Source organism: Streptomyces collinus Tu 365 (assembly GCF_000444875.1).
Classification (GTDB): domain Bacteria; phylum Actinomycetota; class Actinomycetes; order Streptomycetales; family Streptomycetaceae; genus Streptomyces; species Streptomyces collinus_A.
The window spans coordinates 2970776-3084024 of sequence record NC_021985.1; the positions used below are offsets into that span (position 1 = coordinate 2970776).

The window sequence follows — 113249 nt, forward strand, 5'->3', positions numbered from 1 at the left end:
GTGGTCGGCGAGGCCCTCCTCCGCGATCATGCGGACGGCCTTGCCGACGGTCGCCGGGTCGACGCCGTACAGCTGGATCGAACGCGGCTGCTCGCTCGCGTCGAACCTGATCAGCTGCATGGTCTTGTCGTTGCGCTCGACCAGGGCCCGGGTGGTGATCATCTCGCTGACGAACAGGCCCTTGCCGCCGCTGAACTCCCGGCACAGGGTGCGGAAGGGCGCGTTGGTGATGCCCGCCATGGGTGCGAGCACGACGGGCGGCGCGACGGCGTGCGGGCCGATGGAGAGCGGGTGGGTCATCAGACGGCTCCGGGACGGACGTACGGCGGACGGCAAGGAACCATTGTCCCTCACTCCCCGCCCTGCTCCGCCGGCCCCTCCCGGCGCCCGGGGTGCTTGACCTCCGGCCCCACGGACACGCCAGCATCTTGTAGCGGTCATTAGTTAGATGCACTATCGAAATTCGCGTACGATGGGAACCATGCCCGAGCTCAGCCACCGCCGTCGCATGCTCGTGCTCGCGATCTGCTGCATGAGTCTGCTGATCGTGAGCCTCGACAACACCGTCCTGAACGTCGCACTGCCCTCCATGCAGCGCGAACTGCACGCCGAGACCTCCGGCCTGCAGTGGACCATCGACGCCTACACGCTGGTCCTGGCCTCCCTGTTGATGCTCGCGGGCTCCACCGCCGACCGCATCGGCCGCAAGCGGATCTTCATGTCGGGCCTGGTCGTCTTCTCGATCGGCTCGCTGCTCTGCTCCCTCGCGCCCAACCTCGAACTGCTCGTCGTCTTCCGCATGGTCCAGGCGGTCGGCGGCTCGATGCTCAACCCGGTCGCCATGTCGATCATCACCAACACCTTCACCGACTCCCGTGAGCGCGCCCGCGCGATCGGCGTCTGGGGCGCGGTGGTCGGCATCTCCATGGCGGCCGGGCCACTGGTCGGCGGCCTGCTGGTGGAGTCGGTCGGCTGGCGCTCCATCTTCTGGGTCAACCTCCCGGTCGGCCTCGCGGCCCTGCTGCTCACGCTGCGGTTCGTGCCGGAGTCCCGGGCGCCCAAGGCCCGCCGCCCCGATCCGATCGGCCAGCTGCTGGTCATCGCCCTGTTCGGCTCGCTGACGTACGCGATCATCGAGGCGCCGGACGCCGGGTTCGGCGCCGTGGCACCCTTCGCCGTGGTGGCGCTCGTGGCCCTGCTCGCCCTGCTCTGGTACGAGCCGCGCCGCGACGAACCCCTGATCGACCTGCGCTTCTTCCACTCCGCCCCGTTCAGCGGCGCGACCGTGATCGCGGTCAGCGCGTTCGCGGCGCTCGGCGGCTTCCTGTTCCTGTCCACGCTGTACCTGCAGAACGTGCGCGGCCTCGACGCGCTGCACGCGGGCCTGTGGATGCTGCCGATGGCCGCGCCCACGTTCCTGTGCGCGCCGCTGTCGGGACGCCTGGTGGGCAGCCGGGGCCCGCGACTGCCGCTCGTGCTGGCCGGCGCCGCGATGACCGCGAGCGGGGTGCTGTTCGCGGTCTTCGAGGCGGAGACCTCCGACGCCACCCTGTTCGTCGGCTACATGCTGTTCGGCATCGGCTTCGGCTTCGTGAACGCCCCGATCACCAACACGGCGGTGTCCGGGATGCCGCGGGCCCAGGCGGGGGTCGCGGCCGCGGTCGCCTCCACCAGCAGGCAGCTCGGTCAGTCGCTCGGTGTGGCCGTCGTGGGAGCGGTGCTCGCCTCCGGGGTGGGGTCCTCGCCGTACAAGGACGCGTTCGTGTCGGCCGCCAGGCCGGGATGGTGGATCCTCACCGCGTGCGGGCTGGCCGTGCTGGTCCTCGGCTTCGTCTCCAGCGGACGCTGGGCCCGGCGGACCGCCGAGCGTACGGCGGACCGGCTGGAGTCGGCGGAGGTACGCGAGGTCGTCGGAGCCTCCGGGCGCGCCTGACCCGGGCGCGCCCCGCCGTGAGAAGCACCTGACCTGGGCGCGCCCCACCGTCAGGGGCGTCTGAGCCTGCCCCGGACCGGCCCCGAGCGCGACTCGGGGCCCTTCCAGAGGCCCTCAGGCGCCGTGCCCCTGACCCGCCCCCGCCAGTGCCTTCTCGTGCAGCTTCTCCAGGCGCCGGCGGGTCTCCTCGTTCCGGGGGGTGTACGTCACCATCCGCGGTCCCGCGTCCGGCCCCAGCCACAGGTCGGTGTGCTCCAGCGTCAGATGGCCCACGTGGGGGTTGAGGAACTCCTTGATCTTGGTGCGGTGGCCGACGACCTCGTAGCGCTCCCAGTTCTCGCGGAACTCCGCCGACTCCGTCTGCAGCCGCTTGACCAGCATCTTCCAGGCGGGCTCGCCCAGGTGGCCGGCCAGGGAGGCGCGCAGCCGGGCGGCCATCAGGCGCATGGTCTCGTCGAGGTGGACGATGGCCGCCCGCCAGTCGCTGTTGGTGTAGACGAGGAGCATGCAGTTGCGGTCCTCGGGCGGCACGGCGTCCAGGTCGCCGAGGAGCAGGCCGTAGGTGCGGTTGTAGGCGAGGATGTCGTACCGGCTGTTCTGGATGCAGGCCGGCACCGGCTCCAGTGCCCGGAGCATCTCGCGCAGGGCCGGGGTCACGCTGGGGCAGTCCGCTGCCGGGCTCGGATCGGTCGCGCCGGCCAGCTGGAAGAGGTGGGCGCGTTCGCCGGCGTCGAGCATCAGGGTGCGGGCCAGTGCGTCCAGGACCTGCACGGACACCTGGATGTTGCGGGCCTGTTCGAGCCAGGTGTACCAGGTGACGCCGACCGCGGAGAGCTGGGCGACCTCCTCCCGGCGCAGTCCTGGGGTGCGCCGCCGGGCCCCGCGGGGCAGCCCGACCTGCTCGGGCGTGATCCGCTCACGCCGGCTACGCAGGAAGGCGGCCAGCTCGTGCCGCCGGATCTCCGCACCCCGCGCGCTCGGCGGGCTCGGCGCCGTCGGCGCGGTCGGCGGGACGGTGGTGCGCTGGGCGGTGGTCGTCATGACTCCAGGGTGCTCCGCAGCGGATCCTGTTGCCAGGTATTTCTTGTACCAGGACAAGGACACTCTGGTACCCGTCTGAGGCCGCGCGCAGGCTCGGGGACATGACACAGACCGTCACCACCTCCGCGGTCCGCGCCCGGGCGTCCTCGCCCGCGCTGAGCGGGCCCGGGCTGTTCACCGTTCTGCTGGCGGCCGCGCTGCCGCTGGTCGACTTCTTCATCGTCAACGTCGCCCTGCCCACCATCGGTGCCGACCTCGCCGCGGGCGAGGCCGTGCTGGAGCTGGTCGTGGCCGCGTACGGGGTCGCCTACGCCGTGCTGCTCGTGCTCGGCGGCCGGCTCGGGGACCTGTTCGGCCGGCGGCGGCTGTTCCTCGCCGGCATGGCCGCCTTCGGGCTGACCTCGCTGGCCTGCGGGCTCGCGCCCGGCGCCTGGTGGCTGGTGGGCGCGCGGGCCGCGCAGGGCGCGTCCGCCGCGGCGATGCTGCCGCAGGTGCTCGCCACCATCCAGGCCGCCACGAGCGGCGGCCGCCGGGCCCGGGCGATGAGCCTGTACGGCGCCACCGCGGGACTGTCCATGGTGGCCGGGCAGATCCTGGGCGGGGTGCTGGTCGCCGCCGACCTCGCCGGGAGCGGCTGGCGGGCCATCTTCCTGGTCAACGTGCCGGTCGTGCTGCTGGGTCTGGTGCTGGCCGTGCGGTACGTGCCGGAGACCCGCTCCCCGCGTCCGGAGCCCGTCGACGGGCCCGGCACCGTCCTGCTCGCGGTGTCCCTGCTGACGCTGCTCGCGCCGCTGACCGAGGGCCGGGCCGCCGGCTGGCCGCTGTGGACGTGGCTCTCCCTGGCCGCGTTCCCGCTCGCGGCGGCCGCCTTCTACGCGGTGGAGCGGCGGGCGGACCGGCAGGGCCGCACCCCGCTGGTGCCGCCGAGCCTGTTCGCGCTGGCGTCCCTGCGCCGGGGACTGATGCTGATCCTGCCGTTCTCCGTCGGCTTCAGCGGGTTCATGTTCGTGATCGCGCTGGCGCTGCAGCGGGGCGCCGGGCTCGGGCCGGTGCCGGCGGGGCTCGCGCTCGCGCCGATGGCGGTGGCCTTCCTGTTCGTCTCCCTGTCCGGGCCGCGGCTGATCGCCCGGTACGGCACCCGGGTGCTCACCGCCGGTGCCGTGGTGCAGGGCGCGGGCGTGCTGCTGATCGTGCTGGCCGCCTGGCGGGACTGGCCGCACCTGGGCTTCGGTTCGCTGCTGCCGGGCGTGACCGTCGCCGGGGCGGGGCAGGCGCTGCAACTCCCCAACCTGATGCGGATCGTGATGTCCGAGGTGCCGCCGGCCCGGGCCGGGGTCGGCAGCGGGGTGATGGTCACCACCCAGCAGTCCGCGCTCGCCCTCGGGGTGGCCACCCTGGGCACGCTCTTCCTGGCCCTCGTCCCGCACCACGGCATGCGGGACGCGCTGGTCGTCACGCTGCTGGTGCAGCTCGCGGGGGTGGTGCTGACCGGCCTGCTCAGCCTGCGGCTGCCGCGCACGGTCGGCTGAGCCGGCCGCGCCCCGGGCACGGCTTGGACAACTCGCCTCGAAGGACCCCCTGTTGATGTTGAACCTGCTGCACACTCCTTGCGGTCGGGTCTGCCGGACGTGGGGAGGCGTCATGCCGCGGGACAACAGCACGAGCAAGGTCAGCCGCTGGGACGGGCACGGCCGGGAGCACGTCGTCCGGGTCCGGCGCACGGGTGTGCAGCGCACGATCAGCTGCGACACCTGCGGCTGGCGCCGCGGCGCCCAGTTCCTGCCCTGGCTGAAGGCCGAGGAGCACCTGGCCGAGGCCCACCAGGCGACGGTGGACCCGTCGGCCACCCGCCAGCCGTCGCGCTGACGGGCGGCACGGCCCCGGCCGACCCCCGGCCTCGGCCGAAGCCCAGCCCTGCCCCGGCCCCCAGTGGGACCTACGCCTTCAGGCCCCGCACCAGCAGCTCGACGACCGCCTCGAACTCCGTGCGGATGCCGGGCTGCTGCCACTCACGGGCGTAGCACGGGTCGTGGAAGCGGCCGGTGGCCTGGAAGACGGCGCGGGCCGCCGCGGTCGGGTCGGGTGCGGTGAAGGCGCCCGACCCGGCGCCCGCCTCGATGATCCTGGCGAGCTGGGCGGTGAGGTCGGTGACGTGCTCGCCGACCGCCTCGCCGTTCTCGTCGGTCAGCACCGTGTAGGTGGCGAACAGCTCCGGGTCGTCGCCCGCCTTGTGCCGCTTGGCCTCGAACAGGGCCGCGAGCCAGGCGCGCAGCCTGTCCTCGGCGGCGGCGTCACCGGCGGCGATGCCGGCGAGCCGCTCCGACGTGCGGTCCAGCCACCGCTTGGTCACCGCCTCGCGCAGCGCCGCCTTGGTGCGGAAGTGCCGGTAGACACTGCCGTGGCTGACCCCGAGCGCGCGGGCCACGTCGACCACGGTGGCCTTGGCCGGGCCGTGACGGCGCAGCACCTCCTCGGTCGCTTCGAGGATGCGCTCGGCGGTCAGGGTCTCGGTGGTCGGTGCCATGCCATAGACCGTACCCGGGGGCGAGGTCAGTGCTCGCTGTCGAGGTGTGCCATCTGTGCCGCCGGGTAGCGGTCGCCCGCCGCCGCGTCCGCGGGGACGGCCTGTTCGATGGCCGCGAGGTCGGCGTCGTCCAGGGTGACGTCCGCCGCGCCCAGCGCCTCGCCCAGCCGGTCGCGGGTGCGGGCGCCGACGAGCGGCACGATGTCCTCGCCACGGGAGAGGACCCAGGCGATGGCGATCTGCGCGACGGTCACGCCCTTCTGCTCGGCGATCTTGCGCAGCGCCTCGACCAGCGTCAGGTTGTGCCGCAGGTTCTCGCCCTGGAAGCGGGGCGAGTGGGCGCGGAAGTCGTTCGCGGCGAGCTGCCGGTCCTGGGAGAAGTGGCCGGAGATCAGGCCGCGGGAGAGCACGCCGTACGCGGTGATGCCGATGCCCAGCTCTCGGGTGGTCGGCAGGATCTCCCGCTCGATGCCGCGCGAGATGAGCGAGTACTCGATCTGCAGATCGGCGATCGGCGCGGTGGCGGCCGCCCGGCGGATGGTGTCGGCGCCGACCTCGCTCAGGCCGACGTGCCGGACGTACCCCTTCTCGATCAGCTCGCCGATCGCGCCGACGGTCTCCTCGATCGGCACGTCCGGGTCGAGGCGTGCGATGCGGTAGACGTCGATGTGGTCGACCCCGAGGCGCTGCAGGGAGTAGGCGGCGAAGTTCTTCACGGCGGCGGGGCGGCCGTCGTAACCGCTCCAGTTGCCGTCCGGGTCGCGCAGGGCGCCGAACTTCACGCTGAGCAGGGCCTTCTCGCGCAGGGCGGCGGGCGCGGTGCGCAGGGCCTCGCCGATCAGCATCTCGTTGTGGCCCATGGCGTAGAAGTCGCCGGTGTCCAGGAGCGTGACGCCCGCTTCGAGGGCGGCGTGGACGGTGGCGACGGACTCCGCGCGGTCGGCGTCGCCGTACAGCGCGGACATGCCCATGCAGCCGAGGCCGAGGGCGGAGACGTGGGGGCCGGTGGTTCCGAGGGTGCGGGTTCGGATCGTCATGTCCTCCATGCTGCCATGACAGCTGACAGATTTCAATATCTGTCAGCTGTCATCTGTCACTTGTCGTTGTAGGCGACTTGGTCCAGACCTATTGACGAGAGGTCTGGACCACCTGCACTGTCGAGGGAAGCGAACTGTCATGCCTACGACACCTCACCGCACCCCCACCGGGAGGCCCCGCATGCTCCGCCGCACGCTGCGTCTGCTCACCGCCGCGCTCACCACGGCCGTCCTCGCCCCCCTCGCGATCGCCACCGCACCCACCGCCTCGGCCGCCGACACCTGCGCCGTGAAGTCGCGCCCGGCCGGCAAGGTGCTCCAGGGCTACTGGGAGAACTGGGACGGCGCCGCCAACGGCGTCCACCCGCCCTTCGGCTGGACCCCGATCACCGACTCCCGGATGGCCGCCCACGGCTACAACGTGCTCAACGCGGCCTTCCCGGTCATCCGCTCGGACGGGACGGCGCTGTGGGAGGACGGCATGGACAGCGGGGTGAAGGTGGCCACGCCCGCCGAGATGTGCGCGGCCAAGGCGTCCGGCCAGACGATCCTGCTGTCCATCGGCGGCGCTGCGGCCGGCATCGACCTCTCCTCCAGCGCGGTCGCCGACCGGTTCGTCGCGACCATCGTGCCGATCCTGCAGAAGTACAACTTCGACGGCATCGACATCGACATCGAGACCGGTCTGGTGGGCAGCGGCAGCATCACCCAACTGTCCACGTCGCAGGCCAATCTGATCCGCATCATCGACGGCGTCCTCGCCCGGATGCCGGCCGGGTTCGGCCTGACGATGGCGCCGGAGACCGCGTACGTGACCGGCGGCAGCGTCACCTACGGCTCGATCTGGGGCGCGTACCTGCCGATCGTGAAGAAGTACGCGGACAACGGCCGGCTGTGGTGGCTGAACATGCAGTACTACAACGGCAGCATGTACGGCTGCTCCGGCGACTCGTACGCGGCGGGCACGGTGCAGGGCTTCACCGCCCAGACCGACTGCCTCGCCAAAGGTCTCGTCGTCCAGGGCACGACCGTGAAGGTGCCCTACGACAAGCAGGTGCCCGGCCTGCCCGCCCAGCCCGGCGCGGGCGGCGGCTACCTGTCCCCGTCCCTGGTGTCCCAGGCGTGGCGGCACTACGGCGGCGCGCTCAAGGGCCTGATGACGTGGTCGGTCAACTGGGACGGCTCGAAGAACTGGACCTTCGGCGACAACGTGCGGACGCTGCAGGGGCGTTGAGCGCCCGGTCGCGGCGCGGTCCGTGTCCCCCGCGGCCCGGCCCACCCGTCCCTGACGCGAGATCAGCACCGGCTCCCCGCTCCGGGCCCGCTCCGTTGGACAGCGTTGCGCGGTGCCCGGAGAATGGGAACTGTCGGCGAGCAGTCCTCAGGCGGCGCCTGCCGCCGGCCCCGCGGTGCTCTCGCGCCGCCGGAGGAGGCCCGCCATGAGCGTCCGTATCGCCACCTTCAACATGGAGAACGTGTTCCGCCGGCCCACGGCCTTCCGCCTCGCGGAGACGGCGAAGCGCGAGGAAGTCCTCTCCGACTTCGCCAAGTTGGTCACCCTCCTGGACCTGCCGGTGTATCAGGAGGTCGACAAGAAGGAGATCGCCCGGATCATCGAGAAGCACCGGGCGTACGCCATCGACCCGCAGAACCCTCCGCCGATCTACGTCAACCAGTCCCGTCCCGGCAAGGGCTCCGGGCTGTTCCGGACGTCCGGGTCCGGGAAGGACACCAAGGTCGAGGTCACCGCGGACGGCCGTACCGGGTGGGCCGGTTGGGCCGAGCTGGGGCAGGACGACCTCGACCTGAACGTCGTGCGCAACACCGGCCGGGTGGTCTCGGAGGTCGACGCCGACATCCTGCTCACCGTGGAGGTCGAGGACCGGCTCACCCTGGAGCGCTTCAACACCCAGGTCCTGGCCGGGGCGCTCGGCAGACGCCCGTACCCGTACAACCTGCTGATCGACGGCAACGACCCCCGGGGCATCGACATCGGGATCCTCAGCCGCCACCCGATCACCTCCGTGCGGACGCACCTCTTCGACACCGACCCGGAGCACCCCGACGAGCGCCTCTTCAGCCGGGACTGCCCCGAGTTCGAGATCCAGCTCGACGGGTCGCCCCTGGTGGTCCTCGGCAACCACCTCAAGAGCAAGTTCAACGACGACCCGGAGCTGCGGCTGGCCCAGGCGAGGCGGGTCGCGGAGATCTACCGCGCCGCCTCGGAGCGCACCCCGCACGTCCTGGTCGCCGGAGACCTCAACGACGACCCGGCCAGCGCGGCGACCCAGGAGCTGCGGGAAACGGGGCTTCGGGACGTCATGAGCCACCCCTCCTACCACGGCGAGCCCGGCACCCACGGGGACTGCCACAGCGAGCACGACAAGATCGACTACGTGCTGCTGTCTCCGTCGCTCTGGCCCGAGGTGCAGCACGTCGGGCTGGAGACCCGTGGACTCTTCGCGCCGGGCATCAAGTCGTTCGACACCGTCACGTCGAAGACGGACGCGGCGTCCGACCACGCGGCGCTCTACGTGGACCTGGACCTCTGAGACACGACGGTGCCGGGCCCCGCCATGCGGGAGCCCGGCACCGGTGGATCCGCGGGTCAGGCGCCGATCAGGCGGCTGGCCAGGTAGCCCTCGATCTGGTCGAGCGAGACGCGCTCCTGCTTCATCGAGTCACGCTCGCGGACGGTGACCGCGTTGTCCTCGAGCGTGTCGAAGTCGACGGTCACGCAGAACGGCGTGCCGATCTCGTCCTGGCGACGGTAGCGGCGGCCGATGGCGCCGGCGTCGTCGAACTCGATGTTCCAGTGCTGGCGCAGCGCCTGGGCGAGGCCCTTGGCCTTCGGGGACAGCTCCGGGTTGCGGGACAGCGGGAGCACCGCCACCTTCACCGGGGCGAGCCGGTGGTCGAGGCGCAGCACGGTGCGCTTCTCCATCTTGCCCTTGGCGTTGGGCGCCTCGTCCTCGACGTAGGCGTCGAGCAGGAAGGCCAGCATGGTGCGGCCGACGCCCGCCGCCGGCTCGATGACGTACGGCGTCCAGCGCTCCTGGGCCTCCTGGTCGAAGTAGGAGAGGTCCTGGCCGGAGGCCTTGGAGTGGGCGCCGAGGTCGTAGTCGGTGCGGTTGGCGACGCCCTCGAGCTCGCCCCACTCGCTGCCGCCGAACTGGAAGCGGTACTCGATGTCGGCGGTGCGCTTGGAGTAGTGGGAGAGCTTCTCCTTCGGGTGCTCGTACCAGCGCATGTTCTCGGTACGCAGGCCGAGGCCCGTGTACCAGTTCCAGCGCTGCTCCATCCAGTACTCCTGCCACTTCTCGTCCTCGCCCGGCTTGACGAAGAACTCCATCTCCATCTGCTCGAACTCGCGGGTGCGGAAGATGAAGTTGCCGGGCGTGATCTCGTTGCGGAAGGACTTGCCCATCTGGGCGATGCCGAACGGCGGCTTGCGGCGCGAGGTGGTCTGCACCTGGGCGAAGTTGGTGAAGATGCCCTGGGCGGTCTCCGGGCGCAGGTAGGCGACCGAGCCGCTGTCCTGGGTCGGGCCGAGGTGCGTCGACAGCAGACCCGAGAACTGCTTGGGCTCGGTGAACTGGCCCTTGTTGCCGCAGTTCGGGCAGTTGATGTCGGCGAGGCCGTTCGCCGGGGCGTGGCCCTTCTTCTCCTCGTACGCCTCTTCCAGGTGGTCCGCGCGGAACCGCTTGTGACACGAGGTGCACTCGGTCAGCGGGTCCGTGAAGGTGGCGACGTGGCCGGAGGCGACCCAGACCTCGGGGGCCAGGATGACGGACGAGTCGATACCGACCACGTCCTCGCGCGACGTCACCATGTAACGCCACCACTGGCGCTTGATGTTCTCCTTGAGCTCGACACCCAGCGGTCCGTAGTCCCAGGCGGCACGCTGGCCGCCGTAGATCTCACTGCAGGGGAAAACGAAGCCACGGCGCTTGCTCAGGCTGACGATGGTGTCGATCTTGTCGGCGGCCACGGTGCTCTCTTCATTACGACGACGGGCGTTGAAGCGAGATGCTTCCAGCGAATGATTCAGGTTACCGGCGCAGGCTCCCCCACGGCCAAATCGGCCCCCGTCTACAGGCTCCCACAGGCGTTGTTGACAACGGTTTCCACGTTTGTTGAAAATGACTGTCATGAACGTAAGTCGACGCCTCATACCCCGGTCCGCGCTCGCCGCCGCCCTCGCGCTCGGCCTGGCCGCGCTGTCCGCGTGCTCCACCGACGGCGTCGCGGGGGGCAAACCCGGCAACACGGGCAAGTTCGACGTCGTCGCGTCGTTCTACCCGATGGCCTTCCTCGCCGAGCGGATCGGCGGCGACCACGTCCACGTCACCACGCTCACCACGCCCGGGCAGGAACCGCACGACCTGGAGATCAGCCCCCGCCAGATCGCCCTGCTGGAAGAGTCCGACGCGGTCCTCTACCTGAAGAACCTCCAGCCCTCCGTCGACGACGCGGTGGCCCAGTCCCCGGTCGGCACGAAGATCGACGCCGCCTCGCTGACCACCCTGGAGCAGCACGGCACCGAGGTCGGCGGGCACGCGGCCGCGCACGACACGCACGACGACGGCGAGGCGCCCGGCAAGGACCCGCACATCTGGCTCGACCCGGTGCGCTACGCCCAGGTCGCCGAGGGCGTCGGCAAGGCCTTCGAGAAGGCCGACCCCGGCCACGCGGCCGACTACCGCAAGAACACCGCCACCCTGGTCAGGCGTCTTGACGACCTGAACACCCGCTTCAAGGACGGCCTCGGGCACACCCGGACCAAGGTCTTCATCACCACGCACGCCGCCTTCGGCTACCTCGCCGAGCGCTACGGCCTCACCGAGGAGGCCATCAACGGCCTCGACCCCGAGTCGGAGCCCAGCGCCGCCCGCGTGCGGGAGCTGGCGGAGGTGGCCAAGAGCGACGGCGTCTCCACCGTCTTCTACGAGACGCTCGTCAGCGACCGGACGGCGAAGACCGTCGCCGGCGACTCGGGCCTGCGGACCGACGTCCTGGACCCGATCGAGGGGATCACGGCGAAGTCCCGCGGCAAGGACTACTTCGCGGTCCAGGAAGCGAACCTCAAGGCGCTCCAGCGGGCCCTGGGCGCCAAGTGACCGGCACGGAGGACGAGATCATGGGCGAACCCGTCATAGCGATGCGCAAGGTGACCGCGGAGCTCGGCTCGCGGCCCGTGCTGCGCGGCATCGACCTGACCGTGCGCGCCGGCGAGGTCGTCGCGCTGCTCGGCGCCAACGGCTCCGGAAAGTCGACGGCCGTGCGCACCCTCATCGGCCAGGTGCCCGCCGGCTCCGGCACGGTCGAGCTGTTCGGCACCCCGCGCCGGAGCTTCCGTGACTGGGCCCGCGTGGGGTACGTGCCCCAGCGCACCAGCGCCGCCGGCGGCGTACCCGCCACGGTGGCCGAGATCGTCGCCTCGGGCCGCCTGGCCCGCACCCGCTTCCGCTTCTTCCGCGGTGCCGACCGCGAGGCCGTGCACCGGGCGCTGGACCTGGTCGGCATGGCGGACCGCGCCAAGGACCCGGTCACCGCGCTCTCCGGCGGCCAGCACCAGCGGGTGCTGATCGCCCGCGCCCTGGTCTCCGAGCCCGAACTGCTGATCATGGACGAGCCGATGGCCGGCGTCGACCTCGCCAGCCAGGAGGTGCTGGCGGCCACCCTGCGGGAGCAGGTCGCCCAGGGCACCACCGTCCTGGTCGTCCTGCACGAACTGGGCCCGCTGGAGCCGCTGATCGACCGGGCGGTCGTCCTGCGCGACGGCTGCGTGCTGCACGACGGCCCGCCCCCGCGCGCGGTCGGACAGCACGCCCTGCCCGGCCACGACCATGTGCACCCGCACGCACCCGCGGGCGCCGAACCGAGCCGCACGGGACTGCTGAGCTGATGGAACTCCTGAACTACGCCTTCATGCAGCGGGCGCTGCTCGCCGCCGTCCTGGTCGGCATCACCGCGCCCGCCATCGGCATCTACCTGGTCCAGCGCCGCCAGCCGCTGATGGGCGACGGCATCGGGCACGTGGCGATGACCGGCGTCGGCCTCGGCTTCCTGCTGCACGCCTCGCCGGTGTGGATGGCCACCGCCGTCTCCGTCCTCGGCTCGGTCCTGATGGAGCTGATCCGCTGGTACGGCAGGACGCGCGGCGACATCGCCCTGGCCATGCTCTTCTACGGCGGCATGGCCGGCGGCGTGATGTTCGTGAACATCGCACCGGGCGGCTCCACCGCCAACCTGACGTCGTACCTGTTCGGCTCGCTGTCGACGGTCGCGCCCTCCGACGTGACCGCGATCATGGTGCTCGCCGCGTTCGTGGTCGTCGTCACCCTGGGCCTGCGCCGCCAGCTGTTCGCGGTCAGCCAGGACGAGGAGTTCGCGCGGGTCACCGGGCTGCCGGTGCGCGCCCTGAACCTGCTCACCGCGGTCACCGCGGCCGTCACGGTCACGGTCGCCATGCGGGTGGTCGGCCTGATCCTGGTCTCCGCGCTCATGGTCGTGCCGGTCGCCGCCGCGCAGCAGCTCACCCGGAGCTTCGCCGCCACCTTCGCGATCGCCGTCGCCCTCGGCGTCACGGTGTCGATCGGCGGCACGGTGACCTCGTTCTACCAGGACGTGCCGCCGGGCGCGACGATCGTCCTGCTGACCATCGGCGCGTTCGGCGTGCTCAGCGCCCTGGCCACGCCCCTGGCCCGGCGACGCGCCCGCGCGGCCGCCGCGGCCCGGCCCGCGGGCGACCCCGCCGAGTGCTCGATTCCGGCCACGCGGGAGGCCGGCGACGGGGTCGGCGTCTGACCGCCGGCAGGCCGGGCTGGCACAATGGCCCCGGCAGGCGCAGACGTGAGGAGACGACGGTGACGACCGCTGGACCGCCCGTGAGGGGCCGCTCCACCCGGCAGCGTGCGGCCGTGGCGGCGGCGCTCGACGAGGTCGACGAGTTCCGCAGCGCGCAGGAGCTGCACGACATGCTCAGGCACAAGGGCGACTCCGTCGGGCTGACCACGGTCTACCGCACCCTGCAGTCCCTCGCCGACGCCGGCGAGGTCGACGTCCTGCGCACCTCCGAGGGCGAGTCCGTCTACCGCCGCTGCTCCACCGGCGAGCACCACCACCACCTCGTCTGCCGCTCCTGCGGCAAGGCGGTCGAGGTGGAGGGCCCCGCGGTGGAGAAGTGGGCCGAGGCGATCGCGGCGGAGCACGGCTTCGTCAACGTGGCGCACACGGTGGAGATCTTCGGCACCTGCGCGGAGTGCGCGGCCGGACGCTGACCGCGCCCCCGCGCGACCGGCGCCCGAGGGAGTCACGAAGGGCCTACGAACGGTCTACGAGGGGTCGTTGCCCCTCATCGCGGCCTCCATGGCGATGAGCTCCTCGTTCGGGACCGCACCGCCGAAGCGCCGGTCGCGGGAGGCGAACTCGACGCAGGCCCGCCACAGGTCGCGGCGGTCGAAGTCCGGCCACAGCACGTCCTGGAAGACCATCTCGGCGTAGGCGCTCTGCCAGAGCAGGTAGTTGGAGGTGCGCTGCTCGCCGCTGGGGCGCAGGAACAGGTCGACGTCCGGCATGTCCGGGTAGTACATGTACTTCTGGAGCGTCTTCTCGTTGACCTTGGACGGGTCGAGGCGGCCCGCCTTCACGTCCTGCGCGAGCGCCTGCGCGGCGTCGGCGATCTCCGCCCGGCCGCCGTAGTTCATGCAGAAGTACAGGGTGAGCAGGTCGTTGTCCTTGGTCTGCTCCTGGGCGACCTGGAGCTCCTTGGCGACCGACTTCCACAGCTTGGGCATCCGGCCGACCCAGCGCACCCGGATCCCCAGCGCGTCGAGCTGGTCGCGGGTCTTGCGGATGAAGTCGCGGTTGAAGTTCATCAGGAAGCGGACCTCGTCGGGCGAGCGCTTCCAGTTCTCGGTGGAGAAGGCGTACAGCGAGATGTTGCGGACGCCGGCCTCGATGGAGCCCTGCAGCACGTCGAGGACGCGCTCGGCGCCGACCTTGTGGCCCTCGGTGCGGGGCAGCCCGCGCTCCTTGGCCCAGCGGCCGTTGCCGTCCATGACGATCGCCACGTGGTTCGGGACCAGCTCGCCCGGGAGCTTCGGCGCCCGGGCGCCGGACGGGTGCGGCTCCGGCGCCCTGTACTCGCGGCGCTGGCGCCCCAGGATCCCGCGTACGACCATGAGCTTCTCGTCTCCCTCTGCTTGCGGTGCTACTTCTCGACGTACCTGAGCGAGCGCAGCCCGCGCTCCAGGTGCCAGTGCAGGTAGGCGGACACCAGCCCGCTGCCCTCCCGGACGTGGCGCGCCTCCGACGCGTCCGCTGTCTCCCAGTCTCCCGTAAGCAGGGCGCCGAGCAGTACCAGGGTCTGCGGGGAGGGTACGACACAGCCGGGCACCCGGCAGTCGACGCAGAGCGAGCCGCCGGAGGCCACGGAGAAGAACCGGTTCGGTCCCGGCATGCCGCACTTCGCGCAGTCGCCGAAGCTGGGCGCGTAGCCGTTGACGGCGAGCGAGCGCAGCAGGAAGGCGTCCAGGACGAGGTGGGGGGCGTGCTCGCCGCGGGCGAGGGTGCGCAGGGCGCCGACGAGCAGCAGGTACTGCTGGACGGCGGGTTCGCCCTCGTGGTCGGTGAACCGCTCGGCGGTCTCCAGCATGGCGGTGCCGGCCGTGTACCGGGCGTAGTCGGTCACGATCCCGCCGCCGTACGGCGCGATGGTCTCGCTCTGGGTGCACAGCGGCAGCCCGCGCCCGACCAGTTCACTGCCGCGCGCGAAGAACTGCACGTCGACGTGGGAGAACGGTTCGAGTCTGGCCCCGAACTTCGACTTGGTGCGCCGCACGCCCCGGGCCACCGCGCGTACCCGCCCGTGACCGCGGGTGAGCATCGTGATGATCCGGTCCGCCTCGCCCAGCTTCTGGGTGCGCAGCACGATGCCGTCGTCGCGGAACAGACTCATGGGCCCATTCTCCCGTACGGATCCCGCGTCCGGGGCCGGGGTGGCGCATGCGGTCCCCGCTCCGTGTCAGGGGAGCTCGCCCGGGCCGTGCGCGCCGTCGTGCCCGGTGACCGCTCTGAGGCGCTCGTCGGGGGTGGCGCTGCGAACGGTGCCGGGGTCGCAGTCCCACTCCTTGCCCCCGCCGTACGGTCGTAACTGTACGTAAGGCCCCTCGTGCCCCATGACGACGCCGACCCGGCCCGTGCTGGTGTCGACGGCGTAGGTGCCGAGCGGTGGCTGGACGGGCTTCATCGGGGCGCCGCCCCGGGGCCGGCGGCGACGGCCGCCCGTACCGGCGAGATCCGCGGTTCGCTCAAGGTGTCCTCCGCCTCTTCGGCGGCCGGCGCCGGGTGTCGCGCCGAACCGGTGGTTCCCCTTTCCTCTCCGATCCCCTCCGTTTTCACTCTTCGTGTCCCCTCGATGGCTCTGCGCCCCTACACTCGGGACCCCGTGTGCCCCGGCGCGCACGCCCCTCCGGCCCGTCGCCCCGCGCCCGTCCGGGCCGCCGGGCGGCTGGGCCATTCGTGTGTGCTCCCTTGACCGTCCCCAGCGACGCTCCTATGGTCACGCTGACCGGCCGGACGTAGAACGTCCTATGTCCGCTCTCGTGCGTCTGCTCCGCACCTCTCGCACCCGGCTCCGCACCTCTCGCACCCCATCCATCGCCCTCTCTTCCCTCCCCGACCTCGCTGGAGGAACCGTGCGCGACGACGTGACCGACGACGGGCCGGCCGGACCGGCAGCGCGCCGCCGGTCGTTCCTGAAGTACACGGGGGCGGTCGGCGCGGCGGCCGCCCTCCCGCCGGTCCTCGCGGGTTGCTCCGCGGGCCCGCAGTCCACGAACGACACCGGGGACGGGGGCAGCGGCAAGGACCGCACCCTGACCGCGGTGATCGGCTACGGCAACGACGGGAGCTGGGACCCGACGCAGACCGCGTCCGCCTTCGCCATGGCCGCCAACAACCACGTCTACGAGGGGCTCCTGGACACCGACCCCATCTCCCGGACGCCGTACCCGGCGCTCGCCACCGGGCTGCCGAAGGACCCGAACGCCACGACCTGGCGGTTCGCGCTGCGCCCCGGCGCGACCTTCCACGACGGGAAGCCGGTCACCGCCGACGACGTCGTCTTCGTCTTCGACCGGATCCTCGACCCGGGCACCCAGACCCTCGCCAAGGGCTTCTTCGTGAGCTGGCTGAAGGAAGTCGGGAAGGTCGACGCCCGGACCGTCGAGCTGCGCCTGAGGTTCCCGTTCCCGGACGGGCTCGCCCGGCTCACCCTGGCCAAGATCATGCCCCGGCACGTGTTCTCCCGGCCCGGCGCCTGGGACGACGCGATCAAGGGGCTGGCGGTGGGCTCGGGACCGTACCGGCAGACCGCGCACCACCCGAAGTCGAACACCACCTTCGAGGCGTTCGCCGCCTACAACGGCCCGCGCCGGCCCGCCTTCAGGCGGATGAACTGGCTGACCATCGTCGACGCGGCCCCGCGGGTGGCGAAGATCTCCGGGACCGGTGCGGGCGCGCAGATCGCCGACAACATCCCGTACGCCAACGTCGCGCGCCTGGAACAGGGCGGCCTGAAGGTCGGCGGCGGAGCCGGGATGAACAACCTGTTCCTGATGTTCAACACCCGCCACAAACCCTTCGACGACGTACGCGTCCGGCAGGCGCTGCACCACGCCATCGACACCGAGAAGATGGTGCGGGTCGCCCTGAAGGGCCACGGGAAGCCGGCGACCTCGTTCCTGGACGAGCAGAACCCCGGCTACCGGCGGGCCAGGACCGTCTACGACCACGACCCGGAGAAGGCCAGGGCGCTGCTGAAGGCCGCCGGGGTCGAGGGCCTGAAGGTCGAGATCCTCGCCGTGAACGTGAGCTGGGTCGTGGACTGCCTGCCGACCGTCAAGTCGTCCTGGGACGCGATCGGCGTGGAGACCACCCTGGCGCCGCAGGAGACCACGGCCGTGTTCACCAAGATGGACCAGAAGCAGGACTACCAGGTGGTCGCGGCCGCCTCCAACCCCAACCAGTTCGGCCTCGACGCCGACCTGATCATGCACTACAACTACGGGCCCGGGAACCTCTGGATGCGGTACACCCGCTGGGCCGACCACCCCGTCGCCAAGGCGCTGTTCCGGGACATGGACCGGGCGACCCGGGAGCCGGACCCGGCGCGGAAGAAGTCGATGATCCAGGACTACATCGACGTCGTCGCCGAACAGGCCGTCCTCTACCCGGTCGTGCACAACGAGCTGATGACCGCCTGGGACCCGCGCGCGCTCAGCGGGATAAGGCCCCAGCCCTACCCGGGCCTCAACCTCCTCCAGGCTCGGTGGGCCTGACGGCATGACGGCGGTCGTACGGATACTGCTCCGCCGCGTCGCCCTGCTGGTGCCGCTGCTGCTCGGGATCGTGCTGTTCGTGTTCCTGGTGATGCGCTTCTCGGACGTCGACCCGGCGTCCGCGTTCTTCCAGGGCGCCAGCCCCACCCCGGGGCAGCTGCACGAGTTCCGGGAGCGCAACGGCCTGCTGGACCCGCTGCCGGTGCGCTACGTCCACTTCGTCGGCGACCTGCTCCACGGCGACCTCGGCACCAGCGCGCTCACCCGGGCCCCGGTCGCCGACCAGATCACCACCGCGCTGCCGCTCACCCTCCAGCTGACCTTCCTCGGCCTCGGCATCGCGGTGGTGCTGGCCCTGGCGGGCGGGGTGACGGCGGCCGTCCACCGGGACCGGCTGCCGGACCAGCTCGTGCGGGTCGTCTCCCTCGTCGGCGTGGCGGCACCCGGGTTCTGGCTGGCGCTGCTGATGATCCAGTACCTGGCGGTGGACCGCGGCTGGTTCCCGACCGGCGGCTACGTCAACCCGGCCGACTCCCTCACCGGCTGGCTGCGCACCATGGCACTGCCCGCGTTCGCGCTCTCCCTGCCGGTGGCCGCCCAGCTCACCCGGATCGTGCGCACCTCGGTCGTGGAGGAGCTGGACCGGGACTACGTCCGCACGGCGATCGGCAGCGGGCTGCCGCCCCGGGTGGTCGTCGGCCGCAACGTGCTGCGCAACGCCCTCGTCAACCCGCTGACGGTGCTCGGGCTGCGGGTCGGCTACCTGCTCGGCGGCGCGGTCGTCATCGAGACGATCTTCTCGCTGCCCGGCATGGGAAAGCTGATGATCGACGCCGTGCAGAACGGCGACCCGGCCGTGGTCCAGGGGGTCGTGCTGACCACGGCCACCGGGTTCGTCGTCGTCAACCTCGTCATCGACATCCTCCACCTGCTCGTCAACCCACGTCTGAGGGCGGCCTGATGGTCACGCGCGCGAGCCTCGCCGGGCGGCTCTCCCGGCCCGGAGTCCGCCTGCGGGGGTGGCGCCGGCTGCCGCCGCTCCCCCGGGTCGCCGTCTGCTTCCTGGCGCTGCTCGTCGTGGTCGCCGTACTCGCGCCCGTGCTGGCCCCGGACGACCCGCTCGACCAGCAGGACCCGGCCGGCGGCACCGGACACCCGTCCGCCGCCCACTGGATGGGCCAGGACAGCCTCGGCCGGGACGTTCTCAGCCGGCTGATGTACGGCGCCCGCTGGTCGCTGGCGATCGGGCTGGGCGCGACCACGCTCGCGCTGGTCGCCGGGGCGCTGCTCGGGGCGCTCGCGGCGACCTCCCGCAAGGCCGTGGACGAGACGCTGATGCGCTGCCTGGACGTGGTGATGGCGTTCCCGGGCATCGCCCTGGCCGCCGTGCTCGTCGCCGTCTTCGGCGGCGGGATCGGCGTGCTGATCTGCGCGATCGCCTTCCTGTTCACCCCGCCGGTGGCCCGGGTGGTGCGGGCCAACGTGCTCGACCAGTACGGCGAGGACTACGTCACCGCGGAACGGGTGATCGGCGCCCGCACGCCGCACATCGTGCTGCGGCACGTGGCCGTCAACTGCGCGGCACCGGTGCTGGTGTTCTGCACGGTCCAGGTCGCCGAGGCGATCGTCTTCGAGGCGTCGCTGTCCTTCATCGGAGCCGGCGTGCGCCCGCCCGACCCGTCGTGGGGCAGTGTCATCGCCGACGGCAAGAACATGGTGCTGACCGGCGGCTGGTGGGCGACCGTCTTCCCCGGGGCGCTGATCCTGCTCACCGTCCTTTCCCTGAACGTCCTCTCCGAGGGCGTCTCGGACGCGTGGGCGGCACCGGCCGCCCGGGAGGTGGAGGCGCGAGGGGACCTGGCGCGGGGGGACCTGGCGCGGGGGGACCTGGCGCGGGGGGACTTGGCGGGAGGCGACCCGACGCAAGGGGACCTGGCGCGAGGGGACCGCCTGGAGCGAGGGGACCTGGCGCGAGGGGACCGCCTGGAGACGCCGGAGCCCGGCACCGGTGAGGTGCTCCCGCTGCCGGGCCTCGCCGAGGCCGCCCGGCGGCTGCGCTCCCGGGCCCGCCCCCGGCCCGCGCCCGACGGCCCGCCGGTGCTCGCGGTGGAGAACCTCACCATCCGTTTCCCCGGCCGGCACCGCGACGTGGACGTGGTGGCCGGGGTCGGCTTCGAGGTGCACGCCGGCGAGGTGCTGGGTCTGGTGGGCGAGTCGGGCTGCGGCAAGTCGCTGACCGCGCTCACGGTCATGGGGCTCCAGCCGCGGACGGCCCGGGTCGGCGGCCAGGTGCGCTTCCGGCAGCGTGACCTGCTCGCCGAGCCGATGCGGGTACGGCGCCGGCTGCTCGGCCACGAGATGGCGATGGTGTACCAGGACGCGCTGTCCTCGCTGAACCCGGCCATGACCGTACGCGCCCAGCTCGGCCAGCTCGTACGGCGCGGCGGCCGGCGCGGCCCGCGCGAACTGCTGTCGCTGGTCGGACTCGACCCCGAACGCACCCTGCGCAGCTACCCGCACGAACTCTCCGGCGGCCAGCGCCAGCGCGTCCTGATCGCCATGGCGCTCTCCCGCGACCCCCGGCTGATCGTCGCCGACGAGCCGACCACCGCCCTGGACGTGACCGTGCAGGCCCAGGTCATGGAGCTGCTGCTGCGGCTGCGCGAGGAGCTGGGGTTCGCGCTCGTCCTCGTCTCGCACGACCTGGCGCTGGTCGCCGACGTCACCGACCGGGTGGCGGTCATGTACGGCGGGCAGATCGTGGAGACCGGCGTGACCGCGGACCTGGTGGCCGCACCGGCCCACCACTACACCCGCGGTCTGCTCGGCAGCGTGCTCTCGCTGGAGTCGGCCGAGGAGCGCCTGACGCAGATCAGGGGTGTCGTACCGGCCCCGGCGGACTTCCCGGCGGGCTGCCGCTTCGCCGGCCGCTGCCCGCTGGCCACCGAGGTCTGCCACACCACCGCACCCGTCCTCACGGGCACCCCCACGCACACGGCAGCCTGCCACCACCCCGCGGTGGAACTGACGTCGGCACAGAGCGAGGAGGCACTGCAGTGAGCGCTGTCGTCGAGGTCAGGGACGCCCATGTCGTCCACAAGGCGCACGGCGGCGGCCTGTTCACGCGCGACCGGGTGTACGCCCTGACCGGCGCGGATCTCGCCGTCGCGCCCGGTGAGACGGTCGGCGTGGTCGGTGAGTCGGGGTGCGGCAAGTCGACCCTGGCGAAGGTGCTGGTGGGCGTCCAGCGGCCGACCTCGGGGACGGTGTCCTTCCAGGGCCGCGACCTGTGGTCGATGCCGCCGGCCGAGCGCCGCGCGGTGGTCGGCGCGGGCACCGGCATGGTCTTCCAGGACCCGTCGACGGCACTGAACCGCCGGCTGACGGTACGGCGGATCCTGCGCGACCCGCTGGACGTGCACGGCCGCGGGACCAAGGCCGAACGGGACACTCGCGTGGCGGAGTTGCTGACCCTGGTGGGTCTGCCCCGGCCCCTCGCCGACGCGCTGCCCGGTCAGCTCTCCGGCGGCCAGCGGCAGCGGGTCGCCATCGCCCGGGCCCTGGCCCTGGACCCCGGCCTGGTGGTCGCGGACGAGCCGACCAGCGCCCTGGACGTCTCGGTCCGCGCGCAGATCCTCAATCTGCTCCTGGACCTGAAGGAACGCCTCGGCCTGGCCCTGGTGTTCGTCTCGCACGACATCCAGACGGTACGGCGGATGAGCGACCGGGTGATCACCATGTACCTCGGCCGGATCGTCGAGGAGACCCCGGCCGACCGCGTCACCGGCCGGGCCCGGCACCCGTACACCCGGGCCCTGTTCTCCGCCACGCCCGGACTGCTGGAGCCCGTCGACCCGATCCCGCTGACCGGCCCGGTGCCCTCGGCGACCCGCCCGCCGAGCGGCTGCCCGTTCCGCACCCGCTGCTGGAAGGCCGACGAGGTGTGCGCGGCCGCGATGCCGGATTTCTCGGCCGCGTCACGCCCGGGACACCGCTACCGCTGCCACCATCCTGTGGAGGAGGACCAGTCGACCCATGACCTAGCCCGCCAGGAGCGCTGATGACTCTTCCCGCCCCCTTGACCGGTGTCGTCCCGCCCGTCTGCACGCCCCTCACACCGGACCGCGAGGTGGACGTGCCGTCGCTGCTCGCGCTGGTCGACCACCTGGTGGCGGGCGGGGTGCACGGCCTGTTCGTGCTGGGCTCGAGCTCGGAGGCGGCCTTCCTGACCGACCGGCAGCGCAGGCAGGTGGTGGAGGCGGTGGCGGCCCATGTCGCCGGTCAGCTGCCCGTCATCGCCGGCGCCATCGACATGACGACCCCGCGCGTCCTCGACCACGTCTCGGCGGTCACCGCGGCCGGCGCCCGGGCCGTCGTCGTCACGGCCCCCTTCTACGCCCGCACCCACCCCTCCGAGATCGTCCACCACTACCGCCGGATCGCGGCCGCGAGCCCGGTCCCGGTGATCGCCTACGACATCCCGTCGGCCGTGCACACCAAGCTCCCCACCGAGGTGGTGCTCGGCCTGGCCGCCGACGGCGTGCTGGCGGGCCTGAAGGACTCCAGCGGCGACCTGGCCGCCTTCCGCGAGATCGTCACCGGCGCCCGCGCCCACCCCGGCTTCAGCGTCCTGACCGGCTCCGAGCTGCTGGTCGACTCAGCGCTGGCCCTGGGCGCCGACGGCGCGGTCCCCGGCCTCGCCAACGTCGACCCGCACGGCTACGTCCGCCTCTACCGCCTCTGCCGGTCCGGCGACTGGGAGGCCGCCCGCGCCGAACAGGAGCGGCTGTGCGCCCTGTTCGGCCTCGTCGGGGTCGGCGACCCGGAACGCATGGGCACCAGCTCGTCCGCCCTGGGCGCCTTCAAGGCGGCGCTGCACCTGCGGGGCGTCATCGCCTGCGCGGCGACGGCGGAGCCGCAGGTGCCGTTGTCGGGGGACGAGGTGGCGAGGGTGGGGAAGTTCTTGGCGGGGGCGGGGTTGCTCTAGTGCTCCAGCGGTTGGCAGTGAGCCCGGATTCACTCACAGCGCGATAGGGCGATAAGCGAGAGCTTGCTCGACTACCTCGTCCGCTGTGAGCGGAGGGTCGGAGTAGTAGATCAGGTCCGACACCCGCGGATGGAGCACGCTCGCCCTGAGGCTGTCCAGAAGACGGTCCTCCGCCTCTTCCGGGAGGTTCGCGTCAATGAGCTGCTGAACGATGCGAACGAGGTCTTCGCGTGACTTCTTCTGCACGATTCACCGCCCCTCGGACCGCTGCCCCTTCAGGGCTTCCAGGAAGGGGGCGAAGGCTCGCGGCGGAAAGGAGAGCATCCCTCTGGCGGGGGCCTTCGAGTCGCGGACTGCTATCCGCAGATGGCGGGCGGCTATCTCCACGCAGGCGTTGCCGTCGCCGCCGCCGGAGTAGGACGACTTGCGCCACTGATCAGGGTTGGCCATGAGCGCCTCACAGCTCCTTTGACAGCCTATGGATGAGGTCACGCGATCGCTCAGGGTCAAGCGACACCGCCTGCAGTCTACGGAAGTGCGTTCGGAACACACTCAGTTGTGCTGCGGAGTCGACGAAGACCGTGCCATGAGGTCCATCGCGCACGACGGTGTCGAGTCTCGGCACGGCACCACCCGCATACACCATGGCGGCACCGACGTCGCTGAAGTGCTCCAGCTCGAAGGGGATCACGCGCACAGAGATGTGGTCTGCCTCGGAGAGCTCCAGGACGCGCGTGAGCTGAGCACGTGAGGCGGCCCGGCTGCCGACCATGATGCGCAGCGCCGCTTCGTGGACCAAGGCGTCGTACGGGATCGGCCGCTCCCTTTCGAGGATGGTCCGCCGTCGCATCCGGTGTCGAACCCGCAGCTCCAAGTCCTCCTCGGGCAGTTCGGGAACCCTGGACGAGAAGAGCGCCCGTGCGTAGTCCTCCGTCTGGAGAAGCCCCGGGATGTACAGGAATTCCACGTCCCAGCGGTACGTGGCATGGTGCTCCAGCTCCGACAAGTCCAGGAACGACGTCGGGAGGAGCCCTCGATACTCCTCCCACCAGCCTTGCGTCCGGGCAACCGCCATTGCGGCCAGGGCGTCCACCAGCTCCGTGTCCGTACAGGCGTACTGGGCCGCGATTCGCCGCATACGCACCTTGCTGACACCGGCGAGGCCGGCCTCGATCTGGCTGACCTGCGCGGAGTCGGTCCCCAGCAGCGCGGCTGCCTCGCGCCCCTTGAGCCCCGCGGCCTCACGAAGTTTCCGCAGCTCGGCGCCGAGGCGCTGTTGACGTGCGCTCGCCTGCTGCCTGCGCGGCATGGCCCCTCCTGAGGTTGCCAACTGCACGGAAGGAGTGACTCGTTCAGGGGGAGATTACGACAACGGCTTGCACGGGACCAAATTTGGCCCCTACGTTCGGTGACGTACAGCGCACTCAGCGGAAGCGCACCGCTCCCCCTGCCCAGGCGGGCGCGGCAATGCCACCGCACCGAAATCTCGCCCTCTGAACGGAGTTGCCGCATGTCGGAGACATGGGACTACACCCTCTACATCCCCAACGATCTGAGAGCCGTGACGGTGTGCCGTCGCACCCTGCGCATGGTCCTGACGCTGCACGGCCTGATCCGGCTCGTCGACACGGCGGAGCTCCTGGCGACGGAGCTGATCTCGAACGCGGTGCGGCACACGAAAGGGCCGGCCGCGCTCAGGGTCCGCCGGACGCCACAGGGGTTGGTGTGGATCGGGGCCTGGGACACGGACCCCGGCCCGCCACAGCCGCCCCAGCCGCTGGACCAGATCTCCGAAATGGCGGAGGACGGGCGGGGCCTGGCCCTGATCCGGGCCTGCGCGGACTACTGGGGCTGGCAGCCGTCGGGCCGGTTCGGGGACCGCGGCAAGTACGTGTGGTGCGAACTGGAGGCGGTGTGATGGTCGGCTCACCCCACGAAGCACTGCACCGGATCTTCCAGAAGGACCCGGCGCTGCTGACCCGAGCGTTACAGCGGGTGCTGCACGTGCCGTTCCCCGAACCGAGGGAGATCGCGGCGATGAACGTGGACCTCACGGAGATCGAACCGGTCGAGCGCCGCGTGGACACGCTGCTGCGGGCGGAGACGGACGAGGGCACGTACCTGCTGGTCGTGGAGTCCCAGGGCAAGGCGGACGACCGAAAGCGCGGCAGCTGGCCCTACTACCTCTCCTACCTGTACGAGAAGTACCGCTGCGAGCCGGTCCTGATCGTCATCACCCAGAGCAGCGCCACGGCCCGCTGGGCGTCCCGCCCCATCCGGCTCGGCTTCCCGGGCTGGCACTCGCTGACGGTACGGCCCCTCGTGCTCGGCCCGGACAACGTCCCGGTGATCACGGACGAGCGCCAGGCCGAACGGGACGTACCTCTTGCGGTGCTCTCGGCGATGACACACGGACGCGGCCCGCAGGCTCCGGCCATACTGGAGTCCCTGGCCTCCGCCCTGCGGACCATCGACCCCGACAACGCCGCCGTCTTCGTGCAGTTCATCGACTCATGCCTGACCGACCCCCAGGCGAAGCAGATGTGGAGGGACCTGATGACAGCGATCCAGTACTTCTGGCGCCACCCGCTGGCAGAGCAGGTGCGGGAGGAGGGGCGTGAGCAGGGCTTGGAGGAGGGACTGGAGCAGGGCCGGGTCGAGACCAAGGCCGAGATGGTCCTTCGCATCCTGCAGTGGCGCGGAGTTCAGGTGCCGGACGGGATCCGCGAACGGGTAGCGGCGTGCACGGACCTGAACCAGCTGGAGATCTGGGCCCAACGGGCCGTGCACGCCACGGACGCGGCTGAGCTGTTCGCCGGGGAGTAAGACCGAGGGCCGGATCGGTAGTCAACAGAACGGTCGGGGCATCGCGCCGGAATGCACGAGCGCGATGCCGTCGACGCAGAGCGGAACCGCATACAGCATCACGACTCGCCGTTCGCGACAGCAGTGATGGTGACGCCCTTAGCCCGCTCGAGTGTAAGTTCCGGGATACCTGGCTCAGTTCATGATTCACGAGGGACCGATGACAGCGATCCAGTACTTCTGGCGCCACCCGCTGGCCGAGCAGGTGCGAGAAGAGGGACGAGAGCAGGGCCGGGAAGAGGGACGCGTCCAGGATCGCCGGGAAATGGTCCTCCGCATCCTGGAATGGCGCGGCGTTCAACTGGCCGATGCGATCCGCGAGCAAGTGGAGTCGTGCACCGACCTGGACCAGCTGGAGACGTGGGCCCAACGGGCGGTGCACGCCACGGACGCCGCGGAGCTGTTCGCCGAGGAGTGAGGGCAGGGCGGGTTCACCCCCTGGCGAGACGGTCACCGAAAGGGAAGGTTGAGCCAGGGGCTGCCCGGGTCGGACATCAGGATCCGGTGGGCGTCGACCATGTCCTGGTACCAGTCACCGAACTCCTCCTCGTCGAAGTGCAGGCAGCGTCCGAGGACGTAGCCGGCGGAGAAGTCCTGCCACGACCTGTAGGAGTGGGAGGCCACTCGGCCCGCCTGTACGACGGCGTACTCAGCCTCCTCCAGCGTGCCGAACCTGGCCCCGAGCCCCCATCGGGCCATCTTCGAGGCCCGCCCGAGGTCCCACGCGTCGACGGACGAGACGTACGCCCCCTCGCCGAGCACGCCGTCGGCACGCATGCGAGCTTCATAGCGAGTGATACGCCCGATGAGCCGCTGGACTCCCTCGATCTGCGCCTCGATCTCGGACTCGGGACGAGGTTCCGTCCTGGTGACGCCCTCCTGGGTGACCACGACCGAACCCTCGGACTTCGCACGGAGGACATTGGCTGCGGCCTGCCGCCAGTACCCCGGGTCGACGTGACCGCCGAAGTCCCGGGCGATGGTGCGGCGCAGCCCGAGGACGAAGTCCCACACCGAGCTGTGCTGCTCACAGGCGAGGAGGTCGCGGAGGTAGTGCTGCCATTCCTCGCGGGTGGTGATGCCCCACCACTCGCGAAGCCGCCTCCGCTCGTTTATGTATCCCGTCCCGTGCCAGCCCATGGCGTTCCACACCGACCCGTTGCTGACGCACAGGAGTGCTCCGCAGGCGAGGCCATGGGCGACAGATCCCTGAAGCGGGCCACCCACCCGGAGAGTGAGCAGCCTGTGGCGGCCGCCGAGGGGGCGACCGGGCCGATGATGCTGAGCCCACGCCCCGGAATGGGGTGGGGCCGCCGGGAGGAACGCCTCACAGGGGCTGCCCGGATTGACCACGATCCACGCGGGACGCCCCGGCTTCCACGCATCGGCGAGCCACCCGAGGCTGTTGATGTTGAACACCCGATGCGGTTCGGGCGCGGGCAGCATGCCCACGGTGTACACCGCCCAGACAGGACCGCCGACACGCGGATCGTGCCCGAAGACCGAGTACGTCGTACTGGGGTCGGCGTCCGCCCTGTCCCGCAGTATCTCGTGATACAGCCGTTCCCGTGCCAGCCTGTCGAAGTATCCGGCCCAGTCCTCACGCAGCTTGAAGTCGAGCAACGCCTGCTCGATCTCGGTGGGCGGGACCCAGGCAGGCGGCACGACGTTTCCGTAGGCGGCAGGCGGAGTGCCGGGTGGCATGAGCGAAATCCCCTATCGATAGGTAGTTGCAATACGCGAACGGCGATGATGACTTGGAGAACTGTCAGGAACTGGGATCCACATTCCACGTCTCAGGTAGATCACTGCCGCAGAAGACGCAGAAGAAGTCGTCCTCACGCACGATGTTGTGCTGCTGGCAGCCGGGACAGCGCCGGAACACCACCTCGTGAGTGAAGCCGGGCGGACGACTGAGACCTGCGCGATCGAGAGCCTCAGCTACCGCCGCCCAGGAGCCGACGTCGGGGCAGTACCCGGTGGACTGATTACTGACGTCACCCACGCCCCAGCGACCTGCCTCGCAGGTGAAGCTGATCTCACCGGCGCCCAGGACCGCCTCTCCGCCGGCACAGGCCACGTGCTCGCTGCGCCGCGGCGCCAGATGCAGCACGCAGTCCAAGTCGACGACGAAGGTGAACGGTTCGCCCAGTTCGGTCGCCGACCGCTCAACCCAGCTTGCGAACTCTTCCGCCGAGCTGATCCGGCAGCCGCCGCGGTCCGGCCGTACGACGGCCTTGAGCTCGGGCGGCCCCACGTAGCGATAACTTTCTGAGACCATTGCAGTCATTCTTCCAACTGGGCCACTCGCGATTTGAGATCTTCCGCGAAGTCGTCCCAGTCAGGCCCGAACGAGAGGAGATCGGCTGCCGCGTCGCGCAGCAACTCGGGGTCGTCCGGACGTTGCAAGCAGGCAAGTCGGTACGCGAGATTCCGTGCCCAGACTGGCATCGCCATCCAGTCCTCGGCCAGCGCGTCACGCAACGCGGAAAGAATGTCATCAGGTTCGGCGAATGTGACCGTCTCGATGAAGTTGCGGACGTGGTCCGGGATCTCTGGGGCACCTTCAGCGTAGGTCGATTCGATCAAATGGCGTGTCGATCGCGTGAGTTCAGACATGGTCCTCGTGGATTCACAACTTGAGCGAGCCTGCAGCGTCTTCCTGCCGCCTCAGATGGAGTAGGGGTGAACCTCGATCCAAGGTGTCGTGAACTCGATGGAGTCGCCGAGCCGTGGCTTGCCGGCATGGCCAGGCAGCAGGAAGGCCCCGGAACCCGCCACCTCGACAAGGAGCATGTCGGCGCCGACCCGGACGGCCAATACGGAGTCTTCATCAGCGGCCTCCACAGAACCCCTGATCCGGACAGGTGCCCCTGGAGCGCCTGACGCAACCAGGGCAGGGCCGTCAGCGACGGCCCAAGAAGTGATCTCGTCCGGAATATCGACTTCCACATCCGCGAAATCACCCACCTCCGGCATCTCGAGCCCACGCCACCGAGCCCATGCCCGCCCACATGCGCCGCTGAAAGCGACCGCAGGCGCTGCCCCGGTCGTCGTGCTCGGCGACAGGTCCAGAATCTGGATGCGCATTACGCCGGTCCCACCCTCCACCCCTGGGGCTGCTGGAGGAGTTCACGAGCAAGACCGTCGAGGATCCGGACACGACGCACTCCGACGCACTCATCAATGACCACAACGTCATCCATGCTCGGATACCAGACGTCGCCGATCCGCTCAATTATGGGCTTCCACCGAAGGCACGGCATGTCAACCAAGCGCGATGCTCCACACATCACCATGGCCGGGCCACTCATCGCGCTCGGTGTCGTCATTCACCACGAAGACCGAAACTTTGACATCCGGGTTCCGGTACTCCATGTAATCCCCCTGCTGCGTACATTGCAAGGATGAATCAGGCGCGGAGGACAGGAACTGCTCCTTCAGTTCGAGCCACGGAGTGTATCCCTCAAAAGCCACGCCCGACTCGCTCAACACATCGCGTATCAGGTCGGCATTTTCTGACAAGCGATGCAGTTCGAGGGTGGCGCCCACCAAAACCCACTGCTCTCGCTTCGTCAACGAAATCTCGATCCAGCCGTAGTCCCTGCGTGCGTCGACTCCGCTGTCGCCGAGTTCCTCGATGTACTCCCCCCTCAGCGCTTGGTCCACTTCAGACACTGACGAGTCGATTCCGACACCGAAGATGCGACCAGTAGCCAGCAGGGTCGCACAAAGCTTCAACCCCGTCACGGCGCCCCCTCCAGCTTGTCGATAATCTTTGTCATTTCATCGGCTCGACTCACTTTGTTTCCCCAGTTATGCTCGAGCATGTGCTCGCGCGCCGATTTGGCCTTCTCCAGCAGATCGGCGCGAATCTTCGGGTCATTAGTCACGGCGTCGACTGCTTTTCGGACACTACTGTCCGATGCCATGCCAGTCTTCAACCGTATTGGCTTTCCCGCGAAGTTTCCATCCTTGTCCACGTAAATGCTGACCTCATCCGGCCCTACATGTACGTGGGCTCCCTTTGTCGCCCAGTCGGATGCGACGGGGGACACCCTGATCCTACAGGGCTTGAGGCCGAGAGGATCTGATATTACCTGTGGATTATCCACGTAGCTAGCCGGATTCGGCGCGGGTTCGAGACCGAGCGGATCGGGACTGCAATACCGCCCTGAATGCGGGTCATATTGCCGGAAGTAGTTGTAGTGAAGGCCCGATTCAGAGTCGTGGTACTGCCCTGGAAAGCGAAGAGGTGTGAAGGCCGTGCTGTCGACAGTCCACGTCATGTCGCCCCAGAGAGTCGATCTCGTACGCCACGCGACGTCGCCGTCCGCGTCGAGGAGTTCAGTCGGGCTGCCGACCAGGTCGCTGGCGATGGCGAAAAAGCGGGAATCTATCTCACGCTGTGGGACGTCCTTCGACGTTATGCGCTCGACCTGGGTGAGAGGCCTCATACCCTCATGGTTCCAAGTGAGCGTGACGGGATTGGGTATGCCCTCGGCCTGAGTGGTCTGCTCGCAGAGGGTGGTGACGTCCCAGGTGAAATCGACCTGTTCCAGTACGGTCTCGCCGTCAGCAGCGAGCCGCTGCTTGTCGATGCGGCGCGCCAGCGGGTCGTAGTGGTAGCGCCACAGAGTGCCGTCCGGGGTGACGACCGAAGTGAGTCGGTCTTCGGCGTCCCAGGTGTAGCGCCAGGTATCAGGCTTGCGGGAGAGGCGGGTTTTCTGGCGCAGAGTGACACGACCTGCGGCGTCGTGTTCGTAGCGGATCGCACCGGCACGGGTGATACGCGTGCCCTCGTACGTGCGCGATCCCCGTGCCTCCGTGCCAGGGTGTCCGTCGGGCCAGTCGGCGTGAGCTTGGTTGCCGGCGGCGTCGTAGACATAGGACTCCGCCCAGTTGGCCGCACGCACCGTGGTGACGCGACCGGTGGGATCGAGGTCGTAGTGACGTTTGCCGCCGAGGTGGTCGTCGATGCGGGTGACGTAGCCGTCGGCACGGTAGCTGTACGCGCGGTGCTGGACGAGCTGGTCGGCAGCACCCTTGACCGTCTGAGCGGTGAGCCTGCCGACGGCATCGTAGGCATTGGTGAAGGTCACGTCGCCCAGGCGGCGGGAGGTTTCGCGGCTGAGCGCGTCGTGGGTGAACGAGAGCGTGTGCCCGTGCGTGGTGAGGGCGGTCGGATTGCCCATCACGTCGTACGTCCACGTGCTCTCCGTACCGGCGGGTGTCGTGCGGCCCGTGCGACGCCCCAGCTCGTCATACCTGTGCGTGAGCGTACGACCGTTGACCGCTTCCGAGACGACACGGCCGTGCCGGTCGCGCAGCAGCAACACGGTCGCGTCAGGGTTCGCGGCCTGAGCCAGTTGGTCGGTGAAGTCGTACTCGTACGTCGTCACCTTGCCATCGGCGTCCTTTCGGACCACCTGACCGAGTTCGTTGCGGTCGAAGGCGATGGTCTGGCCCAGGGGGTTGGTTCGAGTGGCCAGGCGGCCTGCGGCGTCGTAGGTGTAGAGCTGGACGCGATCGTCGAAGTCGACCTCACGGATCACGCGGCCTGCCCCGTCGTATTCGTACGTCCAGGTCAGACCTTGAGGGTTGGTGACCTGGGTCAGGCGCAGGGTGGGGTCATGGTCGAACTCATAGCGGACGCCGTCGGGGCCGGTACGGGCGGTCAGCAGATCGAAGTGGCTGTATTCGAAGCGGGTGACGCCGCCGATCTGGTCGGTGTGGGTGGTGCAGTTGCCCTCGCCGTCGTAAGTCCAGCGTTCCTCTGTGCCATCGGCGTCGATGCGTCGGACCAGCTTGCCCTCGACGGACCATTCCAAGCGAGTGACGGCACCCAAGGGGTCCGTGACGGCGGTCGCGCGCCCGAAGGCGTCGTACCGATAGCTGGTGACGGCACCCAGTGCATCGGTGATCGCTATGGGCTGACCAGCCGGGTTGCAGCGGACTTGGGTGGTGTTGCCCCATGCATCGGTGATGGTGGTCAGGTGACCGGCACCGTCGTAGCCGTAGTTCGTTGTATGTCCCGAGGTATCGGTAGTGGAAGTGCGGTTGCCCCGGTCGTCATACCCGTGCCGGACCACGCTTCCGTCTGTACCGACGATCTTCGCGGGCAAGCCGAGGTCGTTGTAGGTGGCCACTGCCCGTCGCCCGTCGGGGCGGACGATCTCGGTCAGGTTGCCGGCATCGTCGTAGGTGAAGGCGGTAGTGAGGCCGAGGGGGTCTGTTCGGGACAGTAGGCGGTTGTAGCGGTCACGGACGTACTGCGTGGTGGCGCCCAATGGGTCGGTCTCGGAAACCACCTGGGAGCGTTCGTTGATCCGGAAGTGAGTCTGATGGCCATGGGAGTCGGTCAAGGTAGTGACGTACGTGCCCGTGGCCGGATCCGGGTCGCCGTAGGCGAATCGGCTGTGCACATGGCCCGCTTCGCCCCACTGCTCGATGCAGCGGTCGCGCTCGTCGTACACGTAGGTGAAACGACTGTCGTTGGTGTCGATCCAGGCGGTGATGCGTCCGAGTTCGTCGTTCTCGAAGCGCAGAGGCGCCCCTGACGAGTTGATGACTTCGGCCAGATGGCCATCCGAGTAGCCGTAACGCAGTACGGTCTCTCCCCCGCCCTGGTCGCCCCGCGCTAGGTACAGGCCGGTGATACGACCGTCCTGCGCGGTCAGGTTCACCCGATAGCCACAGCTGTGGGTGACGGAGAGAGGGGTGCCTTCTGTGTCGTGGTCGAAGGTGATCCAGTTGCCGTTTCGGTCGTCGACCTGCCGAAGCAGTGCAAGGGACTCGGTCTGGTCCTCGAAGTGCCAGACCCGGCCCGTCTCGGGTGCCGTCACGGTGTAGCCGTCGGTGACTCGGTCGAGCGGCCAGCGAGGGCCTCGCTCCGGCATGACAGGCAACCCGGGTGCCGGGTGAGGATACGTCAGCAGCATCCCTTCCTCGGCGACGAACACCACACCTTGCGCGTCGATCTCCAGACGCTGATCCAGCGTGCTCGACCACTTCGGGCCAAACCAGCGCCCTGACCTGTACGACGAATTGAAGTACCGCCCGATGACCAGGGGCAGGTCGGCAGGAAGGGTCAGGTCCGTCTGCGGAAGAACCATGTGTCCGGATGCGATATCCACCGGGTCCTCGCGGCACTCCTTCCCCGCGTGCTCCTGCGCACTGGACTCGGGATTGTCGTCCGCGTTGTTCCTGGCGGCGCTCCCTTCGGAGTTCGCTGCCGCTCCCCGCTCCCCCGCAGCCCCCTCCTCAGCCCCCTTCACGCCGCTCTCCGCGGCGCGGGCCCCGTCCACGGCCGCGCCCTCTGCCCCGGCCTCCGGGATGAGGAACTGGGGAAGGAGTTCGCCGCCGACCCCACCCGGGTCCTGGAGGAAGGAGTTCCACAGGTGGTCGGCGGTCTGGGTGGGGTGGGTGACCATGTGGACCGCGCCGCCCAGGAGTTCCACCTTCGCCTGGAGCGCCTCGTAGGGGTGCGTGATCGCGTACGGGTCGAGCGGGTTGGCGTTGCGGGCCAGGTTGTTCAGGTCGCCGAGGCCGCGCACGAAGCCGCCGAAGAAGCGCATGTCCTCGGTCTTGGCGGCGTCCCAGGCGTCGGCGCCGTCGAGCTTGAGCTGGTTCAGGGCCGAGGGCTCGCTGGGGGCGTGCTGGAGTGCCGCTTCGACCCGTGCGGCCGCCTCCGAGGCGAGCTGCGTGCGCTGGCGTCTGGCCGCGGAAAGGATCGCCTCGGCCGCTTGCTTGGCTCCGTCGCCCGGGTCCTGTTCCGAGGGCCTGGGCCCCGGGTCCCTGTCGCCCGCCTCCACCGCGTCGTTGTACGTCTTCACCTGCTGCTGGTGCGTCTTCGAGGCGGCCTTGCCCTCGCGGTACTTCGCCACCGCCTCCCGGGCCTGGCCCTGGGCCCATTCCACCGTGTGGGCGAAGTCGTCCAGGGCCGTGGCGGCGTCGCCGCACGCCTCGGCGGCCTGGCGCCACTTGGTCTGGTGGGTGGCGAACTTCTCGCGGAAGGTGTCGGCCGCCTCGCCCCGGAAGTCGGACGAGTCCAGCTTCTGCATGCCGGAGGCGACGGCGCCGAAGGACTGCGCGAAGGTCCGCAGGTGCCCCGCGGTCTCGCGCAGCTTCCCGGGGTCGCCGTGGATCAGCTCCTTCGGGTCCTCGGTCTCGTCGAGCTGCTGTTCGTCCACGTGCGCGCCCAGCTTGGACGCGGTGGAGTCGCCCCAGTCGTCGACCTTGTCGGCCGCGCCGTGCGCGCCGGCCCAGTCGAGCGCGTCGCCCACGCCGTGCGCGCCCTCGTCGATGACGTGGCCCGTCGTCCGCTTGACGTGGTCGTAGCCGGACTTGAGCGACCCGACAGCGTGGTTGAACTTGCTGGTGAAGGACATCAGTTGTTCTCCCCCGAGCCCCTCACGTCCTGAACGAGCGACGGTGTCACCGGGATCGGGCTGCCCGGCACTCCCTCGCTCGTCTCGACGTCCGTGAGCATGCCCTTGCCGGTCTGCTTCACGGAGTTCACCAGGTTCTCGCGGTCCTTCTCGCCGTACCCCGTGGTCGCCGCCGCGTGGCTGATCTGGTCCACGCTCTCCTTCTCCACCTGGTCGTTGGACGCGAAGGGGTCTCCGACCATGGAGTTGTACGCGACCTTCAGCGAGCCCTTCACGTACTCGTCCGTCTGGTGGAAGGTGCCGGCCGCGAGCCCCATCCCCTCCGCCAGCGCGTTGCCCTCCTGCATCAGGTCGCGCACCCCCCACTGCCAGCGCTCGCAGAAGGTGTGCAGCATCGCGCCGAGGTGGTCGTCGCCGACGGCCATGCCGTCCATCTCCAGGCTGGTGAATCCGCGTCCCGCGCCCGCCCAGCCCTTCATCCCGCCGAGCGAGTCCATCTCGCCCAGCGCCTTGTTGATGCCCTCGGCCATCAGCTTCAGCCCCTGCACCCGCAGGTCGGGCTGTCCGCCCCCGCTCGGCGTGGTCATCGCCGTTCCTCCCCCGTTCCGCCGTCCGCGTCAGCGTCCGTGTCCGTGGCCGTGGCCGGGCCGTTCAGGGCGTACGCGTCCGGCACTATCCCTACGACCGGTGGCAGCACCAGTCCCCGCTCGCCGTCCCCCGCGTCCACCAGCACCCCGCACGGCAGCCCGGCCCCGCCCTCGGCTCCTGGCTCCGCGGCCACCGCCGGTACGCCCGCGTCCAGGACCGCGGCGCCCCACACCGCCCGGTACCGCCAGGTCCGGTCGGCCTCCCCGCGCGCTCGCGCGAAGCGTGCCAGCGCGGCCTCGTCGGTGAACGCGAGCAACCACCGGGCACCTTGGAGTTCCACGGTCAGAGCCGCGCCGTTCTCCCCGTACGGGACGAGGACGCGGTTACGGCGGAACTCGCCGAGCCGGGCCCTGAAGCGACGCCTGTGCGCTGCGAGCCGGGCGGCCTCGTTCGCTTCAGCAAGCCCGCGCGAGTCGTGGTGCGGTTCGGTCCCAGAGGCGGTCCCACCGTCGGGCGACGGTTCGTCGCCCGTGCGCAGAATCGTCTGCTCCGCGATGTCCGACAGCGCCGACCTGCGCGGACGCCCCTCACTCTCGCCCGACTCCCCCGTCGGCCCAGCGCTGGCCACAGCGCCTTCCCCCTTACCCGTACTGTCCCGATTCGTTCGGCCGCTTTGCGATCAGTGAACGATCTTCCATGCTCACATGGGGGCACTTACGTGAGCAACGGACTTCGGATCAACAATGGGCAAAGTCGCGTCAACTACGGTCACAATCCGCGTAGTTCAAGTCACCCACGCGGCATCGCAACCGACTCGTCCAGGCGTACTCGCGCGAACTCGATCCTCTCGTACGGCCCCTTCTCACCCGTCTCGTACAGGATCCCGACCCTGTGCCGGTCCAGTTGGGCGAGGTCGGAGTAGCCGGCCGGTCGGGGGGACAGGGTGAGGAGCTCGGCGAAGGTTCTTCCGGCGTCCGGGCTGCGCCACAGGGTCATCGCGCGGCGGGCCGTGGGTGTGGAGGGCGCCGAGAACAGCAGAGGGGCCCCCGGGCCGTCGAGTTGGAGGACGCTTGCCTCCACCACCGGGACGCCGTCCAGTGCGGGCTGCGGGCGCCAGGGGCGGTCCAGGGTTGCGCCGCCGTCGCTGGAGTAGGTGTCCACGCGGTTGCCGGGGCTCGTGCCGTTCTGGTCGCGGGAGGTGAAGTAGACCCGGCCGTCGTCGAGTTGGGTGGCGGTCGTCTCGTTGGCGTTCACCCTGCCGTCGTGTGTGGTGTCCGTGAAGCCCAGGTGCCAGGTGTGGCCGCCGTCGTCGCTGCAGAGAGCGTGGGCGCCGTAGTACCTGGGCTCCTGGCCGGTGTCGGACGAGCCGGCCGGCGGAGCGGTGGAGTGGTCGGCGGGGATCAGCAGGCGGCCGGCGTGCGGGCCCCGGGTGAGGGCCAGGGCGTGGCCGGGGCCGGTGGCGTACCAGCGCCAGTGCGCGGGCTTCACCTCGGCCGTGATGTCCCTCGGGCGCGTGAAGCCGCGGCCGTCGTCCATGCTGCGCTGCACGAACACCCGGCGGCCACGGTCCGGCGCGGCCTCCCCGCGCATGATCTGTGCCTCGGTCACCGATCCGCCGTTGTACGAGGTGAGCAGGACGATCGCGCCGGTGCGCGGGTCGACCACGGGTGCCGGGTTGCCCCGGGTGTCGCCCTCCCCGGCGGCCACGACCGTCTGCGGGCCCCAGGTGCAGCCGCCGTCGGTGGAGCGGCGCAGCAGGACGTCGATGTCGCCGCTGTCGCCCGCGCCGTCGTGCCGGCCCTCGGCGAAGGCCAGGACGGTGCCGCGCCGGGTGACGACGGTCGCGGGGATGCGGTAGGTGGCGTAGCCGCCCTGCCCGGCCGTGTACGGCACGGAGGAGACGCAGCCGGACGCGAGGCGCGCGGGGGGCGCGGGGCGGGCCGGGTGGGCGGTGGTGAGCGGGGTGAGGAGGGCGGTGGCGGCGAGGAGGACGCGGCTCAGCGGGGTCACGCCCCCATGGTCCCCGGAGTCACCAGCCCGGACTCGTAGCCCACGACGACGAGCTGGGCCCGGTCGCGCGCCCCCAGCTTGCCCATGATCCGACTCACATGGGTCTTGGCGGTGAGCGGGCTCAGCCCCAACGCCTCGGCGATCTCGGTGTTGTTGAGGCCCCGGGCGACCAGGGTCAGCACCTGCCGCTCCCGCTCCGACAGGCACTCGGGACCGGCCGTCGGCGGGGCGGAGGGGCTGCGCAGGAACCGCTCGATCAGCCGTGCCGTCGGTCCGGGCGAGAGCAGCGCCTCGCCCGCGGCGACGACGCGGATCGCGTCGAGCAGGTCGGCGGGGCGGGTGTCCTTCACCAGGAACCCCGAGGCGCCGGCGCGCAGCGCGTCCACGATGTGCTCGTCGGTGTCGTAGGTGGTGAGGACCAGGACCCGCACCCCGGCCAGGTCCTCGTCGGCGGCGATCAGCCGAGTCGCCTCGATGCCGTCGAGCCCGGGCATGCGGATGTCCATCAGCACCAGGTCGGCGCGTTCGCTGCGGGCGAGGTCGACGGCCTCGCGGCCGGTGGCGGCCTGTCCGACGACCACCATGTCCGGCGCGGTCTCCACGAGCATCGCGAACGCGGCCCTGACCAGGGCCTGGTCGTCGGCGAGCAGCACCCGGACGGGGGTCACGCGGCGCCTCCCAGCGGCAGTACGGCCGTCACCTCGAAGCCCGGCGCGTCCGTGCGCGGCCCCGCGGTCACCGTCCCGCCGACGCTGCGCGCCCGCTCCCGCATGCCCAGCAGGCCGTAGCCGGGGGTACCGTCCCCGGTCTCACCGGTGCTGTCGGCGTGTCCGGCGGACCCGGCCTCCGCTCCGTCCGCCGGGCGCACCCCCGCACCCGCCCCCACCCCGTCGTCGCTGACCCGCACCCGCAGGGCACCGCCCGTCTCGTCCACCCGGACCCGGACCGTCAGGTCCTCCCGGCCGCCGTGCCGTACGGCGTTGGTGAGCGCCTCCTGCACGATCCGGTAGGCGGCCGCCCCCACGGCCGGCGGGACCTCCCCGGCGGTGACCGTCAGGTCCACCTCGGCGCCCGCGGCCGCCCGGGCGAGGTCGGCCAGGCCCGGCAGGCCGGGGAGCGGGCCGCGGCTGTCCGGGGAGTCCGGGTCGCGCAGGACGTCCAGGGTGGTGCGCAGTTCGCCCCGGGCCGTGCGGCAGGTCTCGGCGATGTCGTCGAGGGCCCGCGCGACGGCGGCCCGGTCCAGGCGCTCGGGGTCGGCGGCGAGGACGTGCGCGGCGACCGAGGTGCGCACCCCGATGAGGGTGATGCTGTGGGCGAGCAGGTCGTGCAGGTCGCGGGCGACGCGCAGGCGCTCCTCGGCGACACGGCGGCGGGCCTCCTCCTCGCGGGTGCGTTCGGCCCGTTCGGCGCGTTCCAGGGCGGCGGCCGCGTTCTCCCGGTGCACGCGGATGTAGCCGCCGAGGACCAGCATGGAGATGATCCAGCCGCTGATCTGGAAGCTCACCGCGAGACCGGCCATGCCGTGGCGGATCTTCAGGAGCAGCATCAGCCCGATGACGGCGCAGCCGATGACGGCCGTGCGCCGGGGGCCGCTGGTGACCGCCACGGTGTACAGGACGACCATGGACGCGGCCGTCGGCGCGGAGTGGTTGAAGTCCTGCTGGTGGTAGAAGGCGATCAGCGGGATCATGATCGCCAGCGCGGCCAGCGGAGCGCGCCTGCGCCAGGCCAGCGGCACGTGCAGGACGAGCAGCAGGGTCCAGCCGAGCGCGTCCGGGTGCCGTCCGCTGCCGATGGTGACGGCGATCGCGGAGGCCAGGGCGGCGAGGCCGGCGGCCAGGGCGGCGTCCTGCCGCGGGGGCACGGCGGTCGCGGGGAGGAACGCCGCGGTCGGGCGGGGGCGGGGAGCGGTGACGGTTGCCTGCACGGTCCTCATCTTCCGTTGCGTGTGCGCCCCCGCACAGGGCGGGGGCGCACCGTGACTCGGCTCACGGGCCGCGGGGCTCAGCCCACCGGCTCGGGCACCCGGTCGGGTCCCGGGGCCGGACGGGACAGCCGGCCGGGCCACCACACCCGGCGGCCCAGCGCCACGCTCGCGCTGGTCACCAGGTAGGTGCGGACGAGGAAGGTGTCCAGCAGGACGCCGACGGCGATGACGAAGCCCAGTTGGACCAGGGGGACCAGACCCATGTCGGTCAGCACCGCGAAGGTGGCGGCGAGGACGAGTCCGGCGGAGGCGATGACTCCGCCGGTGGTGCGCAGCGCGGTGAGCGCGGCCTCGGCCGGTGCGGCCCCGTTCAGTGACTCCTCCCGCATGCGGTGCATCAGGAAGATGCCGTAGTCGACGCCGAGGGCGACCAGGAACACGAAGGAGAGCAGGCCGAGTCCGGGGTCGCTGCCGTGGAAGCCGAACAGCGGGCCGAAGGCCAGTCCGCCCAGGCCGAGCGCCGCGCCCCAGACGGCGACCACGGCGGCGACCAGGATCAGCGGGGCGACGAGGGAGCGCAGCAGCAGGACCAGGATCAGCAGCACGGACAGAAGCACGAGCGGTACGACGACGAGGCGGTCGCGTGCGTCGGTGTCCTTCAGGTCCAGTTGCTGGGCGCTGGGGCCGCCGACGTGGGAGCCGGGCAGCCGGTGCCGCAGTGCCTCGATGGTGGCGGTCTCGGCGGCGGACTGGGGCGGGGCGGCCGCGGTCACGGTGATCTCGGTCCAGCCGCCGCCGGTGCGGCCCTTGCGGGCGGCCGCGACTCCCCGGGTGCCCTCGGCGGCGGTCAGGGCGGCGTCGGCACGGTCCGCCGGGGCGAGGACCTCGATGGGCTGGGCGGACCGCTGCGGGTAGGCGGCGGCGAGGGTCTCCATGGCGGTGACGGAGTCGGGCCGGTCCACGAAGGTGTCGAGCTGCTTCAGCGGTCCGGGCAGGTTCAGGGTGCCGAGGGCGAGCGCGCCGAGCAGGGCGGCACCGGCGGCGAGGACGGTCAGCGGGCGGCGTCCGGCGGAGGAGCCCATCGCGGCGAACAGCGAGCGGCGGGCCTTGGGGCTGCTGCCGTACGCGGGGACGAGCGGCCAGAAGACGCGGCGGCCGAGCAGGACCAGGACGGCGGGGAGCAGGGTCAGCATGGCGGCCAGGGCGCACAGCACGCCGACGGTGCCGAGCGGGCCCATGCCCCGGCTGGAGTTGAGGTCGGCGGCGAGCAGGCACAGCAGGCCCGCGGCGACGGTGCCGGAGGAGGCGAGGACGGCGGGCCCGCAGCCGCGCAGGGCGGCCCGCATGGCGTCGTACGGCCGCTCGTGGCGCCGTAGCTCCTCGCGGTAGCGGGAGACCAGCAGGAGGGCGTAGTCGGTGCCGGCGCCGAAGACGAGGATGGTCATGATGCCGGCGCTCTGGCCGGAGACGGTGGTGCCGAAGAGCTGGTGCAGTCCGTAGGCCGCGGAGCGGGCGAGGAAGTCGCCGACGCCGGCGACGGCGAGCGGGACCAGCCACAGCAGGGGGCTGCGGTAGATGAGGATCAGCAGGACCGCGACGACGGCGACGGTGGTGTAGAGCAGGGGGCCGCCGAGCGAGGAGTACACGGCGGAGGCGTCGGTGGCGAGGGCGGCCGGGCCGCCGACCCGGACCGTCAGCCCGTCCGCGCTCCGGGCGGTGGCGCGGACGTCGTCGACGAGGGCGTCGCGCTTCTTCTCGTCGGTTCCGGGGGCGTTGCTCGCGACCGGGTACATCAGGGTGGTGCCGTCGGCGGACGGGACGCCCCGCGGGGGCGTGGTCAGGGTGTGGCGGTGGGCGACCGCGGTGAGCTGCCGGGCGGCGGTGGCCCGGTCGGCGGCGGTGAGACCGGCGGCGCGGTGGTAGACGACGACCAGTTCGGTGGTCTCGCCGCCCGGCAGCCGGTCCTGGAGCCGCGCCACCCGGGTGGAGTCGGCGGAGGCGGGCAGGTAGTCGGTGGCACGGTCGTGCTGGACGTCGGTGAGCCTGGCGGCGAAGGGTCCCGCCACGGCCAGCAGGACCACCCACAGTCCCAGCACCAGCCAGGGCAGGCCCCGTCGGCCGTCTCTCGCACGTGTTGTCGCGGCCCTCATGGATCGGGCCCTCCCTCTGCAGCGGATGTCCGGTTACGGCTTCCAGACTTCCGCCGGGGGCGGGTTCTTTCGTCGGGCGCGGGGGCGAGTTCGCGGCTACTGCCCCGGGTGGCCGGGGGGTGCGGCTACTCCTGGGGGAGTATCAGGACGGGGTACGGGCGGCGGCCAGCAGCCTGCTGACGTCGTCGGCGCAGATGGTGAGGGCGGCGCCGATGGTGGTGAGGGCGTCGCGCTCGGCGGGGGTGTAGGGGCCGTCGGCCAGGGCGACGCGGGCCGCCTGGAGGAGCAGGGCCTCGCGGCCGCCGGGGGCGAGGTGGGGTGCGAGCGGGTCGAGTGCCTCGTGCAGCTCTATGGTGAGGCTCGCGCCGCACGGCCCGTCGGCGACCCGGCCGGTGTCGGCGGCCAGCGCGTCGACGAGGGCGGCCAGTTGGTCCTCGGTGCAGTCCTCGAAGCCGGCGGCGCGGACGGCGCAGGCGGCGGTCTCCAGGGCCGTGCGGGAGGTGGTGCCGCCGGCGGCGAGGACGGCGAGGGCGACGGTGTGCACGGCGTCGCGGAGCATCGCGGAGAAGCGGCGGGTGGTGGGGTGGTCGAGGACGTCGGTGCCGTAGTGGTGGCGGCAGGACGCGCACTCCACGACCGGTCCGGTCGCGCCGCGCGGCAGCACGGGCACCCCGAGGAGGGTGAAGCGGCGGCGGCCGGTCAGCCGCTGGTAGTTGCGGTCGCCTCCGCAGCCGGGGCAGAAGAACTCGCCGTCACCGACGGGTGTCCATGCGGTGCGGGTGCCCAGAATCCGGGCAGCCCTGGTGGCACGGCCGTCTCGTCCCCGTACTGGCAGCACGTCGCACCTCCGTCACGACGCGGCAACATCGCCGCGCTGGCGTGATGTTAGCCACATCCTGGAGGTTCAGTCAGTACCTCGGACGAGACCTTTCCGTGACCTCCACGGCGCGATGGCCGATAACCGACGGGGCCCCGGCCGCCGGATACGGCGGCCGGGGCCCCGAAAGGGCCGGTCAGCGGGGGTCAGCGGGTCGCGCGGTTGACCGCCGAGACGACCGCCTTCAGCGACGCACGCGTCGTGTTCGCGTCGATGCCGATACCCCACAGAACCTTGTCGCCGATCGCGCATTCGATGTACGAGGCGGCCTGCGCGGAGGCGCCCTCGCTCATCGTGTGCTCCTGGTAGTCCAGCAGGCGTACGTCGACGCCGATGGACTGCAGGGCGTCGAAGAAGGCGGAGATCGGGCCGTTGCCGGAACCGGTCAGGACGGTGTCCTCGCCGTCGACGGTGGCCTCGACGGTCAGGGTGTCGACGCCGTCGGTGTCGGTGGTGGACTGGCCGGTGCGGACCTGGATCCGGCCCCACGGGTTGCGGGGGTTGGGCAGGTACTCGTCCTGGAAGACCGCCCAGATGTCCTTCGGCGTGATCTCGCCGCCCTCGGCGTCGGTCTTCGCCTGGATGAGCCGGGAGAACTCGATCTGCATGCGGCGCGGCAGGTCCAGCTTGTGGTCGTTCTTCAGGACGTAGGAGATGCCGCCCTTGCCGGACTGCGAGTTGACGCGGATGACGGCCTCGTAGGAGCGGCCGACGTCCTTGGGGTCGATGGGCAGGTACGGCACGGCCCACTCGATGTCGTCGACGGTGACGCCCCGGGCGGCCGCGTCGGCCTCCATGGCGTCGAAGCCCTTCTTGATGGCGTCCTGGTGGGAGCCGGAGAAGGACGTGTAGACCAGGTCGCCCACGTACGGGTGGCGCGGGTGGACCTCCATCTGGTTGCAGTACTCCCACGTACGACGGATCTCGTCGATGTCGGAGAAGTCGATCTGCGGGTCGACGCCCTGGGAGAACAGGTTCATGCCCAGGGTGACCAGGTCGACGTTGCCGGTGCGCTCGCCCTGCCCGAACAGGCAGCCCTCGACGCGGTCGGCGCCGGCCATCAGGGCCAGCTCGGCGGCGGCCACGGCCGTGCCGCGGTCGTTGTGCGGGTGGACGGACAGGCAGACGTACTCGCGGCGGGACAGGTTGCGGCCCATCCACTCGAAGCGGTCCGCGTGCGTGGACGGGGTCGAACGCTCGACGGTCGCGGGCAGGTTGAGGATGATCTCGCGGCCCGGGCCGGGCTGGTAGACGTCCATCACCGCCTCGCAGACCTCCAGCGCGAAGTCCAGTTCGGTGTCGGTGAAGATCTCCGGCGAGTACTGGTAGCCGAACTCGGTCTCGGGGCCCAGCAGCTTCTCGGCGTACTCCATCACCAGGCGGGTGCCGTCGACGGCGATCTGCTTGATGTCGTCCTTGGAGCCGCGGAAGACGACCCGGCGGAAGACCGGGGCGGTGGCGTTGTACAGGTGCACGGTGGCGCGGCGGGCGCCCTTCAGGGACTCCACGGTCCGCTCGATCAGGTCCTCGCGGGCCTGGGTCAGTACGGAGATCGTGACGTCGTCCGGGATCGCGCCCTCCTCCTCGATGATCGAGCGCACGAAGTCGAAGTCGGTCTGGCCGGAGGCGGGGAAGCCGACCTCGATCTCCTTGTAGCCCATCTTGACCAGCTGGTCGAACATCCGGCGCTTGCGCTCGGGCGACATCGGGTCGATCAGGGCCTGGTTGCCGTCCCGCAGATCGGTGGAGAGCCAGCGCGGGGCGGCGGTGATCCGCTTCTCCGGCCAGGTGCGGTCCGGGATGGCCACCTGGTCGTACTGACCGTACTTGTGGACCGGCATGGAACTGGGCTGCTGGCGGTTGGCCATGATGCGGGGCTCCTTGGAAGGTGTCCGGAAGGACGGCCGACGACGCAACGCCGAGCTCCGCGGGGAGGGGGTCGGCCTCGACTACAGGCCCTCGCCGCGGCAGCTAAGGAGGAGCAGCCCGAAAAGCATGATGCAGAGAATGCTAGCCGAGCGGACCGTGCCGCGAGAGCCCGTATCAGTATGCGGGACCGTATGGTCAAACCGTAGTGAAGTGGACAAAGAGTGCGCCATACCACTTCGACTACGGAGAGCGAGGTCGATCGCACCCTATTGTCACCGTATTTCAGCAATCATGGTCGCCACTAGTGACACCGACGTCACGCAGTGCGATGGTGCCCGACATGACGACCAACGGGGGCTCCCAGCCCGTCTTCTGCACGATCGTGCCGCCGCACGTCCTCGACCGGCTCGCCCGGAACGAGGACCCCGCCCTCTCCGGACCCGCCCGCCGGTCCCTGGAGCACGACGCCTACCAGCGCACCCACCGCCGCCTGACCACGGTGATCGGCGCGCCCTCCGTCGCCCCGCCCGCCTCGGCGGCGGCCGACCAGCCGCACCGCACCATCTACGACGCCGGGCACAAGGAGGACCTGCCCGGCACCAGGGTCCGCGAGGAGGGCTCGGAGGCCGGTCCCGACGCCACGGTCAACCGCGCCTACGCGGGCCTCGGCGCCACCTTCGAGCTGTACCTGAAGGCGTACGGCCGCGACTCCATCGACGGCGAGGGCCTGCCGCTGGACGCGAGCGTGCACTACGGCACCGACTACGACAACGCCTTCTGGAACGGCGAGCAGATGGTGTTCGGCGACGGCGACAACGAGATCTTCCTCGACTTCACCATCCCGGTGGACGTGATCGGCCACGAGCTGACGCACGGCGTCACCCAGCACACCGCGAACCTCGCCTACTTCGGCCAGTCCGGCGCCCTCAACGAGTCCCTGTCGGACGTCTTCGGCTCACTGATCAAGCAGTACGCGCTCGGCCAGACCGCGGCCGAGGCCGACTGGCTGATCGGCGCCGGGCTCCTCGCCCCCCGCGTCACCGGCACCGCCCTGCGCTCGATGAAGGCGCCCGGCACGGCGTACGACGACGACGTCCTCGGCAAGGACCCGCAGCCGGCGACGATGGAGCACTACGTCCGCACCGGGCGCGACAACGGCGGTGTGCACATCAACTCCGGCATCCCGAACCACGCCTTCTACCTGGCCGCCACCGCGCTCGGCGGCCACTCCTGGGAGAAGGCCGGGCAAATCTGGTACGACGTGCTCACCGGCGGCGCGCTGAAGGAGGACGCCCTGTTCGCCGACTTCGCCACGCTGACCGTCCGGGCCGCCCGCGAGCGGTACGGCGCCGGTGACGAGCTCCAGGCGGTGCAGAAGGCGTGGGAGCAGGTGGGGGTGCGGACGCTGTAGATCCGTACTAGACAGTCCCCCATGCGTATTCGAGTACGGCGCACGGGCGGTTTCGCGGGCATCGAGCGCCTGGCCGAGGCGGACACCTCGGCCAGGCCCGACGCCGCCGAGTGGCAGGCCCTGGCCGGGCGCGTGCTGGCGTCCGGCCGGGACACCCCGCCACCCGGCGTCCCCGACGGCTTCCGGTACGAGATCACGGTGGACGGCCGCACGGTGTACGCGGCCGACCCGCGGCTGACCGAGGACGAGCGGGAGCTGGTCTCCCGGGTGCTGAAGGAAGGGGCCTAGCGCGGGGTCGTTTCCGTGAGGTTCGTGCCCAGGCGTTGACGCGCGTTACTCCGGGTAAGGATGATCCCGGCCATGGCGACTGACGCAGGCGAACCGATCCCCCGTTTCCCGGCCGGCTTCCTCTGGGGCGTCTCGACCTCGGCCCATCAGATCGAAGGAGCCGCCGACGAGCGCGAGGCGTCCGTGTGGGACGTGTTCACCGCCGAACCGGGGCGGGTGAAGGACGGCTCCACGGCGGCGGTCGCCTGCGACCACTACCATCGCCACACCGAGGACGTGGCGCTGCTCGCGGGCCTCGGCGTGGACGCGTACCGGTTCTCCGTCTCCTGGCCCCGGGTGAACTCCCCCGGCGGCCTGGACTTCTACGACCGTCTGGTGGACGAGCTGTGCGCGGCGGGCGTCCGGCCCGTGCCCACCCTGTTCCACTGGGACCTGCCCGCCTCGCTGGACTGGCTGGAGCGGGACACCGCGGCCCGGTTCGCCGACCACGTCGGCGTGGTGGCCGAGCGCCTGGGCGACCGCGTCGGCAAGTGGATCACCCTCAACGAACCGGCCGAGCACACCCTGCTGGGCCACGCGCTGGGCGCCCACGCCCCCGGCAGGCGGCTGCTCTTCGACGCGCTCCCGGTCGCCCACCACCAGCTCCTCGCCCACGGTCTCGCGGTCCGGGCGCTGCGTGCGGCCGGGGCGCGCGACATCGGCATCGCCAACTCCCACGGCCCGACCTGGGCCGCCTCGGCGGAGCCGGCCGACCTGGAGGCGGCGGGCTTCTACGACCTCCTGCTCAACCGTCTCTTCGCCGAACCGGTGATCCTCGGCGCGTACCCGGAGGGCATCGGCGACCTGATGCCCGGGGACGTGCAGGCCGACCTGAAGGTCATCGCCGAACCCCTCGACTTCTACGGCGTCAACTACTACGCGCCGACCCGGGTGGGCGCCCCGCAGGGCACCGAGACCGAGTTCGGCGGACTGACCATCCCGGCCGAACTGCCCTTCTCGGTACGGGAGATCGAGGGCCGGCCGGTGACCGACTTCGGCTGGCCGGTGGTCCCGGAGGGGCTGACGGAACTCCTCACCGGGTTCCGCGACCGCTACGGCGACCGGCTCCCGCCGGTCGTCATCACCGAGAACGGGTGCTCGTACGAGGGCGTCGACGACCAGGAGCGGATCGCCTACCTGGACGCCCATGTGCGGGCCCTGCACACGGCCCTGGAGGCCGGGGTGGACGTGCGCGGCTACTTCGTGTGGTCCCTGATGGACAACTTCGAGTGGGCGGAGGGCTACGCGCGCCGCTTCGGCCTGGTCCACGTGGACTTCACCGACCCCGCGGGCCCCAGGCGCACCCCGAAGGCGTCGTACCACTGGTTCCGGGACGTGCTGCGGGCGCAGAGATGACCACCGCCCGGCTCCCGGCCGCGCTCGCCGAGCCCGTCGAGCCGGTCGGCCGGGGCTGGACGGCGACGCTGGCGCTCGCCAACGGGGCGATCTGGGTGGGCTGGTTCGGCCCGCTGCAGATCCTCCTCGCCTCCCAGGCCGGGGACCTCGCGCCCGGCTCCGGGATGTCCAAGGAGACCCTGCTGGCCTGGGTGACGGGGGCGGGCGCGGTGGTCTCGCTGCTCGCCAACCCCCTCTTCGGCGCGCTGTCGGACCGGACCACGGCCCGCCACGGCCGTCGTACGCCGTGGATCGTGGCCGGGGCGGCGGGCGGTGCGCTGGCCCTGCTGCTGCTCGCGGGGGCGGAGGGTCCGTGGACGATGGCGCTCGGGTGGTGCCTGGTGCAGCTCACGCTGAACGCGGCGTTCGCGGCGGTGACCGCGGCCGTGCCGGACCGGGTGCCGCGGTCGCAGCGGGGCACGGTGGGCGGCTGGCTGGGCGCGGCCCAGATGCTGGGCGTGGTCGGCGGGACGGGCCTGGCCACGGTGGCGGGCGGGACGGGCGCCGGGTACGCGGCCTGCGCGGTGTTCACCGCGGTGGGCGTGCTGCCGTACGTGCTGCGCCACCGGGATCTGCGGCTGGCGCCGCGGGACCGGCCGGTCTGGGCGTGGCGTTCGTTCGTGGCGGGCTTCTGGCTGAGCCCGCGCCGGTACCCGGACCTCGGCTGGGCGTGGCTGACCCGTTTCCTGATCAACCTCAGCAACGGTCTCGTGCTGCTGTACCTGCTGTACTACCTGCGGGACCGGCTGCACCATCCGGACCCCGGGCGGGGTGTGCTGATCCTGACGGCGGTCAACGGCCTGACGCTGATGGCGACGGTGGTGGCCGGCGGGATCTGGTCGGACCGGGTGGGCCGCCGCAAGCCGTTCGTCGTGTGGTCGGGCGTGCTGATGGCGGTGGCGACGGCGGCCCTGGCGGGCTGGCAGACCTGGCCGGGCGCGGTCGTGGCGGCGGCGCTGCTGGGGGTCGGCTTCGGGGTGTTCACCTCGGTCGACTTCGCGCTGATGACGGACGTGCTGCCCAAGGCGCTGGACCGGGGCAGGGACCTCGGCGTCATCAACGTGGCCAACGCGCTGCCCCAGGTGGCGGCCCCGGCGCTGGCCGCGCCGGTCGTGACGTACCTGGGCGGCTACCGGGTGCTGTACCTGGTGGCCGCGGTGATCGGGCTGGCCGGGGCGCTGCTGGTGGGCCGGATCCGCGGGGTGGAGTGACCCGCCGGCGCTCCGGCGGGCCGGGGCCGCGCGCGCCGGGCGCCGGGGGGCGTGGGTCAGAAGCCGAGCCTGCGGAGCTGCTTGGGGTCGCGCTGCCAGTCCTTGGCCACCTTCACGTGCAGGTCCAGGAAGACCGGCGTGCCGAGCAGCGCCTCGATCTGCTTGCGGGACTTGATGCCGACCTCCTTCAGGCGCTTGCCCTTGGGGCCGATGATGATGCCCTTCTGGCTGGGGCGCTCGATGTAGACGTTGGCGTGGATGTCCAGCAGCGGCTTGTCGGCCGGGCGGTCCTCGCGCGGCAGCATCTCCTCGACGACCACGGCGATGGAGTGCGGCAGCTCGTCGCGGACGCCCTCCAGGGCGGCCTCGCGGATGAGTTCCGCGATCATGACCTGCTCGGGCTCGTCGGTGAGGTCGCCCTCGGGGTAGAGCGCCGGGCCCTCGGGCAGCATCGGGATCAGCAGGTCGGCGAGCAGGTCGACCTGCTTGTTCGCGGTCGCCGACACGGGGACGATCTGCGCCCACTCGATGCCCAGCTCCTTGCCGAGCTGATCGATCGCGATGAGCTGTTCGGCGAGGGTCTTGGAGTCGACGAGGTCCGTCTTGGTGACGATGGCGACCTTCGGTGACTTGCGGATGCCGGCCAGTTCCTTGGCGATGAAGCGGTCGCCGGGGCCGATCTTCTCGTTCGCCGGCAGGCAGAAGCCGATCACGTCGACCTCGGCCCACGTCGTGCGCACGACGTCGTTGAGCCGCTCGCCGAGCAGGGTGCGCGGCTTGTGCAGCCCGGGGGTGTCCACCAGGATCAGCTGGGCGTCCGGCCGGTGCACGATCCCGCGCACGGTGTGCCGTGTGGTCTGCGGCTGGTTGGCGGTGATCGCCACCTTCTGCCCGACCAGAGCGTTCGTGAGGGTGGACTTGCCCGCGTTGGGGCGGCCCACGAAGCAGGCGAAGCCGGCACGGTGGACGGTCTCGGCCGGCTGCTCGGATGACTGGGTACGCACGCTCATGGCGACCATTGTCCCTGATCCTCGGGGCCGTGCCGTACCAGTCGCGCACACGGTTCCGGCCCGCGGCCCGCGACCGTGAGTTTCCGGAAACCCCCGCGCAACGAAACGTCACGGAAACACTGCTGTACGCAACCGGAAACGCCCGCCGGTGACGCTCTGACGAGCCCCCACACCGCTGGAGACGCCCGTGACCCTCGCCGCAGCCCGCATCGACACCGGTGACACCGCCTGGCTGCTCGCCGCCACCGCCCTGGTCCTGCTGATGACCCCGGGTCTCGCGCTGTTCTACGGAGGCATGGTCCGCGCCAAGAGCGTCCTGAACATGCTGATGATGAGCTTCGTGTCGATCGCGCTGGTCACCGTGGTCTGGCTGGTGGCGGGCTACTCGCTGGCCTTCGGGGACGACGCCTTCGCGGGGCTCGTCGGCGGGCTCGGGCAGTCCGGCATGAGCGGTCTCGGGCCGGGCAGCGTGCACGGCTCCGTGCCCACCCTGCTCTTCGCCGCCTTCCAGCTCACCTTCGCGATCGTCACGGCGGCCCTGATCAGCGGCGCGGTCGCCGACCGGGCGAAGTTCTCGGCGTGGCTGGTCTTCGTCCCGGTCTGGACGCTGCTGGTGTACGTGCCGGTGAGCCACTGGGTGTGGGGGCCCGGTGGCTGGATCGTGGACCGGCTCGGCGCGCTGGACTTCGCCGGCGGTCTGCCGGTGGAGATCACCTCGGGCGCCTCGGGCCTGGCCCTGTGCCTGGTCCTCGGGCCCCGGCTGGGGTTCAAGCGGGACGCCATGCGCCCGCACAACCTGCCCATGGTGATCCTCGGCGCCGGGCTGCTCTGGTTCGGCTGGTTCGGCTTCAACGCGGGGTCCGCGCTCGGCGCGAACGGCCTGGCCGCGGCCGCCTTCCTGAACACGCTGGCGGCCGGCTGCACCGGTCTGCTCGGCTGGCTCGTCGTGGAGCAGCGGCGCGACGGCCACCCGACCACCCTGGGCGCGGCCTCCGGCGCGGTGGCCGGTCTCGTGGCGATCACGCCGTCGTGCGGCACGGTCTCGCTGCTGGGCGCGCTGGTGGTGGGGCTGGCGGCGGGTGTCGTCTGCTCCTACGCGGTGAGCTGGAAGTTCCGGCTGAACTACGACGACTCGCTGGACGTCGTCGGTGTCCACCTGGTCGGGGGCGTCATCGGCACCCTGCTGATCGGCCTGTTCGCGGAGCGGGCCATGACCGGCGGCGCCGAGGGGCTGTTCTACGGCGGCGGGCTGGTGCCGCTGGGCAGGCAGCTGCTGGCCGTGGTGGCCGTCGCGGTGTACGCGTTCGGGGTGACGTACGGCCTGGGCCGGCTGCTCGACAGGGTGATGGGCTTCCGGGCGAGCGAGGAGCAGGAGCACACCGGTCTCGACCTTACGGTGCACGCCGAGACGGCTTACGATCACGGGGTCCTGGGCCACGGCGCCCCGGTCTCCCACTCCGTGCCCGCCGGCTCCGCGCAGAAGGTCAAGGCCCAGCCATGAAGCTCATCACCGCGATCGTCAAGCCCTACCGCCTCGACGCGGTGAAGACGGCACTGCAGGAGCTGGGCGTGCAGGGCCTGACCGTGACCGAGGCGAGCGGCTACGGGCGCCAGCGCGGGCACACCGAGGTGTACCGGGGGGCCGAGTACCGGGTCGACCTGGTGCCCAAGGCCCGGATCGAGGTCGTGGTGGAGGACGCGGTGGCCGACGAGGTGATCGACGCGATCGTCAGCGCCGCGCAGACGGGGAAGATCGGGGACGGGAAGGTGTGGGCCGTCCCGGTCGAGACGGTCGTGCGGGTGCGGACCGGCGAGCGCGGCCCCGACGCGCTCTGACCAGCAGCGCTCCGGTCACCGCGCCCGCGGTGAACACCAGGGCCGCGAGCAGCCACGGCAGCGCGAGGAAGGAGGCGCTCGCCGATTCCCGGGTGCCGGGCGCGCTCACGGTCAGCGTGACGTGGGCCCGGTCGAGCTGGGGCGCCCCGCGCCAGGTCTCGGTGAGCCGCACCCGCTGTCCGGGCAGCAGTTCGGAGGGCACCCGGGTGAGCCGGCGGTCCAGCAGCGTCCGGCCGAACAGTCCGCGTGCGGTCAGCCGCACCCGGGGGTCGAGGGTGACGTTCCCGGTGTTGCGCAGGGTGTAGGAGACGGTCGCCGTGCTGTCGCCGAGGCCCGGCACCGGGGGCTGGTGGTGGCCGATCCGCAGGTGCTCGACGGACAGGGCGCCCAGCGTGGGGCCGCCGACCCGGAGGTAGACCCGGGCGCCGACGGCCCGCCGCACACCGAGCGCGAGCCTGCCGCTGCCGGGGTCGATCCGCTCGTCCAGGGCCACGATCGCGCCGGGGTGGTCGCCGGGTTCGGCTCCTTCGGGGACGCGCAGGGTGAACGGCACGGTGACGGTGCGGTGGCCGGGCACGGTGATCCGTGACCTCGCGGGCTTCGCCCAGGCGCCGACCCCGCGCATGTGCTCCTTGACCGTCCGTACGGCGAAACCGCCGTCGCGGGCGGTGTTGTAGGCGTCGGCCGCGTAGAGCCGGAAGGTGAGCGGCCGGCCGGTCCTGTTCTGCACCGCGACCTTGTCGGTGAGGGTCTGGCCGGGGTCGGCCGAGAGGTAGAAGTAGGGGCGCGCGGCGACCTTCGAGGCGACCGGGTAGACGGACCAGCTGCCGTTGTCGGCGGCCCGTGCCGGGGTGGCGAGGACACCGGGCACACCGAGGGCGCCGAGGAGGAGCGGAAGCAGGCTCAGGAGGAGGACGTGCGGCTTGCGCATGGGTGCGGACCCCCACGGACGGCCGAGGACGGACGGGAGACGGACGGAAGGCGGGCGGGGAAGACCGGGGGAAGGCGGGCAGCGGGCGGGTGCGGACGCCCGCACGCTCAGGTGAGCGTCAGGGTGAGCACACCGGAGTACGCGCCCGGAGGTGTGAACGCCGGTACGTCCAGGGAGAGTCCGGCGTCGACGGTGAACTCGCCGCCGGTGAGGGTGCCGTCGGGGGTCGACGCGAGGGTCGCTCCCGAGAGGCCCACGGTGCCCGCCGAACCCGCCTTGCAGGTGCTGGGGCTGCCCGCCTTGGTCGCGCAGGCGGGGTTCCAGCTCAGCCTGCCCGCTTCGATCTTGGCGCCGGGGCCGGTGAAGTCGGTGACCTTGCCGGTCAGGGACCAGCCGGCGGGCCCGCCGCGGTAGTCCTTGACGGTCACCGTCCGCAGGGCTCCGGTCGAGGCCCCGCCCTTTCCGAAGTCCACCGCCGACAGCGCGACGGCGTCCCCGGCCTGGGACATGGACAGGGTGCCCGCCTTGACGGTGGTGGTCAGCTTCTGGCTGCCGGCCGGCACGGGCGTGGTGTCGTTGACGACGTAGGCCGCGGGGCCCGCGCCCTTGTCCGCGCTCCAGGAGGCGCCCTCGTAGGCCACGACGCCGGTCGTCGTCTTGTCGTTGACGGTCAGCGAACCGCTGAAGGAGCCCTGGGCGTTCGCGGTCACGGTGGCGGTGTCCGCGGTCTGCGCGGCCCCGGCCCGCCCGGCCAGGGTGACGCTCGCGCCCGGGGTGAAGTTCGTCCCGCTGACGGTGACGGCGGCACCGGGGTCACCGGAGGCCGAACCCAGTGAGATGGCCCGGGTGTTGGCGGGTGTCCCGTCGGTCGCCGTGACGGTCTGCGAGGTCGGGGCGGGCGGGTTGGTGACCGTGCAGGGGGTGTCCAGCTCCAGGATGTAGCTGGTGTGGATGTTGTAGTCGCCGGGCGCGAGGGTGATCTGCCCGGCCTTGGTGACGGTGAACGTGCCGGTCATGGAGAAGGACGGGAAGGGCGCCTTCCCCGGGACCGGGGTGTTCTTCTTCGGCCCGGCGACCGTGACCGAACCGGTCTGGGCGCCGCCGAGCGCGACCTTGCCGGTCGGGGTCATGATGTCGGCGGGCAGGGCCAGGTCGGTGGGGTTGCCGGCGGCGGGTGTGACCACCGTGTAGGTGACGGTGACCGTGTCGCCGACCTTGGGGCTGGTGTTGTCCACCGACACGCTCGCGGTGGTGGTGCCGTCGATCGGCGGCAGGCCGGAGACGGCGGGCGGGATGCAGTGCGTGGCGAAGTCCACGTTCGCGCCGGCGGCACCGGCCGGGCAGGCCAGCGCGCCGCCCGCGGTGACCGCGAGGGCGGTCGCCCCGAGCAGTGACGCCCAGCGCCACCGTCGGGTTCTTCGGGGTGTCGGACCCATGGGCCCCCTCCTGAGGGTTGCGGGCGCAGCGGCTCGTCTGCGCCGACAGGGGGCATTGATGTGGAGCGGGGGTGAGAAGTCAATGGAGATGCCGCAGAAAACTGACGGATCATCAGTTTCTGCGGCATCCACGGGAGAACCGGAACAGATCGCTCAGTCGAAGACGAAGGGGCCGGGCGCCTGGGGGGCGGTGGCCTTGCAGGTCACGGTGACTCCGAAGATCACCATCTTCAGGGAGCCGCCGTATGCCTCCAGGCTGTCACCGGAGGCGACGGTGCCGGGGAGCGGGCCGACGCTGACCGGGGCGCCGGTGTTCATGGCCGGGTTCCTGGTCCCGCTGAACACGACGCTTCCGCCGCCCGCCCTGACCAGGGTGAGCGTGGAGGCGATCGAGTCCTGCGCCACCGGGACCGGCGCGGTGATGGCGGAGGAGGTGAGGGTCATGGTGGCCGAGCCGCCGCTCTGGGTGGCCGTCAGCGTGGCCGTGCCGCCGCCGAAGATGCCGCAGCTCGCGTTGATGGTCGCCGACTGGGGGGTGACGGCGGCCGCGGTGGGCGCGAGGGTGAGACCGGTGACCGCGAGGGCCCCGGCCACCAGGGCCGCACCTGTTGCCGTGCGCTTGCCTCTCATGGGGATCCGCTTCCCTTCCCTGTGGGGGATGCCGTGTGGGGGACGCGACGGGCGGGGAGGCCGGCACAGGCGGGTGCGGACGCGCTGCGGCGGCGGTGCGGATCTGACGGCCCGTCGGAACGTACGGCTCCATTGACGCGCGCGGGTACGGGAGCAACAAGGTTGAATTCCAGCCGACCTTCTGTTCGGTAGGGACGGCCCGCGTCCCGGGCGGCCCCTGCTGCCCCCGGCCCCCTCAGCCCGCGGAGACGGTCAGCCGGACGGTCCCGTCGGGGGCGGCCAGGAGCACCGGCGTCCCGGCGCCCCCGAGGTCGGCGACGGCGGCCAGGTCCTCGGCCGGCACGGCCTCCGCCTCGCTCACCACGGCCGCCGCCTCCAGGGACCGCGCCCCGGACGCCACGGCCATCGCGACCGCCGTGCGCAACGCGCTCAGCCGCAGCGAGGCCAGCTCCACCGACCCGGCGACGTAGGTGCGCCCGGTCTCGTCGCGTACGGCCGCGCCCTCGGGCACACCGTTGCGAGCCCGGGCGGAACGGGCCAGGGTGACGATCTTGCGGTCCTCGGCGTCGAGCGCGTTGCTGTCGGTCATGCCCAGAGCATACGAAGCCGCGCCGGGCTCACCCCGCCACGGGGTGCATGGCGTCCCGCCGCCCCTCCGGGGACGCCAGCCACTCCAGCTTCGCCGCGGTGTTCTCCTCGTCCAGCGGAGTGTGCAGCACGATCATCAGATCGGGACGGGCCGGCACCTTCATCACCGTCGACTCCACGACCAGCGTCCCGACCAGCGGATGCTTCAGCTCCTTGCGCACCTGCCCCTGGTCCTCGATGCCCCGCTCGGCCCACAGCGCCACGAACTCGGGGCTGCGCGCCGACGCCTCGGCGAGCACCGCCTGGAACCCCTCGTCCTCCGGCCGGGCCGCGCAGGCGGCCCGGAACTGGGCCACGACCGTCCGGGCGTTGCGCTCCCAGCTGTTGCTGCGCGACCGGTACAGCGGATCGACGAAGAAGTCGACGAGGCAGTTCTGGGTGCTGTCCGGCCGCATGCCGAGGACCAGCGCCGCCGCGTCGTTGTACATCACGCAGTTGTAGTACGCGTCCATGATGTGCGCCGGGTACGGCATCCAGGTGTCGATCAGCCGTCGCAGCCCGTCGCACATGTCCCGCTTCCCGGGCGCCACCCGGGGCTCCGGCGGGTTCATCCCGGCCAGCAGGTACAGGTGCCGGCGCTCGGCGTCGCTGAGCCGGAGCACCCGGGCGACGGCGTCCAGGACCTGCGGCGAGACCGAGATGTCCCGCCCCTGTTCGAGCCACTGGTACCAGGACGCGCCCACCCCGGCCAGCACGGCGACCTCCTCCCGGCGCAGCCCGGGCGTACGGCGACGCCCTCCGCCGCCCGGCAGTCCGGCCTCCTGCGGGCTCACCCGGGCCCGCCTGCTCATCAGGAACTCCCGCAGCTCGTCACGCCGTTGACTGCGCATCGCCTCCGCAGCGGCCACGTACCGCTCCTCCCCCGTCGAGTCTGGTGGTGCCACCACCACCATAAGTTCCGACTCCCCACGCGTATTCCGCTCGCCGGAAGCTCTACCCATGGCGTTCGACACCACCCCTCAGACCACACCCCCGACCACACCCCCGGCCACCGCACCGGCCACCCCGCGGACCTCCGCCCCCGCGGGCGGACCGCTCGGCACCCCCCGGCTGTCGGCGCGGGACAAGCTGGTCCTCTTCGTCCTGTGCGCGGCCCAGTTCATGGTCGCCCTGGACTTCTCCGTCCTGAACGTGGCGCTGCCCGAGCTGGGCGCCGACCTCGGCATGAGCCGCTCCGCCCTGCAGTGGGCGGTCACCGCGTTCGCGCTCCCGTCCGGCGGTTTCCTGCTGCTGTTCGGCCGCGTCGGCGACCTGTACGGCCGCCGGAAGCTGTTCCTGACCGGCCTGGCCCTGTTCGGCGCGGCCTCCCTGCTGGCGACCCTGGCCTGGGACCCGGCGTCCTTCCTGGCCGGGCGGGCGCTGCAGGGCCTCGGCGCGGCGGCGATCGTGCCGACCGGCATGTCCCTGCTGACGACCACCTTCCCGGAGGGGCCGGCCCGCGACCGCGCCCTCGGCATCTCCGGCACGCTGCTCTCGCTGGGCTTCACGGTCGGCATGGTGGCCGGCGGTGTGCTGACCGACGCGCTGGGCTGGCGCTCCACGATGGCCCTGCTCACCGTGTTCGCGCTGACGGTGCTGCCGCTGGCGCCGGGTCTGCTGCCCGAGTCGCGCACCCCGGACCGCCCGCGCCTCGACGTGCCCGGCGCGGTCGCCGTCACCGCCGGCCTGCTGTCGCTGATCTACGCCCTGTCCACGGCCGCCGACCACGGCTTCGGCCGCACCGACGTCATCGCCGCGCTGGCCGCGGGGCTGCTCCTGCTGACCGCGTTCACGATGATCGAGTCGCGCTCGGCCTCCCCGCTGGTCTCCCTGCCCATGCTGCGCCGCCGCACGGTGGCGTGGGGCAACCTGGGCGGCCTGGTCACCTTCTCGATGATGTCGACGGTGGTCTTCGTGCTGACCCTGTACCTCCAGGAGACGCTGCGCCTGTCGGCCTTCGAGACCGGTCTGGTCTTCGGCTTCCAGGGCGCGCTCTCGGCCGTCGCCGGCACGCTGGCCCCCCGGGTCATCGGCCGCTTCGGCGCCCGCCGCACGCTGGTCGGCTCGCTGGCCGGGCAGGGCGCGCTGGTGGCCTGCCTGCTGCCGCTGAACGCCCACACCTGGTCGGTGTGGCCGGCCGCGGCGGCCGTGTCCCTGGCGAGCATGTGCCACCTGGGCGCGATCATCTCGTACGGCCTGACGGTGACCTCGGGCGTCCCGGACGACGAACAGGGCCTGGCCACCGGCCTGGTGACGTCCACCCAGCAGGTGGGCATCACCGTCGGCATCCCCCTGCTGGGCGTGCTGGCCACCACCTCCCGTGACCTGCTGTCCGGCGTCCACACCGTCCTCGCGCTGGACGCGGCGATCGTGCTGACCACCGCCGTCCTCGTGGGACTGGGCCTCGGGCGGGGTCAGTCCAGGGTCTGAACGATCTCGCTCCGCGCGGCCGTGTGCACCACACGGCCGCGCGCGCCGTTCACCAGGGGGAGGTAGGGCGGCACGTGTCCGCACTCGACACCGGCGACGATCGGCACGCCCAGGGAGCCGAGGGCGTCGAGGACGGCCTCGTCCTGGGTGAGGGTGCGGGCGTCGGGCGCCTTGGTGCGGCCCACGAGGACGGCGGCGGCGCGCTCGAAGAACCCGGCGAGCCGCATGCCGTGCAGGTTGCGGCAGATGGAGTAGGCGTTGTCCTCGCACGCCTCGACGTAGACGAGGAGGTCGTCGCCGGCCGCGAAGGACCGCGTGTCCAGCAGGCGGGTGCCCGCCACGTTGACCAGGGTCTCGACGCAGCCGCCGATCAGCCGGCCCTCGACGTCCACGTCACCGGTGCCGTCGAGCCGCCTCCAGCCGCCCTCGGCGTCCAGGGTGAGGTCGCGGATCCCCGGGTCGCGGGTCCAGTCGTCCCAGCCGGTGGTGCGGTGGCGGCCGGGCGGGGTCTGCGTGAACGGCTCGCCCTGCGGTGCGGTGACGATGTCCAGCCAGGACGTCAGGCCCTCGGGCGTCCGGTAGGGCGTGTCCATCAGGTTGTTGCCGTGCACGGTGGCGACCCCGGTGAGCAGGGTCAGCGGCGTGATGAGGGTGGAGATGTCGGACCAGCCGACGACCCAGGTCGGCTCGGCCCGTCCGATCCGCTCGAAGTCGAGCAGCGGCAGCAGGTCGATGGCCGTCTCCCCGCCCCACGGGGGCACCACGGCCCGGATCGCCGGGTCGGTCAGCATCCCGGTCAGCTCGGCGGCGCGTTCGGCGGCCGGCGCGCTGATGTGCGTCGAGCCGTCCATGCACCGGCCGACGACCACCTCGTAGCCGCGCGCCTCCAGGTCCCGGACCGCGACGTCGAGCCGCCCCCGGAGCTCCTCGGCGACCCCGCTGGAGGGCGAGGTCACACCTATGCGGTCACCGGGGCGCAGCGGGCGCGGGTATCGGACGCTCATGCGCCGGATTCTGGCACGGCCTCATCCGGCGCCGACACGGATTTACGGCCGGTCCAGCCGCAGCCGCTCCGCCCTGGGCAGGCCCGCGACGACGAGGTCGTAGGAGTCCTCGACCAGCTCCCTGACCAGCCGGTCGGGCAGGCCGCCGGTCACCGAGACGGTGTTCCAGTGGCGCTTGTTCATGTGCCAGCCGGGGACGATCAGTCCCTCGTGCTCGGCGCGCAGCCGGACCGCGTCCTCCGGATCGCACTTGAGGTTGACCGTCAGGGGCCGCGCGCCCAGGTTCGTCAGGGCGAACATCTTGCCGAGGACCTTGAAGACGGAGGTCTCCGGGTTGAACGGGAAGTCCTCCACGGCCGCGTTGAAGGACAGGCAGAGGGCGCGCAGCTCCTGGGGGGTCACTCGGCCACCCCGGCCGGGCCGCCGGCCGGCTCCACCAGCACCGTGACGATCTTGTTGCGGCGGCCGGCCGCCGCCTCGGCCGTCAGCTTCAGCCTGCGCCCGTCGGGGAGTTCGACCTCGGCGGAGGCGCCGGCGATGGGCACGCGGCCGAGCGCCTTGGCGAGCAGCCCCCCGACGGTCTCCACGTCCTCGTCGTCGTACTCCTCCAGGCCGTACAGCTCGCCGAGGTCGGTGATGTCGAGGCGGGCGGTGACCCGGTAGCGGTCCTCACCGAGGTCCTCCACCGGCGGCAGCTCCCGGTCGTACTCGTCGGTGATCTCGCCGACGATCTCCTCCAGGATGTCCTCGATGGTGACGATCCCGGCGGTGCCGCCGTACTCGTCGATGACGACGGCGACGTGGTTGCGGTCCTTCTGCATCTCGCGCAGCAGGTCGCCGGCGTTCTTGGTGTCCGGCACGAAGACGGCGGGGCGCATGGCCGTGGACACCAGGTCGTTCTCGGCGTCCCGGCTGATGTGCGTCTTGCGGACCAGGTCCTTCAGGTACACGATGCCGACGATGTCGTCCTCGCTCTCGCCGGTGACCGGGATCCGGGAGAACCCCGAGCGCAGGGCGAGGGTGAGGGCCTGACGGATGGTCTTGTAGCGCTCGATGACGACCAGGTCGGTGCGCGGCACCATCACCTCGCGCACCAGGGTGTCGCCGAGTTCGAAGACCGAGTGCACCATGCGGCGCTCCTCGTCCTCGATCAGCGACTCCTTCTCGGCGAGGTCGACCAGCGCGCGCAGCTCCGCCTCGGAGGCGAAGGGACCGCGGCGGAAGCCCTTGCCGGGGGTGAGCGCGTTGCCGATGAGGATCAGCAGCGAGGGGACGGGTCCCATGACCCGGGCCAGCGGCAGCAGCACGTAGGCCGCCGCGGTCGCGGTGTTCAGCGGGTGCTGGCGGCCGATGGTGCGCGGGGAGACGCCGACGGCGACGTACGACACCAGGACCATCACGCCGATGGCGACCAGCAGGGCCTGCCAGGTGGCGGCGAACTCCTGCAGGCAGGCGTACGTCACCAGGGCGGCGGCCGCCATCTCGCAGGCGACGCGGACCAGCAGGGCCACGTTCAGGTAGCGGGTGGGGTCGGCGGCGATCTGGGCGAGCTTGGCGCTGCCGCGCCGCCCGGTGCGCACGGCCTCCTCGGCGCGGAAGCTGGAGACGCGGGCGAGGCCCGCCTCCGCGCAGGCGGCGAGCCAGGCCACCACGACCAGCGCGATCGCGCCGATCACGATCTGCGGACTCATAGGAGGGCGGCCCGCCTACGAGACGGTGGGCGCCGGCGACGGACCGGTCAGGCCGTGCTCGGCCCGCCACCCGTCGACGATGGCGGCCTGGAGGCCGAACATCTCGGCCTTCTCGTCCGGCTCCTCGTGGTCGTACCCGAGCAGGTGCAGCACCCCGTGGACGGTGAGCAGTTGCAGCTCCTCGTCCATGGAGTGCCGCGTGGGCGCCTCGGTCCCCTGCCTGGCGGCGACCTCCGGGCACAGCACGATGTCGCCGAGCAGCCCCTGCGGCGGCTCGTCGTCGTCCTTCGACGGCGGCCGGAGCTCGTCCATCGGGAACGACATGACATCGGTGGGCCCGGGCAGGTCCATCCACTGGATGTGCAACTGCTCCATGGCGTCGGCGTCCACGACGATCACCGAGAGCTCGGAGAGCGGGTGGATGCGCATCCGCGCGAGCGCGTAGCGGGCGATGTCGAGGATCGCCTGCTCGTCGACCTCGGTGCCGGACTCGTTGTTGACGTCGATCGACATGGTCGTGCTGGTCTACTTCCCCTTGGGAGCCTTGGCGCCGGTCCTGCCACGGCCGCCCTTGTGGGTGCCGTTCTCGGTGCCGTGCTCGCTGTCGTACAACTCGTACGCGTCGACGATACGGCCCACCAGCTTGTGCCGTACGACATCGAGGGACGACAGCCGGGAGAAGTGCACGTCGTCCACGCCCTCCAGGATCTCCTGCACCTGCCGCAGACCGCTCTTGGTGCCGTTCGGCAGGTCGACCTGCGTCACGTCACCGGTGATCACGATCTTCGAGTCGAAGCCCAGGCGGGTGAGGAACATCTTCATCTGCTCGGGGCTCGTGTTCTGGGCCTCGTCCAGGATGATGAAGGCGTCGTTGAGCGTGCGGCCGCGCATGTAGGCGAGCGGCGCGACCTCGATCGTCCCGGCCGCCATCAGACGGGGGATGGAGTCCGGGTCGAGCATGTCGTGCAGCGCGTCGTAGAGCGGGCGCAGGTAGGGGTCGATCTTCTCGTAGAGCGTGCCGGGCAGGAAGCCGAGCCGCTCCCCCGCCTCAACCGCGGGACGGGTGAGGATGATCCGGTTGACCTGCTTGGACTGCAGGGCCTGCACCGCCTTGGCCATGGCCAGGTAGGTCTTGCCGGTGCCGGCCGGGCCGATGCCGAAGACGATCGTGTGCTTGTCGATCGCGTCGACGTACCGCTTCTGGTTGAGCGTCTTGGGGCGGATGGTGCGCCCGCGCGAGGACAGGATGTTCTGAGTCAGCACCTCGGCCGGGGTCTCCGGGCCGTCGCTCGTCCCGTTGTCGCTCGCCTTGAGCATGGCGATCGAGCGTTCCACTGCGTCCTCCGTCATCGGCTGCCCGGTGCGGAGCACCAGCATCATCTCGTCGAACACGCGCGAAATGAGGGCGACGTCCGAGGGGTCGCCGACCGCGCTGATCTCATTGCCCCGGACATGGATGTCGGCTGCCGGGAACGCCTTCTCGATCACGCGCAGGAGGGAGTCGCCTGAGCCCAGCACGGTCACCATGGGGTGCTGAGCGGGGACTGTCAGCTGCGCTCTCGCCCGCTCCTGCGCGGGGGTGTGAGCTGTGGGTGTCTGAGTCATGGGCCGGCTCTGTAGGCCTGCGGTTCCTCCTCGTCACGGCCGCGTAGCTGAGGGCGGCCTCGCGCTTCCAGGGTACGACGGGCGGGTGACAAGGCCGTAGGGGTTTTGGCGAGGGCACACCGGCCCCGGGCCGGTGGCTCAGCGGGACCGGCCGAACCCGATGGTCGGCACGGCCCGCCGCAGCGGCCAGGGCCGGTCGAGCACCTCGGGCACCAGCCCGTCGAGGAACGCGAACCTGCGCAGCGCCATCGGTTCCTGGCCGGGCGCCGACTGCACCCTGCGCCACCACGCCCCGATCTCCGACCACCCCGGCGCCGACAGCGATCCGCCGAACTCCTGGACGGACAGCGCCGCGGTGAGCCCGGCGAAGGCGAGGCGGTCGGCGAGCGGCCAGCCGGCCAGCGTCCCGGTGACGAAACCGGCCACGAACACGTCACCCGCGCCGGTGGGGTCCAGCGCCTCCACCGCGATGGCGGGCACCTCGGCGCTCTCCCCCGTGCGCCGGTCGACCGCGTACGCGCCCTCCGACCCCAGGGTCACCACCGCCAGCGGCACATGGGCGGTCAGCGCGTGCGCGGCCGCCTTCGGGCAGTCGGCCCCCGTGTACCGCATCGCCTCCGCCGCGTTGGGCAGGAACGCCTCGCAGTGCCCCAGGTCGGTGAGCGCGGACAGGTCCCAGGCTCCCGTGTCGTCCCAGCCGACGTCGGCGAAGATGCGGGTGCCGGCGCGCGCGGCCTCGGCGATCCAGGAGGCGGGCCGGCCGGGAGTGAGCGAGGCGACGGCGGCACGCGCGCGGGGCGGGAAGTCGGGGGCGGTCTCCTCCGGCGGCGGCTCGTGCCCGTGCGACACCATCGTCCGCTCGCCCTCGTAGGCCATGGAGACGGTGACCGGCGAGTGCCAGCCGGGCACCGTGCGCGAGGGCCCGAGGTCGATGCCCTCGCCCTGGTGCAGCGCGTCCCAGCAGTACTCGCCGTAGTGGTCGTCGCCGAAGGCGGCGGCGAGGGACGTCCGCAGGCCGAGGCGGGCCAGCGCGGTGGCCATGTTGGCGACCCCGCCCGGGCTCGACCCCATGCCCCGGGCCCAGGACTCGGTGCCGCGCACGGGCGCCGAGTCCAGGCCGGTGAAGATGATGTCGAGGAAGACCGTGCCCGTGAGGTAGACGTCCCAGGGCGGGTCGGCGGGTGTGCGCAGCGCGGCCAGCGGGTCGACCTGGACCTGGCCGCGCGCGGTCCGCGTGAGGTGCTCCGGTTCCTCTCCGGCGCTCGGGTGGGACGGGGTCACGGTGCGCTCCCTGACGTGTGCGGATCTGGCCAGTGTGCACCACCGCCCGTCCGGCGCGGGTCCCCGCGCGCCGTCCCCGCGCACCTGGGCCGGTACTACCAGCGGGGCATGGCCGGGGTGCGCCACCCGGGGTCGGCCACCCGCATCGCCGCGGCGTCGTCGCGGTCGCGCAGGGTGCCGTCGTCCTCGGCCCACCGCCGGTGCAGCCGGGCCAGTTCGTCCCGGTCCAGCTCGACGCCGAGCCCGGGCGCGTCGGAGACGGCGACCCGGCCGCCGGTGAAGGCGATGCGCTCGGTGAGGACGTCCTCCGCCTGCCAGGGGTAGTGCGAGTCGCAGGCGTGGTGCAGGCCCGGCACGGTGGCCGCGACCTGGGTCATCGCGGCGAGGCTGATGCCGAGGTGGGTGTTGGAGTGCATGGAGAGACCGACGCCGAAGGCGGCGCAGATCGCGGCGAGGTGCCCGGTGTTGCGCAGTCCGCCCCAGTAGTGGTGGTCGCAGAGCAGCACCTGCACGGCGTCGCGGGTGAACGCCTCCCTGATCTCACCGAAGGTGGTCACGCACATGTTGGTGGCGAGGGGGACCTCCGTCGCGGCGGAGACCTCGGCCATCGCCGGGGTGCCCAGCGTGGGGTCCTCCAGGTACTCCAGGACGTCGTGGAGTTCCCCGGCCACCTTCAGGGCGGTCTCCACCGACCAGGCGCCGTTGGGGTCGAGCCGCAGCGGACGCCCGGGGAACGCCTCGGCGAGGGCGCGGACGGCGGCGATCTCCTCCTCGGGCGGGAAGACGCCGCCCTTGAGCTTGAAGGAGGTGAAGCCGTGGCGCTCGGTGAACCGCCGCGCCTGGGCGACCACTCCGGCCGGGTCGAGGGCGGCGCCCCAGTCGTCGGGCTCGGCGGCGACGCCGTCCGGGTGGCCGGCCCACTTGTAGAAGAGGTAGGCGCTGTACTCGACCGAGTCGCGCACCCTGCCGCCGAGCAGCGCGTGCACCGGCAGCCCGGACGCCTTGCCCTGGGCGTCCAGGCAGGCCACTTCGAAGGCCGAGAGCACGGACAGCCGCAGCTTGTCGGCGGTCTGCACGCCCCGCAGCCCGCCGGCGTCCACGGCGGCCCCGGTCCGGGACTCGTCGACGGCGAGGTCGAGGGCGAACAGCTCGTTCACGTCCGTGACCCGGCGTCCGGTGAGGTGCTCGGCCAGCGGGCGGGCCAGTTCCAGGTACTTGGTGTCGCCGTAGGTCTCACCGAGTCCGGTGGTCCCGTCGGCCGTCACGACCTCCACGATCAGCCGGGGGGTGTACGGCTGGTGGACGCCCTGGGTGTTGAGCAGGGGCGGGTCGGCGACCAGGATCGGGGTGAGCCGTACCTCGGCGACGGTCAGGTCTCGGGTCACAGTGGTGCTCCTACGAGGTCGAGTCCGGTGGTGAGCAGGGTCTTCAGCTCGGCGAGGTCGGCGGGCGAGGGGTCGGTGAGCGGGGCGCGGACGGGGCCGACACGCTCGCCGCGCAGCCGGGCGGCCGCCTTGACCAGGGAGACCGCGTACCCCGGTACCCGGTCGCGCAGTTCGACGAGGGGGACGTAGAAGGCGCGCAGCAGCTTGCCGGTGATGTCGTGGTCGCCGGCACGCAGCGCGTGGAAGAAGGCGCCGGCGATCTCGGGCGCGAAGGCGTGGACGGCCGAGGAGTAGGCGGGGACGCCGACGGTGGCGTAGGCGCGGGCCTGGATCTCGGCGGTGGCGGCGCCGTTGAAGAACAGGAAGTCCTCGGGGGCGGCGAGGGTGAGGCGCTGGAGGCGGTCGAGGTCGCTGTGGCCGTCCTTGAGGCCGATGACGTTCGGGACGCGCGCGATGCGCCGGACCGTGTCCGCGGTGTAGGCGACCTGGCCGCGCTGGTAGGCGACGAGCGGCAACCGGGTGCGGGCCGCGAGCTGTTCGAGCTGGGCGGCCAGGCCGTCCTGCGGGGCGGCGACGAGGTAGTGCGGCAGGACGAGCAGGGCGTCGGCGCCCGCCTCCTCCGCGATGCGCGCGAACCGGGCGGCCTGCGCCCAGCCGTACCCGGTCCCGGCCACCACCGGCACCCGGCCGGCCGCCTCCTCGACGGTGATGGCGACGACCTGCCGGTACTCGTCCTCGTCCAGGGAGAAGAACTCCCCGGTGCCGCAGGCCGGGAACACGCCGCCGGGCGCGGCGGCGAGCCGGGCGGCGACGTGGGCGCGGAAGCCGTCGGGGTCGAGGGAGCCGTCGTCGTGGAAGGCGGTGAGCGGGAAGGACAGCACGCCGCGCGCCATGCCCTCCCGCAGTCGCCGCGCCACGTCCTGCGGACTCGGGTCGCCAGCCACCTGACCATCTCCCCTTATGAATGTCGTCCATGTATGCGAACGCCTGATGCGAAAGAGGCTAGATACACGGACCCGCGGCCGTCAATGGAGGGCAACGGAAAAGAGCCCCGTCCCGCACAAGCGGGACGGGGCTCTGCTGGAGCGCCGGGCAGGCCTTGCACCTGCATCTCCCCACAGGAAGTGGGGCGTCTTTCCTTGGACCACCAACGCACGGTCCGGTACCGGGAGTTACCGGCGACCGCGACGTGATCAACCATAGCGCATCCCGCGGGGTGCGGGCCAACCGGCCCGCAGGGGCACTCACACCTACCCGCACTCGCATGAGGCAAACACAGGAGTGATCCAGATCACTCTGTCCGAGCTTCTTCCGGAACCGCGTGCTTGATACAACTTGCTCGCGCGTTCCCGTCCGTCGACGGCCGTCGCCCCTCCCCCTCCCGCCGGCTCCTTCCGAGCCGTCGCTCCCGCCTGCCCTGGGAACGCCCGTGTCCGCCCCCCGCTCCATGCCCTGGCCCCTCGTCGCCCTGTTCACGGCCGGGTACCTGGCCCCCTATCTGCTGCCCACCACCGTGGGCCGGCTGGACAGCGGACTCCCGCTCTCCGCCACCGAGGCCGGCGCCATCGGCAGTGCGCTGCTGCTGAGTTCGGCGGCGGCCGGCTTCCTGCTCGCCTCCCGGGTGGAGCGGATCGGCCCGCGCGCCCTCGCCCGGTTCGGCCTCACGCTCGCCGTCCTCGGCTACGGCGCGGCCGCGCTCACCGGGTTGGTGCCGGCCGTCGTGGCGGGCGCGGTCGTCGGCGGGTTCGGCTCCGGCACGGCCACGGCGGTCGCCGCCTGCGGCATCGCCGCGCAGCGGGACCCGCACCGGGTCACCACGTTCGGTCTGCTCGGGGTCTCCGCACTGGCCGGCGCCCTGTACCTGACGATCCCGCACCTCGGCCCGGGCCACGGGCAGCCGCTCGCCGCGCTCGCGCTCACCGCGGCCGCGGTGTGGCCGCTCACCGGCCGCCTGCCCGGCCGCACCGGCCAGGGCCGCACCCAGCCCACCGGGCGCGGGCGCCTCCCCCACCGGCGGGCCGGGCTGCTGCTGGCCGCGGTGATGCCGTGCTGGTCCCTGGCGCAGAACTCGCTGTGGGGCGTCAGCGGCCGCATCGGTCTCGGTCAGGCGCACCTCGGCGAGGTCACGGTCGGCGCGGTGTTCGCGGCCGCGCTCGGCGCCGGGCTGCTCGGGGTCGTGGGCGCCGGGGCGCTGGGGCCCCGGCTGGGCCGGGCGGTGCCGATCGGCGCGGGCACGGCGCTCATCGCGGGCTGCATCGCGGTCAGCGCGTCGGCGACCGGCCTGCCCTCCTTCGCGGCGGGCGAGATCTCCTGGAACCTGCTCTACCCGGTCGTGCTGTCGTACGTCATCGGGCTGGCCGCCTCCCTCGACCCGCGCGGCCGCTGGGCGGTGCTGGTCGGCTCGGCGGGGTCGCTGGGCACGGCGGCGGGCCCGCTGGCCGGGAGCGTGCTGGCCGCGTGGGCCGGGTTCCCGGCCATGGGCGCGATCCTGGCCTGCGGACTGCTCGCGGTGGCGGTGCCGATGACGGTGGTGGCGCTGCGCGCGGGCCGGCGGCCGCTGCCCGTGGTGGAGATCGTGGTGGAGACCCCCGCCGTGCCCGCCCGGCGGACGTACGACACCGCCTACCCGAACTCGTACGCCTCCACCTCGGCGAGGTAGCGGGCCCGCCGCTCCTCGTCGTCCTCCAGGAAGGAGGCGACGAAGGAGTTGCGGGCCAGCTCGCGCAGCCGCTCCTCGGAGAGGCCGAGCGCGGAGCGCACCGCGTCGAAGTTGTCGCCCGCGTAGCCGCCGAAGTAGGCCGGGTCGTCGGAGTTGACCGTGCACAGCAGGCCGGCGTCGAGCATGGCCGGCAGCGGGTGCGCGGAGAGGACGTCCACGGCGCGCAGCCGGACGTTGGACAGCGGGCACAGGGTCAGCGGGACGCGCTCCCGCACCAGCCGCTCGACCAGCGCCGGGTCCTCCATGCAGCGCAGGCCGTGGTCGACGCGCTCCACGCCGAGCACGTCCAGGGCCTCGGTGATGTACTCCGGCGGCCCCTCCTCGCCCGCGTGCGCCACCCGGCGCAGGCCGAGCGCGGCGGCCGCCTCGTACACCTCGCGGAACTTCACCGGCGGATGGCCGACCTCGGCCGAGTCCAGGCCGACCCCGGTGATCCGGTCCAGGTACGGCCGGGCCAGCCGAAGGGTTTCCAGCGCCGACTCGGCGGACTCGTCACGCAGGAAGCACATGATGAGCCTCGTGGAGACGCCGTGGGTCTCCTCGCTGCGGCCGAGCGCCCGCCAGAGCCCGTCCACGACGGTGCCCATGGCGACGCCCCGGGCGAGGTGGGCCTGCGGGTCGAAGAAGATCTCCGCGTGCCGCACGCCCTGCGCGGCGGCACGGGCGAGGTAGGCGTCGGCCAGGTCCTCGAAGTCCCGCTCGGTGCGCAGGACGGCCATCAGCTCGTAGTACAGGTTCAGGAAGGACTGGAGGTCCTCGAACCGGTACGCCCTGCTCAGGTCCTCGGTGTCGGCGTACGGCAGCTCGACGCCGTTGCGGGCGGCCAGCTCGAACGCCAGCTCGGGCTCCAGGGTGCCTTCGATGTGAAGGTGCAGTTCTGCTTTCGGGAGAGGCATCAGAGCATCGTACGGCGCTCCCACCTGCGACTTCATCCGGCGCGTCGGCGGCGCCTCAGCGGCGCTTGGGGAGCGGCACCCGCTGCAGGTCGTGCGCCACGGTCAGCTCGCCCTCGAACCCGGCGGCGCGTGCCTGCCGCTCGAACTCCCCGGGGTCGGAGTAGCGCTGGCTGAAGTGGGTGAGGACGAGGTGGCGCACGCCCGCGTCCCGGGCCACGCCGGCCGCCTGGCCCGCCGTCAGATGCCCGTGGTCGACGGCCAGTTCGATGTCCTCGTCGAGGAACGTGGACTCGATGACGAGCAGGTCGCAGCCCTCGGCGAGGGCGTGCACCCCGTCGCACAGCCGGGTGTCCATGACGAACGCGAACCGCTGCCCGTGCCGCGTCTCGCTGACGTCGTCCAGCGTCACGTCGCCGAGCCGGCCCTCGCGCTGGAGGCGGCCGACGTCCGGGCCCGAGATGCCGTGCGCGGCGAGCCGGTCGGGCAGCATGCGGCGGCCGTCGGGTTCGGTCAGCCGGTAGCCGTAGGACTCCACGGGGTGGGACAGCCTGCGGGCCTCCAGGGTGTACGCCGGGGTCACCGCGAGGTTGCCGTCCGCGGCGACCGGCGCCTCGGTGAGGCGGACGGTCTCCCGGTAGGCGGTCGCGTACCGCAGCCGGTCGAAGAAGCGCTGCCCGGAGAGCGGGTAGTGCGCGCTGATCTCGTGCGGCACCCGGTCGAGGTTGATCCGCTGGATGACGCCGGCGAGGCCGAGGGAGTGGTCGCCGTGGAAGTGCGTCACACAGATCCGGTGCAGGTCGTGGGCGGCGACCCCGGCGCGCAGCATCTGCCGCTGGGTGCCCTCGCCGGGGTCGAACAGGAGCCCCTCGCCGTCCCAGCGCAGCAGGTAGCCGTTGTGGTTGCGGTGCCGGGTCGGGACCTGGCTGGCGGTGCCGAGGACCACCAGTTCACGGACTGACATGGCGAGTCATCCGGGCGGCCATTGAAGGCCGCGGCCCCCGAGGACGTGCGCGTGGGCGTGCCAGACGGTCTGGCCCGCGCCGCTGCCGGTGTTGAAGACCACGCGGTAGCTGTCCAGCTTCTCCTCGTCGGCGACGGCCTGCGTCTCGGCGAGCACGTCGGCGGCGAGCTGCGGGGCGCCCGCGCCGAGCGCGGCCGCGTTCTCGTAGTGCGCCTTGGGGATCACCAGGACGTGGGTCGGCGCCTGGGGGTTTATGTCACGGAAGGCGACGGTGGTCTCGGTCTCGCGGACGATGGTCGCCGGGATGTGACCCGCGACGATCTTGCAGAACAGGCAGTCGTCCTGCGGCTCTCCCGCCATTCGCTGCGCTCGCTTTCGCCGGTGGTGATCAGTACGGGGGCATGGTAGTCGGTCGGGCGCCGGTCACCTCAGGACGGCAGGTCCGGCAGGTCCGGCGGGGTCTTGGCGGGCCGCTCCTGCAGTGCCTCCAGCGCGAGCGCGATCGCCGCGTCGAGCTGGGCGTCCCGGCCCGCCGCCCAGTCCTGCGGGCGCTGGACCACCTCCACGTCCGGGTCCACGCCGTGGTTCTCCACGCCCCAGCCGTAACCCTCCAGCCAGAAGGCGTACTTGGGCTGGGTGATCAGGGTGCCGTCGACCAGGCGGTAGCGGCTGTCGATGCCGATGACGCCGCCCCAGGTGCGGGTGCCGACGACCGGGCCGATGCCGAGGGCGCGGATCGCCGCGTTGACGATGTCGCCGTCGGACCCGGAGAACTCGTTGGCGACGGCGACGACGGGGCCGCGCGGCGCGTCCAGCGGATAGCTCTCGGCCCGCATGCCCCGGGGTACGTCCCAGCCGACGATCCGCCGGGCCAGCTTCTCCACGACGAGCTGGGAGGTGTGGCCGCCGCGGTTCTCCCGGACGTCGACGACGAGGCCCTCGCGGGCCACCTCGACGCGCAGGTCGCGGTGGATCTGGGCCCAGCCGGGCGCCTGCATGTCGGGCACGTGGAGGTAGCCGAGACGGCCGCCGGAGCGGGCGTGCACGTGGGCGCGGCGGTCGGCGACCCAGGCGTGGTAGCGCAGGGGTTCCTCGTCCGCGAGCGGGACGACGACCACGTGCCGGGGGTCGCCGCCGCCGGCGGGCGAGACGGTCAGCTCGACCGGTTTGCCGGCCGTGCCGGTCAGCAGCGGTCCCGGCCCCGTGACCGGGTCGACGGGCTGTCCGCCGACGGCGACGATGGCGTCCCCGGGGCGCACGGCGACACCGGGCGCGGCGAGCGGGGAGCGGGCGTCCGGGTCGGAGGTCTCGGTGGGCAGGACGCGGTCGACGCGCCAGCCGCCGTCCTCGTGCCGGGAGATGTCGGCGCCGAGCAGGCCCTGGCGGGGCCCGCGGCCGTGGCCGCCGCGCGGGGTGACGTAGGCGTGGGAGGTGCCGAGTTCGCCCTGCACCTCCCACAGCAGGTCCACCAGGTCGTCGTGGGTGGCGAGGCGGGCGAGGACGGGCCGGTAGCGGTCGAGCACGCCGTCCCAGTCGACGCCGGCCATGTCCGGGCGCCAGAAGTTGTCCCGCATGATGCGGCCGGTCTCGTCGAACATCTGCCGCCACTCGGCGGCGGGGTCGACCGTCTGCCGGACCCGGGTCAGGTCGACGGTGACGTTCGAGTCGCGGTCCTCGTCGTCGGAGGCCCGCCGGTCGGCGGGCACCACCCTGAGCCGGCCGTCGGCCCACAGCAGCACCCGCTTGCCGTCACCGCTGACCTCGAAGCGGTCCGCGTCGGCGGCGAGATGCTCCAGGCGCTGCTGGGCGAGGTCGTAGCGCTCCAGCTCGGTCTTGGGGTCGGGGGCGTCCGGGGTGGCCCGGGAGGCGCCGAGGACTCCGCGCACGGGATGGCGCAGCCAGAGCAGGCCGTCCCTGGCGGCGCGCAGGTTGGAGTAGCGGGCGGCCTCGACCGGGAACGGCACGATGCGGTCGGCCAGGCCGTCGAGGTCGACGCGGGTGACCGGGGTGCCCTCGCTGTCGGGGGTCTCGTCCTTGTCGGGGGTGCCGAAGGGCCGGCCGTGCCGCTGCGGACCGAACGGGGACGGCGTCGTCGCGGCGAGGGTGATCAGGTGCGGCCGGGCGCCCTCGACGAAGGCCAGGTCGAAGACGTGCTCGTCGTAGACCGGGTCGAAGGAGCGGCTGGAGAGGAAGGCGAGGTGCTTGCCGTCCAGGGTGAAGGCGGGCTGGTAGTCCTGGAAGCGCAGCGGGGTCGCCTCGGTGACCGACAGGTCGGTGGTGTTGGCGATGCGCAGCTGGCACAGCGGGCGCGGGCCGGGGTGCGACCAGGCGAGCCAGCCGGAGTCGGGTGAGAAGGCGAGGTCGCTGACGTCCCCGTGGTCGCTGCGGTCGACCTCGCGGACCTCGCCGCTGTCCCGCTCGACCAGCAGCAGCCGTCCGTCGTGCGCGGCCACGGCGGCCCGGCTGCCGTCGGGGGCCACGGCCAGCTCCAGGACGCGGCCGAGCTGTCCGGCGGCGATCCGGCGCGGGGTCGCGCCGGGGGTGGCGCCGGTGGCGGGCGCGAACTCCAGGGCGTCCTCGCCCTCGGCGTCGGTCACCCACACCGCCCACTCCTCGCCGTCGGCGCGGAAGGCGCGCGGGAGCCGGGCGCGCACGCCGGGCTGTGCGGCGAGGGCGCGGGCCGGGCCCGAGCGGTGGGTGACCCAGTGGACGGTGCCGCGCACGGCGACCGCGCTGCCGCGCGCGGTGTGGTCGGGGGTCGCGTGCCCGAACCAGCGGGAGGCGTTCAGCTGGAAGGGCCTGAGATCGACGCGCGGGCCGCCGAGCCGGATGTCCAGGCGGCGCGGTTCGGCGCCGTCGAGGTCGTCGAGCAGCCAGAGCTCGCCCGCGCTGGAGTAGACGACGCGGGTGCCGTCGGAGGCGGCGTGGCGGGCGTAGAAGCCGTCGAGGGGGGTGTGGCGCCGCAGGTCGGACCCGTCGGCGAGGGAGGAGTAGAGGGCTCCGGTGCCCTCGTGGTCGGAGAGGAACGCCACCCGGTCGCCGGCCCACAGCGGGTACTCGATGTTGCCGTCCAGGTCCTCGTGCAGCCGGACGAACTCGCCGGCGCCGCGGTCGATCCACAGCTTGCCCGCGGTGCCGCCCCGGTAGCGCTTCCACCAGGCGGCCTCGCGGCCCATCGGGGCGCTCAGCAGCACGGTGTGCGGCCCGTGGGCGATGTCGCCGACCGGACCGTGGGGCAGGGTGGCGGCCGGTCCGCCGTCCAGCGGGACGGCCCGCGCCCAGGTGCGGCGCAGGCTCGCCTGGCCGTGGGTGCTGAGTGCGAGGACCTCGCCGTCCGGGGTCCAGCCGCGCACCTGGGTCTTGAGGCTCCCCCAGTGGGTCAGCCGCCTGGAGGGCCCGCCGTCGACCGGGGCGACGTACACCTCGGGGGCGCCGTCCCGGGTCGAGGTCCAGGCGAGGGTGGTGCCGTCGGGCGAGATGCGGGGGTGGTTCACCGGCACGTTGTCGGCGCCGGCCCGCCAGGCCCGGCCGCCGTCCAGGGGGGCCAGCCAGACGTCGTCCTCGGCGGTGAAGGTCACCAAGTCGCCGTTCAGGTGCGGGAATCGGAGGTAGCCGGAGGGTCCTGCCGGAGCGCTCTGAGTCACCCCGTCACTCTACGCAGCGGCCGGTGCGTCCGCCCCCGGTTCGGATCACTTGCCCTCCACGGGCCAGCAGGTCGGGTCGCCCTTGCACCACAGGGTCCGGGTGACGGTGACCGTGACGGTGGGCTGCCCGCCGGTGGGGCGATAGGTGACGGGCGGCCGGTACGTCGGCCCGGTCGTGGCGTCGCAGTCGCCGAGCCCGCTGACCCGGAACACCTGCCGGCCGCCGACCCGGGCGGTCAGGTCCCCGCGCACGCAGGCGCCGTCGACGGCCCTGGTCACCCTGCCCGTGACGGTGATCTTCCGGCCGTCCTCGGTCTTCCCCTGGCAGTCGACGGAGACGACGGTGGTCTCGGTCGGCGAGGGGGACCTCCCCGGCGTGTAGCCGCCCTTGCCGTAGTTGCCGGTGCAGGTGAGCCAACTGATGTCCACGTGACGGCGCTTGAGTTCGTCGGTGGCGGTCTTGTCGGTGGTGTACGCCACCGCGGCCGAGCTGAGGTCACCCGGCTGACACGCCGTCACCACGCCCACCGTCACCATCGCGAGTCCCGCCACGGCCAGTGCGCGCGTGGCTCGTGGCCGCTGTCCGATTCGTCTCGAAGCCCCCATGCAGGGCAGCGTGCCACCGGTGCGGGCGGTGCGGAAGACCGCTTACGGCCACTCACCCGTTCGGGCGCGCGCCCGTGGGGCGGCCTTGGGGCGGCCGTGGCGTCCGGGCCGACGTAGGCTGACCCGATGGGCGGGAGAGGCAGACTCAGACGACTGGCCGGGCCGGACGGGGAGTCGTGGTGGTGGCGGGTCGGGCACCGGCACCGGGCCGACGGCGCCCCCTGCCAGGAGACGCTGGTGCTGTACCGGGACGGCCGGACCGACCGGCCCGCCGCCCGGCTCGTCTTCCGGGGCGGCCCGGGACGGGTGGCGGGCAGCGAGGCGTACAGCCACTCCGGGCTCGTGAGCGACGAGCACGGGAACACGGCCAATCTCCACCTGCCGTCCGTCGTACGGGCGTTCGTGGACGTGGTGCGGGCACGGGAGACGGCCGGCGGCGAGGCGCACTGCGGCGAGATGGACGGCTGGCCGCTGCTCCCGGCGGCCGTCAGGTACGCAGCAGCAGCCACTCCTGGAGCTCCACCATGTTCCCCTCCGGGTCCTTGAGGTGGGCCACCCGCATGCGGTCCGTCATGGGGGCGGGCCCGTGCAGGACGGTCGCGCCGCGGGAGCCGATCTCCTCGCAGTAGGCGTCCAGGTCGTCGACGCGCAGGACGACCAGGGAGCGGTGGCCCGTGGCGGCGCCGCCCAGTTCGGGAAGGACGCCGGCCATCATGGCGCGGTCCTGGAGCGCGATCCCGGCCGAGCCGGCGTGCGGGCTGAACTTCTCGTACGGGCCCTCGGCCGCTCCGGACTGCGGGGTGAGGCCGAGGACCTCGGCGTAGAACCGGTAGCAGGCCGGGAAGTCGGTGACGAGGAGCCGTATCTGGGCGAGTTCCATCGTGTCCCTCGGGGTCAGGACCAGCGGCCGGTGCGGCCCAGGAGCAGGGCCGCGGCGGCGGTGCCGGCGGTGGACGTGCGCAGGACGGAGGGGCCGAGCACGTAGGCGCGGGCACCCGCCTCCTCGAAGAGGGCCAACTCGTCGCGGGAGACTCCGCCTTCGGGCCCGACCACCAGCACGATCTCGCCCCGGTCGGGGAGTTCGGCGGTGGCCAGCGGCGCGCTGCCGTGCGCGAAGTCGGAGTGCAGCACGGCGGCGAAGTCGGCCCCGGCGAGGAGCGCGGCGACCTGCTTGGTGGTGGCCGCGTCCGCGATCTCGGGGAAGCGGACCCGGCGGGACTGCTTGCCGGCCTCCCGGGCGGTGGCCCGCCACTTGCCGAGGGCCTTCAGCCCGCGGTCGCCCCGCCACTGGGTGACGCAGCGGGCCGCCTGCCAGGGCACGACGGCGTCGACGCCGACCTCCGTCATGGTCTCGACGGCGACCTCACCGCGGTCTCCCTTGGGCAGGGCCTGCACGACGGTGATGCGCGGTGCGGGCTCCGGCTCCTCGGTGACGGCGCCCAGGCGGACGATCAGCCGGTCCTTGCCCTCGGTGCCGATCACCTCGCACACGGCGTGGCGTCCGGCGCCGTCCGTGAGGACGACCTCCTCGCCCGCCTCGAGGCGCTTGACCGAGACCGCGTGGCGGCCCTCGGGCCCGTCCAGGACGTAGCGGTGACCGTCCGCGTCGAAGTGCTCGACGACGAAGACCGGTGCCGTCATCGCCCCTCACCTCCCGCGCCGGCCGGGCCCGACAACGCTGTCCGGGCCGCGGTGAGTTCGGCCGTCAGCACCCGCACGAGTTCACCGGCGGGCAGCTCGCGGGCCATCCGGTGGCCCTGGCCGGCCCACAGCGCCATGCCCTGGGCGTCTCCCGCCTTGGCCGCGGCCTTGCGCAGCGGCGAGGTCAGGTGGTGGACCTCGGGGTACGCGGCGGGGGCGTACGGGCCGTGCTCGCGCAGGAAGCGGTTGACCAGGGCGCGCGCCGGGCGGCCGGAGAAGGCCCGGGTCAGCTCGGTACGCGTGAACAGCGGGTTGGTCAGCGCCTGCCTGTGCGGGGCGGGCGCGCCGGACTCGTGGGTGGCGACGAACGCGGTGCCGAGCTGGGCCGCGCTCGCGCCCGCGGCGAGGACGGCGGCGATCTGGGCGCCGCGCATGATGCCGCCGGCCGCGACGACCGGGATGCGCACGGTCTCGCGGACCTGCGCGAGAAGCGAGAGCAGCCCGATGCCGGAGCCGTCGTTCTCCGCGAGGTCCCGGTGGGTGCCCTGGTGGCCGCCGGCCTCGACACCCTGCGCGATCACCGCGTCCGCACCCGCCCGCTCGACGGCGAGGGCCTCCTCGGCGGTGGTGGCGGTGACCAGGGTGAGGGTGCCGGCCCGGCGCAGCGAGTCGAGGACGTCCCCGCCGGGCACACCGAAGTGGAAGGAGACCACCGGGACCGGGTTGTCGAGGAGGACGGCGAGCTTGGCGTCGTAGCCGTCGTCGCGTCCGCTGTCGGGGTCGCCCAGCTCGGTCTCGTACCAGGCGGCCTCGCCGGCCAGCTGGTGCGCGTAGACCTCCACCGCGCCCGACTCCGCGTACTCGGGCTGGGGCATGAAGAGGTTCACGCCGAACGGGCGGGACGTGAGCCCGCGCAGCTGCTTGATCTCCTGGTACATGCCGTCGGCGGTCTTGTACCCGGCGGCGAGGAAGCCGAGACCGCCCGCCTCGGACACGGCGGCCGCGAGCTGCGGGACGGAGACACCGCCCGCCATGGGGGCCTGCACGATCGGAAGTGGGAAGAGATCGGTCAGTGCGGAGGACATGAGCGCATGTTGTCACGTCCTTGAAACAAGTCCGAATCCGGGCGTCCGGCGGCATAGGCCAGTGGCACAGGGGGTCCGGGCGCCCCGTGCGCACCGCCGCCGACGGCGGTGCGGGCCGTGGACCGGGCGGCGGTCCGGACCGGGTCCGGACCGCCCTGCCGGCCGGCGTCAGCGCCCGTTGAAGGCGTCCTTCAGCCGTGAGAACAGGCCCTGCTGGCCCGGCTGGAACTGACCCTGGGGCCGCTCCTCGCCGCGCAGCTTCGACAGCTCGCGCAGCAGCCGCTCCTGCTCGGGGTCGAGCTTGGTCGGCGTGGTGACCTCGACGTGCACGATCAGGTCGCCCCGGCCGCCGCCGCGCAGGTGCGTGACGCCCCGGTTGTGCAGCGGGATCGACTGGCCGGACTGGGTGCCGGGCCGGATGTCGACCTCCTCCATCCCGTCCAGGGTCTCCAGCGGCACCTTGGTGCCGAGGGCCGCCGCGGTCATCGGGATGGTGACCGTGCAGTGCAGGTCGTCGCCGCGCCGCTGGAAGGTCGAGTGCGGCAGCTCGTGGATCTCGACGTAGAGGTCGCCGGCCGGACCGCCGCCGGGGCCGACCTCGCCCTCGCCGGCGAGCTGGATCCGGGTGCCGTTGTCGACACCGGCCGGGATCTTCACCGTCAGGGTGCGGCGGGAGCGGATCCGGCCGTCGCCCGCGCACTCCGGGCAGGGGGTCGGCACGACCGTGCCGAAGCCCTGGCACTGGGGGCAGGGGCGGGAGGTCATGACCTGGCCGAGGAAGGACCGGGTCACCTGGGAGACCTCGCCGCGGCCGCGGCACATGTCACAGGTCTGGGCGCTGGTGCCGGGCGCCGCGCCCTCGCCGTTGCAGGTGTTGCAGACGATCGCGGTGTCGACCTGGATGTCCTTGGTCGTCCCGAAGGCCGCCTCGTCCAGCTCGACCTCGATGCGGATCATCGCGTCCTGGCCGCGCCGGGTGCGTGAGCGCGGTCCGCGCTGCGACGCCGTGCCGAAGAACGCGTCCATGATGTCGGAGAAGTTGCCGAAGCCGCCGGCGCCGAAGCCGCCCGCGCCCGCGCCGCCCGCCTGGGAGAGCGGGTCGCCGCCGAGGTCGTAGACCTGCTTCTTCTGCGGGTCCGACAGCACCTCGTAGGCGGCGTTGATCTCCTTGAACCGCTCCTGGGTCTTCGGATCGGGGTTGACGTCCGGGTGCAGCTCGCGCGCGAGCCGACGGAACGCCTTCTTGATCTCATCCTGCGACGCGTCGCGGCGCACGCCGAGAACGGCGTAGTAGTCCGTGGCCACTTACGACTCCGCCAGGATCTGTCCGACGTACCGTGCCACTGCGCGTACCGCTCCCATCGTTCCCGGATAGTCCATGCGGGTCGGTCCGACCACGCCGAGCTTGGCAACCGCCTCGCCGCCCGAACCGTAGCCGACCGACACCACGGAGGTGGAGTTGAGTCCCTCATGGGCGTTCTCGTGCCCGATGCGCACCATCACGCCCGGATCCTTCGCCTCGCCCAGGAGCTTGAGGAGCACGACCTGCTCCTCAAGAGCCTCCAGGACGGGCCGGATCGTGAGGGGGAAGTCATGTCCGAAACGGGTGAGATTGGCGGTACCGCCGATCATCAACCGCTCCTCGTTCTCCTCCACCAGTGTCTCCAGCAGAGTGGAGAGCACGGTGGAGACCGTACCGCGATCCTCGGCCTCGAAGCCCTCGGGGAGGTCCTCGACCAGGCGCGGCACATCGCTGAACCGGCGGCCGGCGACCCGGCTGTTCAGCCGGGCCCTGAGGTCGGCCAGGGACGCGTCGCCGAACGGCGCCGGGCAGTCGACCATCCGCTGCTCGACCCGGCCGGTGTCCGTGATCAGCACGAGCATCACCCGCGCGGGCGCGAGTGAGAGCAGCTCCACGTGCCGGACGGTGGACCGGGTCAGGGACGGGTACTGCACGACGGCGACCTGCCGGGTGAGCTGCGCGAGCAGCCGCACCGTGCGGGCCACGACGTCGTCGAGGTCGACGGCGCCCTCGAGGAAGTTCTGGATGGCCCGGCGCTCGGGCCCGGTCATCGGCTTGACGCCCGCGAGCTTGTCCACGAACAGCCGGTAGCCCTTGTCGGTGGGGATGCGCCCGGCGCTGGTGTGCGGCTGAGCGATGTAGCCCTCGTCCTCCAGGGCCGCCATGTCGTTGCGCACCGTCGCCGGGGAGACGCCGAGGTTGTGCCGTTCGGTGAGCGCCTTGGAGCCCACCGGCTCCTCGGTGCCCACGTAGTCCTGGACGATGGCGCGCAGCACCTTGAGCCTGCGTTCACTCAGCATCCGCGCACACCTCCAGCATGTCGTCCCCTGGGACCTTCGAGTGGTCCATCTGGCACTCTGCGTGTCCGAGTGCCAGCGTTCCCCGGCCCAGTGTACGGCCGTGGGGTACTCACTGGGCAAGGTCGGTCCTGCCGTGCGGGGTCGTAGCGCTAGCGTCGCGGTATGACGGTGACTTGGGAAGAGCTGGGATGGGAGCGGCTGGCCGATGGGATCGGCAGGTGCCGGCTGCCCGGCTGGGACTGCACCGCGGGCCTGGTGATCGGGCACGGCACGGCGCTGGTGGTGGACGCCGGGTCGAGCCTGGCCGAGGGCGCCCGGCTGCGGGAGTGCGCCGAGCGGCTGGCGGGCCGGCGTGTGACCCATCTCGCGCTGACCCACCCCCATTTCGACCACGTCTTCGGCACGGCCGCGTTCGCCGGGGCCGACGTGTACGCGGCGGTGGGGGCGGAGGCGGTGTTCACCGGCGGGCGCGAGGAGCTGCGTCTGGACGCGGTCCGCCACGGCCTGCCGGCGGACGACGCGGAGGAGGCGGTGGACACGCTGGCGGCGGGCGCACCCCGGCATCCGGTCTCCGGCGAGCTGACGCTGGACCTCGGGGACGGCCGGCAGGCGCTGCTGGCCAACGTGGGGCCCGGGCACACCGCGCACGACCTGGCGGTGCTCGTCCCCGGCTCGCCCGAGGTGGTGTTCTGCGGCGACCTGGTCGAGGAGTCCGGCACACCGCAGGCGGGCCCGGACGCCGTGCCGTCGCGGTGGCCGGCCGCGCTCGACCGGCTGCTGGGGCTGGGCGGCGAGGACGCGCTGTACGTGCCCGGTCACGGTGCGGTGGTGGACGCCGGGTTCGTACGGCGGCAGCGCGACGAGCTGGCGGCGCGTTTCGGCGTGTCGTGAGCCTGGGGCGGCGGCTTCTCCTATCGTCACTCGAATGCGCCAGTACTCCGCCGACCTGACCCCGCCGTGGAAGAAGCCCAAGCCCGTCCCGGAGGTCGCGGCGGAGCCGGGTCTGGTGGTGGAGGAGGCCGGTACCGGGTTCTGCGGCGCAGTGATCCGCTGCGAGGCGGGCACGGTGACGCTGGAGGACCGCTTCGGCAAGCACCGGGTGTTCCCGCTGGAGCCGCGCGGCTTCCTGCTGGAGGGCCGGGCGGTCACCCTCGTACGGCCGGCCGCCGCTCCCCCGCGGCCCACCCGGACGGCGTCCGGTTCGGTGGCGGTCCCGGGGGCCCGGGCCCGCGTGGCCCGCGCCGGCCGCATCTACGTCGAGGGCCGGCACGACGCCGAGCTGGTCGAGCGGGTGTGGGGCGACGACCTGCGCATCGAGGGCGTGGTCGTGGAGTACCTGGAGGGCGTGGACGACCTGCCGGGAATCGTGGCGGAGTTCGCGCCGGGGCCCGACGCCCGGCTCGGCGTCCTGGTGGACCACCTGGTGCCGGGCACCAAGGAGTGGCGGATCGCCGAGGCCGTGACGAGCGAGCACGCGCTGGTGGTCGGCCACCCCTACATCGACGTCTGGGAGGCGGTGAAGCCGTCCTCCGTGGGCATCCCCGGCTGGCCCCGGGTGCCCCGCGGCCAGGACTGGAAGACGGGCGTGTGCCGGGCCCTGGGCTGGCCCGAGAACACGGGCGCGGCCTGGCAGCGCATCCTGTCCGGCGTGCGCTCCTACAAGGACCTGGAGCCGGAACTCCTGGGCCGCGTGGAGGAGCTGATCGACTTCGTCACGGCCGGCGGTGGGGCTTGACGCCCTTGTAGGTGCCGAAGCCGGTGGTGTCGAGTTCCACGCCGAGGGGCTCCAGCGGCAGCGGCGCACCGAACTTGACGATCCGCTGCGCCTGGTAGTCGGCGTCGTCTCCCCCACCGGTGGGCTCGGTGAGCAGGACGCAGTGCGCCACGATCGGGTCGACGATCAGACAGGCGGGTACCTGGCCGGCGGCGTAGATGGAGCGCTTGACACCGTAGTCGCGGTCGACGCTGGTCCTGGACACCACCTCGACCACCATCGTGACCAGCTGGGACGGCACCAGACGCCCGGAGTCCGGGACCGCCGCGCGCTCCAGCACCACCAGGTCCGGCACCGGCTCGCTGGCCTCGCCGGCGATGTCCACGTCGGTCGTCTGGAGCCGCTCCCACCGTGCGGGCGGGATCTGGTCCTGCACGTTCGTCACGATCCGGTTGTGGACCAGATCGGGAGCGGCCATCATCACGATTTCCCCCCGCAGAAGCTCGACCTTGACGCCCTCGGGAGGCTCGAACTCCTCGAAGAACCTGGCCATCCCACGCTCATCCACAGCGGTCATCTCCGTGGCCCTCCACATCCGCCGCGTACTTTTGACGGCAGCCCAGGAACCAGGTTAGGGATCGAACCGGTGTCTCGCCGCGATTCACCCGCCGGAGTGATCAGCCGCGGTCGGTCGTGTTCAGTCCACCAGGTCCCGCACCACCGCGTCCGCCAGCAGGCGGCCGCGCAGGGTCAGGGCGGCGCGGCCCTCGGTGTAGGGGGTCTGCTGGAGGAGGCCGTCGGTCAGGGCGCGGCGGGCGGCCTCGCGGCCGGCCTCCTTGAGCAGGGAGAGCGGGACGCCCTCGCTCAGCCGCAGTTCCAGCAGGATCCGCTCGACCCGGCGGTCCTCGTCGGAGAGCAGTTCGCGGCCCGCGCCCGGGGAGCGGCCCGAGGCCAGGGCAGCCGCGTAGGCGCCCGGGTGCTTGACGTTCCACCAGCGCACGCCGCCCACGTGCGAGTGGGCCCCGGGGCCCGCGCCCCACCAGTCCGCGCCCCGCCAGTACAGCTCGTTGTGCAGGCAGCGCCCGGCCTCGGAGGTGGCCCAGTTGGAGACCTCGTACCAGTCGAAGCCCGCCGCCGACAGGGTCTCCTCGGCGATCAGGTAGCGGTCGGCGTGCACGTCGTCGTCCGTCATCGGGACCTCGCCCCGGCGGATGCGGCGGGCCAGCCGGGTGCCCTCCTCGACGATGAGGGCGTAGGCGCTGACGTGGTCCGGTCCCGCGCCGATGGCCGCGTCCAGGGACGCCCGCCAGTCGTCGTCGGACTCGCCGGGGGTGCCGTAGATCAGGTCGAGGTTGACGTGCTCGAAGCCCGCCGCCCGCGCCTCCGCCACGCACGCCTCGGGGCGGCCGGGGGTGTGGGTGCGGTCCAGGACGCTCAGCACGTGCCGCCGGGCGCTCTGCATGCCGAAGGAGATCCGGTTGAAGCCGCCCTCCCGCAGCGTGGCGAGGTAGGCCGGGTCCACCGACTCCGGGTTCGCCTCCGTGGTGATCTCGGCGTCCGGCGCCAGGCCGAACTCGTCGCGCACGGCGGCCAGCATCCGGACGAGGTCGTCGGCGGCCAGCAGCGTCGGCGTGCCGCCGCCGACGAAGACCGTGCGGATCTCGCGCGGGTCGTCGCCGAGCACCTTGCGGGCGAGCCGGACCTCGTCGGTCAGGGTGTCCGCGTAGTTGTCCCGGGAGGCCAGCACCCCGCCCGTGCCGCGCAGCTCGGACGCGGTGTACGTGTTGAAGTCGCAGTAGCCGCAGCGGGTGGCGCAGTACGGGACGTGCAGGTAGAAGCCGAGGGGGCGCTCGGCGGCCCCGGCGAGCGCGGCGGCGGGCAGCGCGCCGTCGGCGGGGACGGGCTCGCCGTCGGGAAGTGCGGAAGGCATGTCCCCCATTGTCCCGTACGGCGGCGGTCACCCGGCCTGGAGCACCAGCAGGGCCAGATCGTCCTCGGGCAGGCCGCCGCCGAACTCGTGCACCAGGCGGCGGATCCTTTCCGCGATCAGCTCGGCGCTCAGCCCCGCGCAGCCGGACAGGGCCCGCGCCAGCCCGTCGCCGTCGTCGAACTGGCGGGAGCCGGAGCGGCGCTCGGTGACGCCGTCGGTGACGCACAGCAGGCTGTCGCCGGGCCCGAGCTCGACGGTCTCGCTGGTGTACGTCTCGTCCTCCACCACGCCGAGCAGGGTCTGCGGGCGGGCGGCCGTGCACACCTCGCCGTCGGGGCGCAGGAGCAGCGGCAGCGGGTGTCCGGCGGAGGCGAGCGTGCAGCGGACCCCTCCGTCGTGCGGGGTCAGCTCGCCGTAGAGGAGCGACAGGAAGCGGGTCTGCGGGCCGTCCCCGGCGACCAGGGGACGGGCGCCGGCGGCGACGAGCGCGCGGGCGGCCGCGTCGGCGGCCTCGGTGGCGTCGTCCAGCAGGAGCTGGTTGAGCCGGTCGAGGACGTCGGCGACCCGGTAGCCCTCGCGGGCCAGCAGCCGCAGCCAGGGGCGGGCGAGGCCGATCACGACCGCAGCCTCGGGGCCCTTCCCCTGCACGTCGCCCACCGCGAAGCACCAGCGGCCGTCGCCCGCTGGGAACAGGTCGTAGAAGTCGCCGCTCGGGCCGCCCTGGTCGCGGGGCTCGTAGACGAGCGCGCTGCTCACCCCGGGGATCTCGGCGACCGCGCCGGGCAGCAGGCCGCGCTGCAGGACGGCGCTGATGGTGGCCTGCCGGGCGTACTGGCGGGCCGCTCCGATGGCGAGGGCCACCCGGCGCCCGAGGTCCTCCACCAGGCCGGTGACCTCGTCCGGGAAGCGCTCGAGGGCACAGCGCCCGATCACCAGCGTGCCCAGCGGGCGGCCGCCCGCGATGAGCCGGTAGGAGAGCGCCGTGCCGTGGGCGCCCCGCGGGCCGAGCGCCTCGCCGGGCCACGGGTAGGGCTCGGGACCGGACCTGAGGCCCTCCCGGGGGCACGGCGGTTCCTTCTCCAGGGCGCGGGCCAGTTCCTCGGCGCGGTCCTCGCTGGCGTGCCAGACCCGGGCGGGCGCGTTGCCATCGCCGCCGCGCACGGTCGCCTCGTCCTCCAGCCACACCGCGCACCAGTCGGCCAGCCGGGGCACGATGAGCTGGCCGGTGAGGGCCGTGACCAGGCTCTCGTCCAGCTGCCCGGCCAGCAGGTCGGATGCCTCGGCGAGGAAGGTCAGCGCGCCCCGGCCCAGCCAGTCCCGGCCGTCCGCGGTGCCGTACGGGCGGGGGGCGAGAGCCTCGGCGGTCTCCAGGGCGGGCGCGGCGGCCGGCGGGCGGGGGCGCGCCCGGCCGCCGGCGGGCAGCCGGGCCCACACCGTCTTGGCGTCGGTGCGGTAGGTGACGCCCCAGGACTCGGCGAGTGCGGCGACCAGGCGCAGCCCGCGCCCGTGCCCGGACGCCTCGGACGGCGGCTCGCCGACGGGGTCGCGCGGGGCGCGGGCCGGGTGCTGGTCGTCGACCTCCACGACGAACGCGCCGGTCTCCTCCAGGCGCCAGTCGACCACCACCTCGGTGCCCGCGTGCAGGACGGCGTTGGTGACGAGTTCGCTGACGACGGCCATGGCGTCCTCGGCCAGCCGGGCGGCGGACGCGGGCTCGGTCAGGCCCTGGTCGGCCCACTCGGCGAACGCGGCGCGCAGCAGGGCACGGGCGGAGCCGGGCGCGAGGGGGCTGCCGGGCAGGGTGGCGCGCCCCCGGGCGCGCGCGCACGCGCCGGGGTGCGCGGGCGCGTCACAGGCCCGGGAGCCGGTCTCCCGCTGCGTCGGTATCGCAGCCATGTCCATGCGGCCAGGGTGACAGAAAGACCCGGGTCCTAAGCGGTGAGTTACCGAAGTGGACAGCCGCCCGTGAGAACTGTGCTAGGGAGATGCCCGAAGGCGGTCGGAAATCGAGCCTTTCCCTCTGTTTCGGGCGTGCGCCGGTCCCGGAGGGCCGGACGCCCTCCGGGACCGGGCGGCCGGCTCAGGCCTCCCGCGTGCCCGCGTACATCTCGTCGATCAGGCCCTTGTACTCCCGCTCGACCACCGGCCGCTTCAGCTTCAGGCTCGGCGTGATCTCGCCGTGCTCCACGTCCAGGTCGCGCGGCAGCAGCCGGAACTTCTTGATGGTCTGCCAGCGCTGCAGGCCCTCGTTGAGCTCCTTGACGTACCCGTCGACCATCTCGACGGTCTGCGGCGCGGCGACGACCTCGGCGTAGGACCTGCCCTCGAGGCCGTTGTCCTTGGCCCACTGCAGGATGGAGGGCTCGTCGAGCGCGATGAGGGCGGTGCAGTAGTTCCGGTCGGCGCCGTGCACCAGGATGTTGGAGACGTAGGGGCACACCGCCTTGAACTGGCCCTCGACCTCGGCGGGGGCGACGTACTTGCCGCCGGAGGTCTTGATGAGGTCCTTCTTGCGGTCGGTGATGCGCAGGTAGCCGTCGGGCGACAGCTCGCCGATGTCACCGGTGTGGAACCAGCCGTCCGACTCCAGCACCTCGGCGGTCTTCTCCGGCTGCTGGTGGTAGCCGTCCATGATGCCGGGGCCGCGCAGCAGGATCTCGCCGTCGTCGGCGATGCGGACCTCGGTGCCGGGCAGCGGCTTGCCGACCGTGCCGGTCCGGTACGCCTCGCCCGGGTTGACGAAGGAGGCCGCGGAGGACTCGGTGAGGCCGTAGCCCTCCAGGATGTGGATGCCGGCGCCGGCGAAGAAGTAGCCGATCTCGGGCGCGAGCGCGGAGGCGCCGGAGACACAGGCGCGCAGCCGGCCGCCGAAGGCCTCGCGGAGCTTGGCGTAGACGAGGGCGTCGGCCACCTTGTGCTTGGCGGCGAGCCCGAACGGGGCCGTGGCGGTGCCGGTGCGGCGGAAGTTGTCCTGGGTGACCTTGGCGTACTCGCGGGCGACCTCGGCGGCCCACTGGAAGATCCGGTACTTGGCCGCGCCGCCCTCGCGGGCCTTGGCCGCGACGCCGTTGTAGACCTTCTCGAAGATCCGCGGCACGGCCGCCATGTACGTCGGCTGCACCACCGGCAGGTTCTCGATGATCTTGTCGACGCGGCCGTCGACGGCCGTGACGTGGCCGACCTCGATCTGGCCCGAGGTGAGCACCTTGCCGAAGACGTGCGCGAGCGGCAGCCACAGGTACTGCACGTCGTCCACGGTGACCAGGCCGGTCGCCGCGATGGCCTTCGCCATGTACGACCAGTTGTCGTGCGGGAGCCTGACGCCCTTGGGGCGGCCGGTGGTGCCGGAGGTGTAGATGAGGGTCGCGAGCTGGTCCCTGGTGATCGCGCCGACCCGCTCCTTGATCAGCTGCGGGTGCTTCTCCAGGTAGGCGGTGCCGCGCTGCTCCAGTTCGGTGAGCGTGGTCACCCAGTCGTCCGTCTCGACGCCGGCGGAGTCGATGACGACGACCTTGGTCAGGGCGGGCAGCTCGGCGCGCTTCTCCACCGCCTTGGCGGCCTGGGCCGCGTCCTCGGCGATCAGCACCCGGCTCTCGGAGTCGGCGAGGATGAACGCCGACTCGTCGGCGTTGGTCTGCGGGTAGATGGTCGTGGTGGCGCCGCCCGCGCACATGATGCCGAGGTCGGCGAGGATCCACTCGACGCGGGTGGAGGACGCCAGCGCCACCCGCTGCTCCGGCCCGAGGCCCAGTTCGATGAGCCCGGCCGCGATCGCGTACACCCGCTGCGCCGCCTCGCCCCAGCTCAGCGACTTCCAGTCGTCGGGGCCCTGCCCGGTGGACGGCAAGGGGTAGCGGTAGGCCTCGGCGTCCGGTGTGGCCGCCACGCGCTCGAGGAAGAGGGCCGCGACGGACGGCGGACGGTTCTCGATCAAGGTCTGTGTGTCGCTCACGACATCCTCCGGGGCCCGCGACAGTGCGGCTGGCTCGGTGCGGCTGGGGTTGACTCACGGTGGGGTTCGCGCGCTTGTTTAACTCGCGAGTAACTACTGAGCAGGGGATCAGAGTAAGGCGCGACCGCCCGCTGCGTAAGGGGCATCGGCCTGTCACTTTCCACGCAGAGCGACGCTACGCACGCACAGGGGCCCGCCGCACTTTCGTACGACGAGCCCCCGGATGCCCGGAATGCGGACACGACCCGTTGTTACCCCTGGTTACTTCTTGCTCTTGGCCGACCCCGCGCTGTCATCGCTGGAGAGCACCGCGATGAAGGCCTCCTGCGGAACCTCCACGGAACCCACCATCTTCATCCGCTTCTTGCCTTCCTTCTGCTTCTCCAGCAGCTTCCGCTTACGGGAGATGTCACCGCCGTAGCACTTGGCGAGGACGTCCTTGCGGATGGCGCGGATGGTCTCACGGGCGATCACCCGGGAGCCGATGGCGGCCTGGACCGGCACCTCGAAGGCCTGCCGCGGGATGAGTTCCTTCAGCTTGGCCACGAGCCGCACACCGTAGGCGTACGCCTGGTCCTTGTGGGTGATCGCCGAGAAGGCGTCGACCTTGTCGCCGTGCAGCAGGATGTCGACCTTGACCAGGCTCGACGTCTGCTCGCCGGTGGGCTCGTAGTCCAGCGAGGCGTAGCCGCGGGTCTTGGACTTCAGCTGGTCGAAGAAGTCGAACACGATCTCCGCGAGCGGGAGGGTGTAGCGGATCTCGACCCGGTCCTCGGAGAGGTAGTCCATGCCGAGCAGGGTGCCGCGCCGGGTCTGGCACAGCTCCATGATCGAGCCGATGAACTCGGTCGGCGCCAGGATGGTGGCGCGCACGACCGGCTCGTACACCTCGTCGATCTTGCCCTCGGGGAACTCGCTGGGGTTGGTGACCGTGTGCTCGGTCCCGTCCTCCATGACCACGCGGTAGACCACGTTCGGCGCGGTCGCGATCAGGTCGAGGCCGAACTCGCGCTCCAGCCGCTCCCGGATCACGTCCAGGTGCAGCAGGCCGAGGAAGCCGACGCGGAAGCCGAAGCCCAGGGCCGCGGACGTCTCCGGCTCGTAGACCAGCGCGGCGTCGTTGAGCTGGAGCTTGTCGAGGGCCTCGCGCAGCTCCGGGTAGTCGGAGCCGTCCAGCGGGTACAGACCCGAGAAGACCATCGGCTTCGGGTCCTTGTAACCGCCGAGCGCCTCGGTGGCGCCCTTGGCCTGGCTGGTGACGGTGTCACCGACCTTCGACTGGCGGACGTCCTTCACGCCGGTGATGAGGTAGCCCACCTCACCGACCCCGAGCCCGTCGGCCGGCAGCATCTCGGGCGAGGTGACACCGATCTCCAGCAGCTCGTGCGTGGCGCCCGTCGACATCATGCGGATGCGCTCGCGCCTGTTGAGCTGGCCGTCGATGACACGCACGTACGTCACGACACCGCGGTAGGAGTCGTAGACCGAGTCGAAGATCATCGCGCGCGCGGGCGCGTCGGCGACGCCGACCGGCGGCGGGATCTCCTTGACGACCTTGTTCAGCAGCGCGTCGACGCCGAGACCGGTCTTCGCGGAGACCTTGAGCACGTCCTCCGGGTCACAGCCGACCAGGTTCGCCAGCTCCTCGGCGAACTTCTCCGGCTGCGCGGCCGGCAGGTCGATCTTGTTCAGCACGGGGATGATCGTGAGGTCGTTCTCCATCGCCAGGTAGAGGTTGGCGAGGGTCTGCGCCTCGATGCCCTGGGCGGCGTCGACGAGGAGGATGGTCCCCTCGCAGGCGGCCAGCGACCGCGAGACCTCGTAGGTGAAGTCGACGTGCCCCGGGGTGTCGATCATGTTGAGGATGTGGGCCGTGCCCTGGTCGGGGCCCTCGGTCGGGGCCCAGGGCAGACGCACCGCCTGGGACTTGATCGTGATGCCGCGCTCGCGCTCGATGTCCATACGGTCGAGGTACTGAGCACGCATCTGCCGCTGCTCGACCACACCGGTCAGCTGGAGCATCCGGTCGGCGAGCGTGGACTTGCCGTGGTCGATGTGCGCGATGATGCAGAAATTGCGGATCAGAGCCGGGTCGGTACGGCTCGGCTCGGGCACATGGTTAGGGGTCGCGGGCACGCAGGGTCCTGTCTCTTGAGGCGCCTTATGCCTCGGGTCGGATCGATACGTAGTCTCCATGGTCCCACGCGGCGGGACCGGGGACCGTTTTGGGCCGCTCGCAGGGCCACTGGTACTGTAGATGGCTGTGCCTCATGCCCTCTCGGCGCGAGGCACGTCAGAGAAATTTTGGATCACCGGTACGGGACCCGAGCGGCCCCGTTCCTGAACCTGAAAAGGCTCCTTCGTGGCGAACATCAAGTCCCAGATCAAGCGGATCAAGACCAACGAGAAGGCTCGGCAGCGCAACAAGGCCGTCAAGTCCTCCCTGAAGACCGCGATCCGCAAGGCCCGCGAGGCCGCTGCCGCGGGTGACGTCGAGAAGGCCACCGAGCTGCAGCGCGTTGCCGCGCGTGCGCTCGACAAGGCCGTCTCCAAGGGCGTCATCCACAAGAACCAGGCCGCCAACAAGAAGTCGGCGCTTGCTTCCAAGGTCGTCGCGCTCAAGGGCTGAGACCCTTACTGATCTGACCGCCGGAAGGACCCAGAGCGGGCCCTCTCTCATCCGCTCCCGACCGGCACCCCAGGATCCGCGCGCGGCCTGCGTTCGCCACGCGGGCGCGGATCCGGCAGCTTGATCCGAAGGCCCCGGCACCCTCCCTTCCCCAGGGCGGACACCGGGGCCTTCGGCATGCCCGCACCGGGGCTCAGGCCCAGAAGTCGTCGTTCTCGCCGAGGTCCGGTACGCACTCGTCGATGTCGGTGATCTTGTCCCCGACGATCCGCAGGACCAGGCAGCCGTCCTCGTGGTGACGCCTGCCCGCGCGCTCCGCGGTGATGTGGTGCAGCGCGACCGCGTGCCCCCGGCCGTCGACGAACACACCGCGCAGGTCCGCGCGGAAGCTGCCGCCGGTCTCCTGGAAGAGCCGCTCGTACATGCCGATGACCGCGTCCTGCCCCTTGAAGTCCCCGGACAGCGGGTGCCGGCCGGGGACATGGTGCGTGACGTCGGCCGTCATCAGCCCGCGCAGGGCGTCCATGTCGACGCGGAGGAAGGCGTCGTACCCCTTGCGGACGAGGGTCGCGTGCGGGTGTTCAGCCATGGCGATCGCCACCTTTCCACGCGTCGGCGAGGTGGGGCTGACAGCTCCGATTCTCCTCGCCGGCCCGCGCGCGGCGACTGGATCACCGCGCCGGGCGGTTCAGCCCCGGCCCCGGGACCGCGCGGCCCGCGCGATGGTCACGACCGCCTTCTCCAGGGCGTACTCGGGGTCGTCGCTCCCGCCCTTCACCCCGGCGTCGGCCTCCGCGACCGCCCGCAGGGCCACGGAAACCCCGTCCGGCGTCCAGCCGCGCATCTGCTGGCGGACCCGGTCGATCTTCCACGGCGGCATCCCCAGCTCACGGGCCAGGTCGGCGGGCCGGCCACCGCGCGCCGACGACAGCTTCCCGATCGCGCGCACCCCCTGGGCCAGCGCGCTGGTGATCATCACGGGGGCCACGCCGGTGGCCAGCGACCAGCGCAGCGCCTCCAGGGCCTCCGCCGTACGGCCCTCCACCGCCCGGTCGGCGACCGTGAAACTCGACGCCTCGGCCCGCCCGGTGTAGTACCTCCCGACGACCGCCTCGTCGATCGTCCCCTCGACGTCCGCCACCAGCTGGGACGCCGCCGAGGCCAGCTCCCGCAGATCACTGCCGATGGCGTCGCACAGCGCCTGGCACGCCTCCGGCGTCGCCGACCGCCCGAAGGACCGGAACTCGCCCCGCACGAACGCCAGCCGGTCCGCCGGCTTGGTCATCTTCGGGCAGGCCACCTCCCGCGCCCCGGCCTTGCGCGCGGCGTCCAGCAGCCCCTTGCCCTTCGCGCCGCCCGCGTGCAGCAGCACGAGCGTGATCTCCTCGGCGGGCGACCCGAGGTACGCCTTCACGTCCTTGACCGTGTCGGCCGACAGGTCCTGCGCGTTGCGCACCACCACGACCTTGCGCTCTGCGAACAGCGACGGGCTGGTCAGCTCGGCGAGCGTGCCGGGCTGCAACTGGTCCGGGGTCAGGTCCCGGACGTCCGTGTCGGCGTCGGCGGCTCTCGCGGCGGCCACCACCCCCTGCACGGCACGGTCGAGCAGCAGGTCCTCCTGGCCCACCGCCAGGGTGACGGGGGCGAGGAGGTCGTCGTCAGCGGTCTTCTTGGCCATCACGGACAGCATCCCACGCGGCACCGACAACGCGTCCGCGCCGCCGGATCACGGCTCCTCCCGCCAGCCGTCCCACTCCCCCGCGAAGGAGTCGAGCGCCGCCGCGTCGAGGCGCTCCTCCGCGTCCGTCAGCACGACCAGCCACTGGGCGTCCTCGGCGTCGTCCTCCCCGGCCAGCGCGTCCCGCACGATCCGCGGTTCCTCGTCGAGGCCGAACCGCCCCTCCAGTGCCCGTGCCGCCTCGTCCGCGGCCTCGCGGTCGGGCAGGACCAGCACATGTCTCACATCGCTCACGGGGTTCATTGTCCGGTACGCGCGGCAGGGGCCCGCCGCGCCCGCGCTCCCGTGCTCAGCGGGAGGTCCGGCCGAGCAGGTCGACGACCTCGCCGAGGAACCCCTCGTCGAGCATGGTGGAGACCGCCGTGTCGCCCTCGTCGCCGTAGCCCGCGTCGTGGCAGGCCACGCCGATCAGATGGCCGCCGTCCAGCGCGAAGGTGCCGAAGGACCACTCGCCGTGCGAGGCCGGGGTGCCCGTCGGGGTGAGCAGCGCGCGGTGGTCCGGGTCGAAGCCGAACTGGGTGAAGCCCATCCGCATGCCCTGCCCGAGCGCCTTGGTGTAGGCCTCCTTCAGGACCCAGGTGCGCAGGAGGTCGCGCTGCTGTTCCTCCTCGGGGAGGGCGGCCAGGCGGCGGCGCTCGGCCGGGGTGCACACATGGCGCTCGACCGCCGAGTACTGGATGCGGCGGTCGCCCCGCTCGGTGTCGACGCCGATCCGGCCGCGCCGGTTCAGGCCCACCACCAGCAGGTCGCCGGTGTGGCTGAGGCTCACCTCGATCTGGTCGCAACCCCGCAGGTACGGCCGCCCGCCCGCCTTGGACGCGAGTTCCACCGCGTCCGGCGGGGTCTGCAGGACGGCACCGGCCGTGTGCTTCAGCAGCAGCCGGGAGGCCGCGAAGCGGTCGCGGGCCTGCGGGTCGGTCAGGGCGTGCAGCCGCTGCCAGTCGCGGGCGCCGAGCACCGGGCGCAGCCGGGGGTCGGCCAGGGTGGCGGGCAGCCAGCCGCGCCACGACGCGTGGACGACGACGTGGCCGTGCCAGGCCATGGACTGCCTGACCCGGCTCCACGGGCCGTCCGGCCCGGGCATGTGCAGGGGCGCCGCCACTGCGGGACTGTTCACGGGGTACCTGCTTCCGCCAGGGGCGCGTCGTGAAGGTCGAGACCGCGGCCGGCGGCGAAGCGCGCCAGCAGTTCCTCCATCACGCGGTCGACGCAGTCCGCGGGGAGGGGCGGCAGGGTGAGGCCGAGCCGGCGGCCCAGCCGGTGCAGCGCCAGCACGAGCCAGGCCGGCTCGGCGAGGAAGCCCTCGGTGTGCCGTTCCCAGGTGGCGAGGGCGGCTCCGACGACGCAGAGCACCGCGTGGCGGTCGGCGCGTGCGGCCATGGCGGGGCCGGTGAGGGCCGCCCGGTCGCCCGGCTCCACGGCGCGGCAGTCGTCGCGCAGTTCCCGCAGGGCGTCCCGGAAGGCGGTGGCCATGGTGCGCAGGACCGAGCCGTACGGGCCCGGGGCGGTGTCCCCGGCGAGGCGGTCGGCGCCGGCGCCGAGCGCCGCGGCCAGGAAGTCGCCGCCGCCGGCCACCTGGAGGGCGGTGAGGTCGAGGGCGGGGACCCGGGCGCCGGGGGCGAAGAGGGCGTCGGCGGGCTCGGGTTCGACGCCCCAGGAGGTGCGGGCGAGCAGGGGCAGCTGGGGGACGACTACGGCCTGGCAGGAGGCGGTGCCGGCGTGACCGAGACCGGCGGCGGGCAGGTCGCGCAGCAGTTTGGAGAGCATGCCCTGGTCGGTGTCGCGGCTGTAGCCGCCGGCGCCGAGCACGGTGGCCAGCTCCTCGAGATCGTCGCGGAGCAGGTCGGGCACGAGGTACTTGAGTCCGGCCGCGGCCAGATGGGCGCTGTCCGGGAGCAGGGACAGGGCGCGCAGTACGGCGGTGGCGCAGCTGTCGCTCGCCAGGAGGTCCGCGAACACGCCCGCCAGGACGCCGCGCTGCCGTCGGCCGAGGGCGCCGGCGGCGAGGGCGGTGCGCAGCGCCGAGCGCAGCACGGTGTCCACGGAGGCGATCACCGCGCCGGTGATGAGGGTGCGGTTGAGCTGGAAGGTGCGCAGGGCGAGGCGTACGCCGGCGCCCTCCGCGCCGACCAGGGCGGTGCCGGGGACCCGGCAGTCCTCGAACTCGTATCCGGCGAAGCGGCAGCCGCGCATGCCGGTGGTGGGGCGGCGGCCGAGCAGTCCGAGCCCGTCGCCGCGCAGGGCGTGGGGGTCGAGGAGCAGCACCGAGTGGGCGGCCGGGCCGGGCGCGGGGTCGGTCCGGACGTAGGCGACGACCGCGCCCGCCCGGTCGGCGTTGACGACGACGTCCTTGCGGCCGCGCAGCAGGTAGCCGTCGCCGTCGGGCAGGGCGTCGACCTCGCCGCGGAGCATCGCGGTGCCGTGCGCGAGGGAGCGGTGCACGATCGCGGCCCGGCCGCCGGAGGCCAGCAGCCCTGCCACGTGGGCGCGTTGGGCCGGCGATCCGGCGGCGAAGACCGGGGCCGCCGCGAACAGCGAGGTGATGCCGTACCCGAAGCCGAGGGCCATGTCGCGGCGGAAGACGGGGCGCAGCATGTGGACGAGGCTCTCGGCGTCGTGCAGCCGGCCGCCGAGCGCGACCGGGACCAGCTCCGCGCCGAACCCCTCGTCGTCGAGCAACGCCTCCGCCTCCGGCAGGAGTTCGCAGGCGTCGTCGGCGGCGAGGAGGGCCCGGAAGCCGAGGGGGTTGGCGGGGTCGCCGGGGTCGCCGAACCGGCGTTCGAGGCGGGCGGCCCGGTGGCGGACGTCGTCCCGCTCACGGAGTTCCACGGTCACGGGCTGAGCCCTCCCTCCGCCGCGCGGGCGTACAGCGGCCTCAACTCGCCGCGCAGGTACAGGTCGCGCATCAGGGAGCGGCGGACCTTGCCGCTGGTCGTGCGGCGGACGGTGCCGGGGCGGACCAGGACCACCCGGCCGGGGTCGGCGCCGAACTCGCCGTGCAGCCGGCCCCGCACCCGGTCGGCCAGTTCGGCCAGCTGCCGGGTGCTCCAGCCGGTGCCGTGGACCTCCTGGATGGCCACGATCTCCTCCCGTTCGGCAGCAGCGGCGAGCACGACGGCCGAGCCGAACGGGGCTCCGGTGCGCGCCAGTTGGCGTTCGGCCTCCTGGGGGTGCAGGGTCCGGCCGTCGATCAGGAGGGCGTCCTTGATGCGGCCGGTGACGTACAGCTCGCCGTCGGACAGGGCACCGAGGTCGCCGGTGCGCAGGAAGCCGTGTTCGCCGCGGGCGGTGACCGCGGCGAAGGCGGCGGCGGTCTCCGTGGGGCGGCGCCAGTATCCGGCCGTGACCGCGGGGCCGCGGACCCAGATCTCCCCGACCGTTTCGTCCGTGAGGACCGCGGAGGTGTCCGGGTCGACGATGCGCACGGTGTCCGGGGCCGGGCGGCCGCAGCCGACGACCGTGCGCACCGCACGGCCCGGGACGGGAGGGGTGAGCGTGCCGTGGTCCAGTGCGGCGGCGCAGACGGTGGTGGTCCGCGCCGGGTCCGGGCCGCCGACGCTGACCAGCAGGGTCGCCTCGGCGAGGCCGTAGCCCGCGACCAGTGCGCCGGTGCGCAGGCCCGCGGCGGCGAAGCGGCGCGCGAAGGCGTCCTGGGTGACGGCCGAGACGGGCTCGGACGCGTTGACGGCGACGGCCAGCCGGCCGAGGTCGAGCTCCGCGAGGTCGGCGTCGGTGACGGCGGCCAGGCAGCGGGCGTACGCCGAGTCGGGGGCGGCGGTGACGGTGACGCCGTGCCGGGCGACCTCGCGCAGCCAGCGCAGCGGGTCGGCGGCGAACAGGCTCTGGGGCATGAGGACCGCGGTGGCGCCGAGCCAGAGGGGGTGCAGGAGCTGGCCGATGAGGCCCAGGTCGTGGTGGAGCGGCAGCCAGCCGCCGATGCGGGCGGTCCGGTCCGTGCGCAGGGCGTCCTTGAGCGCCCGCATGACGGCGAGCAGGTTGGCGTGCGTGACGCGGACGCCGCGCGGGGCGGCGGTGCTGCCGGAGGTGTACTGGATGAGGGCGGTGTCCCCGGGGCCGGGGGCGGCCGGCTCCCCGTCGCCGGCTGCGGCCGGCAGGTGGTCGACCGCGAGGCACACGACCGCGGAGCGTCCGGCGTCGGCGAGCCGGCGGGAGAACTCGGGGGCGTGCGCGGAGTGGGTGAGCAGCAGGGGCGCGTCGGTCTCCGCGGCGATGGCGGCGGTGCGTTCGGCGGCGGCCCGCGAGGCGTCCGGCGGAGGTACGGGGACCGCGACGGCCCCCGCGTACAGGCAGCCGAGCAGGGCCGCCACCGTGTCCGGGCCGCTGTCGGTGGCGACCAGGACCGGGACGCCGGCGGCCCGGCGCCCGCGCAGCGCGGCGGCCACGGTGCGGGCCCGGGCGTCCAGTTCGCGGTAGTCGAGGGCGGTGGCCCGGCCGGTCTCGTCCAGGCAGAGCAGAGCGGTGTCCCCGGCGCTCGCGGAGAACCGCTCCGCCAGTGCGCGTGTGAAGCTCGTCGCCGCTGTCATACCCTGCTCCCCCTGCGCCGGTGCGAATGCCTGTCCACTCCTACTCTGCGTGCCGGTCCTTGACGAACACTTGACGATCGATCGCGCTGGTCGGTCCCGGTCCGGTCATCGGCGGAACCGCGGCGCCCCGTCGAGCAGATCGTGCAGGAGGTTCATCTCCTGCTCACTGAGCGGGAGGTCGGGGCGCAGTCGTTCCGGATGGCCGGGCGGCGGGCCGTCGGCGTCGACGGCGACCATCAGCCGGAAGCCGTCGTCGAGGCCGCGGAGCCGGGCCCCGGTGCTGTCGGCCGCCGCGAGGTACAGATCGACGCCGCCGTGGACCATGAGGGCGTGTCCCACCGGTCGCAGCCAGCGGCCGAGCCGGCGGCGCCAGTGGCCGGGACGCTTCCATCGGGCCATGTCAGAGCACACCTTTCAAGCCGCGGTATCCGTTCATCTCGGTCGCCTCTCCCTTCACCTCCGGCCGGTCGGCGGCCGGGGTGGCAGGGAGGATGGGAGGACAGGCCGGAGAAGTGCCGGAGAACCACTGGAACTTCGGTGGAGAGGTCGCGAAAGGGCGTGTCGCGACGCAACTGATTTTGGCCATCCTTATCGATCGGTGGGTGCGGCATACTTGGCCGAGTCTGATTCAACTGAGACACGGGGGGCATGAGTGGTACGCGTTCTCATAGCCGAGGACATGCACATGCTGCGCAAGGCGCTGGTCTCACTGATCCAGCTGGAAGCGGGACTGGAGATCGTGGCGGAGCTGTCGTCCGGCTCCGACATCGTGCCGACCGCCCTCGCGCTGCGACCGGACGTCGCCGTTCTCGACATCGACCTTCCCGGCACCGACGGCATCACCGCCGCGGCCGCGCTGCACGAATCCGTGCCGGAGTGCCGCACCCTGATCCTCACCAGCCTGGGCAGACCCGGGAACCTGCGGCGGGCCCTGGCGGCCCACGTCTCCGGCTTCCTGCCGAAGGACTCCGACCCCGACGCGCTGTGCGACGCGATCCGCAAGGTCGCCGCGGGCGAGCGGGTCATCGACCCCCAACTGGCCCTCGCCACGCTGGACTCCGGGCCGTCCCCGCTCACCGTGCGGGAGCAGGAGGTCCTGCAACTCGCGGCGGAGGGTCACGAGCCGTCCCACATCGCCTCGCGGCTCCACCTGTCCTCCGGGACCGTGCGCAACTACCTGACCTCGGCCGTCAGCAAACTCAACGCCCGCAACCGGGTGGACGCGATCCGCATCGCCCGCGAGGCGGGCTGGCTGCGGGCGCTCTAGGGGCGCCGGACCGGGCCGGCGCCCCGGTGCGCGGCTAAGCCGCCGGCACGAGCTCGACCTCCGCCGCCAGTTCGAACCAGCCGTCCGTACGCGGTCCCGCCGAGAGGGAGCCGCCGACCGCCGTCACGCGGGTCGACAGGTTCCCGATGCCGCTCCCGCCGCCACGGGATTCCAGCACGGGCTCTCCGGAGCCGTCCACCCCGTCGTTGACCAGCGAGAGCCGTACCGCCCCCGCCACGCGCTCGGCGGTGATCAGGCACCGCTTGGCCTGGCTGTGCCGCAGGACGTTGGTCATCCCCTCCCGCAGCAGGGTCGCGAGGACGGTGTCGACGTCGCCGGGCAGCTCGCCGCAGTCGAGCCGGACCTGTGCCCGGATGCCCACGCCGGCCAGCATGGTCACCGCGCTCTCCGCCTCCGCGCTCAGGCTCATCCGGTGGGTGCCGCCCGCCACGGTCCGTACGTCGGCCAGCGCCTGCCGGACGATCTGGAGCACCTCGGTGAGTTCCCCCTGGGCCTGCACCGGCTTGTCCTCGGCCAGCCTGCGGACCAGTTCGCACTTGAGGGTGATCGCGGAGAGGCTGAACCCGAGCAGGTCGTGCAGGTCACGGGCGAAGCGGAGGCGTTCGGTGATCACGGCGAGCCGGGCGATCTCGGCGCGCGACCAGTGCAGTTCGAAGGCGAGCTGGGCCATGCGGGACAGGCCGAAGACGACCAGTGCGCAGATCACGTCGTAGGCGGACAGGTAGATGATGTCCTGGGTGGCGTTGCCGACGAGGTAGAGCGCGAGCGTGCTGCTCGCGACGACGCCGGCGGCCACCGGCCAGGCGGCGGCAGCGGGCAGCACGAGGAGGGCGGAGCCCGCGACGAAGCCGGGCAGTCCCAGCCACTCGATCCCGAACAGCAGGAACGGGACGAACTGGAACGCCGCCTGCAGTGCGAGCGCCGCGTACCGCGGCCATCCGGCCCACCTCGCCGACCACGGCAGGCGCCAGTGGAACGACTGGGCGACCTGGAGGGCGCAGGCGCCCACGAGCCAGGCCGCGGTCGCGGCCGTCCGTCCGGGGCCCGGTTCGAAGGAGAGGGCGAGGACCGCCGAGGCCACGAAGTAGCCGAGGAGGACGGCGGAGGTGATCGCCGTGGCCGCCGTCGGCACCATGTCCGGGTACACGCACTCGTACGTCTGCGCCTCGTCGTCGCCGGACGCGGCGCGCCGGGCGGGACGGGAGTCGGCGGGCTCGGGCGGGGCCGGCTCGCTCAGCGGCACCGCGGCCTCGATGCGGAACCAGCCGTCGGCGTCCGGTGCGTGACGGAGCGAACCGCCGAGCGCGCGGATCCGCCGTTCCAGGACGGCGAGCCCCCCGTCGGCGACCGAGTGCACGACCCGGGACGCGCGTCCGACGCCGTCGTTGACGACGCTCAGGCGCGCGGTGGCGTCATGGGCCTCGGCCCTGATCACACAGTGCTCGGCCTTGCTGTGCCGGAGCATGTTCGTCAGGCCCTCGCGCAGCACCGCCGCGAGCGCGGTGTCCACCGGACCCGGCAACTGCCCGCAGTCGTAGCCCACGTCGGCCCTGATCCCGGCCGCGGCCAGCATCGACACGGCCGCGTCCGCCTCACCGGAGAGCGACATCTCCCGGTACCCCCTGCTCACCGACCGCACGTCGGCCAGCGCCTTGCGGGAGGTGCGCAGCACCCCGGTCAGTTCGTCCCGCGCCAGCGCCGGGGCGTCCGCCAGCAGACGGTAGGCCAGTTCGCACTTCAGGGAGACCGCCGAGAGGCTGTAGCCGAGCACGTCGTGCAGGTCCCGTGCGAAACGCAGCCGTTCGCCGTCGACGGCGAGCCGGGCGAGTTCGGCGCGGGAGCGGTGCAGATGGGCGATCATGCCCGACATCCGCGACAGGCCGATCACGATCAGCGGGATCAGCACGGCCTCCGTCGTGTTGTACGCGATCGTGGCCCAGCCGCCGGCGAAGTGCAGGAAGACCGCGATGTCCCCGACGGCGCAGAGGCAGAACAGGGGCCAGCCGATCGCGGCCGGGAACACGAGTACCGCCGAGGCCGTCAGAAACTCCGTCATACCGCCCCACGCCTCGCCGAACCGTGTGATCGGCAGATAGGCGAGCAGGCCCTGCAGCACCCAGGTCACGGCCCGGTAGCGGGGCGCGACGGGGAACAACCTGGGGAAGGAGTGCCCCAGTTGCAGCAGGAGGATGGCCGCGAAGCCGAACAGGGCGGCGCCGAGCTGCCACGTGGGCGGGTGTTCGGCCCAGACGTACGAGCCGTCGATGACGAAGAATCCGACGAGAACGACCGCGGTGACGACTACCGCCTTACGCGGCGGTAGTTCTTGACTGCCGGCCGGCGCGGATGGTCCGTCCGCGCGGCCGACTTCGAGTATTCCCAAAATTCCCCCATGGTCCACAGTGCTTGGTCACAGCACAGTCCCGATCCGGAATCATAAAGAATCTTCTTTTCCGTTCAGTAGCCCCTGAGCGAACCCCGGCGATCCGCCGCCGGGCGCGACGCGTTCGGCGAGCAGTCCGGCGGCGGCCGCGTAACAGCGTGCGGCGCGGGCGACGGCCGGCGGGGGATGTGCCGGGGTGCCGTCGCGACGGCCGCTCAGCCAGTGGAGGAGGCGTTCGGCCTCGGGACCGTGCAGTTCGAGGCGGTGGTGCAGGCGCGGCGAGTGCAGGACCGTGGTGCGTCCCTCGCGCCGGACCAGGACGTCGTCCCGCAGCCGCGCCCGGCCGCCCGGCTCCGCGGACGTCGGGCGGAAGCCGGCCCGGGGCGCGACGGGCAGCACGCTCAGGCACACGGTGGCACCGACCGCCAGGTGCCGGACCACCACGTCCTGGTGCGCGTCGAGGACGGTGAGCAGCTCCCGGGACGCGTCGTCCCAGTGCTCCTCGGGGACGTCGTAGCCGGGGAATCCGGGGACCACGTTGGCGAGGGAGACCGGACCGAGCAGCATCCGGCGCAGCGCCTCGCGGACAGAGCGCGCGGGCCGCGGGACGGTACGCCGGCCCCACGGCGTGCGCAGCAGCACGTCGTCGCCGTCGAACCCGACCGTGACGTCCTCGCGCAGCGACCACAGCTCCGAGAGTTCGGGGGCCGCGAGCCGGTCGATGCGCATGGGGGTCCTTCCGGGTGTACGGGGGGTGAGGCCGGGCGGTGGGCTACAGGAACAGCGGTACGGGGTTGAGGTCCTCGTACCTGGTGGGTTCGGCGCGTCTGCCCAGCGCCACCGGCACGTCGAAGAGACGGCCCGGGGCGAACCGGGCCCAATGCGGGCGCAGGCCGGGCACGACCACCCGGACCACGGGGAGGCCCACGTCGGGACGGGTCTGGTCCAGCACGAGCAGCTCCATCCCGTGCTCCCGCAGGAGGGCCACGGCGGCCTCGACGTCCTCGCGCAGATCGTCGCGCGGGGTGTACGCGTGCGTGCCGGGCCCGGTGGGGGACGAGCCGTCCGGCAGCAGGTACGGGTGGGCGGCCGTGGTGGCGGTCCGCAGCCAGTGGGCGACCTCGGCGTCCCGGGTGACGGCCATGCCCTCGGGGGTGTCCTCGAGGACGTGCGGCATCATCTGGTTCAGCTCGGTCAGGGCGCGCCGCAGGGCGACGCGCGGATCGAGGTGGGCGCCGAAGCCGAACATGATGTGCTCCGGTCCGCCGTCGGTGCGCCGGGAGACCGCGGCCATCACCGGGATGCCGAGGTCGGCCGTGATGTCGAGCACCCAGACCTCACGGCCCAGCGAGGCGTGCACGCGGCGGAGTTCGGTGATCCAGGGGTCGTCGAAGGCGTCCAGGTCCACCGCGGGGTGCCGGGTGCGGTTGTACCACCACAGGGCGAGGGCGTCGCGTTCGACGAGTTCCAGGAACCCCTGGAGCACGGCGTCCTCCAGGGTGCCCCCCGCCGCCGTGCCGTTGGAGGTGGCCAGACAGGTGAAGGCGTCCTGCGGCTGCGGCACCCCGTAGTAGAGCAGTGCCGTCGGCAGCAGTCTCTGGCGCCGTTCGGTCAGCGACCACATGGGTGTCCAGTCCGTCTCCCGGTCGTCGTCGAAGGGCTCGCACACATACTGGAACGGCCCGTGGGCCTCGTTCCACTCGGCGCGTCCGGCGTACTGCCTCGGGTCGTACAGCTGGACGGTGTCGGGGTGGACGGCGCGGTCCTGAAGCGCGCGGTAGCTGCCGCGTACCGTCGCCTCGCCGCCCTCCGCGTACCCGGAGTGCCGCTCCAGCGCCTCCGCCAGCGCGCTCACCCGGGCCTGGAGCGCGGTGGCCCCCTTGCCGCCCACGGCGGCGCGCAGCCCGCCGCGGATCGCCCCGATCCCCTGGCCGGCGACGGCCGGGTTGAGCCCGGCGCAGTAGGAGTTGAGGAACTCGGGACCGCACGGATAGCGGGTGATCTCGCGGACCAGCCCGGTGACCGGGTCCACCAGGTGCCCGTAGCGGTCCAGGAGCTGCCGCGGGCCGAGACTGCGGTGGCCGTTGCCGCCGGTGTCCGTCTTGAGCCGGGAGCGCAGCACCACGGGGGCCCGCACCTGGGCGGCGGCCATGCCCGGCTCGCCGCACGTCGCGCACTGCGGGCGCAGGCTCACCGGATGCCGCTCCCCGGCCAGCGTCAGGCTGTCGAGGGTGCGCAGCGCCTGCTGGCCGGCGTGCCGGTATCCGGCCAGCCACTTGGCGGCCTCCAGCGCGGCCAGGTGCAGCGCCGTCAGCCGGGACGCGGGCAGCGAGCAGGAGGGGCGCGGCACCGGGCCGGACCGGCCCAGCATCCGCTGGATGTGCGCCTCCACGGGGCGGGACCGCCACAGGCGTTCGGCCAGGCAGGACCAGCAGGGGCCGTCGCCGCCGCCGAGGAACGGGCCCAGCCACAGCTCGGTGCCCTCGGTCTTCACCGGCAGCCAGCGCCGGCCGGCCGCGCGGAACTCGGCGTCCACGGCGGCGAGCGCCGGGTCGAGGTAGTCGTCGCAGAGGACCACCGCGAGGGCGGCGTCCGCCTCGCGCCCGGGCTCGGCCGTCGCGAGGCCGACGGCCTCGAGGCAGGCGGACAGCTCGGCGGCGTCCACACCCCCCACCGCGAGCACCTGGACCGTCCCGTCCGTGCGGGCGGCCGCGGCGCGGTCGCCGTCCAGGCCGCCCGCCTCCCAGTAGGCCTCCTCGGCCGCCCGCTCCGGCTCCACGACGCGCTCGGCACGGTTGCACAGCAGTCCGGCGCCGCTCAGCCGGGACACCAGCCGGGCCGCCTGTCCGGCGGGCAGCGTGTCCGCGGCGTCGCGGGCGATCCGCTCCAGCGGCCGGGTGCCGTCCAGCAGGGGCGCGAGCCGGCTGATCTGCTGGCCGTGCAGGGCGGTCACCCGCTGGTCGGAGATCAGGTAGACCGCTTCACCGGGCACCTGCTCGACCCGCAGGTGCGGCTTGAACCCCAGCAGCGGGACGGCGGTCCGGCCGACGCCCATCAGGCGGTGTACGGGGCGGACTTGGCGGACTCCGGCAGCGCCACTCCGCAGCCGAGGCACAGCTTCGGCGCCTGCCCGACGATCGCGCTGCGCCCGAACTCCTCGATGACGAGGTCGTCCTGGCCGGCACCCGTGACAATCATGTTCCCCTGCATGACATCCATCCCTTGGTCAGTGAGCTGACGTTGGGGGGAACCCCCCGCCGGCACTCGGTTTCCGGTCGTGCCGACACCGAGAACCCTGCCGCCGGAACCCGCGCCTCCCCAGTGCCACGGTCACGCGATGCACATGAAACTTTCACACCTGTCACGGGAGAGCCGCATGCCGGGTTCAGGAGCCTCGCACTGGCCGGGAACGGACCCCGATGAGAGCTTCGGAGGGTGTTGCAGCCGGGCCCGATACGACGGGGAGGTCCGGCGGACCCAACCCCGGAGGAACCCACGATGGAGATCAAGGTGCTCGGCCCGCTGATGGCCGAAACAGGTGGCACATCGATCGTCCCGAGCGCCGGCAAGCCCCGGCAGATCCTGGCCCTGCTGTCCGTGTACACGAACCAGGTCGTGCCCGTGCCGACGCTGATGGAGGAGATCTGGGGCGGCGACATGCCCCGCAGCGCGCTGACCACGCTGCAGACCTACATCCTCCAGCTGCGCCGGCTGATCGGTAAGGCGCTCGGCCCGGACAGCCCCTACGGCGCCCGGGACGTGCTGGCCACCCGGCACGGCGGCTACCTGCTCGAGGTGCAGCCCGGCGCGGTCGACGTGCACGAGTACGACCGGCTGGTGGCCACCGCCCGGTCCGAGGCCGACCGGGGCGACGACACCACGGCCGCCGCCCTGTACCGGGACGCGCTCGCCATGTGGCGCGGGCCGGCCCTGGTCGACGTACGGCTCGGCCCGCTCCTGGAGATCGAGCTGGTGCGGCTGGAGCAGAGCCGGCTGGAGGTGCTGGAGCAGCGCATCGACTGCGATCTGCGCCTCGGGCGCCACATGCAGCTGCTGGCGGAGCTGACCTCGCTGACGGCCCGGCACCCGCTGCACGAGGGGCTGCACGCCCAGTGCATGGTGGCGCTGTACCGGTCGGGACGGCAGTGGCAGGCGCTGGACGTGTACCAGAACCTGCGCCGCGGTCTCGCCGACGAGCTGGGCCTGGACCCTTCCACGCGGCTGCAGCAGCTGCACCACGCGGTGCTCGCCGGGAACCCCTCCCTGGACGCGGCGACCTCCGCGGGGCGCCGCACGCTGGACCTGTTCGCCGCCTGACCGGGGCGCTCGCCGGGACACCGCCGGGCCGCCCGCCCCCTTCCCGGCGAGCGGGCGGCCCGGCGCGTGCGCGGCTCGACCGGTCCTCCAGGGTCTGGCCGCACGGTGCCCCCGAAACTCTCCTACCGAACCTGGGGGTTCACCTTGCGAGTCATCGACCTGTCGTCCGCCGTGGACGCGTCGGGGTGGGAGCCGGACCCGATCGTCCACGAGATCATGACGCCGGCCGAGGGGGCCCGGCACATGGCGGCGGAGATGAAGGAGCACTTCGGTCTCGACTTCGACCCCGCCGACCTGCCGGGCGGTGAACTGCTCTCGCTGGACACGCTCACCCTGACCAGCCACACCGGCACCCATGTGGACGCGCCCTCGCACTACGGCTCATCCGGCTCCTACGGACGCCCGCGGAACATCGACGAGATGCCGCTCGACTGGTTCCTGCGCCCGGCCGTGGTCCTCGACGTCAGCGACGTCGGCACCGGTGTCATCGGCGTCGACCGGATCGAGAAGGCGATCGCCGAGGCGGGGTACGTACCGCGCCCGCTGGACATCGTCCTGCTGCACACCGGCGCCTCCGTGCACGCCGGCACCCCGCGGTACTTCACCGACTTCGCCGGGCTCGACGGCCCGGCCACGGACCATCTCCTGGACCTCGGCGTGCGCGTCATCGGCACCGACGCCTGGAGCCTGGACGCCCCCTTCGGCCACATGATCCGCGCCTACCAGGAGACCGGCGACCGCTCGGTGCTGTGGCCGGCCCACTTCGCCGGGCGGCGCCGCGAGTACTGCCAGGTGGAGCGGCTCGCCCAGCTCGACACCCTGCCCGCGCACGGCTTCCGGGTGTCCTGCTTCCCCGTGAAGATCGCCGGTGCGGGAGCGGGCTGGACCCGGGCCGTGGCCCTGATCGGGGAATGAGGCTCCGGACGAGTTCGGAGATGGCGGCGCCGTGGCTGTTCTGCTTCCACCACGCGGGCGCCGGTGTCTCGTCCTTCGCCCGCTGGCAGCGGGACCTCGGCGACGCCGCCGAGGTGGTCCCGGTACTGCTGCCGGGACGCGGGCCGCGCTCCAGGGAGCCGAGGATCACGGACGCCGCCGAACTCATGGGCGAGCTGCAGGAATTGATCCTGCCGCTGCTCGACCGGCCGTATCTGCTCTACGGGCACAGCCTCGGCGGTCTCGTCGCCCACGCGCTGACGCTGGCCCTGGAGAAGGACGGCCTGCACCCGCCCGCGCGGCTCGTGGTCGGGGCCGTGCCCCCGCCGCATCTGCGCAATCTCCTGGTGCGCAGCGCCGACCTGGCGGACCGGCAGCTGCTGGAGCTGCTGGTCGATCTGGACGCGATACCCGCGGAGGCCGCCGGCCGTGACGTCGCGCTGTGGCGGCGGCGGGTGGTGCCGGCCCTGCGGGACGACCTGCGGCTCGCCGAGTCGCTGTGCCGGGCGGGGGCGGGCACGCGGCTGCGCACCCCGCTGACCGCGCTGGCCGGACGGGACGACCCGGTCTCGCCGCTGGCCGACATGGCCGAGTGGGCGGACTACACGGACGCCGGGTTCCGGCTCCAGACCCTGCCCGGCGGCCACTTCTTCGTACGGGAGCGGTCCGTGCCGCGGCTGCTGCGTGAGGTGGCCGAGGAGTTGCGGGGGCCGTTCCAAGACGAGTCGAGCGCGGATCAAGACGCCGCGTCGAGACTCATGGCGACAGCTGACCGATCAGAGAGGTGACGCAGCCGTGCTGCATTCTCCCGGGGCGATCCCCCGCGACCCGCGAACCGAGGAGGCCCGATGAGCCGACGCGTCGTCATTACCGGAATCGGTGTGGTAGCCCCCGGGGGCGTCGGCACCAAGGAGTACTGGTCCCTGCTGACCGAGGGCCGCACCGCGACCCGGGCGATCTCGCTCTTCGACGCCTCGGGCTTCCGGTCCCGCATCGCCGCCGAGGTCGACTTCGACCCGGTCGCCCAGGGGCTGACCGAGGAGCAGGGCCAACGACTCGACCGGGCGGCCCAGTTCGCCCTGGTGGCCGCCCGCGAGGCGGTCTCGGACAGCGGCCTCGGCCCGGCGGGGACCGACCCGTTCCGCACCGGTGTCGCCATCGGCAGCGCGGTCGGCGCCACCACCAGCCTCGACTACGAGTACGCGGCCGTCAGCGACGACGGGGAGGCCTGGCTGGTCGACCACGAGCGGGCCGTCCCGCACCTGTACGACTGCTTCGTGCCGAGTTCCTTCGCCGCCGAGGTGGCCTGGGAGTTCGGTGCGCAGGGGCCGACGGCCGTGGTGTCGACCGGCTGCACCTCCGGGCTCGACTCGGTCGGCCACGCCGTCGAGCTGATCCGCGAGGGCAGCGCCGACGTGATGATCGCCGGGGCCACCGAGGCGCCGATCTCGCCGATCTCCGTCGCCTGCTTCGACGCCATCAAGGCGACCTCCAACCGCAACGACGAGGCGGAGACCGCCTCCCGCCCCTTCGACAAGTCGCGCAACGGCTTCGTCCTGGGCGAGGGCAGCGCCGTCTTCGTCCTGGAGGAGTACGAGCGGGCCGTCGCCCGCGGCGCGCACATGTACGCCGAGGTCGCGGGGTTCGCCTCGCGCTCCAACGCCTACCACATGACCGGTCTGCGGGCGGACGGCGCCGAGATGGCCGAGGCGATCACGGTGGCGCTCGACGAGGCCGGCCTGCCCGGGACCGCCGTCGACTACATCAACGCCCACGGCTCGGGCACGCTGCAGAACGACCGGCACGAGACCGCCGCGTTCAAGCGCAGCCTGGGCGAGCACGCCTACGCCACGCCCGTGTCGTCGATCAAGTCGATGATCGGGCACTCGCTCGGCGCCATCGGGTCCCTGGAGATCGCGGCGTCCGCGCTCGCCATCGAGCACGGCGTGGTGCCGCCCACCGCCAACCTGCACGAGGCCGACCCCAAGTGCGACCTCGACTACACGCCGGTCGTGGCGCGCGAGAAGACCATCGACACGGTGCTCAGCGTGGGCAGCGGGTTCGGCGGCTTCCAGAGCGCCATCGTGCTCACCAGGCCCGGGCGTCCGGACCGTACGACAGAGAGTAGGGCCGCATGACCACCGCACTCGCCACGACGACCGCGGTCTTCACCGGCATCGGCGTCACCGCTCCCAACGGCCTGGGCACCGAGGCGTGGTGGCGGGCGACGCTGGCCGGCGAGAGCGGCATCCGTCCGGTCTCCCGCTTCGACGCGTCCGGCTACCCGGCGCGGCTGGCGGGCGAGGTGCCGGGCTTCGACCCCGCCGAGCACATCCCGAGCCGGCTCCTGCCGGCCACGGACCACATGACCCGCCTCGCCCTCACCGCGGCCAGGGAGGCCGTCGAGGACAGCGGCGCCTCCCCCGACGAACTGCCGCCGTACTCGGCCGGTGTGGTCACCGCCGCCTCCGCGGGCGGCTTCGAGTACGGGCAGCGCGAGCTGCAGGCGCTGTGGAGCAAGGGCGGCCAGTACGTCAGCGCCTACCAGTCGTACGCCTGGTTCTACGCCGTCAACACCGGCCAGATCTCCATCCGGCACGGGCTGCGCGGGCCGAGCGGTGTGCTGGTCACCGAGCAGGCGGGCGGGCTCGACGCCGTCGCCCAGGCGCGGCGCCAGCTGCGCAAGGGCAGCAAGCTCATCGTCAGCGGCGGCGTGGACGGCGCGATCTGCCCCTGGGGCTGGACCGCCCAGCTCGCGGGCGGCCGGATGAGCACGGTGACGGACCCCGGGCGGGCGTACCTGCCCTTCGCCGCGGAGGCGTCCGGGTACGTCGTCGGCGAGGGCGGCGCGATCCTCGTGCTGGAGGACGCCGAGGCGGCCCGGGACCGCGGGGCTCGGGTGTACGGACGGCTCGCCGGGTACGCGGCGACCTTCGACCCGGCGCCGGGCCGGGGTGGTGAGCCCGGGCTGCGGCGCGCCGCCGAACTCGCCCTGGAGGAGGCGTCGCTGGCGCCGTCCGCGGTGGACGTCGTGTTCGCCGACGCGGCCGGCGTGCCCGAGCTCGACCGGCAGGAGACCGACGCCCTCACCGCGCTGTTCGGGACGCGCGGGGTGCCGGTGACCGCTCCCAAGACCATGACCGGCCGGCTGCTGGCGGGCGGCGCCTCGCTCGACCTGGCCGCCGCGCTGCTGTCCGTGCGGGACGCGGTGATCCCGCCGACCGTGAACGTCACGGCACCGGCCGACGGCGCCCTCGACCTGGTCACCGCGGTCCGCCGCGGCCCGGTGCGCACGGCGCTCGTGCTGGCGCGCGGCAGGGGCGGTTTCAACGCCGCCGCCGTCGTGACCGCCGACGACTGAGAACCCCCAACAGACAGGTGACTTCCATGGAACTGAAAGAACTGACCGACCTGCTGCGTGAGTGCGCCGGCGTCGACGAGGGCGTCGACCTGGACGGCGACGTCCTCGACACCCCCTTCGACGAGCTGGGCTACGACTCGCTGGCCGTCCTCCAGGTGACCGGTGTCATCGAGCGCGACCACCGGATCCAGCTGTCCGACGACACGGTGGCCGAGGCGACCACGCCGCGGCTGCTGCTGGAGTTCATCAACGAGCAGCTGGGGGCCGCGTCGGCGGTCCGGGCCGCATAGGCCCCCGCCGGCAGCCGTTCCCGCGCGCAGGCCGCCCATCCCGTACGGGGTGCGGCGGCCTGCGGCGTTCCCGTGCCCTCGCACAGTGCACGGCGCGCAGCACACAGCAGTGCCCGCACGCCGGGGGAGTCGCGTGCGGGCACTGCCGGGGGAAGGGCCGGCGCCGGCCGGCCCTGGGGGGATGGTCAGATGAGGTCGTCGCGGGTGATCCGACGGTCCTGGATCTGCCAGGCGCCGTCGGCGCGGACGATGCGGTCCTCGCACAGGGTGCTGGCCTTGATCTCGGGACGGCCGCCGCGCGGGGTCTCGATGACGAGGGCGTAGCAGCGGGCGGTGACCGTCCGCTCGGTGGCGGACTCGACCGAGACCATCCCGAGCCAGTGCCGGCGCTGGACGCCGGCGGCCGCGTACGCCTCGGTGGCCCTGGCGGCGGCCTCGGTGATCGCGGCGCGGCCGACGGCCGGGACGGGCTGGGCGTTGGCCGCGAAGACGCCGTCCTCGGTGAAGGTCCGGGCCCACTCCTCGACCCGGCCGTCGTCGAGCAGGTGCATCTGCTGGGCGTAGAACTGCTGGATCTCCTGGTACAGCCCGGCCGTGGCGGACTGCGGCAGCTCGGTGACGGTCATACGGGTCCTCTCCTGCGGTGGTCGTGCCGTGGCTCTGCGGTGGTCCCGCTGCGGGCCTCCCGGCGCCGTTCACGCTCGCCGTCGGCGCTCGAACGGCGGTCGGGGGGTTCTGGAGCGGCGGCCGTCCACCGGTGCTCTACACCGGTTCGAGCGGGGCTCGGCACGTTGGGGCGCACCGACACCGAACGTCCAGGAGAGACCCCATGGCTCAGCAGCTCAAGGACCACAAGGCCGCGCTCGTCACCGGCGCCACCAGCGGCATCGGCCTGGCGGCCGCCCGCACCCTGGCCGAGGCCGGGTACGCCGTCTTCATCTGCGCCCGCGGCGAGGAATCGGTGCGGCTGACCGTGAAGCAGCTGCGCGAGGAGGGGTACGAGGCCGACGGGACCGTCGCCGACGTGCGCGACCCGGAGTCGGTGAAGGCGCTGGTGGGCGCCGCCGTGGCCGCCTTCGGCCGGATCGACGTGCTGGTCAACAACGCCGGGCGCAGCGGCGGCGGCGTCACCGCCGACCTCACCGACGAGCTGTGGAACGACGTCATCGCGACCAACCTCAACTCCGTCTTCTTCGCCACCCGCGAAGTCCTGACCCAGGGCGGCATGCGGGAGCGCGGCTGGGGCCGGATCATCAACATCGCCTCCACGGCGGGCAAGCAGGGCGTGGTCCTCGGCGCCCCCTACTCCGCCTCCAAGCACGGCGTGGTCGGCTTCACCAAGGCCCTCGGCAACGAGCTGGCGCCCACCGGCATCACCGTGAACGCCGTCTGCCCCGGCTACGTCGAGACGCCCATGGCGCAGCGCGTGCGCGAGGGATACGCGGCGGCCTACGACACCTCGGAGGAGCAGATCCTCGCCAAGTTCCAGGCGAAGATCCCGCTCGGCCGCTACTCCACGCCCGAGGAGGTGGCCGGCCTGGTCGGCTACCTGGCCTCCGACACCGCCGCCTCGATCACCTCGCAGGCCCTCAACGTCTGCGGCGGCCTCGGCAACTTCTGAGCCGCGTGCCCCGCCCCTCCTCCCTCCGAGCCCCTCTTTCGAGCAAAGGAAGTCCATCCGTGTCCGTGACCACACCGCACCGCACCCTGCACAGCATCGCCGTGGCCGCGCCCGCCGAGGTCGTCTACGGGATCGTCGCCGACGTCACCAGGTGGCCCCAGTACTTCGCCCCCAACGTGCACGTCGAGCACCTGGAGAAGGACGAGGGCAGCGAGCGCATCCACATCTGGGCGCTCGCGAACGGCACGGTCAAGAACTGGGTGTCGCGCCGCACCCTGGACCCGGCCGCGCTGACCGTCACGTTCCGCCAGGAGGTGTCCGCCCCGCCGGTGGCCGCGATGGGCGGCACCTGGGTGGTCTCCCCCGTCGACGGCGGCTCCTCGCTGCTGGAGCTGCACCACGACTTCGCCGCCGTCGACGACGACCCGGCCGGCGTCGAGTGGATCACGGCGGCCGTGGACCGCAACAGCGGGGCCGAGCTGGGCAACATCAAGGAGATCGCCGAGCGGTACCGCGAGCTGGACGAGCTGGTCTTCTCCTTCGAGGACACCGTGGAGATGGCCGCCGAGGGCAAGGACGTGTTCGACTTCCTCGACCGGGCCGACCTGTGGCCCGAGCGGCTGCCGCACGTGGCCCGCCTGGACCTGACCGAGGACGAGCCGGGTGTGCAGGTCATGGCGATGGACACCAGCGCCCGGGACGGCTCCACCCACACCACCGAGTCGGTGCGCGTCGTGTTCGGACCCGACCGGATCGTCTACAAGCAGACCACCGTGCCGGGCCTCATGACCGCCCACACCGGCAGCTGGACCATCGTTCCCGGGACGGACGGCGTCCGCGTCACCTCCCGGCACACGGTCACGCTGAAGCCGTCCGCGGTGGAGAGGATCCTCGGCACCGGCAAGACGGTCGCCGACGCCCGCGAGTACGTCCACAAGGCGCTCAGCACCAACAGCACCAACACCCTGAAGCTGGCCAAGGCGCACGCGGAGGCGCTCCGTGGCTGAGCTGCCGTACGAACTGCCCGACCGGGTCGACCAGTTGCTCGCGCGGGCCGCGGCCGCCACCCCGGCGCACCCGGCGATCGTCGACGACGGCACGGAGCTGGACTACGCGACGCTCGACGCGCGCGTCGACTCCTTCGCCGCCGCGCTGCAGGACCGCACGGCGGCGGGCGACGTGGTGGCGGTGGCGTCCGTCCTGCACCCGGACTTCGCGGTGGCCTACCACGCCGCCGCCCGCGCGGGGCGGACCGTCGCGGTGGTCAACCCCCTGCTGCGCGAGGAGGACCTGCTGCACGTGCTGACGCTCGGCGGCGCCGCGGTCGCCGTCGTCGACGCGGCGCTGGAGGCCCGGCTGGCCGCCGTACGCGACCGGCTGCCGGCGCTGCGGGAGGTGCTCCGCATCGGGGCGCTGCCCGCGGGCGCCGGCGCGCCCGCCGACCCCGGCACCGGGCCCGGCGACACCGCCGTGCTGCAGTTCACCAGCGGGACGACCGGCCGCCCCAAGGCGGTGCGGCTGAGCCACCGCAACGTCGTCGTCAACGCCGCCCAGATCGCCGAAGCGCACCGTCTCGACGGCACCACGGTCGCCCTCAACCACCTGCCGACGTACCACCCGATGCACCTCAACTCGGCGGTCGCGGCGGGCGCCACCCAGGTGCTGTGCCGTGCGCCGGAGCCGCTCGTGGCGCTGCTGACGGCCGGCCGGTGCGGTGCGACGATCCTCTACAGCCTGCCGGTACGGCTGGCCCGGCTCGCGGCCGACCCCGACCTGGACAGCGTGTCGGTGCGCTCCCTGCGGCGGATCGCGTCGGGCGGGTCGGGACTGCCGGTCGCCGCGGCCCGCAGGCTCTCGAAGCGGTTCTCCGTCCCCGTCTTCCAGGGGTACGGGCTGGCCGAGACCTCCCCGCTCACGCACAGCGACGACCCCGACCGGCCGGTGCACGGTTCGGTCGGGCGGCCCGTCGCCGGGACCGAGTGCCGGATCGTGGACATCGACACCCGGGCCGTCCTTCCCGCCGGCTCGGCGGGCGAGGTGCAGCTGCGCGGGCCCCAGGTCATGCGGGGCTACCTCGGCGGCCCCGACGGCACCGGGCTGGAGCCGGACGGCTGGCTGAGCACCGGGGACGTGGGACGCGTCGACGAGGACGGCCGGCTGTTCCTGGTGGACCGGCTCAAGGACGTCTTCAAGTGCGACAACTTCCTGGTCGCGCCGTCCGACGTGGAGCGGGTCCTGCTGCGCGACCCGCGGGTCGCGGACGCCGTCGTGGTCGAGCTGCCGGACACCGCGCACGGGGCGGTCGCCGGGGCGCTGGTCGTCCTGCGCGAGCCGTCGGCGCTGGGGGACGTGGTCGCCGGGGTGAACGACGCACTGCCGTACTACCAGCACATCCGGGACGCGATGGCGCTCGACGCCATCCCGCGCTCCGGCAACGGAAAGATCCAGCGGCGGCTGCTGGCCGAGCAGCTGAGGAACCACCAGCCCGCCTGACCCCCCGGAGGGACCATGAACTTCACCGTCGTCAACACCTTCACGCTCAAGGACCCGGCGCGCGCCGCGGAGTTCGAGGAGCGCTTCCTCAGCCATGTGGAGTGGATGCGCGGCCGCCCCGGGTTCGTCGCCCACCAGGCGGTCCGCTCCACCGAGCAGCCCGGGGTGTACGTCAACTTCGGCTGGTGGGAGAAGCCGGAGGACTTCCAGGCGGTGCTCGCGAGCGACACCTTCAAGGAGCACGCCGAGGAGTTCCACCGGATCGTGGACGTGGTCGCCGACCCGTCCGCGGGCGTGCTGCGCCTGGACGGCGCGAGCGCCGGCGACGGCGACCACCTCGTCGTCGAGTTCTTCACCGACCAGGACCCGGGCGCGTACCGCGGCTACGCGCAGGCCGACGGCTTCGTCGGCGCCGACGTCGCCAGGTCGCTGTTCGCCCGCCCCGGCGGCTTCACCGCCCTGACCCGCTGGCGCTCCGCCGAGCAGGCGGCCGCCGCCCGCGCCCCCTTCGTGGAGCGCGCGCTGCCCGCCTCGCCGATCGCGGGCAACCGCGCCGACCTCGCCGCCGGCGCGGTCTGAACAGGAGGACCCCATGGAGTACCGCCGACTCGGCACGGACGGGCCGGTGGTCAGCCGGATCGCGTTCGGGAACTCGCTGACCGCCGGCAACCAGCTCGCCGACGCGAACGCCCTGGCGTGCGTACGCGCCGCGCTGGACGCCGGCATCACGACCTTCGACACCGCGGACGCCTACGCGGACGGCCGGGCCGAGGAACTGCTCGGCCGGGCCCTGCGTGGCGTGGACCGGGACTCCGTCGTCGTCTGCACCAAGGTGGGCAGGGGCGGCGGGCCCGGTCCCGGCGCGCTGTCCGCCGGGCGGATCGCCACGAGCCTGGACGCGTCGCTGCGGCGGCTGGGCACCGGGCACGTCGACCTGTACCAGGCGCATCTCTACGACGACTCGACCCCGCTGGAAGAGACCATGGGGGCCTTCGCCGACGCCGTGCGCGCCGGGAAGGTCCGCTGCGTCGGCGTGTCCGAGTGGGCCGCCGACGAGATCGGGCGCGCGGCCGGGCTCGCCCGCGAACTCGGGGTGCCGCTGGTCGCCAACCAGCCGCAGTACTCGCTGCTGTGGCGGGTGATCGAGGCCGAGGTGATCCCCGCGTGCACCGCGCTCGGCATCGGGCAGATGGTGTGGTCACCGCTGGCCGGAGGCGTGCTGACCGGCAAGTACCGGCCCGGGCAGCCGCCTCCGGCCGGCTCGCGTGCCGTGGCCGCGCGCGGCGGCGAGGTCTCCATCCGCCGGTTCGACTTCCTGGACGACGCGGTGCTGACCGCCGTCTCCCGGGCCGCCGACCTGGCCGGCCGGGCCGGTCTCACGCTTCCCCGGCTCGCGCTCGCCTGGGCGCTGCGCGGCGAGGCGGTCGCCACCGCCGTCATCGGCGCGTCCGCTCCCGAGCAGATCACCCGCAACCTCGCGGCCCTGCGCACCCCGCTGGACCCGGAGCTGCTGCACCGGATCGACGCGGCCCTCGCCCCGGTGGTGGTCCGCGACCCCGCGCTCACCCTCAGCCGGATGCTGCGCGCCGCATCCCTTACCCAGACCGCCCGTTGAAAGGTCCCCTCATGACCGTATCCGCCGGTACCGAACGGCAGGTCCACCACACCCGCGCCACCGTCGACATCGACGCCCCCGCCGACTCCGTCTACCGGGCGCTGACCGGTGTCGCCGACTGGCCGGTTCTCTACCCCTGGATCGCGCACACCGAGGTGCTCGGCCGCGAGGGCGCGGACGACGAGGTGAAGTTCTGGGCCGTGCGGCCCGACGGCACCGGGCTGCGCGTGTGGACGTCGAAGCGCACCCTGGACCCGCGGGCGCTGCGCATGGTGTTCGAGCAGCGGGGCTCCGTCGGCCCGATCCGGCAGCTGGGCGGCACCTGGGACTTCGTGTCCCGGCCCGACGGGGGCTGCCGGGTGGAGTCCGGGCACTGGTTCACCACCGACGCCGACCCCGCCGGGACCGCCGGGGAGCTGGACCGGCACGGATCCCTGCAGATGCGGACGCTGAAGTCGCAGACGGAGAGCGCCACCGCGCTCACCACGGACGTGATCCGCGCCGAGTCCGCGGCGCACGTCGCCGGCCGCTCCCTCGCCGAGGTCCGCGGCCGGCTGCTGGCGGCGCTGCCCGCCGGGGACGGCGACGCCTGGTTCGGGGACACGGGGACGGGCCCCGCTGTGCAGATCGCGCACGGTGACGCCGTCCTCGTGCAGAAGCCGCTGTCGCCGCCCGCGCCCGCGCGGCTGTACCGGACGCGGTGGCGGCTGGCCGAGGAGGCGGGCGGCGTGCGGGTGACGGCGGATGTGCTGGCCGTCGCCACGGACGAGCACGCGCGGGTGCGCCGGCTCGCCGAGGCCGGGGTGCGGGACGC

Annotated in this window: 106 protein-coding genes and 1 pseudogene (2 of these 107 running past the window's edge); 41 read left to right on the forward strand and 66 right to left on the reverse strand. The window is 72.4% G+C overall.

Annotated features, from left to right (window positions below; all coding sequences use genetic code 11):
• Window positions 1-300 carry the 5' portion of a tRNA dihydrouridine synthase DusB gene (gene dusB / locus B446_RS12790; RefSeq protein WP_020939858.1) on the reverse strand. Its footprint begins 834 nt before the window's first position, so the window shows 300 of its 1134 coding nt (coding positions 1-300); it begins with the start codon at window positions 298-300; the stop codon falls past the left edge of the window.
• Window positions 301-481: 181 nt separating this feature from the next.
• Here dusB and B446_RS12795 point away from each other — a divergent pair, with 181 nt between their 5' ends.
• Window positions 482-1933: an MFS transporter gene (locus tag B446_RS12795; RefSeq protein WP_043478143.1), complete on the forward strand. Its 1452-nt coding sequence runs from the start codon at window positions 482-484 to the stop codon at window positions 1931-1933.
• 114 nt (window positions 1934-2047) lie between these two features.
• Here B446_RS12795 and B446_RS12800 read toward each other — a convergent pair whose 3' ends face one another.
• Window positions 2048-2974, reverse strand: a complete 927-nt coding sequence (locus tag B446_RS12800; protein WP_020939860.1) for a helix-turn-helix transcriptional regulator — start codon at window positions 2972-2974, stop codon at window positions 2048-2050.
• A 101-nt stretch (window positions 2975-3075) separates the two neighbouring features.
• Between B446_RS12800 and B446_RS12805 the strand changes: the two genes are divergently transcribed.
• A complete protein-coding gene (locus B446_RS12805) occupies window positions 3076-4503 on the forward strand; it encodes an MFS transporter (RefSeq protein WP_020939861.1) in 1428 nt (475 codons plus the stop codon).
• A 112-nt stretch (window positions 4504-4615) separates the two neighbouring features.
• On the forward strand, window positions 4616-4840 hold the full coding sequence (locus B446_RS12810) for a hypothetical protein (protein WP_020939862.1): 225 nt from the start codon (window positions 4616-4618) through the stop codon (window positions 4838-4840).
• A 70-nt stretch (window positions 4841-4910) separates the two neighbouring features.
• On the opposite strand, the gene B446_RS12815 is transcribed toward B446_RS12810, so the two are convergent.
• Both B446_RS12815 and B446_RS12820 read right to left on the reverse strand, forming a co-directional pair.
• On the reverse strand, window positions 4911-5498 hold the full coding sequence (locus B446_RS12815; protein ID WP_020939863.1) for a TetR family transcriptional regulator: 588 nt from the start codon (window positions 5496-5498) through the stop codon (window positions 4911-4913).
• 26 nt (window positions 5499-5524) lie between these two features.
• Window positions 5525-6535: an aldo/keto reductase gene (locus B446_RS12820; RefSeq protein WP_020939864.1), complete on the reverse strand. Its 1011-nt coding sequence runs from the start codon at window positions 6533-6535 to the stop codon at window positions 5525-5527.
• A gap of 181 nt (window positions 6536-6716) precedes the next feature.
• Between B446_RS12820 and B446_RS12825 the strand changes: the two genes are divergently transcribed.
• Entirely contained in the window at window positions 6717-7769 is a 1053-nt protein-coding gene (locus tag B446_RS12825; protein WP_020939865.1) for a chitinase, read from the forward strand.
• Between the two features lie 205 nt (window positions 7770-7974).
• A complete protein-coding gene (locus B446_RS12830) occupies window positions 7975-9087 on the forward strand; it encodes an endonuclease/exonuclease/phosphatase family protein (protein ID WP_020939866.1) in 1113 nt (370 codons plus the stop codon).
• Between the two features lie 56 nt (window positions 9088-9143).
• On the opposite strand, the gene B446_RS12835 is transcribed toward B446_RS12830, so the two are convergent.
• A complete protein-coding gene (locus B446_RS12835) occupies window positions 9144-10526 on the reverse strand; it encodes a glycine--tRNA ligase (protein WP_020939867.1) in 1383 nt (460 codons plus the stop codon).
• A 160-nt stretch (window positions 10527-10686) separates the two neighbouring features.
• Between B446_RS12835 and B446_RS12840 the strand changes: the two genes are divergently transcribed.
• From B446_RS12840 to B446_RS12855, 4 genes are read left to right on the forward strand one after another with little or no spacing between them, the layout of a single operon-like run.
• On the forward strand, window positions 10687-11655 hold the full coding sequence (locus tag B446_RS12840) for a metal ABC transporter substrate-binding protein (RefSeq protein ID WP_020939868.1): 969 nt from the start codon (window positions 10687-10689) through the stop codon (window positions 11653-11655).
• Between the two features lie 17 nt (window positions 11656-11672).
• The gene (locus B446_RS12845; protein ID WP_106960683.1) at window positions 11673-12443 is read left to right on the forward strand and encodes a metal ABC transporter ATP-binding protein; all 771 of its coding nucleotides are present in this window, start codon (window positions 11673-11675) and stop codon (window positions 12441-12443) included.
• Window positions 12443-13345: a metal ABC transporter permease gene (locus B446_RS12850; protein WP_020939870.1), complete on the forward strand. Its 903-nt coding sequence runs from the start codon at window positions 12443-12445 to the stop codon at window positions 13343-13345. Before B446_RS12845 ends, B446_RS12850 begins: the two co-directional genes overlap by 1 nt.
• Before the next feature lie 59 nt (window positions 13346-13404).
• Window positions 13405-13818 (forward strand): Fur family transcriptional regulator, encoded by a 414-nt coding sequence (locus B446_RS12855; protein ID WP_043475479.1) that lies wholly within the window; start codon window positions 13405-13407, stop codon window positions 13816-13818.
• Window positions 13819-13872: 54 nt separating this feature from the next.
• Here B446_RS12855 and B446_RS12860 read toward each other — a convergent pair whose 3' ends face one another.
• The 3 genes from B446_RS12860 to B446_RS12870 form a co-directional block, all read right to left on the reverse strand.
• Window positions 13873-14721 carry an isoprenyl transferase gene (locus B446_RS12860; protein WP_020939872.1) on the reverse strand — a complete coding sequence of 283 codons (849 nt, stop codon included), beginning with the start codon at window positions 14719-14721 and terminating at the stop codon, window positions 13873-13875.
• Window positions 14722-14750: 29 nt separating this feature from the next.
• A complete protein-coding gene (recO, locus tag B446_RS12865; protein ID WP_020939873.1) occupies window positions 14751-15497 on the reverse strand; it encodes a DNA repair protein RecO in 747 nt (248 codons plus the stop codon).
• 66 nt (window positions 15498-15563) lie between these two features.
• Window positions 15564-15788, reverse strand: a complete 225-nt coding sequence (locus B446_RS12870; protein WP_020939874.1) for a hypothetical protein — start codon at window positions 15786-15788, stop codon at window positions 15564-15566.
• A 448-nt stretch (window positions 15789-16236) separates the two neighbouring features.
• Here B446_RS12870 and B446_RS12875 point away from each other — a divergent pair, with 448 nt between their 5' ends.
• The 5 genes from B446_RS12875 to B446_RS12895 are packed head-to-tail and all read left to right on the forward strand — an operon-like array spanning window position 16237 to window position 22867.
• Entirely contained in the window at window positions 16237-17880 is a 1644-nt protein-coding gene (locus B446_RS12875) for an ABC transporter substrate-binding protein (protein ID WP_020939875.1), read from the forward strand.
• 4 nt (window positions 17881-17884) lie between these two features.
• Window positions 17885-18841 carry an ABC transporter permease gene (locus B446_RS12880; RefSeq protein ID WP_020939876.1) on the forward strand — a complete coding sequence of 319 codons (957 nt, stop codon included), beginning with the start codon at window positions 17885-17887 and terminating at the stop codon, window positions 18839-18841.
• Window positions 18841-20940, forward strand: a complete 2100-nt coding sequence (locus B446_RS12885) for a dipeptide/oligopeptide/nickel ABC transporter permease/ATP-binding protein (protein ID WP_020939877.1) — start codon at window positions 18841-18843, stop codon at window positions 20938-20940. Before B446_RS12880 ends, B446_RS12885 begins: the two co-directional genes overlap by 1 nt.
• Complete coding sequence (locus B446_RS12890) at window positions 20937-21941, forward strand: oligopeptide/dipeptide ABC transporter ATP-binding protein (RefSeq protein ID WP_020939878.1); 1005 nt, start codon at window positions 20937-20939, stop codon at window positions 21939-21941. Before B446_RS12885 ends, B446_RS12890 begins: the two co-directional genes overlap by 4 nt.
• Window positions 21941-22867 carry a dihydrodipicolinate synthase family protein gene (locus tag B446_RS12895; RefSeq protein ID WP_020939879.1) on the forward strand — a complete coding sequence of 309 codons (927 nt, stop codon included), beginning with the start codon at window positions 21941-21943 and terminating at the stop codon, window positions 22865-22867. The genes B446_RS12890 and B446_RS12895 overlap by 1 nt, the downstream gene beginning before the upstream one ends.
• Before the next feature lie 33 nt (window positions 22868-22900).
• Here B446_RS12895 and B446_RS12900 read toward each other — a convergent pair whose 3' ends face one another.
• From B446_RS12900 to B446_RS12910, 3 genes are read right to left on the reverse strand one after another with little or no spacing between them, the layout of a single operon-like run.
• Complete coding sequence (locus B446_RS12900; protein ID WP_020939880.1) at window positions 22901-23113, reverse strand: hypothetical protein; 213 nt, start codon at window positions 23111-23113, stop codon at window positions 22901-22903.
• A 3-nt stretch (window positions 23114-23116) separates the two neighbouring features.
• Window positions 23117-23317, reverse strand: coding sequence for a DUF397 domain-containing protein (locus tag B446_RS12905; RefSeq protein ID WP_020939881.1), 201 nt, complete (start codon window positions 23315-23317; stop codon window positions 23117-23119).
• 7 nt (window positions 23318-23324) lie between these two features.
• Window positions 23325-24176: a helix-turn-helix domain-containing protein gene (locus B446_RS12910; RefSeq protein WP_020939882.1), complete on the reverse strand. Its 852-nt coding sequence runs from the start codon at window positions 24174-24176 to the stop codon at window positions 23325-23327.
• A gap of 201 nt (window positions 24177-24377) precedes the next feature.
• Here B446_RS12910 and B446_RS12915 point away from each other — a divergent pair, with 201 nt between their 5' ends.
• The 3 genes and pseudogenes from B446_RS12915 to B446_RS12925 form a co-directional block, all read left to right on the forward strand.
• A complete protein-coding gene (locus B446_RS12915) occupies window positions 24378-24785 on the forward strand; it encodes an ATP-binding protein (protein ID WP_020939883.1) in 408 nt (135 codons plus the stop codon).
• Window positions 24785-25693, forward strand: coding sequence for a hypothetical protein (locus B446_RS12920; protein WP_020939884.1), 909 nt, complete (start codon window positions 24785-24787; stop codon window positions 25691-25693). The genes B446_RS12915 and B446_RS12920 overlap by 1 nt, the downstream gene beginning before the upstream one ends.
• Before the next feature lie 199 nt (window positions 25694-25892).
• Window positions 25893-26150: pseudogene (locus tag B446_RS12925) on the forward strand (hypothetical protein); the annotation flags it as partial.
• A gap of 32 nt (window positions 26151-26182) precedes the next feature.
• On the opposite strand, the gene B446_RS12930 reads toward B446_RS12925, so the two are convergent.
• The 14 genes from B446_RS12930 to leuA all read right to left on the reverse strand — a co-directional run bounded on the left by B446_RS12930 (window position 26183) and on the right by leuA (window position 43542).
• Window positions 26183-27397 (reverse strand): DUF1266 domain-containing protein, encoded by a 1215-nt coding sequence (locus tag B446_RS12930; RefSeq protein ID WP_020939886.1) that lies wholly within the window; start codon window positions 27395-27397, stop codon window positions 26183-26185.
• Window positions 27398-27500: 103 nt separating this feature from the next.
• On the reverse strand, window positions 27501-28022 hold the full coding sequence (locus B446_RS12935) for a hypothetical protein (protein WP_043475491.1): 522 nt from the start codon (window positions 28020-28022) through the stop codon (window positions 27501-27503).
• Entirely contained in the window at window positions 28019-28351 is a 333-nt protein-coding gene (locus B446_RS12940) for a hypothetical protein (protein WP_020939888.1), read from the reverse strand. The genes B446_RS12935 and B446_RS12940 overlap by 4 nt, the downstream gene beginning before the upstream one ends.
• A gap of 51 nt (window positions 28352-28402) precedes the next feature.
• On the reverse strand, window positions 28403-28822 hold the full coding sequence (locus B446_RS12945) for a hypothetical protein (RefSeq protein WP_020939889.1): 420 nt from the start codon (window positions 28820-28822) through the stop codon (window positions 28403-28405).
• 177 nt (window positions 28823-28999) lie between these two features.
• On the reverse strand, window positions 29000-29482 hold the full coding sequence (locus B446_RS12950; protein ID WP_020939891.1) for a hypothetical protein: 483 nt from the start codon (window positions 29480-29482) through the stop codon (window positions 29000-29002).
• On the reverse strand, window positions 29479-34122 hold the full coding sequence (locus B446_RS12955) for a putative T7SS-secreted protein (RefSeq protein WP_020939892.1): 4644 nt from the start codon (window positions 34120-34122) through the stop codon (window positions 29479-29481). Before B446_RS12955 ends, B446_RS12950 begins: the two co-directional genes overlap by 4 nt.
• Window positions 34122-34709 (reverse strand): hypothetical protein, encoded by a 588-nt coding sequence (locus B446_RS12960; protein WP_020939893.1) that lies wholly within the window; start codon window positions 34707-34709, stop codon window positions 34122-34124. The genes B446_RS12955 and B446_RS12960 overlap by 1 nt, the downstream gene beginning before the upstream one ends.
• The gene (locus B446_RS41130) at window positions 34706-35026 is read right to left on the reverse strand and encodes a hypothetical protein (protein ID WP_234967487.1); all 321 of its coding nucleotides are present in this window, start codon (window positions 35024-35026) and stop codon (window positions 34706-34708) included. The genes B446_RS12960 and B446_RS41130 overlap by 4 nt, the downstream gene beginning before the upstream one ends.
• 473 nt (window positions 35027-35499) lie before the next feature.
• Window positions 35500-36720 (reverse strand): sialidase family protein, encoded by a 1221-nt coding sequence (locus B446_RS12970; RefSeq protein WP_020939895.1) that lies wholly within the window; start codon window positions 36718-36720, stop codon window positions 35500-35502.
• The gene (locus B446_RS12975) at window positions 36717-37328 is read right to left on the reverse strand and encodes a response regulator (protein ID WP_052352273.1); all 612 of its coding nucleotides are present in this window, start codon (window positions 37326-37328) and stop codon (window positions 36717-36719) included. Before B446_RS12975 ends, B446_RS12970 begins: the two co-directional genes overlap by 4 nt.
• 56 nt (window positions 37329-37384) lie before the next feature.
• Entirely contained in the window at window positions 37385-38656 is a 1272-nt protein-coding gene (locus B446_RS12980; protein ID WP_020939897.1) for a sensor histidine kinase, read from the reverse strand.
• A gap of 68 nt (window positions 38657-38724) precedes the next feature.
• Window positions 38725-40797: an MMPL family transporter gene (locus B446_RS12985; protein ID WP_106960571.1), complete on the reverse strand. Its 2073-nt coding sequence runs from the start codon at window positions 40795-40797 to the stop codon at window positions 38725-38727.
• 142 nt (window positions 40798-40939) lie between these two features.
• Window positions 40940-41635, reverse strand: a complete 696-nt coding sequence (locus B446_RS12990) for a TerB family tellurite resistance protein (protein WP_020939899.1) — start codon at window positions 41633-41635, stop codon at window positions 40940-40942.
• A 185-nt stretch (window positions 41636-41820) separates the two neighbouring features.
• Complete coding sequence (gene leuA, locus B446_RS12995) at window positions 41821-43542, reverse strand: 2-isopropylmalate synthase (protein WP_020939900.1); 1722 nt, start codon at window positions 43540-43542, stop codon at window positions 41821-41823.
• Window positions 43543-43883: 341 nt separating this feature from the next.
• On the opposite strand from leuA, the gene B446_RS13000 reads away from it, so the two are divergent.
• The 4 genes from B446_RS13000 to B446_RS13015 all read left to right on the forward strand — a co-directional run bounded on the left by B446_RS13000 (window position 43884) and on the right by B446_RS13015 (window position 47887).
• Entirely contained in the window at window positions 43884-44954 is a 1071-nt protein-coding gene (locus B446_RS13000) for a M4 family metallopeptidase (RefSeq protein WP_043478161.1), read from the forward strand.
• A gap of 21 nt (window positions 44955-44975) precedes the next feature.
• Window positions 44976-45242, forward strand: coding sequence for a protealysin inhibitor emfourin (locus B446_RS13005; RefSeq protein WP_020939902.1), 267 nt, complete (start codon window positions 44976-44978; stop codon window positions 45240-45242).
• 72 nt (window positions 45243-45314) lie between these two features.
• On the forward strand, window positions 45315-46637 hold the full coding sequence (locus tag B446_RS13010) for a GH1 family beta-glucosidase (RefSeq protein ID WP_020939903.1): 1323 nt from the start codon (window positions 45315-45317) through the stop codon (window positions 46635-46637).
• Window positions 46634-47887 carry an MFS transporter gene (locus tag B446_RS13015; protein ID WP_020939904.1) on the forward strand — a complete coding sequence of 418 codons (1254 nt, stop codon included), beginning with the start codon at window positions 46634-46636 and terminating at the stop codon, window positions 47885-47887. Before B446_RS13010 ends, B446_RS13015 begins: the two co-directional genes overlap by 4 nt.
• Before the next feature lie 56 nt (window positions 47888-47943).
• Here B446_RS13015 and era read toward each other — a convergent pair whose 3' ends face one another.
• The gene (gene era, locus B446_RS13020) at window positions 47944-48897 is read right to left on the reverse strand and encodes a GTPase Era (protein ID WP_020939905.1); all 954 of its coding nucleotides are present in this window, start codon (window positions 48895-48897) and stop codon (window positions 47944-47946) included.
• Window positions 48898-49084: 187 nt separating this feature from the next.
• On the opposite strand from era, the gene B446_RS13025 reads away from it, so the two are divergent.
• Both B446_RS13025 and B446_RS13030 read left to right on the forward strand, forming a co-directional pair.
• A complete protein-coding gene (locus B446_RS13025) occupies window positions 49085-50398 on the forward strand; it encodes an ammonium transporter (protein WP_020939906.1) in 1314 nt (437 codons plus the stop codon).
• The gene (locus B446_RS13030) at window positions 50395-50733 is read left to right on the forward strand and encodes a P-II family nitrogen regulator (RefSeq protein ID WP_020939907.1); all 339 of its coding nucleotides are present in this window, start codon (window positions 50395-50397) and stop codon (window positions 50731-50733) included. Before B446_RS13025 ends, B446_RS13030 begins: the two co-directional genes overlap by 4 nt.
• On the opposite strand, the gene B446_RS13035 is transcribed toward B446_RS13030, so the two are convergent.
• The 5 genes from B446_RS13035 to B446_RS13055 form a co-directional block, all read right to left on the reverse strand.
• On the reverse strand, window positions 50627-51664 hold the full coding sequence (locus tag B446_RS13035) for a WxL protein peptidoglycan domain-containing protein (RefSeq protein ID WP_020939908.1): 1038 nt from the start codon (window positions 51662-51664) through the stop codon (window positions 50627-50629). The two genes, B446_RS13030 and B446_RS13035, sit on opposite strands and share 107 nt — an antisense overlap.
• Window positions 51665-51771: 107 nt before the next feature.
• Window positions 51772-53100, reverse strand: coding sequence for a hypothetical protein (locus tag B446_RS13040; RefSeq protein ID WP_020939909.1), 1329 nt, complete (start codon window positions 53098-53100; stop codon window positions 51772-51774).
• Between the two features lie 153 nt (window positions 53101-53253).
• Complete coding sequence (locus B446_RS13045; protein ID WP_043475497.1) at window positions 53254-53730, reverse strand: hypothetical protein; 477 nt, start codon at window positions 53728-53730, stop codon at window positions 53254-53256.
• Window positions 53731-53965: 235 nt separating this feature from the next.
• Entirely contained in the window at window positions 53966-54319 is a 354-nt protein-coding gene (locus tag B446_RS13050) for a hypothetical protein (RefSeq protein ID WP_020939911.1), read from the reverse strand.
• A gap of 28 nt (window positions 54320-54347) precedes the next feature.
• On the reverse strand, window positions 54348-55208 hold the full coding sequence (locus B446_RS13055; RefSeq protein WP_043478169.1) for a helix-turn-helix transcriptional regulator: 861 nt from the start codon (window positions 55206-55208) through the stop codon (window positions 54348-54350).
• A 109-nt stretch (window positions 55209-55317) separates the two neighbouring features.
• Here B446_RS13055 and B446_RS13060 point away from each other — a divergent pair, with 109 nt between their 5' ends.
• Complete coding sequence (locus tag B446_RS13060; RefSeq protein WP_020939913.1) at window positions 55318-56787, forward strand: MFS transporter; 1470 nt, start codon at window positions 55318-55320, stop codon at window positions 56785-56787.
• On the opposite strand, the gene B446_RS13065 is transcribed toward B446_RS13060, so the two are convergent.
• The 8 genes from B446_RS13065 to B446_RS13100 all read right to left on the reverse strand — a co-directional run bounded on the left by B446_RS13065 (window position 56772) and on the right by B446_RS13100 (window position 64646).
• Window positions 56772-57791 carry a S66 family peptidase gene (locus B446_RS13065; RefSeq protein ID WP_020939914.1) on the reverse strand — a complete coding sequence of 340 codons (1020 nt, stop codon included), beginning with the start codon at window positions 57789-57791 and terminating at the stop codon, window positions 56772-56774. The two genes, B446_RS13060 and B446_RS13065, sit on opposite strands and share 16 nt — an antisense overlap.
• A gap of 42 nt (window positions 57792-57833) precedes the next feature.
• Window positions 57834-58193, reverse strand: coding sequence for an MmcQ/YjbR family DNA-binding protein (locus B446_RS13070; protein ID WP_020939915.1), 360 nt, complete (start codon window positions 58191-58193; stop codon window positions 57834-57836).
• Window positions 58190-59482: a hemolysin family protein gene (locus B446_RS13075; RefSeq protein WP_020939916.1), complete on the reverse strand. Its 1293-nt coding sequence runs from the start codon at window positions 59480-59482 to the stop codon at window positions 58190-58192. Before B446_RS13075 ends, B446_RS13070 begins: the two co-directional genes overlap by 4 nt.
• Before the next feature lie 15 nt (window positions 59483-59497).
• Window positions 59498-59995 (reverse strand): rRNA maturation RNase YbeY, encoded by a 498-nt coding sequence (ybeY, locus tag B446_RS13080; RefSeq protein ID WP_020939917.1) that lies wholly within the window; start codon window positions 59993-59995, stop codon window positions 59498-59500.
• A gap of 12 nt (window positions 59996-60007) precedes the next feature.
• Window positions 60008-61087 (reverse strand): PhoH family protein, encoded by a 1080-nt coding sequence (locus B446_RS13085; RefSeq protein WP_078614694.1) that lies wholly within the window; start codon window positions 61085-61087, stop codon window positions 60008-60010.
• A gap of 138 nt (window positions 61088-61225) precedes the next feature.
• A complete protein-coding gene (locus B446_RS13090) occupies window positions 61226-62368 on the reverse strand; it encodes a carbohydrate kinase family protein (protein ID WP_020939919.1) in 1143 nt (380 codons plus the stop codon).
• Between the two features lie 95 nt (window positions 62369-62463).
• Window positions 62464-63753, reverse strand: a complete 1290-nt coding sequence (locus tag B446_RS13095; RefSeq protein ID WP_020939920.1) for a glucarate dehydratase family protein — start codon at window positions 63751-63753, stop codon at window positions 62464-62466.
• The gene (locus B446_RS13100) at window positions 63750-64646 is read right to left on the reverse strand and encodes a 5-dehydro-4-deoxyglucarate dehydratase (protein ID WP_020939921.1); all 897 of its coding nucleotides are present in this window, start codon (window positions 64644-64646) and stop codon (window positions 63750-63752) included. The genes B446_RS13095 and B446_RS13100 overlap by 4 nt, the downstream gene beginning before the upstream one ends.
• A 536-nt stretch (window positions 64647-65182) precedes the next feature.
• Between B446_RS13100 and B446_RS13110 the strand changes: the two genes are divergently transcribed.
• Window positions 65183-66412 carry a hypothetical protein gene (locus tag B446_RS13110; protein WP_020939922.1) on the forward strand — a complete coding sequence of 410 codons (1230 nt, stop codon included), beginning with the start codon at window positions 65183-65185 and terminating at the stop codon, window positions 66410-66412.
• On the opposite strand, the gene B446_RS13115 is transcribed toward B446_RS13110, so the two are convergent.
• The 10 genes from B446_RS13115 to hrcA all read right to left on the reverse strand — a co-directional run bounded on the left by B446_RS13115 (window position 66376) and on the right by hrcA (window position 77627).
• Window positions 66376-67368, reverse strand: a complete 993-nt coding sequence (locus B446_RS13115; RefSeq protein WP_020939923.1) for an adenosine deaminase — start codon at window positions 67366-67368, stop codon at window positions 66376-66378. The genes B446_RS13110 and B446_RS13115 overlap by 37 nt on opposite strands.
• 55 nt (window positions 67369-67423) lie before the next feature.
• Entirely contained in the window at window positions 67424-68329 is a 906-nt protein-coding gene (locus B446_RS13120) for a ribonuclease Z (RefSeq protein WP_020939924.1), read from the reverse strand.
• Window positions 68330-68335: 6 nt separating this feature from the next.
• The gene (locus B446_RS13125; RefSeq protein WP_020939925.1) at window positions 68336-68689 is read right to left on the reverse strand and encodes a histidine triad nucleotide-binding protein; all 354 of its coding nucleotides are present in this window, start codon (window positions 68687-68689) and stop codon (window positions 68336-68338) included.
• 68 nt (window positions 68690-68757) lie between these two features.
• Window positions 68758-71922, reverse strand: a complete 3165-nt coding sequence (locus B446_RS13130) for a S41 family peptidase (RefSeq protein WP_234967627.1) — start codon at window positions 71920-71922, stop codon at window positions 68758-68760.
• 96 nt (window positions 71923-72018) lie between these two features.
• Window positions 72019-72579: a hypothetical protein gene (locus B446_RS13135; protein WP_193384455.1), complete on the reverse strand. Its 561-nt coding sequence runs from the start codon at window positions 72577-72579 to the stop codon at window positions 72019-72021.
• Between the two features lie 487 nt (window positions 72580-73066).
• On the reverse strand, window positions 73067-73459 hold the full coding sequence (locus B446_RS13140) for a VOC family protein (RefSeq protein WP_020939929.1): 393 nt from the start codon (window positions 73457-73459) through the stop codon (window positions 73067-73069).
• Between the two features lie 14 nt (window positions 73460-73473).
• Window positions 73474-74220 carry a 16S rRNA (uracil(1498)-N(3))-methyltransferase gene (locus B446_RS13145; protein WP_020939930.1) on the reverse strand — a complete coding sequence of 249 codons (747 nt, stop codon included), beginning with the start codon at window positions 74218-74220 and terminating at the stop codon, window positions 73474-73476.
• On the reverse strand, window positions 74217-75305 hold the full coding sequence (locus tag B446_RS13150; RefSeq protein WP_020939931.1) for a nitronate monooxygenase: 1089 nt from the start codon (window positions 75303-75305) through the stop codon (window positions 74217-74219). The genes B446_RS13145 and B446_RS13150 overlap by 4 nt, the downstream gene beginning before the upstream one ends.
• 168 nt (window positions 75306-75473) lie before the next feature.
• Window positions 75474-76610, reverse strand: coding sequence for a molecular chaperone DnaJ (gene dnaJ, locus B446_RS13155; protein WP_020939932.1), 1137 nt, complete (start codon window positions 76608-76610; stop codon window positions 75474-75476).
• Window positions 76611-77627 carry a heat-inducible transcriptional repressor HrcA gene (gene hrcA, locus B446_RS13160; RefSeq protein ID WP_020939933.1) on the reverse strand — a complete coding sequence of 339 codons (1017 nt, stop codon included), beginning with the start codon at window positions 77625-77627 and terminating at the stop codon, window positions 76611-76613.
• Window positions 77628-77789: 162 nt separating this feature from the next.
• On the opposite strand from hrcA, the gene B446_RS13165 reads away from it, so the two are divergent.
• Together B446_RS13165 and B446_RS13170 are read left to right on the forward strand one after the other, a co-directional pair.
• A complete protein-coding gene (locus B446_RS13165; protein ID WP_020939934.1) occupies window positions 77790-78518 on the forward strand; it encodes an MBL fold metallo-hydrolase in 729 nt (242 codons plus the stop codon).
• A gap of 34 nt (window positions 78519-78552) precedes the next feature.
• Complete coding sequence (locus B446_RS13170) at window positions 78553-79362, forward strand: DUF3097 domain-containing protein (RefSeq protein ID WP_020939935.1); 810 nt, start codon at window positions 78553-78555, stop codon at window positions 79360-79362.
• On the opposite strand, the gene B446_RS13175 is transcribed toward B446_RS13170, so the two are convergent.
• The 5 genes from B446_RS13175 to lepA form a co-directional block, all read right to left on the reverse strand.
• Window positions 79340-79918 (reverse strand): Uma2 family endonuclease, encoded by a 579-nt coding sequence (locus tag B446_RS13175; RefSeq protein WP_078614696.1) that lies wholly within the window; start codon window positions 79916-79918, stop codon window positions 79340-79342. The two genes, B446_RS13170 and B446_RS13175, sit on opposite strands and share 23 nt — an antisense overlap.
• A 120-nt stretch (window positions 79919-80038) precedes the next feature.
• Entirely contained in the window at window positions 80039-81271 is a 1233-nt protein-coding gene (gene hemW / locus B446_RS13180; protein ID WP_020939937.1) for a radical SAM family heme chaperone HemW, read from the reverse strand.
• Window positions 81272-81298: 27 nt separating this feature from the next.
• Window positions 81299-83167 carry a SpoIIE family protein phosphatase gene (locus B446_RS13185; protein ID WP_020939938.1) on the reverse strand — a complete coding sequence of 623 codons (1869 nt, stop codon included), beginning with the start codon at window positions 83165-83167 and terminating at the stop codon, window positions 81299-81301.
• Between the two features lie 184 nt (window positions 83168-83351).
• Window positions 83352-85223, reverse strand: a complete 1872-nt coding sequence (locus B446_RS13190) for an AMP-dependent synthetase/ligase (RefSeq protein ID WP_020939939.1) — start codon at window positions 85221-85223, stop codon at window positions 83352-83354.
• Window positions 85224-85484: 261 nt separating this feature from the next.
• Window positions 85485-87359, reverse strand: a complete 1875-nt coding sequence (gene lepA / locus B446_RS13195) for a translation elongation factor 4 (protein WP_020939940.1) — start codon at window positions 87357-87359, stop codon at window positions 85485-85487.
• A gap of 226 nt (window positions 87360-87585) precedes the next feature.
• On the opposite strand from lepA, the gene rpsT reads away from it, so the two are divergent.
• Complete coding sequence (gene rpsT, locus B446_RS13200; protein ID WP_020939941.1) at window positions 87586-87852, forward strand: 30S ribosomal protein S20; 267 nt, start codon at window positions 87586-87588, stop codon at window positions 87850-87852.
• A 193-nt stretch (window positions 87853-88045) separates the two neighbouring features.
• Here the strand turns inward: rpsT and B446_RS13205 are convergent, their stop codons facing one another.
• The 7 genes from B446_RS13205 to B446_RS13235 form a co-directional block, all read right to left on the reverse strand.
• Window positions 88046-88441: a nuclear transport factor 2 family protein gene (locus B446_RS13205; protein WP_043478175.1), complete on the reverse strand. Its 396-nt coding sequence runs from the start codon at window positions 88439-88441 to the stop codon at window positions 88046-88048.
• Window positions 88442-88540: 99 nt separating this feature from the next.
• Window positions 88541-89530, reverse strand: a complete 990-nt coding sequence (gene holA / locus B446_RS13210) for a DNA polymerase III subunit delta (RefSeq protein ID WP_193384456.1) — start codon at window positions 89528-89530, stop codon at window positions 88541-88543.
• Window positions 89531-89578: 48 nt separating this feature from the next.
• Window positions 89579-89824, reverse strand: coding sequence for a hypothetical protein (locus B446_RS13215; RefSeq protein WP_043475509.1), 246 nt, complete (start codon window positions 89822-89824; stop codon window positions 89579-89581).
• A gap of 55 nt (window positions 89825-89879) precedes the next feature.
• On the reverse strand, window positions 89880-90707 hold the full coding sequence (locus tag B446_RS13220; protein ID WP_043475510.1) for a 4'-phosphopantetheinyl transferase family protein: 828 nt from the start codon (window positions 90705-90707) through the stop codon (window positions 89880-89882).
• A complete protein-coding gene (locus tag B446_RS13225) occupies window positions 90704-92425 on the reverse strand; it encodes an acyl-CoA dehydrogenase (protein ID WP_020939946.1) in 1722 nt (573 codons plus the stop codon). The genes B446_RS13220 and B446_RS13225 overlap by 4 nt, the downstream gene beginning before the upstream one ends.
• Entirely contained in the window at window positions 92422-94134 is a 1713-nt protein-coding gene (locus tag B446_RS13230) for an AMP-binding protein (RefSeq protein ID WP_020939947.1), read from the reverse strand. The genes B446_RS13225 and B446_RS13230 overlap by 4 nt, the downstream gene beginning before the upstream one ends.
• A 105-nt stretch (window positions 94135-94239) precedes the next feature.
• Window positions 94240-94533 carry a DUF6059 family protein gene (locus B446_RS13235; RefSeq protein WP_020939948.1) on the reverse strand — a complete coding sequence of 98 codons (294 nt, stop codon included), beginning with the start codon at window positions 94531-94533 and terminating at the stop codon, window positions 94240-94242.
• A gap of 253 nt (window positions 94534-94786) precedes the next feature.
• Between B446_RS13235 and B446_RS13240 the strand changes: the two genes are divergently transcribed.
• Window positions 94787-95401 (forward strand): response regulator transcription factor, encoded by a 615-nt coding sequence (locus tag B446_RS13240; protein ID WP_043475513.1) that lies wholly within the window; start codon window positions 94787-94789, stop codon window positions 95399-95401.
• 34 nt (window positions 95402-95435) lie between these two features.
• Here B446_RS13240 and B446_RS38170 read toward each other — a convergent pair whose 3' ends face one another.
• The 4 genes from B446_RS38170 to B446_RS39200 are packed head-to-tail and all read right to left on the reverse strand — an operon-like array spanning window position 95436 to window position 101003.
• Window positions 95436-97805: a sensor histidine kinase gene (locus B446_RS38170; RefSeq protein WP_020939950.1), complete on the reverse strand. Its 2370-nt coding sequence runs from the start codon at window positions 97803-97805 to the stop codon at window positions 95436-95438.
• A gap of 51 nt (window positions 97806-97856) precedes the next feature.
• Window positions 97857-98534, reverse strand: a complete 678-nt coding sequence (locus tag B446_RS13250; protein WP_020939951.1) for a hypothetical protein — start codon at window positions 98532-98534, stop codon at window positions 97857-97859.
• A 43-nt stretch (window positions 98535-98577) separates the two neighbouring features.
• Window positions 98578-100860, reverse strand: a complete 2283-nt coding sequence (locus B446_RS13255; RefSeq protein WP_020939952.1) for a TOMM precursor leader peptide-binding protein — start codon at window positions 100858-100860, stop codon at window positions 98578-98580.
• Window positions 100860-101003 (reverse strand): hypothetical protein, encoded by a 144-nt coding sequence (locus tag B446_RS39200; protein ID WP_158506752.1) that lies wholly within the window; start codon window positions 101001-101003, stop codon window positions 100860-100862. The genes B446_RS13255 and B446_RS39200 overlap by 1 nt, the downstream gene beginning before the upstream one ends.
• Before the next feature lie 300 nt (window positions 101004-101303).
• On the opposite strand from B446_RS39200, the gene B446_RS13260 reads away from it, so the two are divergent.
• From B446_RS13260 to B446_RS13285, 6 genes are all read left to right on the forward strand, one after another.
• A complete protein-coding gene (locus tag B446_RS13260) occupies window positions 101304-102122 on the forward strand; it encodes an AfsR/SARP family transcriptional regulator (protein ID WP_020939953.1) in 819 nt (272 codons plus the stop codon).
• Between the two features lie 144 nt (window positions 102123-102266).
• Complete coding sequence (locus B446_RS13265; protein ID WP_020939954.1) at window positions 102267-103037, forward strand: cyclase family protein; 771 nt, start codon at window positions 102267-102269, stop codon at window positions 103035-103037.
• A complete protein-coding gene (locus B446_RS13270) occupies window positions 103034-103843 on the forward strand; it encodes a thioesterase II family protein (RefSeq protein WP_078614697.1) in 810 nt (269 codons plus the stop codon). Before B446_RS13265 ends, B446_RS13270 begins: the two co-directional genes overlap by 4 nt.
• A 60-nt stretch (window positions 103844-103903) precedes the next feature.
• Window positions 103904-105193: a beta-ketoacyl-[acyl-carrier-protein] synthase family protein gene (locus tag B446_RS13275; RefSeq protein ID WP_020939956.1), complete on the forward strand. Its 1290-nt coding sequence runs from the start codon at window positions 103904-103906 to the stop codon at window positions 105191-105193.
• The gene (locus B446_RS13280) at window positions 105190-106416 is read left to right on the forward strand and encodes a ketosynthase chain-length factor (protein ID WP_020939957.1); all 1227 of its coding nucleotides are present in this window, start codon (window positions 105190-105192) and stop codon (window positions 106414-106416) included. The genes B446_RS13275 and B446_RS13280 overlap by 4 nt, the downstream gene beginning before the upstream one ends.
• Window positions 106417-106442: 26 nt before the next feature.
• Complete coding sequence (locus B446_RS13285; protein ID WP_020939958.1) at window positions 106443-106706, forward strand: acyl carrier protein; 264 nt, start codon at window positions 106443-106445, stop codon at window positions 106704-106706.
• 185 nt (window positions 106707-106891) lie between these two features.
• Here B446_RS13285 and B446_RS13290 read toward each other — a convergent pair whose 3' ends face one another.
• Entirely contained in the window at window positions 106892-107332 is a 441-nt protein-coding gene (locus tag B446_RS13290) for a nuclear transport factor 2 family protein (protein WP_020939959.1), read from the reverse strand.
• A 203-nt stretch (window positions 107333-107535) separates the two neighbouring features.
• Between B446_RS13290 and fabG the strand changes: the two genes are divergently transcribed.
• The 6 genes in view from fabG to B446_RS36080 are tightly spaced (at most 59 nt apart) and all read left to right on the forward strand, a layout consistent with a single transcriptional unit that may run on beyond the window.
• Window positions 107536-108327, forward strand: coding sequence for a 3-oxoacyl-ACP reductase FabG (gene fabG, locus B446_RS13295; RefSeq protein ID WP_020939960.1), 792 nt, complete (start codon window positions 107536-107538; stop codon window positions 108325-108327).
• Between the two features lie 59 nt (window positions 108328-108386).
• A complete protein-coding gene (locus tag B446_RS13300) occupies window positions 108387-109334 on the forward strand; it encodes an aromatase/cyclase (RefSeq protein WP_020939961.1) in 948 nt (315 codons plus the stop codon).
• A complete protein-coding gene (locus B446_RS13305; RefSeq protein ID WP_020939962.1) occupies window positions 109327-110820 on the forward strand; it encodes a class I adenylate-forming enzyme family protein in 1494 nt (497 codons plus the stop codon). The genes B446_RS13300 and B446_RS13305 overlap by 8 nt, the downstream gene beginning before the upstream one ends.
• 15 nt (window positions 110821-110835) lie before the next feature.
• Window positions 110836-111399 (forward strand): antibiotic biosynthesis monooxygenase family protein, encoded by a 564-nt coding sequence (locus B446_RS13310; protein ID WP_020939963.1) that lies wholly within the window; start codon window positions 110836-110838, stop codon window positions 111397-111399.
• Window positions 111400-111412: 13 nt separating this feature from the next.
• A complete protein-coding gene (locus tag B446_RS13315; RefSeq protein WP_020939964.1) occupies window positions 111413-112435 on the forward strand; it encodes an aldo/keto reductase in 1023 nt (340 codons plus the stop codon).
• 11 nt (window positions 112436-112446) lie between these two features.
• A protein-coding gene (locus B446_RS36080) for an SRPBCC family protein (protein WP_020939965.1) crosses the window boundary here: on the forward strand, window positions 112447-113249 show its 5' portion. It continues 25 nt past the right edge of the window; the window shows 803 of its 828 coding nt (coding positions 1-803); it begins with the start codon at window positions 112447-112449; its stop codon lies off the right edge, out of view.

Bases quoted from the DNA above. Each gene is read 5' to 3' on its own strand.
- B446_RS12795 (WP_043478143.1), top strand. From the start codon at position 482: ATGCCCGAGCTCAGCCACCGCCGTCGCATGCTCGTGCTCGCGATCTGC.
- B446_RS12800 (WP_020939860.1), bottom strand. From the start codon at position 2,974: ATGACGACCACCGCCCAGCGCACCACCGTCCCGCCGACCGCGCCGACG.
- B446_RS12805 (WP_020939861.1), top strand. From the start codon at position 3,076: ATGACACAGACCGTCACCACCTCCGCGGTCCGCGCCCGGGCGTCCTCG.
- B446_RS12810 (WP_020939862.1), top strand. From the start codon at position 4,616: ATGCCGCGGGACAACAGCACGAGCAAGGTCAGCCGCTGGGACGGGCAC.
- B446_RS12815 (WP_020939863.1), bottom strand. From the start codon at position 5,498: ATGGCACCGACCACCGAGACCCTGACCGCCGAGCGCATCCTCGAAGCG.
- B446_RS12820 (WP_020939864.1), bottom strand. From the start codon at position 6,535: ATGACGATCCGAACCCGCACCCTCGGAACCACCGGCCCCCACGTCTCC.
- B446_RS12825 (WP_020939865.1), top strand. From the start codon at position 6,717: ATGCTCCGCCGCACGCTGCGTCTGCTCACCGCCGCGCTCACCACGGCC.
- B446_RS12830 (WP_020939866.1), top strand. From the start codon at position 7,975: ATGAGCGTCCGTATCGCCACCTTCAACATGGAGAACGTGTTCCGCCGG.
- B446_RS12840 (WP_020939868.1), top strand. From the start codon at position 10,687: ATGAACGTAAGTCGACGCCTCATACCCCGGTCCGCGCTCGCCGCCGCC.
- B446_RS12850 (WP_020939870.1), top strand. From the start codon at position 12,443: ATGGAACTCCTGAACTACGCCTTCATGCAGCGGGCGCTGCTCGCCGCC.
- B446_RS12860 (WP_020939872.1), bottom strand. From the start codon at position 14,721: ATGGTCGTACGCGGGATCCTGGGGCGCCAGCGCCGCGAGTACAGGGCG.
- recO (WP_020939873.1), bottom strand. From the start codon at position 15,497: ATGAGTCTGTTCCGCGACGACGGCATCGTGCTGCGCACCCAGAAGCTG.
- B446_RS12870 (WP_020939874.1), bottom strand. From the start codon at position 15,788: ATGAAGCCCGTCCAGCCACCGCTCGGCACCTACGCCGTCGACACCAGC.
- B446_RS12880 (WP_020939876.1), top strand. From the start codon at position 17,885: ATGACGGCGGTCGTACGGATACTGCTCCGCCGCGTCGCCCTGCTGGTG.
- B446_RS12885 (WP_020939877.1), top strand. From the start codon at position 18,841: ATGGTCACGCGCGCGAGCCTCGCCGGGCGGCTCTCCCGGCCCGGAGTC.
- B446_RS12895 (WP_020939879.1), top strand. From the start codon at position 21,941: ATGACTCTTCCCGCCCCCTTGACCGGTGTCGTCCCGCCCGTCTGCACG.
- B446_RS12905 (WP_020939881.1), bottom strand. From the start codon at position 23,317: ATGGCCAACCCTGATCAGTGGCGCAAGTCGTCCTACTCCGGCGGCGGC.
- B446_RS12910 (WP_020939882.1), bottom strand. From the start codon at position 24,176: ATGCCGCGCAGGCAGCAGGCGAGCGCACGTCAACAGCGCCTCGGCGCC.
- B446_RS12915 (WP_020939883.1), top strand. From the start codon at position 24,378: ATGTCGGAGACATGGGACTACACCCTCTACATCCCCAACGATCTGAGA.
- B446_RS12920 (WP_020939884.1), top strand. From the start codon at position 24,785: ATGGTCGGCTCACCCCACGAAGCACTGCACCGGATCTTCCAGAAGGAC.
- B446_RS12935 (WP_043475491.1), bottom strand. From the start codon at position 28,022: ATGACTGCAATGGTCTCAGAAAGTTATCGCTACGTGGGGCCGCCCGAG.
- B446_RS12940 (WP_020939888.1), bottom strand. From the start codon at position 28,351: ATGTCTGAACTCACGCGATCGACACGCCATTTGATCGAATCGACCTAC.
- B446_RS12945 (WP_020939889.1), bottom strand. From the start codon at position 28,822: ATGCGCATCCAGATTCTGGACCTGTCGCCGAGCACGACGACCGGGGCA.
- B446_RS12955 (WP_020939892.1), bottom strand. From the start codon at position 34,122: ATGTCCTTCACCAGCAAGTTCAACCACGCTGTCGGGTCGCTCAAGTCC.
- B446_RS12960 (WP_020939893.1), bottom strand. From the start codon at position 34,709: ATGACCACGCCGAGCGGGGGCGGACAGCCCGACCTGCGGGTGCAGGGG.
- B446_RS12975 (WP_052352273.1), bottom strand. From the start codon at position 37,328: ATGCTCGTGGAGACCGCGCCGGACATGGTGGTCGTCGGACAGGCCGCC.
- B446_RS12980 (WP_020939897.1), bottom strand. From the start codon at position 38,656: ATGAGGACCGTGCAGGCAACCGTCACCGCTCCCCGCCCCCGCCCGACC.
- B446_RS12985 (WP_106960571.1), bottom strand. From the start codon at position 40,797: ATGAGGGCCGCGACAACACGTGCGAGAGACGGCCGACGGGGCCTGCCC.
- leuA (WP_020939900.1), bottom strand. From the start codon at position 43,542: ATGGCCAACCGCCAGCAGCCCAGTTCCATGCCGGTCCACAAGTACGGT.
- B446_RS13000 (WP_043478161.1), top strand. From the start codon at position 43,884: ATGACGACCAACGGGGGCTCCCAGCCCGTCTTCTGCACGATCGTGCCG.
- B446_RS13005 (WP_020939902.1), top strand. From the start codon at position 44,976: ATGCGTATTCGAGTACGGCGCACGGGCGGTTTCGCGGGCATCGAGCGC.
- B446_RS13010 (WP_020939903.1), top strand. From the start codon at position 45,315: ATGGCGACTGACGCAGGCGAACCGATCCCCCGTTTCCCGGCCGGCTTC.
- B446_RS13015 (WP_020939904.1), top strand. From the start codon at position 46,634: ATGACCACCGCCCGGCTCCCGGCCGCGCTCGCCGAGCCCGTCGAGCCG.
- era (WP_020939905.1), bottom strand. From the start codon at position 48,897: ATGAGCGTGCGTACCCAGTCATCCGAGCAGCCGGCCGAGACCGTCCAC.
- B446_RS13030 (WP_020939907.1), top strand. From the start codon at position 50,395: ATGAAGCTCATCACCGCGATCGTCAAGCCCTACCGCCTCGACGCGGTG.
- B446_RS13035 (WP_020939908.1), bottom strand. From the start codon at position 51,664: ATGCGCAAGCCGCACGTCCTCCTCCTGAGCCTGCTTCCGCTCCTCCTC.
- B446_RS13040 (WP_020939909.1), bottom strand. From the start codon at position 53,100: ATGGGTCCGACACCCCGAAGAACCCGACGGTGGCGCTGGGCGTCACTG.
- B446_RS13045 (WP_043475497.1), bottom strand. From the start codon at position 53,730: ATGAGAGGCAAGCGCACGGCAACAGGTGCGGCCCTGGTGGCCGGGGCC.
- B446_RS13050 (WP_020939911.1), bottom strand. From the start codon at position 54,319: ATGACCGACAGCAACGCGCTCGACGCCGAGGACCGCAAGATCGTCACC.
- B446_RS13055 (WP_043478169.1), bottom strand. From the start codon at position 55,208: ATGCGCAGTCAACGGCGTGACGAGCTGCGGGAGTTCCTGATGAGCAGG.
- B446_RS13060 (WP_020939913.1), top strand. From the start codon at position 55,318: ATGGCGTTCGACACCACCCCTCAGACCACACCCCCGACCACACCCCCG.
- B446_RS13065 (WP_020939914.1), bottom strand. From the start codon at position 57,791: ATGAGCGTCCGATACCCGCGCCCGCTGCGCCCCGGTGACCGCATAGGT.
- B446_RS13075 (WP_020939916.1), bottom strand. From the start codon at position 59,482: ATGAGTCCGCAGATCGTGATCGGCGCGATCGCGCTGGTCGTGGTGGCC.
- ybeY (WP_020939917.1), bottom strand. From the start codon at position 59,995: ATGTCGATCGACGTCAACAACGAGTCCGGCACCGAGGTCGACGAGCAG.
- B446_RS13085 (WP_078614694.1), bottom strand. From the start codon at position 61,087: ATGACTCAGACACCCACAGCTCACACCCCCGCGCAGGAGCGGGCGAGA.
- B446_RS13100 (WP_020939921.1), bottom strand. From the start codon at position 64,646: ATGGCGCGCGGCGTGCTGTCCTTCCCGCTCACCGCCTTCCACGACGAC.
- B446_RS13115 (WP_020939923.1), bottom strand. From the start codon at position 67,368: ATGCCTCTCCCGAAAGCAGAACTGCACCTTCACATCGAAGGCACCCTG.
- B446_RS13120 (WP_020939924.1), bottom strand. From the start codon at position 68,329: ATGTCAGTCCGTGAACTGGTGGTCCTCGGCACCGCCAGCCAGGTCCCG.
- B446_RS13125 (WP_020939925.1), bottom strand. From the start codon at position 68,689: ATGGCGGGAGAGCCGCAGGACGACTGCCTGTTCTGCAAGATCGTCGCG.
- B446_RS13135 (WP_193384455.1), bottom strand. From the start codon at position 72,579: ATGGGGGCTTCGAGACGAATCGGACAGCGGCCACGAGCCACGCGCGCA.
- B446_RS13140 (WP_020939929.1), bottom strand. From the start codon at position 73,459: ATGGAACTCGCCCAGATACGGCTCCTCGTCACCGACTTCCCGGCCTGC.
- B446_RS13145 (WP_020939930.1), bottom strand. From the start codon at position 74,220: ATGACGGCACCGGTCTTCGTCGTCGAGCACTTCGACGCGGACGGTCAC.
- B446_RS13150 (WP_020939931.1), bottom strand. From the start codon at position 75,305: ATGTCCTCCGCACTGACCGATCTCTTCCCACTTCCGATCGTGCAGGCC.
- hrcA (WP_020939933.1), bottom strand. From the start codon at position 77,627: ATGCTGAGTGAACGCAGGCTCAAGGTGCTGCGCGCCATCGTCCAGGAC.
- B446_RS13165 (WP_020939934.1), top strand. From the start codon at position 77,790: ATGACGGTGACTTGGGAAGAGCTGGGATGGGAGCGGCTGGCCGATGGG.
- B446_RS13170 (WP_020939935.1), top strand. From the start codon at position 78,553: ATGCGCCAGTACTCCGCCGACCTGACCCCGCCGTGGAAGAAGCCCAAG.
- B446_RS13175 (WP_078614696.1), bottom strand. From the start codon at position 79,918: ATGACCGCTGTGGATGAGCGTGGGATGGCCAGGTTCTTCGAGGAGTTC.
- hemW (WP_020939937.1), bottom strand. From the start codon at position 81,271: ATGCCTTCCGCACTTCCCGACGGCGAGCCCGTCCCCGCCGACGGCGCG.
- B446_RS13185 (WP_020939938.1), bottom strand. From the start codon at position 83,167: ATGGCTGCGATACCGACGCAGCGGGAGACCGGCTCCCGGGCCTGTGAC.
- B446_RS13205 (WP_043478175.1), bottom strand. From the start codon at position 88,441: ATGGCTGAACACCCGCACGCGACCCTCGTCCGCAAGGGGTACGACGCC.
- holA (WP_193384456.1), bottom strand. From the start codon at position 89,530: ATGGCCAAGAAGACCGCTGACGACGACCTCCTCGCCCCCGTCACCCTG.
- B446_RS13230 (WP_020939947.1), bottom strand. From the start codon at position 94,134: ATGACAGCGGCGACGAGCTTCACACGCGCACTGGCGGAGCGGTTCTCC.
- B446_RS13235 (WP_020939948.1), bottom strand. From the start codon at position 94,533: ATGGCCCGATGGAAGCGTCCCGGCCACTGGCGCCGCCGGCTCGGCCGC.
- B446_RS13250 (WP_020939951.1), bottom strand. From the start codon at position 98,534: ATGCGCATCGACCGGCTCGCGGCCCCCGAACTCTCGGAGCTGTGGTCG.
- B446_RS13255 (WP_020939952.1), bottom strand. From the start codon at position 100,860: ATGGGCGTCGGCCGGACCGCCGTCCCGCTGCTGGGGTTCAAGCCGCAC.
- B446_RS39200 (WP_158506752.1), bottom strand. From the start codon at position 101,003: ATGATTGTCACGGGTGCCGGCCAGGACGACCTCGTCATCGAGGAGTTC.
- B446_RS13260 (WP_020939953.1), top strand. From the start codon at position 101,304: ATGGAGATCAAGGTGCTCGGCCCGCTGATGGCCGAAACAGGTGGCACA.
- B446_RS13270 (WP_078614697.1), top strand. From the start codon at position 103,034: ATGAGGCTCCGGACGAGTTCGGAGATGGCGGCGCCGTGGCTGTTCTGC.
- B446_RS13275 (WP_020939956.1), top strand. From the start codon at position 103,904: ATGAGCCGACGCGTCGTCATTACCGGAATCGGTGTGGTAGCCCCCGGG.
- B446_RS13280 (WP_020939957.1), top strand. From the start codon at position 105,190: ATGACCACCGCACTCGCCACGACGACCGCGGTCTTCACCGGCATCGGC.
- B446_RS13285 (WP_020939958.1), top strand. From the start codon at position 106,443: ATGGAACTGAAAGAACTGACCGACCTGCTGCGTGAGTGCGCCGGCGTC.
- B446_RS13290 (WP_020939959.1), bottom strand. From the start codon at position 107,332: ATGACCGTCACCGAGCTGCCGCAGTCCGCCACGGCCGGGCTGTACCAG.
- fabG (WP_020939960.1), top strand. From the start codon at position 107,536: ATGGCTCAGCAGCTCAAGGACCACAAGGCCGCGCTCGTCACCGGCGCC.
- B446_RS13310 (WP_020939963.1), top strand. From the start codon at position 110,836: ATGAACTTCACCGTCGTCAACACCTTCACGCTCAAGGACCCGGCGCGC.
- B446_RS13315 (WP_020939964.1), top strand. From the start codon at position 111,413: ATGGAGTACCGCCGACTCGGCACGGACGGGCCGGTGGTCAGCCGGATC.